General features: G+C 69.6%; 112 protein-coding genes and 1 tRNA gene (1 of these 113 cut by a window edge). 34 read left to right on the top strand and 79 right to left on the bottom strand.

Annotation, left to right across the window (positions count from 1 at the left end; all coding sequences use genetic code 11):
- Positions 1-653: 653 nt before the first annotated feature.
- From BUR99_RS10420 to BUR99_RS10465, 10 genes are all read right to left on the bottom strand, one after another.
- Positions 654-1,826, bottom strand: coding sequence for an FAD-dependent oxidoreductase (locus tag BUR99_RS10420; protein WP_159440982.1), 1,173 nt, complete (start codon positions 1,824-1,826; stop codon positions 654-656).
- Positions 1,819-2,553, bottom strand: coding sequence for a methyltransferase domain-containing protein (locus tag BUR99_RS10425; protein ID WP_234980819.1), 735 nt, complete (start codon positions 2,551-2,553; stop codon positions 1,819-1,821). The genes BUR99_RS10420 and BUR99_RS10425 overlap by 8 nt, the downstream gene beginning before the upstream one ends.
- Positions 2,550-3,692: a type III polyketide synthase gene (locus BUR99_RS10430; protein WP_074260352.1), complete on the bottom strand. Its 1,143-nt coding sequence runs from the start codon at positions 3,690-3,692 to the stop codon at positions 2,550-2,552. The genes BUR99_RS10425 and BUR99_RS10430 overlap by 4 nt, the downstream gene beginning before the upstream one ends.
- Positions 3,693-3,759: 67 nt before the next feature.
- Entirely contained in the window at positions 3,760-4,104 is a 345-nt protein-coding gene (locus BUR99_RS10435) for an SHOCT domain-containing protein (RefSeq protein WP_074260353.1), read from the bottom strand.
- Positions 4,105-4,107: 3 nt separating this feature from the next.
- Positions 4,108-4,536: a DUF6325 family protein gene (locus tag BUR99_RS10440; RefSeq protein ID WP_056007422.1), complete on the bottom strand. Its 429-nt coding sequence runs from the start codon at positions 4,534-4,536 to the stop codon at positions 4,108-4,110.
- An 83-nt stretch (positions 4,537-4,619) separates the two neighbouring features.
- On the bottom strand, positions 4,620-5,867 hold the full coding sequence (locus tag BUR99_RS10445) for an AI-2E family transporter (RefSeq protein WP_084183919.1): 1,248 nt from the start codon (positions 5,865-5,867) through the stop codon (positions 4,620-4,622).
- The gene (locus BUR99_RS10450; protein ID WP_074260354.1) at positions 5,867-6,538 is read right to left on the bottom strand and encodes a GAP family protein; all 672 of its coding nucleotides are present in this window, start codon (positions 6,536-6,538) and stop codon (positions 5,867-5,869) included. The genes BUR99_RS10445 and BUR99_RS10450 overlap by 1 nt, the downstream gene beginning before the upstream one ends.
- A 38-nt stretch (positions 6,539-6,576) precedes the next feature.
- On the bottom strand, positions 6,577-8,229 hold the full coding sequence (locus BUR99_RS10455; RefSeq protein ID WP_074260355.1) for a SulP family inorganic anion transporter: 1,653 nt from the start codon (positions 8,227-8,229) through the stop codon (positions 6,577-6,579).
- Positions 8,230-8,315: 86 nt separating this feature from the next.
- Positions 8,316-9,623, bottom strand: a complete 1,308-nt coding sequence (locus tag BUR99_RS10460; protein WP_074260356.1) for an ion channel protein — start codon at positions 9,621-9,623, stop codon at positions 8,316-8,318.
- A 2-nt stretch (positions 9,624-9,625) separates the two neighbouring features.
- Positions 9,626-10,447, bottom strand: a complete 822-nt coding sequence (locus BUR99_RS10465; RefSeq protein ID WP_159440983.1) for a mechanosensitive ion channel family protein — start codon at positions 10,445-10,447, stop codon at positions 9,626-9,628.
- 178 nt (positions 10,448-10,625) lie between these two features.
- Here BUR99_RS10465 and BUR99_RS10470 point away from each other — a divergent pair, with 178 nt between their 5' ends.
- Entirely contained in the window at positions 10,626-11,033 is a 408-nt protein-coding gene (locus tag BUR99_RS10470; RefSeq protein ID WP_074260358.1) for an SHOCT domain-containing protein, read from the top strand.
- Positions 11,034-11,158: 125 nt separating this feature from the next.
- A complete protein-coding gene (locus BUR99_RS10475; protein ID WP_074260359.1) occupies positions 11,159-12,313 on the top strand; it encodes an epoxide hydrolase family protein in 1,155 nt (384 codons plus the stop codon).
- A gap of 9 nt (positions 12,314-12,322) precedes the next feature.
- Here BUR99_RS10475 and BUR99_RS10480 read toward each other — a convergent pair whose 3' ends face one another.
- The 5 genes from BUR99_RS10480 to BUR99_RS10500 form a co-directional block, all read right to left on the bottom strand.
- Entirely contained in the window at positions 12,323-13,510 is a 1,188-nt protein-coding gene (locus BUR99_RS10480) for a DUF998 domain-containing protein (RefSeq protein WP_074260360.1), read from the bottom strand.
- Between the two features lie 119 nt (positions 13,511-13,629).
- The gene (locus BUR99_RS10485) at positions 13,630-14,121 is read right to left on the bottom strand and encodes a DUF2017 family protein (protein ID WP_074260361.1); all 492 of its coding nucleotides are present in this window, start codon (positions 14,119-14,121) and stop codon (positions 13,630-13,632) included.
- Positions 14,118-14,408, bottom strand: coding sequence for an ATP-dependent Clp protease adapter ClpS (gene clpS, locus BUR99_RS10490; RefSeq protein ID WP_074260362.1), 291 nt, complete (start codon positions 14,406-14,408; stop codon positions 14,118-14,120). Before clpS ends, BUR99_RS10485 begins: the two co-directional genes overlap by 4 nt.
- The gene (locus BUR99_RS10495) at positions 14,405-15,355 is read right to left on the bottom strand and encodes a DUF817 domain-containing protein (protein ID WP_074260363.1); all 951 of its coding nucleotides are present in this window, start codon (positions 15,353-15,355) and stop codon (positions 14,405-14,407) included. Before BUR99_RS10495 ends, clpS begins: the two co-directional genes overlap by 4 nt.
- A complete protein-coding gene (locus BUR99_RS10500) occupies positions 15,352-16,473 on the bottom strand; it encodes a class I SAM-dependent methyltransferase (RefSeq protein ID WP_074260364.1) in 1,122 nt (373 codons plus the stop codon). Before BUR99_RS10500 ends, BUR99_RS10495 begins: the two co-directional genes overlap by 4 nt.
- A 103-nt stretch (positions 16,474-16,576) precedes the next feature.
- On the opposite strand from BUR99_RS10500, the gene BUR99_RS10505 reads away from it, so the two are divergent.
- Together BUR99_RS10505 and BUR99_RS10510 are read left to right on the top strand one after the other, a co-directional pair.
- Positions 16,577-19,324, top strand: coding sequence for a cation-translocating P-type ATPase (locus BUR99_RS10505; RefSeq protein ID WP_074260365.1), 2,748 nt, complete (start codon positions 16,577-16,579; stop codon positions 19,322-19,324).
- A gap of 55 nt (positions 19,325-19,379) precedes the next feature.
- Entirely contained in the window at positions 19,380-20,108 is a 729-nt protein-coding gene (locus tag BUR99_RS10510) for a hypothetical protein (protein WP_234980820.1), read from the top strand.
- A gap of 37 nt (positions 20,109-20,145) precedes the next feature.
- Here BUR99_RS10510 and BUR99_RS10515 read toward each other — a convergent pair whose 3' ends face one another.
- From BUR99_RS10515 to dnaK, 4 genes are all read right to left on the bottom strand, one after another.
- Entirely contained in the window at positions 20,146-20,562 is a 417-nt protein-coding gene (locus tag BUR99_RS10515) for a heat shock protein transcriptional repressor HspR (RefSeq protein WP_074260969.1), read from the bottom strand.
- A 9-nt stretch (positions 20,563-20,571) separates the two neighbouring features.
- On the bottom strand, positions 20,572-21,567 hold the full coding sequence (locus tag BUR99_RS10520; RefSeq protein ID WP_074260366.1) for a DnaJ C-terminal domain-containing protein: 996 nt from the start codon (positions 21,565-21,567) through the stop codon (positions 20,572-20,574).
- Positions 21,568-21,678: 111 nt separating this feature from the next.
- Positions 21,679-22,266, bottom strand: a complete 588-nt coding sequence (locus tag BUR99_RS10525) for a nucleotide exchange factor GrpE (protein ID WP_074260367.1) — start codon at positions 22,264-22,266, stop codon at positions 21,679-21,681.
- Between the two features lie 2 nt (positions 22,267-22,268).
- Complete coding sequence (dnaK, locus tag BUR99_RS10530) at positions 22,269-24,134, bottom strand: molecular chaperone DnaK (protein WP_074260368.1); 1,866 nt, start codon at positions 24,132-24,134, stop codon at positions 22,269-22,271.
- A gap of 312 nt (positions 24,135-24,446) precedes the next feature.
- Here dnaK and BUR99_RS10535 point away from each other — a divergent pair, with 312 nt between their 5' ends.
- The 3 genes from BUR99_RS10535 to BUR99_RS10545 are packed head-to-tail and all read left to right on the top strand — an operon-like array spanning position 24,447 to position 27,056.
- Entirely contained in the window at positions 24,447-25,973 is a 1,527-nt protein-coding gene (locus tag BUR99_RS10535; protein WP_234980821.1) for a M1 family metallopeptidase, read from the top strand.
- A gap of 59 nt (positions 25,974-26,032) precedes the next feature.
- The gene (locus tag BUR99_RS10540) at positions 26,033-26,479 is read left to right on the top strand and encodes a DUF3995 domain-containing protein (protein WP_074260370.1); all 447 of its coding nucleotides are present in this window, start codon (positions 26,033-26,035) and stop codon (positions 26,477-26,479) included.
- A gap of 19 nt (positions 26,480-26,498) precedes the next feature.
- Positions 26,499-27,056: a hypothetical protein gene (locus tag BUR99_RS10545; RefSeq protein WP_074260371.1), complete on the top strand. Its 558-nt coding sequence runs from the start codon at positions 26,499-26,501 to the stop codon at positions 27,054-27,056.
- Positions 27,057-27,082: 26 nt separating this feature from the next.
- On the opposite strand, the gene BUR99_RS10550 is transcribed toward BUR99_RS10545, so the two are convergent.
- Positions 27,083-28,666, bottom strand: a complete 1,584-nt coding sequence (locus BUR99_RS10550) for an MFS transporter (protein WP_074260372.1) — start codon at positions 28,664-28,666, stop codon at positions 27,083-27,085.
- 79 nt (positions 28,667-28,745) lie between these two features.
- Between BUR99_RS10550 and BUR99_RS10555 the strand changes: the two genes are divergently transcribed.
- The gene (locus BUR99_RS10555) at positions 28,746-29,372 is read left to right on the top strand and encodes a hypothetical protein (RefSeq protein ID WP_234980822.1); all 627 of its coding nucleotides are present in this window, start codon (positions 28,746-28,748) and stop codon (positions 29,370-29,372) included.
- Positions 29,373-29,453: 81 nt separating this feature from the next.
- Here BUR99_RS10555 and BUR99_RS10560 read toward each other — a convergent pair whose 3' ends face one another.
- On the bottom strand, positions 29,454-30,059 hold the full coding sequence (locus BUR99_RS10560; protein ID WP_074260373.1) for a TOPRIM nucleotidyl transferase/hydrolase domain-containing protein: 606 nt from the start codon (positions 30,057-30,059) through the stop codon (positions 29,454-29,456).
- A 235-nt stretch (positions 30,060-30,294) separates the two neighbouring features.
- On the opposite strand from BUR99_RS10560, the gene BUR99_RS10565 reads away from it, so the two are divergent.
- From BUR99_RS10565 to BUR99_RS10575, 3 genes are all read left to right on the top strand, one after another.
- Positions 30,295-31,200, top strand: a complete 906-nt coding sequence (locus tag BUR99_RS10565) for a serine protein kinase RIO (RefSeq protein ID WP_234980823.1) — start codon at positions 30,295-30,297, stop codon at positions 31,198-31,200.
- Positions 31,201-31,305: 105 nt separating this feature from the next.
- Positions 31,306-31,869: a hypothetical protein gene (locus tag BUR99_RS10570; protein WP_074260374.1), complete on the top strand. Its 564-nt coding sequence runs from the start codon at positions 31,306-31,308 to the stop codon at positions 31,867-31,869.
- Positions 31,870-32,016: 147 nt separating this feature from the next.
- On the top strand, positions 32,017-33,444 hold the full coding sequence (locus tag BUR99_RS10575; RefSeq protein ID WP_074260375.1) for an MFS transporter: 1,428 nt from the start codon (positions 32,017-32,019) through the stop codon (positions 33,442-33,444).
- A 24-nt stretch (positions 33,445-33,468) separates the two neighbouring features.
- On the opposite strand, the gene BUR99_RS10580 is transcribed toward BUR99_RS10575, so the two are convergent.
- Entirely contained in the window at positions 33,469-34,113 is a 645-nt protein-coding gene (locus tag BUR99_RS10580) for a TetR/AcrR family transcriptional regulator (RefSeq protein ID WP_084183921.1), read from the bottom strand.
- 239 nt (positions 34,114-34,352) lie between these two features.
- Positions 34,353-34,631, bottom strand: coding sequence for a MarR family winged helix-turn-helix transcriptional regulator (locus BUR99_RS20550; RefSeq protein ID WP_234980824.1), 279 nt, complete (start codon positions 34,629-34,631; stop codon positions 34,353-34,355).
- Positions 34,632-34,640: 9 nt separating this feature from the next.
- Between BUR99_RS20550 and BUR99_RS20555 the strand changes: the two genes are divergently transcribed.
- Entirely contained in the window at positions 34,641-35,045 is a 405-nt protein-coding gene (locus BUR99_RS20555) for a hypothetical protein (RefSeq protein ID WP_234980825.1), read from the top strand.
- A 208-nt stretch (positions 35,046-35,253) separates the two neighbouring features.
- Positions 35,254-36,006 (top strand): MarR family winged helix-turn-helix transcriptional regulator, encoded by a 753-nt coding sequence (locus tag BUR99_RS20435; protein ID WP_074260376.1) that lies wholly within the window; start codon positions 35,254-35,256, stop codon positions 36,004-36,006.
- Between the two features lie 76 nt (positions 36,007-36,082).
- Here BUR99_RS20435 and BUR99_RS10595 read toward each other — a convergent pair whose 3' ends face one another.
- The 4 genes from BUR99_RS10595 to BUR99_RS10610 form a co-directional block, all read right to left on the bottom strand.
- Complete coding sequence (locus BUR99_RS10595; RefSeq protein ID WP_074260377.1) at positions 36,083-36,883, bottom strand: ABC transporter permease; 801 nt, start codon at positions 36,881-36,883, stop codon at positions 36,083-36,085.
- A 9-nt stretch (positions 36,884-36,892) separates the two neighbouring features.
- Entirely contained in the window at positions 36,893-37,792 is a 900-nt protein-coding gene (locus tag BUR99_RS10600; RefSeq protein ID WP_234980826.1) for an ABC transporter permease, read from the bottom strand.
- 84 nt (positions 37,793-37,876) lie between these two features.
- Positions 37,877-39,058 carry an ABC transporter substrate-binding protein gene (locus BUR99_RS10605; protein ID WP_074260378.1) on the bottom strand — a complete coding sequence of 394 codons (1,182 nt, stop codon included), beginning with the start codon at positions 39,056-39,058 and terminating at the stop codon, positions 37,877-37,879.
- Between the two features lie 72 nt (positions 39,059-39,130).
- Complete coding sequence (locus BUR99_RS10610) at positions 39,131-40,180, bottom strand: ABC transporter ATP-binding protein (RefSeq protein ID WP_074260379.1); 1,050 nt, start codon at positions 40,178-40,180, stop codon at positions 39,131-39,133.
- 141 nt (positions 40,181-40,321) lie between these two features.
- Between BUR99_RS10610 and BUR99_RS10615 the strand changes: the two genes are divergently transcribed.
- Entirely contained in the window at positions 40,322-41,116 is a 795-nt protein-coding gene (locus tag BUR99_RS10615) for a FadR/GntR family transcriptional regulator (RefSeq protein ID WP_074260380.1), read from the top strand.
- A gap of 4 nt (positions 41,117-41,120) precedes the next feature.
- Positions 41,121-41,909: a cache domain-containing protein gene (locus BUR99_RS10620; protein ID WP_074260381.1), complete on the top strand. Its 789-nt coding sequence runs from the start codon at positions 41,121-41,123 to the stop codon at positions 41,907-41,909.
- Between the two features lie 24 nt (positions 41,910-41,933).
- Here BUR99_RS10620 and BUR99_RS10625 read toward each other — a convergent pair whose 3' ends face one another.
- The gene (locus BUR99_RS10625) at positions 41,934-42,593 is read right to left on the bottom strand and encodes a TetR/AcrR family transcriptional regulator (RefSeq protein WP_074260382.1); all 660 of its coding nucleotides are present in this window, start codon (positions 42,591-42,593) and stop codon (positions 41,934-41,936) included.
- A 76-nt stretch (positions 42,594-42,669) separates the two neighbouring features.
- On the opposite strand from BUR99_RS10625, the gene BUR99_RS10630 reads away from it, so the two are divergent.
- Positions 42,670-43,572, top strand: a complete 903-nt coding sequence (locus BUR99_RS10630; RefSeq protein WP_074260383.1) for an alpha/beta hydrolase family protein — start codon at positions 42,670-42,672, stop codon at positions 43,570-43,572.
- 62 nt (positions 43,573-43,634) lie between these two features.
- On the opposite strand, the gene BUR99_RS10635 is transcribed toward BUR99_RS10630, so the two are convergent.
- Positions 43,635-44,198 carry a TetR/AcrR family transcriptional regulator gene (locus BUR99_RS10635; RefSeq protein WP_074260384.1) on the bottom strand — a complete coding sequence of 188 codons (564 nt, stop codon included), beginning with the start codon at positions 44,196-44,198 and terminating at the stop codon, positions 43,635-43,637.
- 69 nt (positions 44,199-44,267) lie between these two features.
- Between BUR99_RS10635 and BUR99_RS10640 the strand changes: the two genes are divergently transcribed.
- Positions 44,268-44,660, top strand: a complete 393-nt coding sequence (locus BUR99_RS10640) for a DUF4267 domain-containing protein (protein WP_074260385.1) — start codon at positions 44,268-44,270, stop codon at positions 44,658-44,660.
- A gap of 13 nt (positions 44,661-44,673) precedes the next feature.
- On the opposite strand, the gene dcd is transcribed toward BUR99_RS10640, so the two are convergent.
- A complete protein-coding gene (dcd, locus tag BUR99_RS10645; protein WP_074260386.1) occupies positions 44,674-45,279 on the bottom strand; it encodes a dCTP deaminase in 606 nt (201 codons plus the stop codon).
- Between the two features lie 61 nt (positions 45,280-45,340).
- Entirely contained in the window at positions 45,341-46,189 is an 849-nt protein-coding gene (locus tag BUR99_RS10650) for a hypothetical protein (protein ID WP_074260387.1), read from the bottom strand.
- A gap of 124 nt (positions 46,190-46,313) precedes the next feature.
- Between BUR99_RS10650 and BUR99_RS10655 the strand changes: the two genes are divergently transcribed.
- Positions 46,314-46,387 (top strand) — tRNA-Gly (locus BUR99_RS10655).
- Here the strand turns inward: BUR99_RS10655 and BUR99_RS10660 are convergent.
- The 5 genes from BUR99_RS10660 to BUR99_RS10680 form a co-directional block, all read right to left on the bottom strand.
- Complete coding sequence (locus tag BUR99_RS10660) at positions 46,339-48,684, bottom strand: glycoside hydrolase family 3 N-terminal domain-containing protein (protein WP_394327840.1); 2,346 nt, start codon at positions 48,682-48,684, stop codon at positions 46,339-46,341. The two genes, BUR99_RS10655 and BUR99_RS10660, sit on opposite strands and share 49 nt — an antisense overlap.
- Positions 48,681-49,886, bottom strand: coding sequence for a glycoside hydrolase family 1 protein (locus BUR99_RS10665; RefSeq protein WP_074260388.1), 1,206 nt, complete (start codon positions 49,884-49,886; stop codon positions 48,681-48,683). The genes BUR99_RS10660 and BUR99_RS10665 overlap by 4 nt, the downstream gene beginning before the upstream one ends.
- A gap of 125 nt (positions 49,887-50,011) precedes the next feature.
- A complete protein-coding gene (locus tag BUR99_RS10670; protein WP_074260389.1) occupies positions 50,012-50,899 on the bottom strand; it encodes a carbohydrate ABC transporter permease in 888 nt (295 codons plus the stop codon).
- A 1-nt stretch (position 50,900) separates the two neighbouring features.
- Positions 50,901-51,857 carry a carbohydrate ABC transporter permease gene (locus tag BUR99_RS10675; protein WP_234980827.1) on the bottom strand — a complete coding sequence of 319 codons (957 nt, stop codon included), beginning with the start codon at positions 51,855-51,857 and terminating at the stop codon, positions 50,901-50,903.
- Entirely contained in the window at positions 51,854-53,146 is a 1,293-nt protein-coding gene (locus BUR99_RS10680) for an extracellular solute-binding protein (protein WP_084183923.1), read from the bottom strand. The genes BUR99_RS10675 and BUR99_RS10680 overlap by 4 nt, the downstream gene beginning before the upstream one ends.
- A 167-nt stretch (positions 53,147-53,313) precedes the next feature.
- Between BUR99_RS10680 and BUR99_RS10685 the strand changes: the two genes are divergently transcribed.
- The 4 genes from BUR99_RS10685 (at position 53,314) to BUR99_RS10700 (ending at position 56,806) form a co-directional block, all read left to right on the top strand.
- On the top strand, positions 53,314-54,303 hold the full coding sequence (locus BUR99_RS10685; RefSeq protein ID WP_074260391.1) for a LacI family DNA-binding transcriptional regulator: 990 nt from the start codon (positions 53,314-53,316) through the stop codon (positions 54,301-54,303).
- 207 nt (positions 54,304-54,510) lie between these two features.
- Entirely contained in the window at positions 54,511-54,879 is a 369-nt protein-coding gene (locus BUR99_RS10690) for a hypothetical protein (RefSeq protein ID WP_074260392.1), read from the top strand.
- Positions 54,879-55,703, top strand: coding sequence for a hypothetical protein (locus BUR99_RS10695; RefSeq protein ID WP_143231596.1), 825 nt, complete (start codon positions 54,879-54,881; stop codon positions 55,701-55,703). The genes BUR99_RS10690 and BUR99_RS10695 overlap by 1 nt, the downstream gene beginning before the upstream one ends.
- Positions 55,704-56,101: 398 nt before the next feature.
- On the top strand, positions 56,102-56,806 hold the full coding sequence (locus tag BUR99_RS10700) for an SOS response-associated peptidase (protein ID WP_074260394.1): 705 nt from the start codon (positions 56,102-56,104) through the stop codon (positions 56,804-56,806).
- Positions 56,807-56,842: 36 nt separating this feature from the next.
- On the opposite strand, the gene BUR99_RS10705 is transcribed toward BUR99_RS10700, so the two are convergent.
- The 7 genes from BUR99_RS10705 to BUR99_RS10735 all read right to left on the bottom strand — a co-directional run bounded on the left by BUR99_RS10705 (position 56,843) and on the right by BUR99_RS10735 (position 65,254).
- Positions 56,843-57,238 carry an SHOCT domain-containing protein gene (locus tag BUR99_RS10705; RefSeq protein ID WP_074260395.1) on the bottom strand — a complete coding sequence of 132 codons (396 nt, stop codon included), beginning with the start codon at positions 57,236-57,238 and terminating at the stop codon, positions 56,843-56,845.
- A gap of 143 nt (positions 57,239-57,381) precedes the next feature.
- Entirely contained in the window at positions 57,382-58,179 is a 798-nt protein-coding gene (locus tag BUR99_RS10710) for a DUF2306 domain-containing protein (RefSeq protein ID WP_084184010.1), read from the bottom strand.
- 86 nt (positions 58,180-58,265) lie between these two features.
- Entirely contained in the window at positions 58,266-59,735 is a 1,470-nt protein-coding gene (locus tag BUR99_RS10715) for a DUF2252 domain-containing protein (RefSeq protein ID WP_074260396.1), read from the bottom strand.
- Between the two features lie 33 nt (positions 59,736-59,768).
- Positions 59,769-61,391, bottom strand: coding sequence for an MFS transporter (locus BUR99_RS10720; RefSeq protein ID WP_074260397.1), 1,623 nt, complete (start codon positions 61,389-61,391; stop codon positions 59,769-59,771).
- A 159-nt stretch (positions 61,392-61,550) separates the two neighbouring features.
- Positions 61,551-62,351: a class II glutamine amidotransferase gene (locus BUR99_RS10725; protein WP_394327836.1), complete on the bottom strand. Its 801-nt coding sequence runs from the start codon at positions 62,349-62,351 to the stop codon at positions 61,551-61,553.
- 168 nt (positions 62,352-62,519) lie between these two features.
- Complete coding sequence (locus BUR99_RS10730) at positions 62,520-63,827, bottom strand: serine hydrolase domain-containing protein (protein WP_074260399.1); 1,308 nt, start codon at positions 63,825-63,827, stop codon at positions 62,520-62,522.
- Between the two features lie 119 nt (positions 63,828-63,946).
- Complete coding sequence (locus BUR99_RS10735) at positions 63,947-65,254, bottom strand: ATP-dependent DNA helicase (protein ID WP_074260400.1); 1,308 nt, start codon at positions 65,252-65,254, stop codon at positions 63,947-63,949.
- A 155-nt stretch (positions 65,255-65,409) separates the two neighbouring features.
- Between BUR99_RS10735 and BUR99_RS10740 the strand changes: the two genes are divergently transcribed.
- Positions 65,410-66,456, top strand: a complete 1,047-nt coding sequence (locus BUR99_RS10740) for a hypothetical protein (protein WP_143231597.1) — start codon at positions 65,410-65,412, stop codon at positions 66,454-66,456.
- A 6-nt stretch (positions 66,457-66,462) separates the two neighbouring features.
- On the opposite strand, the gene BUR99_RS10745 is transcribed toward BUR99_RS10740, so the two are convergent.
- The 7 genes from BUR99_RS10745 to BUR99_RS10775 form a co-directional block, all read right to left on the bottom strand.
- Positions 66,463-68,436: a bifunctional copper resistance protein CopD/cytochrome c oxidase assembly protein gene (locus tag BUR99_RS10745; protein WP_200802716.1), complete on the bottom strand. Its 1,974-nt coding sequence runs from the start codon at positions 68,434-68,436 to the stop codon at positions 66,463-66,465.
- Positions 68,437-68,540: 104 nt separating this feature from the next.
- Positions 68,541-68,828, bottom strand: coding sequence for an HU family DNA-binding protein (locus tag BUR99_RS10750; RefSeq protein WP_056007305.1), 288 nt, complete (start codon positions 68,826-68,828; stop codon positions 68,541-68,543).
- Positions 68,829-69,098: 270 nt separating this feature from the next.
- Entirely contained in the window at positions 69,099-69,404 is a 306-nt protein-coding gene (rpsN, locus tag BUR99_RS10755) for a 30S ribosomal protein S14 (RefSeq protein WP_056007299.1), read from the bottom strand.
- Between the two features lie 3 nt (positions 69,405-69,407).
- Positions 69,408-69,575, bottom strand: coding sequence for a 50S ribosomal protein L33 (gene rpmG / locus BUR99_RS10760; RefSeq protein ID WP_022892462.1), 168 nt, complete (start codon positions 69,573-69,575; stop codon positions 69,408-69,410).
- Positions 69,575-69,811, bottom strand: coding sequence for a 50S ribosomal protein L28 (gene rpmB / locus BUR99_RS10765; RefSeq protein ID WP_056654700.1), 237 nt, complete (start codon positions 69,809-69,811; stop codon positions 69,575-69,577). Before rpmB ends, rpmG begins: the two co-directional genes overlap by 1 nt.
- Before the next feature lie 234 nt (positions 69,812-70,045).
- Positions 70,046-70,753 (bottom strand): YrhK family protein, encoded by a 708-nt coding sequence (locus BUR99_RS10770; RefSeq protein WP_074260403.1) that lies wholly within the window; start codon positions 70,751-70,753, stop codon positions 70,046-70,048.
- A gap of 657 nt (positions 70,754-71,410) precedes the next feature.
- Entirely contained in the window at positions 71,411-71,686 is a 276-nt protein-coding gene (locus BUR99_RS10775; protein WP_143231598.1) for a hypothetical protein, read from the bottom strand.
- A 398-nt stretch (positions 71,687-72,084) separates the two neighbouring features.
- On the opposite strand from BUR99_RS10775, the gene BUR99_RS10780 reads away from it, so the two are divergent.
- Both BUR99_RS10780 and BUR99_RS10785 read left to right on the top strand, forming a co-directional pair.
- Positions 72,085-73,545, top strand: coding sequence for a glutamate decarboxylase (locus BUR99_RS10780; RefSeq protein ID WP_394327841.1), 1,461 nt, complete (start codon positions 72,085-72,087; stop codon positions 73,543-73,545).
- 9 nt (positions 73,546-73,554) lie between these two features.
- A complete protein-coding gene (locus BUR99_RS10785) occupies positions 73,555-75,195 on the top strand; it encodes a glutamate/gamma-aminobutyrate antiporter GadC (protein ID WP_074260405.1) in 1,641 nt (546 codons plus the stop codon).
- 50 nt (positions 75,196-75,245) lie between these two features.
- Here BUR99_RS10785 and BUR99_RS10790 read toward each other — a convergent pair whose 3' ends face one another.
- From BUR99_RS10790 to BUR99_RS10830, 9 genes are all read right to left on the bottom strand, one after another.
- Entirely contained in the window at positions 75,246-76,841 is a 1,596-nt protein-coding gene (locus BUR99_RS10790; RefSeq protein ID WP_084183925.1) for an ammonium transporter, read from the bottom strand.
- 219 nt (positions 76,842-77,060) lie between these two features.
- The gene (locus tag BUR99_RS10795; protein ID WP_074260406.1) at positions 77,061-77,954 is read right to left on the bottom strand and encodes a glycine betaine ABC transporter substrate-binding protein; all 894 of its coding nucleotides are present in this window, start codon (positions 77,952-77,954) and stop codon (positions 77,061-77,063) included.
- Between the two features lie 80 nt (positions 77,955-78,034).
- Positions 78,035-78,958 carry an ABC transporter permease gene (locus tag BUR99_RS10800; protein ID WP_074260407.1) on the bottom strand — a complete coding sequence of 308 codons (924 nt, stop codon included), beginning with the start codon at positions 78,956-78,958 and terminating at the stop codon, positions 78,035-78,037.
- Positions 78,955-80,367 (bottom strand): quaternary amine ABC transporter ATP-binding protein, encoded by a 1,413-nt coding sequence (locus tag BUR99_RS10805; RefSeq protein WP_074260408.1) that lies wholly within the window; start codon positions 80,365-80,367, stop codon positions 78,955-78,957. The genes BUR99_RS10800 and BUR99_RS10805 overlap by 4 nt, the downstream gene beginning before the upstream one ends.
- A gap of 358 nt (positions 80,368-80,725) precedes the next feature.
- Entirely contained in the window at positions 80,726-81,127 is a 402-nt protein-coding gene (locus BUR99_RS10810; RefSeq protein WP_074260409.1) for a Fur family transcriptional regulator, read from the bottom strand.
- Positions 81,124-81,966, bottom strand: a complete 843-nt coding sequence (locus BUR99_RS10815) for a metal ABC transporter permease (RefSeq protein WP_074260410.1) — start codon at positions 81,964-81,966, stop codon at positions 81,124-81,126. The genes BUR99_RS10810 and BUR99_RS10815 overlap by 4 nt, the downstream gene beginning before the upstream one ends.
- The gene (locus BUR99_RS10820; RefSeq protein ID WP_074260411.1) at positions 81,966-82,922 is read right to left on the bottom strand and encodes a metal ABC transporter permease; all 957 of its coding nucleotides are present in this window, start codon (positions 82,920-82,922) and stop codon (positions 81,966-81,968) included. Before BUR99_RS10820 ends, BUR99_RS10815 begins: the two co-directional genes overlap by 1 nt.
- A 47-nt stretch (positions 82,923-82,969) precedes the next feature.
- Entirely contained in the window at positions 82,970-83,758 is a 789-nt protein-coding gene (locus tag BUR99_RS10825; RefSeq protein WP_143231599.1) for a metal ABC transporter ATP-binding protein, read from the bottom strand.
- Between the two features lie 5 nt (positions 83,759-83,763).
- Positions 83,764-84,867, bottom strand: a complete 1,104-nt coding sequence (locus BUR99_RS10830; protein WP_074260413.1) for a metal ABC transporter substrate-binding protein — start codon at positions 84,865-84,867, stop codon at positions 83,764-83,766.
- A gap of 154 nt (positions 84,868-85,021) precedes the next feature.
- On the opposite strand from BUR99_RS10830, the gene BUR99_RS10835 reads away from it, so the two are divergent.
- Positions 85,022-85,507 (top strand): GNAT family N-acetyltransferase, encoded by a 486-nt coding sequence (locus BUR99_RS10835; protein ID WP_159440985.1) that lies wholly within the window; start codon positions 85,022-85,024, stop codon positions 85,505-85,507.
- Positions 85,508-85,547: 40 nt separating this feature from the next.
- On the opposite strand, the gene BUR99_RS10840 is transcribed toward BUR99_RS10835, so the two are convergent.
- From BUR99_RS10840 to BUR99_RS10855, 4 genes are all read right to left on the bottom strand, one after another.
- A complete protein-coding gene (locus BUR99_RS10840; RefSeq protein WP_074260415.1) occupies positions 85,548-86,993 on the bottom strand; it encodes a dihydrolipoamide acetyltransferase family protein in 1,446 nt (481 codons plus the stop codon).
- Between the two features lie 67 nt (positions 86,994-87,060).
- Entirely contained in the window at positions 87,061-88,020 is a 960-nt protein-coding gene (locus BUR99_RS10845) for an alpha-ketoacid dehydrogenase subunit beta (protein WP_074260979.1), read from the bottom strand.
- A gap of 95 nt (positions 88,021-88,115) precedes the next feature.
- Positions 88,116-89,258, bottom strand: a complete 1,143-nt coding sequence (locus BUR99_RS10850) for a thiamine pyrophosphate-dependent dehydrogenase E1 component subunit alpha (RefSeq protein ID WP_074260416.1) — start codon at positions 89,256-89,258, stop codon at positions 88,116-88,118.
- A 16-nt stretch (positions 89,259-89,274) separates the two neighbouring features.
- Positions 89,275-90,399, bottom strand: coding sequence for a histidinol-phosphate transaminase (locus BUR99_RS10855; protein ID WP_394327842.1), 1,125 nt, complete (start codon positions 90,397-90,399; stop codon positions 89,275-89,277).
- Positions 90,400-90,449: 50 nt separating this feature from the next.
- On the opposite strand from BUR99_RS10855, the gene BUR99_RS10860 reads away from it, so the two are divergent.
- Complete coding sequence (locus tag BUR99_RS10860) at positions 90,450-90,836, top strand: phage holin family protein (protein ID WP_074260418.1); 387 nt, start codon at positions 90,450-90,452, stop codon at positions 90,834-90,836.
- On the opposite strand, the gene BUR99_RS10865 is transcribed toward BUR99_RS10860, so the two are convergent.
- From BUR99_RS10865 to BUR99_RS10875, 3 genes are all read right to left on the bottom strand, one after another.
- Entirely contained in the window at positions 90,799-92,331 is a 1,533-nt protein-coding gene (locus BUR99_RS10865; RefSeq protein WP_074260419.1) for a hypothetical protein, read from the bottom strand. The genes BUR99_RS10860 and BUR99_RS10865 overlap by 38 nt on opposite strands.
- Positions 92,319-92,684: a hypothetical protein gene (locus BUR99_RS10870; RefSeq protein ID WP_143231600.1), complete on the bottom strand. Its 366-nt coding sequence runs from the start codon at positions 92,682-92,684 to the stop codon at positions 92,319-92,321. The genes BUR99_RS10865 and BUR99_RS10870 overlap by 13 nt, the downstream gene beginning before the upstream one ends.
- A gap of 97 nt (positions 92,685-92,781) precedes the next feature.
- A complete protein-coding gene (locus BUR99_RS10875; RefSeq protein WP_074260421.1) occupies positions 92,782-93,681 on the bottom strand; it encodes an aminoglycoside phosphotransferase family protein in 900 nt (299 codons plus the stop codon).
- A 96-nt stretch (positions 93,682-93,777) separates the two neighbouring features.
- Here BUR99_RS10875 and BUR99_RS10880 point away from each other — a divergent pair, with 96 nt between their 5' ends.
- On the top strand, positions 93,778-94,305 hold the full coding sequence (locus BUR99_RS10880; protein ID WP_074260422.1) for a low molecular weight protein-tyrosine-phosphatase: 528 nt from the start codon (positions 93,778-93,780) through the stop codon (positions 94,303-94,305).
- Positions 94,302-95,684 (top strand): adenylosuccinate lyase, encoded by a 1,383-nt coding sequence (purB, locus tag BUR99_RS10885; protein WP_074260423.1) that lies wholly within the window; start codon positions 94,302-94,304, stop codon positions 95,682-95,684. The genes BUR99_RS10880 and purB overlap by 4 nt, the downstream gene beginning before the upstream one ends.
- 72 nt (positions 95,685-95,756) lie before the next feature.
- Here the strand turns inward: purB and BUR99_RS20440 are convergent, their stop codons facing one another.
- From BUR99_RS20440 to BUR99_RS10900, 3 genes are read right to left on the bottom strand one after another with little or no spacing between them, the layout of a single operon-like run.
- Positions 95,757-96,092, bottom strand: a complete 336-nt coding sequence (locus BUR99_RS20440) for a hypothetical protein (protein ID WP_074260424.1) — start codon at positions 96,090-96,092, stop codon at positions 95,757-95,759.
- Positions 96,089-96,676, bottom strand: coding sequence for an HdeD family acid-resistance protein (locus tag BUR99_RS10895; RefSeq protein WP_074260980.1), 588 nt, complete (start codon positions 96,674-96,676; stop codon positions 96,089-96,091). Before BUR99_RS10895 ends, BUR99_RS20440 begins: the two co-directional genes overlap by 4 nt.
- A 38-nt stretch (positions 96,677-96,714) precedes the next feature.
- Positions 96,715-97,707: a helix-turn-helix transcriptional regulator gene (locus BUR99_RS10900; protein WP_074260425.1), complete on the bottom strand. Its 993-nt coding sequence runs from the start codon at positions 97,705-97,707 to the stop codon at positions 96,715-96,717.
- A gap of 103 nt (positions 97,708-97,810) precedes the next feature.
- On the opposite strand from BUR99_RS10900, the gene BUR99_RS10905 reads away from it, so the two are divergent.
- Complete coding sequence (locus BUR99_RS10905) at positions 97,811-98,200, top strand: VOC family protein (protein WP_074260426.1); 390 nt, start codon at positions 97,811-97,813, stop codon at positions 98,198-98,200.
- A gap of 45 nt (positions 98,201-98,245) precedes the next feature.
- On the opposite strand, the gene pntB is transcribed toward BUR99_RS10905, so the two are convergent.
- Entirely contained in the window at positions 98,246-99,595 is a 1,350-nt protein-coding gene (gene pntB, locus BUR99_RS10910) for a Re/Si-specific NAD(P)(+) transhydrogenase subunit beta (protein ID WP_234980856.1), read from the bottom strand.
- Between the two features lie 106 nt (positions 99,596-99,701).
- Positions 99,702-101,282 carry a Re/Si-specific NAD(P)(+) transhydrogenase subunit alpha gene (locus BUR99_RS10915; RefSeq protein WP_074260982.1) on the bottom strand — a complete coding sequence of 527 codons (1,581 nt, stop codon included), beginning with the start codon at positions 101,280-101,282 and terminating at the stop codon, positions 99,702-99,704.
- A gap of 307 nt (positions 101,283-101,589) precedes the next feature.
- Between BUR99_RS10915 and BUR99_RS10920 the strand changes: the two genes are divergently transcribed.
- Positions 101,590-102,303, top strand: a complete 714-nt coding sequence (locus tag BUR99_RS10920) for an IclR family transcriptional regulator (RefSeq protein WP_074260427.1) — start codon at positions 101,590-101,592, stop codon at positions 102,301-102,303.
- A 23-nt stretch (positions 102,304-102,326) separates the two neighbouring features.
- Here the strand turns inward: BUR99_RS10920 and BUR99_RS10925 are convergent, their stop codons facing one another.
- On the bottom strand, positions 102,327-104,234 hold the full coding sequence (locus BUR99_RS10925; RefSeq protein ID WP_074260428.1) for an FAD-dependent monooxygenase: 1,908 nt from the start codon (positions 104,232-104,234) through the stop codon (positions 102,327-102,329).
- A gap of 140 nt (positions 104,235-104,374) precedes the next feature.
- Positions 104,375-105,298, bottom strand: a complete 924-nt coding sequence (locus BUR99_RS10930) for a methyltransferase family protein (RefSeq protein WP_074260429.1) — start codon at positions 105,296-105,298, stop codon at positions 104,375-104,377.
- 84 nt (positions 105,299-105,382) lie between these two features.
- Here BUR99_RS10930 and BUR99_RS10935 point away from each other — a divergent pair, with 84 nt between their 5' ends.
- Entirely contained in the window at positions 105,383-105,844 is a 462-nt protein-coding gene (locus tag BUR99_RS10935) for a hypothetical protein (RefSeq protein ID WP_074260430.1), read from the top strand.
- Here the strand turns inward: BUR99_RS10935 and BUR99_RS10940 are convergent.
- From BUR99_RS10940 to BUR99_RS10960, 5 genes are all read right to left on the bottom strand, one after another.
- The gene (locus BUR99_RS10940) at positions 105,781-106,479 is read right to left on the bottom strand and encodes a DedA family protein (RefSeq protein WP_074260431.1); all 699 of its coding nucleotides are present in this window, start codon (positions 106,477-106,479) and stop codon (positions 105,781-105,783) included. The two genes, BUR99_RS10935 and BUR99_RS10940, sit on opposite strands and share 64 nt — an antisense overlap.
- Before the next feature lie 225 nt (positions 106,480-106,704).
- Entirely contained in the window at positions 106,705-108,006 is a 1,302-nt protein-coding gene (locus BUR99_RS10945) for a DJ-1/PfpI family protein (RefSeq protein ID WP_074260983.1), read from the bottom strand.
- 5 nt (positions 108,007-108,011) lie between these two features.
- The gene (locus BUR99_RS10950; RefSeq protein ID WP_074260432.1) at positions 108,012-108,407 is read right to left on the bottom strand and encodes a hypothetical protein; all 396 of its coding nucleotides are present in this window, start codon (positions 108,405-108,407) and stop codon (positions 108,012-108,014) included.
- 133 nt (positions 108,408-108,540) lie between these two features.
- Positions 108,541-109,179 carry a response regulator transcription factor gene (locus BUR99_RS10955; protein WP_074260433.1) on the bottom strand — a complete coding sequence of 213 codons (639 nt, stop codon included), beginning with the start codon at positions 109,177-109,179 and terminating at the stop codon, positions 108,541-108,543.
- Positions 109,176-110,258 carry a sensor histidine kinase gene (locus tag BUR99_RS10960; protein ID WP_234980828.1) on the bottom strand — a complete coding sequence of 361 codons (1,083 nt, stop codon included), beginning with the start codon at positions 110,256-110,258 and terminating at the stop codon, positions 109,176-109,178. Before BUR99_RS10960 ends, BUR99_RS10955 begins: the two co-directional genes overlap by 4 nt.
- Positions 110,259-110,365: 107 nt before the next feature.
- Here BUR99_RS10960 and BUR99_RS10965 point away from each other — a divergent pair, with 107 nt between their 5' ends.
- On the top strand, positions 110,366-110,860 hold the full coding sequence (locus BUR99_RS10965) for a hypothetical protein (RefSeq protein ID WP_074260435.1): 495 nt from the start codon (positions 110,366-110,368) through the stop codon (positions 110,858-110,860).
- Between the two features lie 75 nt (positions 110,861-110,935).
- On the opposite strand, the gene BUR99_RS10970 is transcribed toward BUR99_RS10965, so the two are convergent.
- The gene (locus BUR99_RS10970) at positions 110,936-111,307 is read right to left on the bottom strand and encodes a hypothetical protein (protein WP_074260436.1); all 372 of its coding nucleotides are present in this window, start codon (positions 111,305-111,307) and stop codon (positions 110,936-110,938) included.
- Between the two features lie 107 nt (positions 111,308-111,414).
- On the opposite strand from BUR99_RS10970, the gene BUR99_RS10975 reads away from it, so the two are divergent.
- On the top strand, positions 111,415-112,027 hold the 5' portion of the coding sequence (locus BUR99_RS10975) for a hypothetical protein (RefSeq protein ID WP_074260437.1). It continues 128 nt past the right edge of the window; 613 of the gene's 741 nt are visible here — the first part of the coding sequence; it begins with the start codon at positions 111,415-111,417; its stop codon lies beyond the right edge, outside the window.

Genomic DNA, 112,027 nt, shown 5'->3' on the forward strand with positions numbered 1-112,027 from the left:
AATCCTCCCCCCACCAAACGATGGGGTCGGGGTTCAATAATTTGGCATTGAACATAGTGCACGCTGTTGAGTTCTCAAGGAACGGACGCACCCGACACACCAACCCGAAACAGGCCGCACACCGGAGCTCTTCGTTCTCATCCGGCCATCCCACCAGGGACGCATCCGAACGCTTCAAACACAAGAAGACGAAACAACTTGGTTTGGGATCTTCGTGCCAACTTGAGGAGGAGAACCAGACGCTTTCCAGCAATCCCGCTCTGCGCTCCTGTGGGGCAACGAAGGACAACAATACGAGGAAACCCGAGCAGTGCGCAAACCCTGCGTGCATCCCGGGCGTGTCGCACCCGTGACCCCAGAAAACACACGAAGGCCGTCGCCGCGGTCGCTCGCAAACGTGCGGCACCTTGACGGAGGTCCAACGGCCTCAGGATCGGCGAGACATGCCTGCAAAGGAACTGGTTGAAGAAGGCCGATACCAAGGACGGTGCCCCGCCCCCGGAGTCACGGCGCGCAGACGCCCCGGTTACGTGAAGCGAATCGGCGAGTCCGGCTCTTCGAGCAGGGGAACGAGGCGCTTCGCCGGCCCGCGGCGTTGTGAGCGAGGCCCCGACCCACGACCTCCTCACCGCGGAGGGGTCACTCCACATCGTCTACAGCCAGCGCATCGTGAACGCGCGCGCAAGTACTGCCCGGAGCGGCGGCACGGCGAGCGTGCGCACGGCGGCGTTGCGAACCCGCAGTCGCGCCCCCGCGGCCGGCGCCCCCATGCGCATGTTGAACGCGGCCTGACGGATGGCCCGCGCCGCCGACGCCCGGCGCGTGCGGTCGTAGCGCTCGAACGCCTCGTAGGGCGCGCCCGACTCGATCGCGTGCTCGAGCTCGCGATCGAGGAGCAGGGCGTCGAGCCAGCCGAGGTTCATGCCCTGCCCGCCGATGGGGCTGATCTCGTGGGCGGCATCGCCGGCGAGGGCGACGCGGCCACGGTGCATCCGCTCGGCCAGGTGCTGCCGCGCCTCGAACACGCTCGGCTCCCCCGCCGCCTCGGGGTCGAAGCGGCCCTCGACGCGCGACGCGACGATCGTCGCGAGCTGCGACGCGACGGCCTCCCGAGGAGGTCGGCGCACCCAGGCGACCCAGCGGCGTCTCCCGCCCGGGAGCGGGAACGACTCGACGACGCCCGCGGGCTCGAAGTGGAGCAGCGCCGTCGACGGCTCACCCGTGTCGTCGCGCGTGTCGCCCATCACGTAGTGCGCGCGGCCGGGCTTCGACGCCCAGCCGATGCCCACGAGGTCGCGGATGCCGCTGCGCACGCCGTCGGCCCCGACGACGTAGCGGGCGAGCACCGTGACCGTCTCGCCGCCACGGTCGCCGGTCACCTGGACGTGCGTGCCGAGGTCGCGGAGCCCCCGCACCTCCACGCCGGGCGCGAGCGCCCCGGGAGCGAGGTCGGCGAGCCGGCGTTCGAGCATCGCCTCGGTCTCGAGCTGCGGCAGCGACCACACCGACCCTGCCCTCGCGAACGACATCGAGCCGAGCACTCGGCCTTCGCACGTGACGCGTCCGTCGCGGATCTCGACGCCGGAGGCCCGCGCCTCGGCCTCGAGTCCGACCCGGCCGAGCGCGCGCAGCCCCGGAGGGTGGATGCCGATCGCCCGCGAGCGCCCCGATCGCTCGGTGCGCCGCTCGAGCACCGCGACATCACGACCGCGCTGCGCGAGCAGGCACGCGAGCAGCAGCCCGACCGGGCCCCCGCCCACGATGACGACGTCGTGCATGACGTCGGGCGCGACGTCATGCTGCGGGGCGGCGGATGCCTCAGGCATCCGCTCCCCAGACCACCTCGAGCCGCGAAGGGAACGCCCGGCGCACGCCCCAGCCATCGGGCAGCACTGGCGCGAGCTCGCCCGCGGTGTGACTGCGGCGGATGGAGGTGAGGCCGTCGGGGCGGATGTACGAGCCCGCGAGCAGGTTGCCCGAGAACGGCAGCGTGCCGAGCCAGAATCCCGCGTAGCCGAGCCGCGTGCGCTCGATGTCGCCGTGCACCGCGAGTCCGCCGGGACCGAGCAGGCGCTCGCTGTCGCGCAGCAGCGCCCCGAACTCGTGGCCGCCGAGGTGGTGCAGCACGTGGTTCGAGACCACGAGGTCGAAGTGCTCGCCCTCGTCGACGAGGTCGCCGCTCATGGCACGCCGGAGCGTCAGGCCGGGCGTCGGCGGCCGGGCCGAGGCCCACGCCATCGCCCGCGCGTCTGGATCGATCGCGGTGATCTCGAGACGCAGGCCGTCTTCGCCCGCCCATCGCAGCAGGCGACGCGGCAGGTCGGCGCTGCCCGAGCCGATGTCGAGCAGCCGTGTACGCCAGACCGGCGAGAGCCGCGGCCGGATCCACCGCGCGTAGACGGCGCGCTCCCCCGAGACGACGGCGTTCACGAGCCGGAAGCGCTCGTACGTCTTCGCGAGCATCACGGGGTCGGCGTCGGGGCCGTCCATGAGCTCCTGCACGTCGGCGTCACGCGCCCCCAGCCCGATCGGCGACACCGGCGCCACGCTCACACCCGAACGGTCAGGAGCGCCGACTCGACCGTCAGCCCAGGCCCGAACGCCATGGCGGCGACCCGGTCGCCGTCGACGGCGGCATCCGAGTCGAGGATGTGCCGCAGCACGAACAGCACCGTCGCGCTCGACATGTTGCCGTAGTCGCGCAGGGTGTCGCGCGCCGGCACGAGCTGCGCCTCGGTGAGGCCGAGCCGCGACTCGACCTTGTCGAGGATGCTGCGCCCGCCCGGGTGGATCGCCCAGTGCTCGATCGCCTCGCTCGACCCTTCGCCGGCGAGCGCCGCCGCGAGCGCCTCGTCGTGCGCGAAGAGCGGCTCGAGCGCCCCGGTGATGTGCTCGTCGATGATCGCCGGAATGGCGTTCGAGAGCACCATCTCGAAGCCGTGGTCGCCGATCTTCCACGCCATGTCGCCCTCGCCGACCGGCGTGATGCGGGTCGCGAAGCGGTCGAGGTCGAAGGCCCGCTCGCCCGGTTCGGTCGGCCGCGCCGTGACGATCGCCGAACCCGCGCCGTCGGCGAAGAGCGACGAGGCGACGATCGTGTCGGGGTCGTTCGACGCGCGCAGGTGCAGCGTGCAGAGCTCGACCGAGACGACGAGCACGACCGCCGAGGCATCGGCCTTCGCCAGCTGCGACGCGATGCGCAGCGCCGGAATCGACGCATAGCAGCCCATGAACCCGAGGTGGTACCGCTCGACGCCGGGGTTCAGGCCCAGATCGCGGGCGATCATGAAGTCGGGGCCGGGCGCGTAGAAGCCCGTGCACGAGACGGTGATGACATGCGTGACATCGGATGCCTCGATGCCCGGCGTCGCCTCGATGGCGGCGCGACCCGCCTCGACGTAGAGCCGCGTGGCGTGCTCGGCGTAGAGCTCGTTGCGCACCTTGGTGCCCGGCAGCAGCAGCTCTCCCGACTCGGCGTCGAAGAACACCGGGTCTTCGGGATGCGCGTCCCAGCGCAGCTCTTCGAGCACCGAGTGCCGGCGTTCGATGCCCGAGACGTTGAACGAGGTGGCGACGATCCGCTGGCCCAGCCGGCCGAGGCCGGGCTGGGCCGCGAACACGTCGCGCACCTCGTCTTGCACGAGCACCGTCGCCGGTACCGCGGTGGACAGTCCCCTCAGGGTGACGGTCATGACTCAGCGCCGGCAACCGAGCGGATGCCGTGACAGGACTCGCATGAGGCTCGCAGCCGCCGGCCGGTCAGGCGAGCAGCTTCGCCTTGGCGGCAGCGAACTCTTCTGGCGAGAGGATGCCCTGCTGCTGCAGCGCGGCGAGCTTCTGCAGCTCGGCGACCACGTCGACGGCCGGCGCCGCGGGAGCCGCGGGGGCTGCCGCCTGCTGCTGCGCGACGGCCTGCTGGGCCGCGGCATTCATCTGCGCCTGCTGCTGCTGCGCCTCGTACTGCTGCTGCTCGTACTGGTCTTGGGCCTTGGCCTGCTGGTGTCGCTGCACGCTGCCGCTGACGGCGGTGGCGGTGCCGGCAACGACGGCGGTACGAGCGGCCATGCCGATCAGTCCCGGGCGTCCCATTCTCCTGAGTGGCATGATCTACTCCCCTTCGGCTTCTGCGAGCGCGGCGTTCACGACGGGTGCCGGAATGCGTTCGGTCTGCAGCACGAGTCCGCCCGACTGGGCGAACCTCGATGCCAGTCGCTTCGCCCACACGAGCTCGATCGCGAGCAGTGCGCCCGAGGTGCCCGGCGGAATGCCCTGGGCGAGCTCGTGGGCGTCTTCTTCGGCGACGAGGCCGATCGCCTCGAGCTCGACCGTGCCGAACCCGTACTCGTCGCTCACTTCTTCGAATTCGGTGATCAGCACCGAGCCGTCGAGCTCGCGCGAGATCACGAGGAAGTCGAGCAGCCGGATCTCACCGCCCTCGACCAACTCGCCGATCGCCTCGAGAGTGCCCGGGTCCGGCCGGTCTCCCTCGAACCCCACCAGATACAGCTCCACAGGGCCGTATTCGAACTCCGCCATGGTCTCCCCAATCTCACGTGGTTGCAGACTACGCGCGCGCAGGCCCCGTGCGCCAGAGCGGCGCGGTGAATCCCCGGCGAACCTCAGGTTCGCTCGGGGTGCGGGTCGCCCGAGAGCCTTCTGAGCGCGACCGCCCCTCGGTCGGGTTCGAGCAGCAGCGCACGCACGAGCAGCGTCAGCGGGATGCAGAGGATCGCCCCGATGGGGCCGATCACGAGCGTCCAGAACACGACGGAGAAGAACGTCAGCGTGAGGCTCAGGCCCACTGCGTCGCTCACGAACTTCGGCTGCACCAGCACCTGCAGCACGACGTTGATGACGCAGTACGCGGCCACCACCGCGAGCGCGAGCGGCCATCCGCCGACCACCAGCGCGAGCACGGCCGGAGGGATCAGGCCGATCACGAAGCCGATGTTCGGGATGAAGTTCGTGACGAACGCGAGGATCGCCCACACGATGGGGATCGGCACGCCGATCCACCAGAGGAACAGGCCGTCGAGCACGGCGACGACGAGCCCGAAGCTCGCGTTCACGACGTAGTAGCGTCGCACGCCCGAGAAGTAGCGCGTGCCGATCGTGTCGCCCGTCGCGGTGCCGAAGACCCGGTCGCCCCGGCTGAGGCTCGAGGCATCCGCCGCCATGAAGATGACGTACGCCAGCACGAAGAAGAACGCGGTCGCGGCGCCGAGCACGGCATCGGCGACGCCTGCGGCGAAGCCGAGCAGCGTCTTCGGGTCGATCGCGGCGGCCGCCGACGACGCGGCTTCGCTCGTCATGCCGAGCGAGGTCAGCCAGTCGTACACGGCCTGCACGGTCGTCGTCAGCTCGTCGGCGTAGTCGGGCAGCAGGCCGATGAACTGCGCGGATGCCACGACGAGCAGCGTGCTGAGGATCGCGAGGATCAGGTACGCGACCACGATGACCGCCGTCGTCGCGAGCCAGCTCGGCCAGCCGCGACGCTCGAGCGGTCGGCGCACCGGGTGGGCGATGATCACCACGACCGCGGCGACCGCGGCGGGGGCGAGGATGTCGCGGGCGAACCACACCCCGGCGAAGACGATGCACGCGGCGGCGATCGTGATGAGCACCCGGGTGCCGTGGGCGAGGCCGCCCGCGGCGACGCGGACCGACGGCGAGGGCGGCTCGACCGCCGGGCGCTGCCCCTGCACGGGCTCGGCGACGGCCGTGCCCGCGGCTGCGGCCGTCGGTGAGGCAGGCGTGCCGGCGGGAGGCCGGGTCGACGACTCGGTCGTCGCCCCGAGCGGGGATTCGACCGTCGCCCCGGTCGGCGCCTCGTCTGCGGAGGGGCCCGGCCCCGCGGCATCCGTCATCAGAAGCTCCCGATTCCCTTGCCGATCATCACCACGCCGATGACGAGGAGGAGCACCGCCATGACGGTCGCGTTGTTCTGCACGAGCCAGCCGCGCAACGACTCGAGCGGCGCCGCCATCTTCGTGGAGGCGACGAGGTAGGCGATCACGGGCACCGCGACCGAGCAGGCGGCGATGATCACGAAGATCACGATCACGAGCGTGATCTCGCCGCCGTTCAGGCCGGCGGTGCCGATGAGCACGCCGGCGCCGGCGGCCATGAGCAGGTTCTTCGGGTTGACGGCGGAGAGCAGGAAGCCGAGCACCGCACCGCGCATGGTCGTCATCGAGTCGATCGCCGACATCCACTTCGGCAGCGCCGCCGCCTCGCCGTCCTTCGGCCGGCTGCGCCACTGCTTCAGGGCGAGGAAGAGCAGGCCCGCGCCGAGGAGGAGCTTGATCACGCCGGCGATCGGCTTCGCCGCATCCGGATCCTGCTCGGGGATGATCGAGGCGAGCAGCGTGAACACGACGACCGCGACGACGATGCCGAGCACCCAGCCGATGAGGAAGCCGACGCTCGTGCCCTTCGCCTTCGGCGAGAGCAGCATGAGGATCGCCGCGATGATCGGGATCGGGCTGATCGCGATGCCGAGTGCGAGCGGAAGGATTCCGCCGATGACCTCGCCCATGGGTGTGTACTCCTGTCTGGCGGCAACGCCGCCGTCGTCTACTGCTGCGGCGTGCTCGAGAGCCCCGCGATCGCGGCGCGATTGGTGTCGAAGATGCGGCGGTCGCCGAGCAGGCCGAGATCGGTCAGTCGCTCGCGCGCATCGGGCCGCACCCGGCTGAACTCGAGCTCGATGCTGCGTGCGTCGAGCCACGCGACGAGCGCGGTGAAGCTCTCTGCACCGGTCACGTCGACGTCGGTGACGGCCTCCATGTCGATGACGACGTGCTGCACCGTGCCCTCGGGCACGGCCTTCACCGCCTTCTTCACGGCGTCGTCGAACACCGAGCCGTTGGCGAAGAAGAGCGGCGCCGCGAGCCGGATCACGATCACGCCGGGCGCCGTCATGGTGCCGACGGGCGCCTCGCCGAGGAGGCTCTCGGCCGGCGAGTCGCCGGCGGCGAGCACGTCGATCGGCGGGTTCGCCGCGCGCTTGGCGAGGTTGATGAGGGCCAGCACGAACGCCACGACGATGCCCGCGATCGAGCCGACGAAGAGCGTCACGAGGAAGCAGACCGCGGCGATCGCGAACTCGAAGCGGTCGACCCGCCACAGCATGCGGAAGTCCCTGATGCCGAGCAGCGGCAGGATCGCGACGCCCACGATGGCACCGATCGCAGGCGACGGGATGTCGGCGAGCAGTGCGGTGCCGAAGAGCAGGAGCAGGAGCGTGCCGACCGCGAGCACGAGCGACGGCAGCTGGGTTCGCGAGCCCGCCTGGTCCATCGCCGCGGTGCGCGAGGTCGAGGAGCCCATGGCGAAGCTGCCGCTCGCACCCGCTGCGACGTTCGCGACACCGAACGCGAAGAGGTCGCGGTTCGGCCGCGTCGTGTAATTGTTCTTCTCGCCGTACGACCGGGAGACGAGCAGGCCCTCGGCCGTGGTGACCATCGTGAGCGCGATCGCCGACGGCACGAGCATGAGCCACATCGACCAGTCGATGACCGGCCAGGTGAACGCCGGCGGCCCTGCCGGCACCTCGCCGAGCACGTCGACGCCGGCGTCGTCGAGATCGGCGAGCACGACCACGACCGTCGCCACGATCAGCACGATGAGCGCCCACGGCACGAGCCGCAGGAACCGCTGGCCGACGATCAGCACGGCGACCGAGACCGCCGCGATGAGGAGCGACCACGGGTTCGTCGTGCCGAGGCCGGTCACGAGGCCGACGACCTTGTCGACGAACTCGCCGCCCGAGTCGATCTTCACGCCGAGCATCTTCGCGATCTGGCTGACGAGGATGTCGAGCGCGAGGCCGCCCACGAAACCCACGAGGATCGGCTTCGAGAGGAAGTTCGCGATGAAGCCCAGCTTGAACACCGACATGAGCACGAAGAGGATGCCGCAGATGATCGCCTGCGCGAGCGCGAGCGTCGCGTAGTCGGCGCTGCCGGCGGTCGCGAGCCCGCCGATGGATGAGGCGACGAGGGCGGCTGCCGCGGCATCCGGCGACACGATCAGCTGACGCGACGACACGACGAGCGCATAGACGATGGTGGGCACGATGAGCGCGTAGAGGCCCGCGGTCGGCGGCAACCCGGCGATCTGCGCGTAGCCGATGTTCAGCGGAATGGCGATCGCGAGCAGGGTGACACCGGCGGTCAATTCGCGCGCGATGTTCTTCCTGTTGAGCCCTGCCAGCGGTTTCTGCACCGGTACCCCCTCCGTCTGCTCAGAACGACACTAGCGAGCGGATGCCTCGCGGTACCGCTCGTGGAACGCCGCGTAGCGGCGCCGCGTCAGTCGGCGGCGACCGGAGGCGATGGAGTCGACGCCGACGCGGGATCCTGCTTCGGCGCGGCGATGCGGAACTCGGGGGCGCCGGACACGAGGAGCCAGGCGGGCAGCACGATGATGCAGAGCATCGGCAGGATCGTGATGTCGCCCGCGATCGCGACGGCGACGAATATCGAGATCCATCCGTCGCGGGTCACGACGAGGAGCACGCCGACCACGGCGCATCCGACGGCCAGGCCGAGCGGAAGCGACGGGATCAGGGCATGCCCGAGCATGCCGAGCGCCACGCCGATGAAGGTCGCCGGGAAGACCCGACCGCCGCGGAACATCGCGCTCGCCGCGACGAGCAACGCGACGATCTTGATCCCCGCCATCGCGGCGAGCTGGCCCGCGTCGTACTTGTCGGGGTCCTGCAGCAGCTCGCCGACCTGATCGAGGCCCTTGAACATCGTGATGGGCCCGCCGAGCAGGCCGAGGAGTCCGAGCAACAGGCCGCCGGCCGTCGCGACGATCACGGGATACCGCAGTGAGTGCATCGCCCGGTAGACGATCGGGAACGCTGCGAGCATCGCGAGTCCGATGACGACCGCACCGACCGCCACGATGGTGCCGGTGAGCAGGTCGAGCGCCTGCGGAGCCCCGTAGACGGGGATGTCGAACGCGAACGCCGGCTGACCGAGCAGGCGCATCGTGAACGAGCCGGCCCCGGCGGCGGCGAGCGGGAGGAAGAGCCGATCCCACAGGGCGCCGCCGGACTTCAGGGCGGCGACGATCCCCGTGAAGACGAGGGCCGCCGCCACCGGCGTGCCGAACAGCGCGCCGATCGTGCCGGACGCGGCGAGCAGCACGGTGAGCTGCATGGGCACGGAGGGCATCAGCCGCGCGACCATCGCGACCATGATGGCCGTGTTCACGGCGATGATCGGGTTCTCGGGGCCGAGGCTCACTCCGCCCGCGAGGGCCAGCACCGTGACGATGACGAGGCTCGGCAGGTTCCCCAGCGGTTGCGGCGGCTCGACGAGCTCGGTCGTCGCCGAGTCGGAGCCGCCGTGCCCGGGCATGAACTGCAGCACGAGCCCCACCGCGAGACCGGTGAGGGTGAGCACGAGCACGATCCACCACCCCGACGGATCGACGCCGAGCGCACCGGGGATGCCATCCCACAGCGCCGAGTCGAGCACGGCCGCGACGCTGTTGAGCGCCCAGAGCACGAGCGCGGAGAGGACGCCGATCGCGAGTGCCGGGACGGCGAGGATGAGGAGTCGCTTGGGCGTGACCTCGGGGTCGCGCGGCGGGATGGCGAGGCTCACGGTCAGATCCTGTCTGCAGGGGTGAGGGGCGTGGCGGGCACATCGCTCGTGACCACTGCGTCGAATGAACGGGACGCCAGCGCGTCGGCGACGGCATCGACGACCGCGGAGCGCACGGCGACGCCGTGCAGCGGGTGGTGCCAGAACTGGAGGTGGAGCACGGTGCGCGTCGGCGTGCGTGCGATGGTGCGGATGACGAGCGGCTCATGACGATGCACTCCCGTCGCGGCGGTGGCCGCGTCGACGGCGGCCGAGCCGGCGTCGTCGACGGACGGCCCGCCGGGGGCGTTCGCGAGCCGCACCTCGACGGTGCTGCGGCGTGCACCGTGGGCGGAGTTGTTCACGAGCGGGTTCTGCAGCACGTCGGCGTTCGGCAGGTGCACGGTCTGCCCGTCCACGGTGCGCACGACGACCGCGCGGCCGTTCAGCTCCTGCACGATCCCGACGGTGCCGTCGCTCTCGATCTCGTCGCCGATCGCGATCGGCCGGCGGGTCTGCAGCACCACGCCCGCGGCGAAGTTGTCGGCGATGCCGCGCAGCACCAGCACGAGCACGACGCCGACGATGATCGCGACGGCGATGAGCGGCTGGATGGACGCACCGAAGAAACTGAGCGCGATGCCGACGCCGAGCAGGATGATCGCGTAGTTCACGACCCGCACGATGAGCGTCTGCATCGCCGGAGTGAGCGCGGGCACCTTGGCGAGGAGGCTGCGGGTGGCCTTTCGGGCGAGCACGGCGAGCACCCAGGTCGCGATCGCCGTGAGCGCGGCGAAGCCGAGACTCCATCCATCGATGTCGAGCGATGCCACCCAGTCCGCCACGGTTCCCCTCCCGATGCGAGAGTACCGGCGCGGGCGCCTCGCCGCGGGGATGCACGCCGTCACGCAGTCACGGCCGCAGCAGCGCGCCATGTGGACGTGCGAGCACGCCACGCGATAGGTTCACCTCAGCGGCGCTCTATGGGGGGCGTTCATTCACAGTGAAAGGCTGCACACGCACATGAGTTTTTGGGAAAATTTCTGGGAGCTGATCTGGTGGTTCGTCTGGGCGTTCGCGTTCATCGCCTACCTCTTCGCGCTCTTCGCGATCATCGGCGACCTGTTCCGCGACCAGAAGCTCAACGGCTGGTGGAAGGCGGTGTGGATCATCTTCCTGATCTTCGTGCCGTTCATCACCGCGCTGGTGTACCTGATCGCCCGCGGCAACGGCATGGCCGAGCGCTCGCAGAAGGAGTACAAGCAGGCGCAGGCCGCGACCGACGCGTACATCCGTCAGACCGCCGGCTCCGCCAGCCCGTCCGATGAGATCGCGAAGGCCAAGGGCCTCCTCGACTCCGGCAGCATCACCCAGCAGGAGTTCGACCTCCTGAAGGCCAAGGCGCTCGCGCACCCCACGCAGACCGTCTGATTCCAGACCTGCAGCTGAGAGGGTCGGATGCTTCGGCATCCGACCCTTTCGCGTCTCCGGCACGCGTGCGGCGAGCTTCGGCTACCGGACGGGAACTGACCGGATGGGTCCGTAGCGTCGCTTGCATGACTCACGACAGCACCGAGATCCGACCCTTCCGCATCGACATCCCCCAGGCGCAGCTCGACGACCTGAACCGCCGCCTGGCCGACACGCGCTGGCCCGACGAACTGCCGGGCGTCGGTTGGTCGTACGGCACGCCGACGGGCTACCTGCAGGGGCTCGCCGACCACTGGCGAACCACGTTCGACTGGCGCGAGCACGAAGCGGCGCTCAACGGGTTCCCGCAGTTCACGACGACGATCGACGGCCAGAACGTGCACTTCCTGCACGTGCGCTCCCCCGAGCCCGATGCCATGCCGCTCCTCATCACGCACGGGTGGCCGGGCTCGATCGTCGAGTTCATGAAGATCATCGGACCGCTCACCGACCCGCGCGCCCACGGCGGCGACCCTGCCGATGCCTTCCACGTCGTCGCCCCGTCGATGCCGGGCTTCGCGTTCTCGGGCCCGACCCACGAGGCCGGCTGGGACATGTCGCGGATCGCGCGAGCCTGGGCCGAGCTCATGGACCGGCTCGGCTACGAGCGCTACGGCGCCCAGGGCGGCGACACCGGCGCGGTCATCTCGCCGATGCTCGGACGGCTCGCCCCGGAGCACGTCGTCGGCGTGCACGTGAACGGCAGTCTCGGGTTCCCCTCGGGGGATCCTGCGGAGTTCGCGGAGATGAGCGAGACCGAGCAGGCACGCCTCGCCGCCATGCAGCGGCAGATGGAGGAGGGCTCCGGCTACGCGGTCATCCAGTCGACGCGGCCGCAGACGATCGGAGTCGGGCTCTCTGACTCGCCAGCCGCTCAACTCGCGTGGATCGTGGAGCGGTTCGCGGAGTGGACCGACCCCGCAGCCGAACTGCCCGAGGACGCCGTCGACCTCGACCAGCTGCTCACGAACGTGAGCGTCTACTGGCTCACCGGCACCGCGACGTCGGCCGCCAGGCTCTACCGCGAGGGTCGCGCCAGCTGGGGTCGGGAGACTCCGCCGAGCCGCGTCCCGTCAGGGGTCGCGGTGTTCCCCGGAGACTTCGGAATCCGCGTGGTCGCCGAGCGCGAGAACAACGTGGTGCACTGGTCCGAGTTCGATCGCGGGGGCCACTTCCCGGCCATGGAGGTTCCCGATCTCCTCGTCGACGACGTCCGCACCTTCTTCCGCGGACTCCGCTGAGCGGGCCGTCTACTGCTGCGGCGACGCCACCCGGGCGGCCTGCGGGACCGGCGTCGCCGCGACATCCGTCGTCGACTGCCCGTGCATCGCGCCGGTGTTGCGGAGGAAGACGATGATCCAGCTGAAGATCAGCACGGCTGCGACGAGCTCGACCGCGGTGAGGTTGTAGTACCCGGTCGCGAAGAACACGGCGAGCAGCACGATCACGCCGACGTAGACGTACCCGAGCAGGATGAACACCTTCGGCATCGACGGGATGAACCAGCGCAGCCCGATCACGAGCACGGCGTAGGCGACGGCCATGCCCGTCGCGACCGTGTTGTGCAGGCCGAAGAACTGGTCGACCGGGAAGATGCCGACGCAGGCGAGGAAGATGCCGATGAGGATCATGCCGACGCGCACGATGGTGCGACCGCGCAGCTCGGCGCGCGTCGTCGTCGGCACCGCAGCCGTCGCATAGCGCGCGATGGTCGTGACGATCACGCCGGCGATGATGAGGGTCAGGTTGAAGGCGAGCGCCGAGATGTCGTTCGTCATGCCGAGCGCGCTCAGGTTCATCTGCCACCAGAGCGGATCGCTCGAGCTCAGCATGCTCGCGAGGGCGCCCACCACGAGGAAGAGGGCGAGCACGAACGAGAGCAGCATCGGCGTCAGGTGCGCCGCGGAGAGGAACACCGCGTAGGCGGTGACGGCCATGCCCACGCCCGCGAGCACGGCGCCGGGGATCGTGAAGACGACCGCGCCCTGGAAGCTCTGCTCGAGCAGGTCGGCGAGCCCGATCCAGCCGAGCAGCGCGATGAAGGCGTGGGCCAGTGCGATGGCGGTGAGGTCGAACCAGTGGATGCGCGCACCCGGCGCGTCGAGGCCCGGCAGCACGGCATCGGCGAAGCCCGCGGCGCTGCGCGTGCGCAGCGAGAGACGGCCGAGCAGGAAGGCGATGAGGGTGGCGATCGCCGAGCCGAATGCGACGAACTCGCCGAGCGAGCCCTTGCCGGCGATCGGCAGGTCCTTGCCCATGAACACGAACCAGGCGACGAGGCCACCGACGACGAAGACCGCTGCCCCGATGAGCAGGGCGATCGACTCGAGCGACTCGGCGTTCGCCGCCGGATGCCGCAGCACGCGCCCGATCGACGTCGGGGCGGGTGCGACGGGCGACGCCGAAGGGAAGTCGATGGTCGTGGTGTTGCGGCTCACTGGCGCTCCTCGAGATGTGCACCGCGCGCGGGGCCGGCTGTGCCGGCGGCGACGGGGTGTTCCGGCATCAGCATGCCAGATGCCACCCGTGCCCCAGGAGCGACCCGCCCCTGCGACGCTCAGCCCTTGATCGGGTCGAGCACCTCGAGCATCGAGCCCTGCACGAACCCGGCCCATTCGTAGGCGGCGCGCAGGTAGTCGTCGCGCGTCTCGTCGGCATCGGCCTCGTCTTCGTCGACGATGCCGACCCGCTCGGCGAGGATGAGCCGCAGGTCGGTGAGGAAGGTCAGCCAGCCCCACGCCTCGGACTGGTCGAGCTCGATCTGCACGACGCCGCCGTGATCCTCGACCGCGGTGGCATCGCGCACCCGCTGGGCGGCCTGGCGCTTGCCGTCGACGAGGCTGTCGCGCGTGTAGCGGGTGTAGTCGTGCGCGGCATCGTGGTCGTCGGGGTACGCGTTCGGCAGCAGCCTGCCGAGGGCTGGGTCGTCGGCCTCGCCGAGCAGGAGCACCGAGTCGACCTGGTCGGCGAGCTCCGAGAGCAGCATCGCCTCTTCGGTCTCGAGCACGATGCGCACGCCCTCGCCGCCGCCCAGCCCTGCGACGATCACGGCTCGACCCGCTCGACGGTGGCCTGCAGCCCGTAGCCGTGCATCGCCTGCGCATGCCGCTCCATGGCTTCGCGGTTGCCGGTGGCCACGGCGGCGCGCCCCTCGGTGTGCACGAGCAGCATGAGCCGCTCGGCCTCCGCACGCGCGAAGCCGAAGTAGCTGCGGAAGACGTAGCTCACGTAGGTCATGAGGTTCACGGGGTCGTCCCACACGACCGTGCGCCAGGGCAGCTCGACCGAGGCGCGCACGGCGCCTTCGGTGTCGAGATGCTCGAGCGTCGAGGTCATGCTCCAAGCCTGACACGATGTGCGCCCGCCCGCACCCCGTCGGCGTCGGCGGATGCCGGCGGACGCGGCGGGTACACGAGCGTCACCAGCACGACCGAGATGATCATCAGCAGGAACCACGACACGAGCTTCGACGGCGACACGAGGTGCCAGCCGTCGAGCTGGTCGGGGTAGAGCCAGGCGCCCGCCCACGTGCCGATGTTCTCGGCGAACCAGATGAACAGGGCGACGAGCAGGAAGCTCGCGAGCACCGGCATGCGCGGGGTGCGCCGCCAGACGCGGAAGTGCATCACCGTCGGCCACCACACCACGACGACCGCCGCGACCAGCACCCAGCGCAGGTCGACGACGAAGTGGTGCGTGAAGAAGTTCGCATAGATCGCCACGGCGACGACGACCGTGATCCAGCGCCGCGGGTACCGGGTGAACCCGAGGTCGAAGAGCCGGTACACCCGCACCATGTACGAGCCGACGGCCGCGTACATGAAGCCCGTGAAGAGCGGCACCCCGGCGATGCGCAGCACCCCGTCGCCGTCGTACGACCACGAGCCGACGTCGGTCTTGAAGATCTCCATCACGGTTCCCGTGATGTGGAACAGCACGATGACCCAGAGCTCGCGCCCCGACTCGAGACGCGTCGCGACCATCACGACCTGGATCACCACCGCGGCGATGGTGAGCGCGTCGTTGCGCGCGAGCACCGCGTCGTCGGGGTACCAGAGCCGCGCTGCGACGATCACGGCGAGCAGGGCCGCGCCGAACACGCAGGCCCAGGCCTGCTTCGCGCCGAACACGAGGAACTCGATGAGCCCGGCACGGATGCCGCGCTCCGACGCTCCCGCGAGCAGGCGATGCGCGCCGCGGTCGAGGGCCCGTTCGACCGGGGTGAGCTGCCGCTCGTGCCGGCTCGTGACGCCCTGCGCGGGGCCCGCTCCCCCGTCGGTCACGCCGCCCGCCGTGAGGCCGTGACCGTGAACTTCGGGTTCCGGGCGATCTGCCGGGTGCGCCCGACGACCCGCTCGAGGAGCGGCCGGTACCCGAGGTGCGAGTTCCACACGCACCAGAGCTCGCCTCCCGGGGCGAGCACGCGCGCGGCATCGGCGAAGAGGTGGGCGGCGATGCCGGTCGAGAGCGCCGCGTCGCTGTGGAACGGCGGGTTCAGCACGATGAGGCGCTCGCTCGCGTCGGCGAGCTCTTCGAGGCCGTCGGCCCTGGTGACGTGCACGCGGTCGGCGACCCCGTTGGCCTCGGCCGTCAGCCGAGCGGATGCCGCGGCCGACGCCGAACGATCGGTCGCCGTCACCCGCAGCCCGGGTCGCGTTCGCGCGAGCCACGACGCCACGACGCCCGTGCCGCACGCGAGATCGACGGCGGCCGCGGCATCCGGAACCGCGTCGCCGAGCTGATCGAGCAGGAACCGGGTGCCGATGTCGACCCCGGTGCCGGCGAAGACGCCGCCGTGCGCGACGACGGTGAGGCCGAGATCGTCATGACGGGTGCTGCGCGGCCATCCGGGTTCCGTCGAGGGACGGGGCTCGCGCGCGAGGAGCACGCGCGACTTCTGCCGGGCGCGGCTCACGTCGAGTCGCCCGAAGCCGCCTCCGAGCACGTCGTTCATCGCGAGCGACATGTGCTTGATCCTGCCGCCCGCGACGACGACGACCTCGGGGTGCGCGTGCGCGGCGACGAGCTGCGACACCTCGTCGAGCCGGTCGAGCGATCGCGGCAGGCGCATGAGCACGAGCCGCGCGTCAGCGACGAGCTCCGGCCCGAGCGGCACGGTTCGCACCTCGCCTTCGAGGCCCAGCCGTGCCGCGTTCTCGGCGAGCGCGCGCTCCCCCGTCACCAGGTCCTGATGCACGCGGACGGACCGTGCGCCGGCATCCGCCGCGGCGAGCGCGAGCGCGCCGTAGGAGTCGTCGACGACGACGATCTCCCCGGCCCCCGCCTCTCGGATGAGCGTCGTCGCCTCGTCGAGGATCAGCCGATCCGCGGCATCCGATGCCTCGAGCCCCGGGCCCTCGACATCGGGGTGGCGCCGCAGGGAGCCGAGGTCGAAGGGCATGCCCCAAGCGTACGACGCGTCAAACCGATGGCGGCGCCCTCTCCCGCTCGCGGCATCCGCCGGACTAGCCTGTCGATTGTCGACACGACTTCCGGGGGTTTGCATGACCATCGAGACTCAGAACAGCGCACCACAGGAGCACGTCGTCGAATGGTGGGCGCTCGCCCCCGACGACGTGATCGTGCAGGCGAAGACGGAATCGTCACGTGGGCTCACCTCGGCAGAGGCCGAGAAGCGCCTCGCCGAGGCCGGGCCCAACGCCCTGCAGAGCGCGCCACCGCCGAGCGTCTGGCGCATCGCGCTCAGCCAGGTGCTCGAGCTCATGACGCTGATGCTCATCGCGGTGACGATCGTGTCGCTCCTCATCGGGCAGGTCACGACGGCGATCATCGTGGCGATCCTGGTGCTCTTCAACGTCATCACGGGCACCCAGCAGGAGGTGAAGGCCCGCCGCAGCGTCGACGCGCTCGCGAAGCTGCAGACGCCGAAGGCGCGGGTCATCCGCGATGGCGTCCTGCTCCAGATCGACGCGACGGGGCTCGTGCCCGGCGACATCGTCGAACTGGAATCCGGCGATCTCGTGCCGGCCGACGGCCGCATCCTCCGATCGGCGAACCTCGAGACGCAGGAGTCCTCGCTCACCGGCGAGTCCCTGCCGATCCCGAAGGGCCCGGCCGAGAACACCACGGGCACCGCGCTCGCCGACCGCACATCGATGGTGTTCCAGAACACCTCCGTCACCCGCGGCACGGCGCGCATCGTCGTCGTCGAGACCGGCATGCGCACCCAGATGGGTCGCATCGCCTCCTTGCTCACGCAGGTCGGCGACAAGAAGTCCCCCCTCCAGCTCGAGCTCGACGGGCTCACGAAGGTGCTCGGCATCATCGCCTGGAGCGCGGTGCTCGTCATCGTCATCATCGGCTTCGTGCGCGGCCAGAGCCTCGACGAGCTGCTCTTCCTCGCCACCGCCGTCGCGATCTCCGCGATCCCGACCGGCCTGCCGGTGTTCGTGCAGAGCCTGCTCGCCTGGGGCGCCTCGAAGCTCGCGAAGGAACGCGCGATCGTCACGTCGCTGAACGACGTCGAGACGCTCGGCGCGACCAGTGCGATCTGCTCCGACAAGACCGGCACGCTGACGCTCAACATGATGACGGTGCGCACGGCCTGGTTCGGCAGCAACACCTACCGCGTCACGGGCGAGGGTTACTCGTTCGAGGGCCAGGTGCTCGGCACCTCCGACGAGCCGCTCGACGCCCCGACGCTCGGACTCGCGATCGGGCTGCCGAACGATGCGACGGTGTCGTCCGACGGCGCCGTGGTGGGCGACCCCACCGAGGCCGCACTCGTGGTGCTCGCCGCGAGGCTCGGCATCGATGCCGACCAGGCGCGCAAGGACTATCCGCGTCTCGCCGAAGTCCCGTTCGACTCGGACTACAAGTTCATGGCCACCCTGCAGCGCATCCCCTTCCGCGGCGAGCAGCGACTCGTGCTCATCGTGAAGGGCGCCCCCGACGTGGTGCTCGGCCGCTGCACGACGATGCTCGACGAGAAGCGCGAGGTCGTGCCCGTGGCGTCCGACTCGGCGACCACGGAGCTCGAGCGCATGTCGGCCACCGGGCTCCGCACGCTCGCGATCGCAGCCCGGTTCCTCGACGACGCCGACGAGGGCCGCATCGCGGCCGACCCGATGACCTGGGTCTCCGAGTTGGTGCTCATCGGCATCGTCGGCATCGTCGACCCGCTGCGCACCGAGGCGAAGGACGCCGTCGCCGTGGCGCACAACGCCGGCATCGACGTGCGCATGATCACGGGCGACCACGCCGTGACCGCCGGGGCGATCGGCGCCGAGCTCGGACTCGGCACCGGGGCCGTGAGCGGCGCCGACCTCAAGGAGATGAGCGACGAGGAACTCGCGCGTCGCCTGCCCGACCTGCACGTGTTCGGCCGGGTCACGCCCGACGACAAGCTGCGGCTGGTCCGCCTCCTTCAGGCCGACGGCGCCATCGTCGCGATGACCGGCGACGCCGTGAACGACGCTGCGGCGATCAAGCAGGCCAACATCGGCGTCGCGATGGGCTCGGGATCCGAGGTGACGAAGCAGGCCGCGAAGCTCGTGCTCACCGACGACAACTTCGCGACCCTGGTGCACGCCGTCGAGATCGGCCGCATCGTCTACTCGAAGATCACCGCGTACCTGCGCTTCCAGATGACGCAGTTGCTCAGCCTGATCATGCTGTTCCTCGCCGCGAGTGCGTTCTCGATCGCCGAGGGCGTCGCACTGTTCCCAGCCCAGGTGCTGTTCATCAACTTCTTCGTGGCCCTGTTCGCGGTGTTCGCGATCGCCGCCGACGCGAACCCGCCCGGCATCATGAACCACCCCCCGCGCGACCCGAAGGTCGGCGTCGTCAATCCCGTCTCGCTCGTGGAGTGGCTCGTCTACGGCGCGGTCATCTTCCTCATCGCGCTGGTGCCGCTCGTCTGGGGGCCTGATGTGCCGAGCCCGTCCGAGCCGACCGCGTCGATGACGATGGCCTATGTCGTGCTCGGCTTCGCCACCGTGCTGAGCGCCCTGCTCATGCGTCGCACCCCCGAGTCGGGCCTGCTGGCGCCCATCGCGGCTGTGGCGAAGATCCTGGTCTGGCCGGTCCTGCTCATCATCGCGTCGACCGAGATCGGCGTGCTCCAGCGGATGCTCGGCACGGTGTCGCTGACGGGCTGGCAGTGGCTGGAGTGCATCGGGCTGACCCTGATCCTCCTGGTCGTCGTCGAAGGCGACAAGTGGTTCCGCCGGCGTCGGCTCGCGAGCCGTCAGGCCGACGTGGGTGTGGCCGCGACCACCGGCATCCGCTGAGCCCCGTTCTCGGCTGGGTGCGGCTCTCGGCGGGGTTTGCTACCCTCGGTGCCGCATGCAGGACGCACGAGCCGGGGGACGACGGGCGGCGCGACGGAAGGTCGCGACGCCCGTGACGCGTCCCCGGGCCGGAGTGCGCTCGCAAGCGCACCGACCTCGGCGATCGCTCGCGGCGGCCGCCGTGCTCTCGGTCATCGGCCTCCTCGCCGGGTTCGCCATCGCGCCGCTGCCCCAACCCGGCGACGCGCTCCCCTACGCCGCTGCAGACACCCCGCACCGCGGCGACGTGCAGTCGCTCGACGTCGCGTCGGACGTCGCCGCCCCGGCGGTCTCGCACGAGTCCTACGTCGCGACGACCGGCGCGCAGACGCTGGTCGCCGGCGGCACCAACGTCGACTGGTCCAAGCTCGTGCTCGTCGAGGGCGGCTGGCCACTGACCGAGGAGAACGTCACCTTCATGATGCGCTGGATGCGTCAGGAGAACGGCGCCGACAACTGGTGGAACCGCAACAACCCGCTGAACAACGGCCAGGGTTCCGGCGGTGGATCCGGTCTCGGCAGCTACGCGACCCTCGTCGAGGCCGCGTACTACGCCGCCGAGAACCTGCAGTCGGGGCGCTACCCCGAGGTCGATGCGGCGCTCGCCCGCGGCGACTCGGCCGATGCCACCGCGCAGGCGATCTGGGCGTCGGCGTGGGCGTCGAGCCATTACGGCTACGGCACCCACTGGAGTTCGCGCCCCTACGAGGTCATCGAGGCGCCCGCCTCGGCCTGGGGTCGCTGAACCCGGCCACTCGCGCTCCAGGGGTCGCTGAACCCGGCTACTCGCGCTCGAGGGGTCGCCACACGACGACCGCGTTCTCGCGTCGCACGCGGGTGCCCGCCTTCAGCGAGATGACCTCGCCGGCTGCCCCGGCCGCGAAGACGCGCCGGCCCGGCCGGTTCAGCATCTCGTCAGCGAGCGCGCCCTCGAGTTCGCGCACCCGGGCGCGCAGCGTCGCCACCTCGTCTTCGAGGCCGAGCACCCGGCGGATTCCTTCGAGGCTCACGCCCTCGCTCGAGAGCTGCGCGATCTCGCGCAACTGCACGACATCGTGCATCGAGTAGCGACGCGACTTGCCCGCGGTGCGGGTCGGTGAGACGAGCCCGAGCCGGTCGTACTGGCGCAGCGTCTGCGGGTGCATGCCCGCGAGCTCGGCGGCGACGGAGATGACGAAGAGCGGGCTCCTCTCGTTCATCTCCACCGCCTAGCCCTTCGCCTTCGCGAGCAGGTCGTCGCGTGGGTTCTCGTCGGGCAGCAGCGCGGCGAACTCCTCGAGCTTCGCCTCGGCCTCCTTGGAGAGGTGCGAGGGAACGGCGACCTGCACGACTGCGAGCAGGTCTCCGGTGCCCTTCTGCGTCTTCACGCCACGGCCCTTCACGCGCAGCACCCGGCCGCTCGGCGTGCCGGGCGCGACCCGCACCTTGACGGGGTCGCCGCCCAGGGTCGGCACCTGGATGGTCGCGCCGAGCGCGGCCTCGGTGAACGTGACGGGCACGGTGACCCGGAGGTTCAGGCCGTCGCGCTCGAAGACCGGGTGCTTGCGCACGGTCACGGTCAGCACGATGTCGCCGGGTTCGCCGCCGTCGGGCGAGGGCTGGCCCTTGCCGCGCAGGCGGATCTTCTGCCCGTCGGCGACGCCCGCCGGAATGCGCACCGTGATCGGCTTGCCCTCAGCGCTCTGCAGGGTGATCTGGTCGCCCTGGGTGGCGGTGATGAAGTCGAGCGTCGTCGACGCCGTGACATCCCGGCCCTTGGTGGGGCCGCCGGTGCCGCGGTAGCCGCCCGTCGGCTGGCCGAAGCGGCCGCCGCCGAAGAGCCCGCCGAGCAGGTCGTCGTAGTCGCCGCCCTGCTGGAACGTGTATGACTGGCCGCGGCCCCCGCCGCCCTGGCCGAACATGCCGCCGAAGACGTCTTCGAAGCCGCCGGCGCCGCCGGCACTGCCGGGCGCCGTGAACCGGGCGCCGGAGCCCATGGCCCGCACCGCGTCGTACTCCTTGCGCTGCTCGGCATCGGCGAGCACCGAGTGCGCCTCGCTGATCTCCTTGAACTTCGCCTCGGCGGCAGCGTCACCGGGGTTGGAGTCGGGGTGGTACTTGCGCGCGAGCTTGCGGTACGTCTTCTTGAGTTCCGCGTCGCTCACGTCTTTGGAGACGCCGAGCACCTTGTAGAAGTCCTTGTCGAACCAATCCTGACTGGCCACCGGCACCTCCTCTCTCGTATCTGTCTGAAGTCTGTCTTGAGTCTGTCTGAAAACCGTGTCGGCCGGCCGGCGACATCCGCGAACGGATGCCGCGGGCCGGCCGAGTCGGGTCTACTGCGGGGTCTTCACGACGACCTTCGCTGCGCGGAGCAGCGTGCCGCCGAGGGTGTACCCGGTCTCGACGACGTCGGCGATCGTGTCGATCTCGACGTCGGCCGACGGCTGCTGGAAGATCGCCTCGTGCCGCTGCGGGTCGAACGGCTCGCCGACCGCGCCGAACGCGGTGAGTCCGAGCTTCTCGACCGAGCCGCGCAGCTTCGCCGCGATGGTCGCGAACGGGGCGTCGCCCTCGAGGTCGCCGTGCTTCTCGGCACGGTCGAGGTCGTCGAGCACGGGCAGCAGCACGGCCACGGCCGCGCCGACGGCGCGCTCCCGCTCGAGTTCGCGGTTGGCCTCGGTGCGCTTGCGGTAGTTGGCGTACTCCGCGGTGATGCGCTTGAGGTCGGCGAGGTGCTCGTCGCTCGGATCCTGCACCTCGGCGTTCGCCGCGTTCAGGATGTCGTCGACCGTGAGCACCTCGTCGTCGTCGACCTCGAGGCCCTCCCCCTCGGGGGCGACGGATGCCGCGGCATCCGTCGCCTCGTCGGTGGAACCGGCGTCGGGTTCGGGGACTTCGGGAGTCTCCTTCTCGTCTGCCATGGCTACTTCTTTTCTTCCTCGTCGTCGATGACCTCGGCGTCGACCACGTCCTCGTCGGACGCGGCCTCTTCACCGGTGGCCGTCGCGTCTTCGCCGGCCGGGGCGCTCTGGGCGGCCTGGTCCTGCGCGTAGATGGCCTCGCCGAGCTTGCCCTGCGATGCGTTGAGCTTCTCGAAGGCCGACTTCACGGCCTCGTCGTCGTCGCCGGCGAGCGCGGTCTTCAGCGCGTCGACGTCGCCCTGCACCTCGGACTTGACGTCAGCGGGGAGCTTGTCGTCGTTGTCCTTGATGAGCTTCTCGATCGAGTAGACGAGCTGCTCGGCCTGGTTGCGGGTCTCAGCCGACTCGCGACGCGCCTTGTCTTCGGCGGCGTGCTCCTCGGCCTCGCGCACCATGCGCTCGATGTCGTCCTTCGGGAGGCTCGAGCCGCCCGAGATCGTCATGCGCTGCTCCTTGCCGGTGCCCTTGTCCTTCGCGGACACGTGCACGATGCCGTTGGCGTCGATGTCGAACGTGACCTCGATCTGCGGGATGCCCCGCGGCGCCGGCGCGATGCCGGTGAGCTCGAAGGTGCCGAGCGGCTTGTTGTCGCGGGTGAACTCGCGCTCGCCCTGGAAGACCTGGATCGCGACCGACGGCTGGTTGTCGTCGGCGGTCGTGAAGGTCTCGCTGCGCTTGGTCGGGATGGCCGTGTTGCGCTCGATGAGCTTCGTCATGATGCCGCCCTTGGTCTCGATGCCGAGGCTGAGGGGGGTGACGTCGATGAGGAGCACATCCTTGCGCTCGCCCTTGAGGACGCCCGCCTGGAGGGCGGCGCCGACGGCGACGACCTCATCGGGGTTGACGCCCTTGTTGGGCTCCTGGCCGGTCTCCTTCTTCACGAGCTCGCTGACCGCGGGCATGCGCGTCGATCCACCGACGAGCACGACGTGCGCGATGTCGGAGAGCTTGACGCCGGCCTCGCGGATGACGTCTTCGAACGGCTTCTTGGTGCGGTCGAGCAGGTCGCTCGTCATGTTCTCGAACTCGGCGCGGGTGAGCGTCTCGTCGAGGTTCGCGGGGCCGTTCTCGGTGAGCGAGAGGTAAGGCAGCTGGATGGACGCCTTCAGGTTCGAGGACAGTTCCTTCTTGGCCTGCTCAGCGGCCTCCTTCAGGCGCTGCTTCGCGATCTTGTCGTTCGAGACGTCGACACCGGTCGACTCCTTGAACTTCTTGATGAGCCAGTCGACGATGCGCTGGTCCCAGTCGTCGCCGCCGAGGCGGTTGTCGCCGGCCGTGGCGCGCACCTGGATGGTCGAGAAGTCGTCGTCCTTGCCCACCTCGAGGAGGGACACGTCGAACGTGCCGCCACCGAGGTCGAAGACCAGGATGAGCTCGTCTTCCTTGCCCTTGTCGAGGCCGTACGCGAGTGCGGCGGCGGTGGGCTCGTTGATGATGCGGAGCACGTTGAGGCCCGCGATCTCGCCGGCCTCCTTCGTGGCCTGGCGCTCGGCGTCGTTGAAGTACGCCGGCACGGTGATGACGGCGTCGGTGACGGTGTCGCCGAGGTACTGCTCCGCGTCTCGCTTCAGCTTCTGCAGGATGCGCGCCGAGATCTCCTGCGGCGTGTACTTCTTGCCGTCGATCTCGTCGGTCTTCCAGTCGGTGCCGACGTGGCGCTTGACCGACGCGATGGTGCGGTCGACGTTGGTGACGGCCTGGCGCTTCGCGGTCTCGCCGACGAGCACCTCGCCGTCTTTCGTGAATGCGACGACCGACGGAGTGGTGCGCAGACCCTCCGCGTTCGCGATGACCGTGGGCTCGCCGCCCTCGAGGACCGCGACGACCGAGTTGGTGGTGCCGAGGTCGATTCCTACTGCACGTGACATGTGTTTCTCCTTCTCCCCGCCCGCCTGCCCGGGCCGCGCGGGAGCACCGCACGACTCATCGAGCAACGAGCCGGATACCGGTCCGACCCTTGCTGGCCCGCAACCGAAGTACCTGAGGCAAGACTTGAGCCTTGCCGACTCAAGCTTCTCAACACCCCGTGAACGTGTCAAGTCGAGGCGGTGAAACTTGAGTGTACTTGACTCAACTCACAGCGGGTGTCCAGTATTCCCCTGTTGGGGCTACCGGCGGCGACCGCTGATCCCTAGAGTTTCGCGCAGTGCGCCACGTGGAGACGACGAGGGGAAGCGACCGTGAACCGGAGACGAATGCAACTGGTGGGCGGCCTGACGGTCGCACTCGCGGTGATCGGAGGCCTCGGTGCGACCGGAGCGGTCGCCGCCCCCGGATCACCGGGCGGCCCGCGCTATACGGCGGGCGCGCAGGGTGCGGGCGACGCGTACTTCCCGAACGCCGGCAACGGCGGGTACGACGTGCAGCACTACGACCTCGGCGTCACCTACACGCCGCCCGCGGCCGCGCCTGCGCCGCTCATCGGGCAGTTCGAGGGCATCGCCACGATCGACCTCGTCGCCACGCAGGACCTCGACCGGTTCAACCTCGACCTCCGCGGCATGACGGTCGGCTCGGTGACGGTGAACGGCAAGCCCGCGACATCCGTCGCGCCTCCGGCGCCCGGGGCCGTGGTCGACGGCGCCGCGTACTGGCACGTGCAGAACGACGCCGAGCGCGTCTGGGAGCTCACCGTGCAGCCCCGCCCGAAGCTCAAGGCCGGCCAGACCGCCCGGGTGGTCGTCGAGTACGGGGGCCCGACGACGCGACCGCTCGACATCGAGGACGCGCTCTACGGGTGGGTGACCACGCGCGACGGCGCCATGGTGGCCAGCGAGCCGGAGGGCTCGATGACCTGGTACCCCGTCAGCGACCACCAGACCGACAAGGCGAGCTACAGCTTCGCGATCACCGTGCCGGAGGGCAAGTCCGCCGTGGCGAACGGCATGCAGCCCCGGCCCGAGGTCACGGCCGACGGCTGGACCACCTGGTACTGGGACGCCCCCGACCAGCAGGCCAGTTACCTGACGACGGCATCGGTGGGCGACTTCGACGTGCGGGACACCTATTTCTCGGCGAGCGGCGTGCCGATCATCGACGCGGTCGACACGAAGCTCTCGCCCGCGCGACTCGCGACCACGAACGCGAGCCTCGCGCGACAGGCCGCGATGATCGACTTCTTCGAGAGCCGGTTCGGCCCGTACCCGTTCACCTCGTTCGGGGCGATCGTCGACAACGACACGGTCGGGTACGCCCTCGAGACGCAGACCCGCCCGGTGTACTCGAGCCAGGCCGGCCAGGGCACGGTCGCGCACGAGCTCGCGCACCAGTGGTTCGGCGACGCGGTGAGCCCCGAACGCTGGCAGGACATCTGGCTCAACGAGGGCTGGGCCACCTACGCGACCCGCATGTGGACCGAGGAGAACGGCGGGACCACTGCGCAGCAGGCCTACGACAACTGGTACAACCAGACTCGCCCTGCCTCGTACTGGCAGCTCCAGATCGGCGACCCGGGCGCGCTCGGGCTGTTCCAGGGCCCGGTCTACGACCGCGGCGCCGGTACCCTGCACGCGCTCCGCGTCGAGCTCGGTGACGAGGCGTTCTTCGCCGGCACCCGGCTCTGGCTCGAGCGCTACGACGACTCGGCCGCGACGGCCGACGACTTCCAGGCCGTCTTCGAAGAGGTCTCCGGAGCCGACCTCGACGACTTCTTCCAGACCTGGCTGTACGAGCAGGCGAAGCCGCCGGCCACCTGGACCACGCCGTAGGCGGCCGCCACGGGCAACGGGTCCGCGCCTGACGGTCGGGCCCGGATAGTGTGGGGCGCATGCGCGGTGCTTCCGGGGTGGTGCTGGCGTCGAGGGCGGTCGCGGCCGTCGGACTCGTGAGCGTCGGGGTACTGCACGGCATCTGGGCGGGCGGCTCGAGCTGGCCCGCGAAGAGCCGAGCCGAGCTGGCGGACGCGACGGTTGGATCGACCTCCGTCGAACCGGCACCCATCGCGACCGCGGTGGTGGCGGTGATGGCGACGGCGGCCGGCATCGTCGCCGGCGGAGCGCTGGGCGACCGTCCGATCGCGGTGCTCGCCCGGCGCGCCACCGGGTCGGCGTTGCTGACCCGAGGCGCGGCCGGTGGCGTCGTCGCATGCAGGGTGCTCGGCCTGCCGGACCCGAGCGAGCGGTTCCGCAGGTTCGACGCACGCTTCTACCGGCCGCTCTGCCTCGTGCTCGGGGTCGCGGCGCTGGTCGGAGCTCGTCGGAGCCCGTCGGACTGACGGTCGATATGCTCGCGACATGACCCGACGTCCTGCACTCGGAAGCGCCCTGATCGCTGCCGTCTCACTCGCCCTGCTCAGCGGATGCACGGCGACCGACGACCCCGCGCCGTCGCCGACATCGCCCCCGACGGCCTCGTCGGCCCCGAGCGCGTCGCCGGAACCATCGCCGACCCCGAGTGCCGTCCCGGCCGCGACGTGCGACACCGTGCTCGCTGCAGAGGGCTCCCAGAAGCTCTCGGACGACGGCCTCGAGCCGCTCCCCACGCCGAAGGTGTTCGATGCACTCGCGGTTCGGATGGTGGAGGCGGACGGCATCGCCTGCGCGTGGGGCAAGCCGAGCACCGACATCACGCTGACGGTCGTGCAGGTCGGCGTCGCGCCAGGCGATGCAGGCGCCTGGTCGGACGCCCTCGCGGAGACGGGATACGTCCTCAGCGACGACCCGGTGCCCGGCGCGTACACCGGGCCGGTGGAACCGGGCAGCGGCATCAGCCCAGTCGCCGTGCGCGCCGATGGATCGCTCACCTTCGTCAGCGCTCCCACGTTCGCGTCGATGCTGGCGCCCGCGGCGTAGCCGTCGGGCGGGGCCGGGGCCGCGCCTCAGCCGAGCATCGTCCCCTCGGCCGACTCCGAGGGCTTCGGGTCGGGGAGCCGGCGCATCCTGAACGCATTCGCGATGCCGAGGAGACCCGCGAGGATCGGCACGAGCAGGGCGATCTGCAGCGCGATGAACCGCGAGTCGGTGTTGATGCGCAGGATCTCCTCCTGCACCTCGGGTGTCTGGTCGACGAGCAGCGCCTCGAGTCCGGTGTTCGTCATGATCTCGGCGTCCTCTTCGAGCACGGTCGAGACCTGCTGCTGCTCGTCGGCGCTCAGCACCGAGCTCGCCTCGGCACTCGCGGTGAACGTGAAGGCGAGCGTCGCGAGCATGATCGCGCCCGCGAAGGCGAGACCGAACGAGAGACCGAACGAACCGGCCGCCGAGTTCACGCCGGCCGCCTCGCTGACCCGCTCGTCGGAGATCGGCGAGAGCGTGTAGTTGTTCAGCTGCGAGACGAGCAGTCCGAGCCCGCAGCCCGCGATGATGAGCGGAATCGTGAGGTACCAGCCCGAATCGGCGATCGGCACGATCGGCACGAGGATCGTGATGCCGATCACGACGAGGGCGAATCCCCACAGGATGATGCTCGCCGGACGTCGCTTGAGGCCGCGCCCGGCCAGCACCGCGACGACGAACATGCTGAGCGAGAGCGGTGCGATCGAGAGCCCCGCCTGCAACGCGTTGTACTCGAACACCATCTGCAGGTAGATGGGCAGCACGATCATCGTGCCGCCGAGCGCGATCTGCTGCAGCAACTGCCCGCTCGCCCCCGATCGGAACATCTTCGACTCGAAGAGGGTCGGGTCGAGCAGCGTCGGCTTTCCGCGCCGCTTGCGACTGCGCAGCCAGAACACGAGGAGGCCGAGCCCGAGCACGCCGATGCCGATGATCAGGCCGACGTAACCGCCGCCCTCCTGCCAGACGAGGATGCCGGTGACGACGCCGCCCATGCCGACGATCGAGAGCAGGGCGCCCACGAGGTCGATCGATCGCTCACCGTGGTACGGCACGTCCTTCACGAGGCCGATGCCCGCCAGCACGACCGCGATGATCACCGCCTCGAGCGCGAAGCCGACCCGCCAGGAGAGGAACGTCGTGATGAATCCGCCGATGAGCGGTCCGACAGCGGCGGCGATGGCGGCGGATGCCCCGACCAGCGCGTACACCCGCTTCTGGTGCGCGCCCTCGAAGTTGCCGTGGATGAGCGACTGCATCGCGGGCAGCAGCAGCGACGCGCCGATGCCGCCGATGAACGCCCAGAAGATGATGATCGCCGGGAGGTCCTGCGCGAAGACCATCGCGATCGCGCCGATCGCGTAGCCGAGCAGGCCCAGGATGTAGGCGAGCTTGCGACCGATGAGGTCGCCGGTCTTGCCGCCGATGAGGATGAACGCCGCCGAGACGAGCGCCTCGAGGGCGATCGCCCCCTGCACGCCGCTCACCGTGGTGTCGAGATCGTGCACCACCGCCGAGATCGACACGTTCATGAGCGAGGTGTCGACCACCAGCACGAACATGGCCATCGCGAGCAGGAAGGCGAGACGTCCGTTGAACCGCCCCCCGGGGGCCCCATTCGGTTCCATGGCTCACTGAACCACATCCCGCCTCCCAGCGGAAGTGCCTGTTCACGGCCGGTTCTCCTGCAGGCGCTACCATGCGGCCATGTTGAAGCCGTCCCCCGACGACACCGCGGGCCACGTCGTGCACCTGATCGATCGAATCGATGCCGCAGCCCACGCGCCGGAGTCGCTGCTGCTGCCGAAGCGGATGCGCACCGCCGGCCGGGTGATGTTCGCACTCGTCGGCCTGGTCACGACGGTCGGCGCCATCGCGGCGCTCGTGCTGCTCTGGACCGACGGGACCCCGGGCTGGTGGTTCAACCTGATCTTCACCGTCATGATCTGCGGCATCCCGGTCGCAGTGTGGGCGATGCTGATCGGCTCGATCCAGGAGGCCGGCGTCGAGCGCGCGATGCAGGAGACCTGGCAGGAGCACCGGCGCCGCGCTCGGGCCGAGCACGGCAGCGTGGCGGATCGGCGCATCGCGCTCTCCGACGACGGCTCGGTCTCCTCCTTCGACCTCGTCGTGACGCTCGGGCCCGGGGAGACGCTGGCCGGGAGCTGGCGGCCGCGCACCTCGTCCGGCCGCCCGTTGCTGCAGACGCAGGTGCCGGGAGTCGGCACCGCAGCGCGAGTCTGGCGCATCGTCGACGCCGACGGCGATCCGGGAGCGAGCCCGGTCGTCATCGAGGTGGCCGATCCGACGATCGTCGTGCAGCAGCGGGCGTGACGGATTCGCCGGGCCCGGGCGGCCCGCGCGGTCTCGTGCGAACCGGTGATGCCCGAGGCCCTCGCCGCGCGCATCGATCGGTCAGCGACGCGGCGCCGACTCCCGGTCGACCGCGGTCTCGACGAGCGCGCGCATCGCCGTCGGGATGCTGGACTCCTCGAGGGCGTCGATCATGAGCGGTGCGAACTGCGCCTTGCGCCCTGCGTGGGTGCCGAGGAACCGCCGGAGCTGCGCATCGGTCGCCCGCACGCGCTGCGCCGGCTGGTGCTGGAACCCGCGGAACCGGGCGAGCTCGCCGTGCTCGCCGAGCAGCTGCTGCATGCGCTCGACGCCGAGCGCACGGATCAGCTCGCCCTCGAGGTCGGGGTCGCACGCGAAGAACCCGAACCCGGCGAGCTCGTCGAGCGTGGTCGCCGAACCGAGGCCGGCGTCGTCGACGGCGCGCCGCACGTACGCGATCTCGGCCGCGTCGAAGAGCCCGAGCACGCGCTGGCGCGGGCGCAGCTCGGCGAGCGCTCCGAGGTGACGGTGCAGGTTGGTCACGCCGCCCATCGAGACCACGCGCACCCCGGCCGCGGCGAGATCGTGCCCCAGTCGCGCAGCGAGCGCCTCGACCGCGAGGCGGTCACTGTCGCCCTCGACGAGCAGCACGGTACCGGATGCCTCGTGCTCCGCGTCGCCGTCCATGGCGCCGACCCTACCCCGCAGCAGCCCGCGCAGTGAAGCACGGGTCTGGACGTGGCGCGCGAACGCACCTAGACTGCCGGAGCTGCGTCATTCGCGTGGCATCCGCTCCGGTGCATCCGGTGAAGAAAGGAGTCGATCATGGCTGTCGTTGTCGTGAACCTCCACGTTCCCTTCACTTGCGAGGCCTCCACCCGCTAAGCGGCCCGGTGGCCTCCGCGACCTTCGGAGATCCACCTTGCACATCACCTCGTCTCTCGACGAATCCGCCGTCGTGCGTGCGCACGCGGCATCCCATGCCTTCACGACCCCGCGATTCGACGCGGGCGATCTCGCCTTCCAGACCGTGGAACCGGGCGAGGGCCAACGCTGGTCGACCTGGCCGGCCACCACTCCGCTCGAGCGCGGGCCGCAGCCGCGACCCGATTGGCTCGTCACTGATGCCGCGGCGATCGACACCGAACTCGGTGTCGTGAAGACCGGCAAGGAGGCCGACCTCTTCCTCATCGAACGCGCCGTACCCGACGCCGAGCCCGGCACGCTCGGCAGGCACGTGCTGCTCGCCGCCAAGCGGTACCGCGGCAGCGAGCACAGCGACTTCCACCGCTCGACCGTCTACACCGAGGGGCGCACCACCCGCCGCAGTCGCGACGCCCGCGCCCTCGCGAAGGGCACGACATTCGGCCGCGAGGTCGCGCGCGTGCAGTGGGCGGCCGCCGAGTTCGAGGCGCTGACGCGACTCACCGAGCTCGGGGCGGCCGTGCCGTACCCGGTGCAGGTGAGCGGCACCGAGGTGCTCATGGAGTTCATCGGCGACGGCCGTGTCGCCGCTCCGCGTCTCGCCCAGGTTCGCGCCACCCCCGACGAGTTGCGCGAGCTGTTCCACCAGGTCATCGAGTTCATGCGCACGCTCGCCCGCTCGGGACTCGCGCACGGCGACCTCTCGCCGTACAACCTGCTCGTGCACGACGGCCGCATGGTCGCGATCGACCTGCCGCAGGTGGTCGACGTGGTGTCGAATCCGCAGGGCTTCGACCTGCTGCATCGCGACTGCCGCAACGTCTGCGACTGGTTCACCCGGCAGCGGCTCGAGTGCGACGCCGAGCAGCTGTTCGGCGAGCTGATCGCCGAGGTCTACAGCTGAGCCGTGTGCGTTCGGGGGCCGGCCTCTCAGGGCTACCCCTGAACGCGGGTCACGATTCGAGCACATCCGTTGCGAATAGGAAGATATGTTCCTATTCTCTGTGGCATGGCATCTCGAACCGAATTCCTCGCGGCGATCGCCGCCGGTGCACTCGCCCTCGTCCTCACCGGATGCGGCGCGAGCGCACCCGATTCCTCCGCCTCCGGCGCGACCGCAGAGACCGTGGCGAGCGTCGAACCGTCGGCGCCCGCGGCCGAGACGCCGGCCGATCCTCCGGCCGCCGGGCCGAGCTGCGACACCGTGTTCACCGACGCCGAGTACACGCGCATCGCCGACGACGGTCTCAGCCTCAAGGAGGAGGACCCGTACCTGCTCGGCCCCGTCATGGAGCGCATGGCCGACGAGGGTGCACTCATCTGCGTCTGGACGAAGCCGAACAGCGACGTCTCGGTCTGGTACGCGCGACTCGAGGTGGGCGACCAGGGCCAGGCATGGCTCGACGAACTGCAGGCCGAAGGCTGGCTCGAGGACACCCACCAGGGCGACGGCAGCTACCAGGCCCCGGCGGACTACGACGCGAACTACCAGCCCTCCGTGATGCTCGAGTCCGGCGTGCTGCATTTCGCCAGCTACAACCCGCTCCTCCGAGAGGTGCTGGAACTGCAGTAGCCGACCCGGCTCGTCGCCGGGTGCTTCCGGGTTTCGCCCGCGGCAACGCGCGCCCGACGCGGTACAGTGCACGAGATCGACGCGGATCGGCCATGGCCGGGAGGCGGCGTCACTCACCGTTCACCCGAGACCGGAAGACTCCCAGACATGACCGTTCCCCCCGGCCCGCCGACCGAGGATTCAAGCTCAGGCACACCCGTCCCACCGGCCGCAGCCAACAGCGGCGCGATCGGAGTGATGGGACTCGATCTGCAGGAGGGGCGGGTCATCCCACGCCGCCAGGTCGTCTCGTGGGCACTGTGGGACTGGGCCACGCAGCCGTTCAACTCGGTCATCCTCACCTTCGTGTTCACGGCGCTCTACCTCACGAGCGACACCTTCCTCGACCCCGCGGTCGCCGCGCTGGGCGAAGACGACCCCGCGTACGAGCACGCGATCGCCCAACTGGCGAGCGGGCTCGGCTGGGCGATCACCATCGCCGGCATCCTCATCGCCCTCCTCGCTCCCGTCCTCGGTCAGCGAGCGGATGTCGCGGGACGGCGCAAGGTCTGGCTGGGGGGCGCGACCGCGGCGCTGGTGCTCTGCATGCTCGCACTCTTCTTCGTGCAGGGCTCGCCCGCCTACTTCGTGCTCGGCGTCTCGCTCATCGCAGCCGGCACGGTCTTCAGTGAGATCGCCGGTGTGAACTACAACGCGATGCTCGTGCAGGTCTCAACCCGGCGCACGGTCGGAAAGGTGTCTGGTCTCGGGTGGGGGCTCGGCTACATCGGCGGCATCGTCGCACTCGTGCTCGTCGTGGTCGCGACCGCGTTCGACTGGTGGGGCATGCCGACGGACGACGGGCTGGCCTTCCGCGTGATCGCGGTCGGATGCGCGATCTGGACGCTGATCTTCGCCTGGCCGGTGCTCGTGTACGTGCCGGAGGCACCGCCGGCTCCCGGCCGCGAACGGGTCTCGTTCTGGCGGAGCTACGTCGTGCTCTACCAGGACATCGTCGCCCTGTGGCGCAACACCCGGCCGACGTTCTGGTTCCTGCTCGCGAGCGCCGTCTTCCGCGACGGGCTCGCCGGGGTGTTCGCATTCGGTGCGGTGATCGCGGCCGTCGCCTTCCACTTCAGTTCGAACGACGTCATGATCTTCGGCATCGCCGCGAACCTTCTCGCGGGCGTCTCGACCATCGTCGCCGGGCGGTTCGATGATCGCTTCGGCCCGCGCGCGGTGATTCTCACGGCGCTCGGCGGCCTGGTCGCTGCCGGCCTCCTCGTCTTCTTCCTCCACGACTCCGGCAAGCTCGTCTTCTGGGTGTTCGGGCTCGTGCTCACCCTCTTCGTCGGCCCCGCACAGGCGGCCTCGCGGTCGTTCCTGGCCCGCGTCACCCCCGCCGGTCGGGAGAGCGAGATCTTCGGCCTCTACGCGACCACCGGGCGCGCCGCGAGCTTCCTCTCGCCGATGCTGTGGTCGGCGTTCATCCTGGTGTTCGGCGCTACGTACTGGGGCATCCTCGGCATCGTGATCGTCGTCGCCGCGGGGCTCGTGCTCATGCTGTTCGTGCGGGAACCCGAACGTACGCCCTAGGCGAGCGCGCCGACGAGGTAGCGATCAGTCGCCCGCCCGCGCACGCAGGCGGGCGACGATCTCGTCGAGTGTTCGGCTCACGATGCGGGTCATGTCGACCGCGTCGGGGTTCAGGAGCCACTGCACCTGGAGGCCGTCCATGACGGCGATGAGCGCCGAGGCCGAGTCGGAGAGCTCCTCGGGGTCGGTGTTGCCGGTGACCTCACCGAGCACGCCGGCGATCTTCTCGCGCAGCACGTCGAGGCGCATCTGGAAGTACTCGTGCGCCGGGTGCCCGTCGGTGACCGACTCCCCCGAGAGCACGGAGTAGGCCTGCACGACGCCGCGGCGATGCGTGTTCTCCTCGACGGTGTCGATGAGGTGCTGCAGGAACGCCGGGCCCTCGGTCTGCGCACGTGCGGGCACGCCGGCGACCTCCTCGCCGTCGCGGTACTTCAGCATCGCGACGAGCAGCCCCTCCTTGCTGCCGAAGTGGTGCAGCACGCCGGCATGGGTCATGCCGGCCTGCTCGGCCACCTCGACGAGTGCGCCCTTGTTGTACCCGCGGGCGCCGAAGACGTTCATCGCGGCCTTCAGCACGGCCTCGCGGCGCTCGGTCGTGCGGGCCTGCGGGCGCAGGGCGCGCTCGGCGGCCGGCTTGCCGCGCGCGTCGTCATGGTCTGTGGCCACGGGGTTCCCTCCTGTGCGGATGCCTCGCAGCCCCGCGTCTCGCTCGATTGCAGCATTCCACGGCGACGCAGGCATTGCCCACCATCTGGCGTTCTCGAAACGTTACCACCCCAACTTACTGACAGGTCAGTAAGTAAGCCAGCATGGCCGCAGTCCCTCGACGATGAGACACGAACGGAGTGCAGGCGTGAGCCGTCGACGTGCCCGCGGAGCTCTCGGTCGGTTGAGGCCGGCGCCGACTAGTCGCGCGGCCAGTCGGCGATGAACCGCGAGAGCAGACGCGCGAACTCGGCGGTCTCCTCGGGGGTGAATGCGGCGAGCGCGGTCTCGACGGCGCCGCGGCGCGTGTCGCGAGCACTCTCGAGCAGCTTGCGGCCGGACGCCGTGAGCACGAGTGCGCTGCGCCGGGCATCGGATGGGTCCGCCTCGCGGCGCACATGCCCCGCCTCGACGGCGGCCTGCACGAGCCGGCTCGCCCGCGGCTGATCGACGCCGATCGCCTCGGCGAGCTCGCTCACCGACGGCGGGTGCTCCGCACCCTCGAGGGCATCGAGCAGGCGGAAGCGCGCCGCGTGCGCGAGTGCGTGCCGGCCGGGCCCGCCACCGGGGCCTCGGCCGCGACCTCGGCCGCTCCAGCCGTCAGGACCGCCGCGCCCGCCTTCGCGCCGGCCCCGATGGTCGTCGTGCCCCAGAGCGTCGCCGTGCTCGTGGGGGTCGTGGTCGGGGCGCCCGGGATGCTCCCCCGGCCAGTGCCCGTCACGCCCGTGCCCGTGCCCGTGATCGCCGCCGTGCCCCTCGTGGCCCTCCTGACCGAAGTGCTCGGCACGTCGTTGCAGCCGCCGGCGCTCCTGGTCTCGGCGCATCGTCACCAGGGCCTGCTCGATCAGCGTGATCGGGTCGTTCGAGGCCGGCCCCTCGGCTTCCGACCCTGAGCGTTCTCCGGGAGGGACTTGACTCGATGCGTTCATGTATGTCATTGTACATATACATGCTACAGTGCATGCAATTGATCGGGTGCTCCACCCGGGTCGAAGCGAACGCCGACTGAGGCGCCGCCGCCCGAGCGCACCCGCCCTCTGCGGGCGAGCCTCCAGCGCCGCCTGCGACACCGACGCGCACCGCGTCACGAAAGGAACACCCATGACCACCCCTGACAACACTCAGTACACCGACCACGACTCCGCGAGCCCCCGCCCCTTCGGCTTCTGGCTCCGGGTCATCGACCGCCGCCTCGACGAGGCGATGCGCGACCTCTTCGCCGAAGAGGGCATCACCCGGCGCGACTGGCGCCGACTCAACCTCATCGCCGGCACCGTCGCCGACCCCCGCATGAGCGAAAAGCTCGCAGCGCGCCCCGAGCGCATCGAGCCCCTCGTCGAGCGCGGCTGGGTCGAGGGCGAGCCCGGCGCCTGGCGCCTGACCGAGGCCGGCGAGGCCGCCCGCGCCTCATTGCACGAGCGCGTCGCAACCCTCCGCGCGAAGGTCGCCGGGGCCGTCAGCCCCGAGGACTTCGCCACGACCATGGCCTCGCTCGAGGCGATCGCCGGCGAGCTCGGCTGGGTCGAGGGCGAGCGGATGCCGCGTCGACACCACCGCGGCTTCGGCCGCCGTCAGCACGGTGAGGGCTTCGACGGGCGTGAGGGCCTCGGCCCCCGCGACGGCGAGGGCTGCGGTCGGCGACACGGCGACTCGCACCGCCACGGCCACGGCCACGGCGAGAGCCACGGCCGATGCGACCACGGCCGCGGCCACGGCGCCGCCCGCAATGACGTGCACGTCCACGTGCACGTGCACGGCGACGCCGGTCAGCACGGCCACCCGCACGAGCGCGGCGACCACGGGCACGACGGTCACGCACGCAGGCACGACGGCCGCGGCCGTAACCGCGCCTGATCATCGCCCCATCCACACCACGAGGGACCCGCCACCGGCGGGTCCCTCGTCTGTCGCGGCATCCGCTCGGTCGCCCTCAGCGCCGCTCTGCCTCCGAGCCCGAGAGCCGCTGCGCGATGTAGATCGGGATGATCGACACGAGCACGAGCACCACCGCGATCACCGACACGATCGGCGCCTGGTTCGGCCGGAACATGTTGTTCAGGATGAAGATGGGCAGCGTCGTCACCCCCGACCCCGCCGTGAACGTCGTCACGATGATCTCGTCGAACGAGAGGGCGAAGGCGAGGAGGCCACCGGCGAGGAGCGCCGAGCGCAGCTGCGGGAAGGTCACGAGCCGGAACGTCGTCCACACCCCGGCGCCGAGGTCGGCGGAGGCCTCCTCGAGGTTCGTGCCCTGCCGGCGGAGCCGCGCGATCACGTTGTTGAACACCGTGACGATGCAGAAGGTCGCGTGCGCGATCACGACCGTCCAGATCGAGAGCGGCACCCCCATGATGGTGCGGAAGAAGTTGTTGAGCGCGATGCCGGTGATGATGCCGGGCAGCGCGATCGGCAGGATGACGAGCAGGCTGATCGCCTCGCGCCCGAAGAACTCGAAGCGCTGCAGGGCGAGCGAGATGAGCGTGCCGAGCGCGAGCGAGATGATCGTGGCGATGATCGCGATCTGCACGCTCGTCGCCACCGCCTCCATGGCGCCGGCACTCTGGAACGCGCGGCCCCACCACTCGAGCGTGAAGCCGGGCGGCGGCCAGGTCAGCGACGTCGACGTCGAGAACGAGTTCACCAGCACGACGAAGAGCGGCACGTAGACGACCAGCAGGATCACGCCGGTCACGATGCCGAGCGTCGTGCGTGAGAGTCGGGAGAGTCGCATCCGTCGCCCCTAGAGGTTGTCGAGCGCGCCGGTGCGACGCACGAGGAAGAGGTAGCCGAAGATGATCACGATCGGGATGAGCGCGATCGCCGAGGCGAGGGGCAGGTTGTTCGCCGCGCCGACGTTCGTGTAGACGAGGTTTCCGAGCATCTGGTTCGCGCCGCCGACGATGTTCACCGTGATGTAGTCGCCGAGCGAGAGCGCGAAGCTGAAGATCGTGCCGGCGATGATCGCCGGCAGCACGAGTGGGAACACCACGAGGCGAAGCGTCGGCCAGGTGCGCCCGCCGAGGTCGGAGGAGGCCTCCAGCAGCGAGTCGGGCACGCGCTCGAGGCCCGCGTAGATCGGCAGGATCACGTAGGGCAACCACAGGTACGACAGCGTGATGATCGTCGCGGGCAGTCCGTAGCCGGGCGTACTGCCGCCGAACGGCGCCAGCAGCCACTCGAGGATGCCGTCCTGCGAGAGCACCGAGCGCCATGCGTAGGCCTTCACCAGGTAGCTCGCCCACAGCGGCGTGAGCACTGCGATGAGCAGGATCCGCTGCATCCGCGGCGTGGCCACCTTCGCCATGAAGAACGCGATCGGCAGGGCGAGCGCCACGTCGATGAGGGTCACGGCGAGCGCGACGCCCAGGGTGCGCAGCGTCACGGTCTGGTACAGCGAGCCGGTGACGACCTCGATGATGTTGTCGAGCGTGAACTCGGTCGTGATCTCACCGGTGAAGCTGTCGACCGACCAGAAGGCGGTGACGAGCAGCAGCACGAGGGCGACGATGTAGACGATGCCCAGCCAGAACAGCGGCGCGCTGAGCAGCAGCCCGAGCCGGGCGCGCGGGTGCGTGCTGAGGAAGACGGAGACCCGACGAGCCGGGGTCTCCCGCGGTCGGGGCACGGTCGCGTGCGTCAAATGCGTGTCCTGTCAGGTCGGAAGAGACGGATGCCGCGGGCCGAGGCGTTCCCGAGGGGTGACCTCGGCCCGCGGTGGGGCGGATCAGCCCTTGATCTCCTGCCACGCCTGCGTCCACGCGGCGTAGTCGGTGCACTTCACGTCGGTGCGTCCGTCGAGGCACTCCTCGATCGGCGTCGACCAGTACCAGATCTGCGACGCGTAGTCGGCGTCGCCGGCGTGGTAGGCCTCGCAGTCCTCGCGGTACTCGCAGGCCTCGTCACTCGAAGGCGCCTCGCCGAAGTACGACGTCGCCGCCGCGTTCGCCTCGGGGCTCGCGATGTAGTCGAGCCACGCGTACGCGCAGTTCGGGTTCTTCGACTCTGACGCGATCATCCAGGTGTCGGACCATCCGGTCGTGCCCTCTTCGGGCAGCACCACATCGGTCGTGACACCCTCGCCCTCGAGCACGTTCTCGATGACCTGCCAGCTCGTGCCGACGACCGTGTCGCCGGTCGTGAAGGCCTGGATCTCCTTGAGGTAGTCCGACCAGTACTCGCCGATGTTCGGTCGCTGCTGCTTCAGCAGGTCGACCGCCGCGGCGAGCTGCTCCTCGTCGAGGGCGTAGGGGTTCTCGATGCCGAGCTCGGGGTTGTGCGCCATCAGGTAGACGGCCGCGTCGGCGATGTAGATCGGCGAGTCGTAGGCGGTCACCTTGCCGGCGTACTCGCCCGACTTGTCGAACACGACGTCCCACGAGGTCGGCGCGGTCGGGAAGACCTCGGTGTTGTACATGAGCAGGTTCGCGCCGTAACCGTGCGGCACGCCGTAGGGCACCCCGTCGACCGAGTTCCACGACTGGTCCTTGAGGAACGGATAGATGTTCTCGTAGTTCGGGATGAGGTCGGTGTTGACGGGCGCGACGTCGCCGGCGGCGACGAGCCGCAGCGAGGCGTCACCCGAGGCCGACACCACGTCGTAGTCGCCGGTCTTCATGAGGTTCAGCGCCTCGTCGGAAGTGCCGAAGGTCTTCGTGGTGACCTCGCAGCCGGTGTCCTCCTCGAAGGGCGTGACCCAGTCGACGGCGGGATCGTTCGAGCCGTCCTCGACGTAGCCGGGCCACGCGAGCAGCGCGACCTGGCCTTCCATCTCGCCGAGTTCGGTGGCGGCCTCGCCGCCGTCGGACCCGCCGCCGGAGCTCGTGCCGCAGGCGGTGAGCATCGCGATCGAGGCGATCGCGAGGCCCACGGTGACGCCGCGGCGCGCCGTGTGCGTGGTGCGCTTCATGGTTCTCTCCTCTTCCTGGTGATGCAGTGCGTTTCCTGGTGATGCCGTGTGGTGCTGGTCGATGGCGAGGCCTCAGCCGGAGATCCCCGGCAGCGCCTCGATGCCGAGGGGCACGACGTCGTCCTCATGCCACGAGACGACGACCCGGTCGCCGCGCTCGTCGTCGTGCATGCGGTCGCGATCGTTCTGCTCGAGCACGCTCACCCGCGTGCCGTCATCGAGGTCGACGACGAGTCGCACGCCGCTGCCGAGGTAGATGGCCTCGACGACCGTGCCCGGCACGTCGACGACCCCGGGCTGGTCGAGTCCGCCGCGGGAGACCGTCATCTTCTCGGGACGCACGGAGTGGTGCCCGTCCCGCCCGAGGATCGTGCGCGAGCGCTCGACGTCGAACAGGTTCGAGGTGCCGACGAAGTCGGCGACGAAGCGCGAGCGGGGGCGCTCGTAGAGCTCGGCCGGGGTGCCGAGCTGCTCGATGCGACCGTCGTTGAAGACCGCGATGCGGTCGGAGAGGGTCAGGGCCTCCTCCTGATCGTGCGTGACGAAGATGAACGTGATGCCGAGCTCGCGCTGGATCTCCTTCAGTTCGACCTGCATCTGCTCGCGCAGCTTGAGGTCGAGGGCGCCGAGCGGCTCGTCGAGCAGCAGCACCTTCGGCTGCACGACGGTCGCACGCGCGAGGGCGACGCGCTGGCGCTGGCCACCCGAGAGCTGCGACGGCTTGCGCCCGGCCATCTGCTCGAGCCGCACGGAGGCCAGGGCGCGGAGGGCCCGCTCGTTGCGTTCCTTCCGCCCGAGTCCGCGCACCCGAAGCCCGTAGGCGACGTTGTCGAGCACGCTCATGTGGGGGAACAGCGCGTAGTCCTGGAACACGGTGTTCACGTCGCGGTCGAACGGCGCGCGCTTGGTGACATCCTGCCCGAAGAGTTCGACCGTGCCCCCGGTCGGCTGCTCGAAGCCGGCGATGAGCCGCAGCACCGTGGTCTTGCCCGACCCCGACGGGCCGAGCATCGAGAAGAACTCGCCGGCCGCGATCTCGAGGTCGACGTGATCGACCGCGGTGACCGCCCCGAACTCCTTGGTGAGTGCGGTGAGGCGGATGGCCGGCTGCGTCTCGGTCATTGACATCTCCTTCGATGCGGACCATAAACATCTGAAACCAGATGTTCGTCTGTCCAGAATCATATGACTCCAGATGTAAATGTCCAGACCCCCGTGTTACGGTCGTGTCACGGATTCGCCAGCACAGACGCGGGAGGTCGGATGCCGCAGGCCACCAGCCGCTCCGATGCGACGCGCGCCGTCGTGTTCTCACCCCTGGAGGGCGCCGGTCGCGCAGAGCTCGTCGAGCAGCGCCTGACGGATGCGATCGTCGCCGGCGTGCTGCGCGACGGTGAACGGCTCCCCAGCGAGTCCGACCTCGCCAAGAGCCTCGGCGTCGCCGTCGTCACCGCCCGGGAGGCCCTCGTCGCCCTGCGCGACAAGGGGCTCGTGCTCACCCGGCGCGGGCGCGACGGCGGCAGCTTCGTGACCCACGACCGCGACGCCTCGATGCGGATGATCGACGCCCGCGTGCGCGCCCTCAGCCGCATCGAGCTGCGCGACCTCTCGCTGCACTACGCCGCGATCGCCGGCATGGCGGCCGAGGTCGCGGCCGATCGGGCGAGCGACGACGACCTCGCGAGCCTCGTCGAGGTCGATGCGCGCGCCGACCTCGCAACCCCGGGCGGCGCCCGGCGCGCCGTCGGACGGTTCCAGCTCGAGATCGCCGCGGTGAGCCAGTCGCCCCGACTCGTGCACGAGGAGCTCCGCCTGCAGGCGGAATCCGGCCCGCTGCTCTGGCTGTGCCTGCGCGAACAGGCGTATCGTGACCGCAGTAGGCAGGCACGGGTCGAGGTGATCGAGTCGATCCGCGGTGTCGACCCGGCACGCGCACGACGTGCGACCACCGAACACATCGCATCCGCCACCGAGTGGCTCATCGACGAGAAGGCCCGGCTCGAGTCCCCCGAGCAGGGTCGGCAACCGGCACCGGGTGCCGAAGACCGGAAAGGCTGAGGCCATGACCACCACTGTCGCCAACGCTGCCGACACGATCGCCCACCGCATCGCCGCGACGATCGACCCGTTGTTCGCGCTGATCGACACGTGGCGCGACGAGCTCGAGGCGCGCCTCGCCGAGGTCGCCGAGCCGAACGCCGCAGACCTCGACCCGGTGATCGCCGCTCTGGTCCGCCCCGCACTCGACGACTCGAGCGGCCTCATCACCGGCGCGGGCTTCGTGGCCGCGCCGGGCTTCCTGCCCGACGCGCCCTGGCACCTCGCCTGGTGGCTGAGCGGCACGAACACCTTCCGCGCCAATGCCGACGGCGGCGTGCGCCGACTCGACGCCGAGAGCGACCCCGACGCCGAGCAGTTCCGCGACTACACGACGCTCGAGTGGTGGCGCACCCCGGCGCGCACCGGCACCCGGCATCTGACGGGCCCGTACGTCGACTACCTCTGCACCGACGACTACACCGTCACGATCACCACGGGCGTGATGGTCGACGGCGAGATGGCCGGCGTGGTCGGCACCGACGCGTACGTCGCCCGCATCGAGCAGGAGCTGCTGCCGGTGCTGCGCGAGTCGGGGCATCCGTGCACGCTCGTGAACGCCTCGGGGCGCATCGTCGCGTCGACCGACTCACGTCACGCGACCGGCGCGCTGCTCAGGCTCGATGGGCTCGCTTCGGTGCTCGCACCCCTGCACGAGCATGAGGGGCAGGCTGCCGCCGCGGTACTGCCGGGCGGACAGTTCGTCGTGCCGTGCGGCGACACGACGCTCGCGCTCGTGTTCGAGACGGCCTGACGGGCTCGAGCCGCGGGCTCCGGCTCAGGCGGCGAGGTCGTCCACGTCGGTCAGGCGAGCGAGCTGCGCGTCATCCGCCCCGGCACTGCGCAATCGCGTGACGAGCGCGCGACGCGCGAAGACGTAGGGCTGGTTCGATCCGCCGAGGAGCGAGCGGGTGTTGGCGGCGTCGAGCAGCGCGGTCGCCTCGAAGGCGAACTGCTCGGGGTCCTCGTCCGCGCCGACCTCGCCCTGCGCGACGGCGTAGCCGAACGAGGCGGCGATGTAGCCGTTCCATTCGGCGAGCGCCGCGGCGAGCGCGTCGCGCACTGCACCCGGCTTGGCGTCGAACTCAGTGGTGGTCGCGGCGAAGAAGCATCCGCCCGCGAAGACGCGGCTTCGGGAGTACGCGATCCAGCCGTCGAGCAGTGCGACGATGCGACGGATGCCCCGGGGCTCGACCCTCGCCGGCTCGATGACGGTCGCGACGAAGCGCAGCCGGGCCGCTTCGACGGCGGCGAGCTGCAGGCGTTCCTTCGTGCCGAACAGGGTCGCGACGCCGCTCTTGCTGACGTGCGCGGCGTCGGCGAGACGGCCGATCGACAGGCCGTCGAGGCCGTCGACCGACGCGAGGTCGACGGCGTGCTCGAGCACGAGGCGCCGCGACGCGTCGCCCTTCAGCCGTCGCCCGTCGGTCTCGATCATGTCTTGATTGTACGCACGATCGTTCGTATAGTATGCGTACGACCGTTCGTATTGTCAGGAATCGTCAGGAGACCCGATGTCAGCAGCATCCGCCATCGCCACCGGAGTCCGCGCAGCATCGCGCGTCTCCCCCGAAGCCGGCGCGGCGCTGGCGCTACCGCTCTTCATGCGCGTCGGCCGCCGCACCCCGGTCGCCGCCACCGACCTCGCGACGCATCAGGCCGCGCGACGCGGCACCGTGCGCATCCCCGGCATCCGCGGCACGGGTGTCGACGTCGTCACCTACGAGTGGGGCGCCGGCGAGCGCACGGTGCTGCTCGCGCACGGGTGGCAGTCGCGCGCGAGCGTGTTCGGCCCGCTCATCCGCGAGCTCAGGAGCGAGGGCTTCCGCGTGCTCGCCTTCGACGCGCCGGCCAACGGCGACTCCCCGGGCCGCGGCACCTACCTCGTCGACCACCTCGACGTCATCGCCGAGCTCACGCGCCTCGAGGGCCCGTGGCATGCGCTCGTCGGCCACTCGTTCGGCTCGCTCGCCGCGCTCGTGGCGACGCACGACGGCACCCCGACGACCCGGGTCGTCGGCATCGCCGGCGCCGCCGACCCCCGCATCTTCATCGACGGGTTCGGCGAGATGCTCGGCCTCGACCGGCGCACCCGCGACGCGCTCGCGGCACGGTTCGCCGACCGCGTCCTCACAGAAGAGCCCGACCCGTTCGAGCGCTACTCGGCGGTGCGGCATCCGCTGCCCGGCGCCACGCCGCTGCTGCTCGTGCACGACCGCGGCGACCGGCGCGTGCCGTTCACCGAGTCCGAGCGACTGCTCGAGGCGAACCGCGGTCATGCCCGACTGCTCGCGACCGAGGGGCTCGGTCACAACCGGGTGCTCCGGGCCGATGCCACGCTCGACGCCGTGATGGAGTTCCTGACCTCGAGCGACCTGTCGAGCGTCGAGCCCGAGGCGACGCGCGCGACCGCGTGACCGTGCGACGTGTGACCGCGTGACGGTCGGCACGGCTCGATGAGAGCCGAGGGCTGACGCGGTCAGCTCGTGATGAGGGCGAGCAGTACGGCCAGGCGATCCTCGCCGTCACCCGGAACCCGCCCAGAGCGCTGCAGCATCGTCAGGCCGTGCAGGCTCGCCCACAGCACCTCGGCGAGCGTGTCGGGCTGCTCGGTGAAGGGCGCCACCGCGGCGCGGATCTCGGAGAAGCCCGCGACCAGTTGCGGCAGGGTGCTCGCGTCGGCGAATGCGAGGCCGGTGCCGCGCACGAACATCGCGTCGTACATCGCCGGATGCGCCGCCGCATAGCCCAGGTAGGCGCGACTGAGCGCCTCGAGCGCCTGCTCCGGGTCCGACGCGCTCGCACGAGCCTGCGCGAGAGCATCGGCGATCTCGACGAAGCCGTCGACGGCGACCGCATCGATCACGGCGTCCATCGACTCGAAGTGCGAATAGATCACCGGCTGCGTGTAGTCGATCGCGTCGGCGAGACGCCGTGACGTGACCGCCGACCATCCCTCGGCCTCGGCGAACTCGCGCGCAGCAGCGAGGATCGCCAGGCGTCGCTGCTCGCGCCGCCGTTCCATGCGTTCACTCGTCGCCACGAACCGAGACTATCGCGAGATCGAAAGAGATGCTAGCGTCACTATAAATCTTTCAGCGAAAGGAATCCCATGGATCTCGCACAGTTCACCCCGGCGACCTGGATCGGCGCCTCCCTCGCGCTCGTGGTCGCGGCAGGCATCATCTGGGTCGGCATCTCGTACCTCGTCTCGCCGACGGCCACCGGGCAGGGCTTCGGATTCACGAGCGCGATCACGCCCGAGGTGACGCCGTGGCAGCACATCAAGGGCCCGCGCGACATCGTCTCGGGACTCGTCGTCGTGGCGATGCTCGTGTTCTTCGGTCCGGCGGCGGCGGCCGTCATCCTGCTCGTCGAAGCGCTCATCCCGATCGGCGACGCACTCATGATCATGCGCAACCACGGCCGGCCGGCGGTCGCGCTCGGCGTCCACGCCTCGACGGCGACGGTGATGATCGTCGCGGCCGTGCTGCTGTTCTTCTGAGCGCCGGAGTGGCTCAGTCGCCCCGCGAGCCGGCGTCGGTGACACCGACATCCGTGCGGTGGAACTGGTGGAACGACCGCGACGCCGTCGGCCCGCGCTGGCCCTGGTAGCGGTTCGTGTACTCGGCCGAGCCGTAGGGCCGCTCGCTCGGCGACGACAGGCGGAAGAAGCACATCTGGCCGATCTTCATGCCCGGCCAGAGCTTGATCGGCAGGGTCGCGACGTTCGACAGCTCGAGCGTGACGTGCCCGGTGAAGCCGGGGTCGATGAAGCCGGCGGTCGAGTGCGTGAGCAGGCCCAGGCGACCGAGCGAGCTCTTGCCCTCGAGGCGGGCGGCGACGTCGTCGGGCAGGGTCACGGCCTCGTACGTCGACGCGAGCACGAACTCGCCCGGGTGCAGGATGAACGCCTCGTCGGGCCGCACCTCGATGAGGTGCGTCAGCTCGGGCTGGTCCTCGGCCGGGTCGATGAAGGGGTACTTGTGGTTGTCGAAGAGCCGGAAGTACCGGTCGAGGCGCACATCGATCGACGAGGGCTGGATCATGCCCGGTTCGTACGGATCGAGCCCGATGCGGTTCGCGTCGAGTTCGGCCCGGATGTCACGATCTGAGAGCAGCACGCTGCCAGCGTAGCAACGCAGCTCCCACACGACGGTCGAGGTACGGGGCGACTCGAGCCGCTCAGTGCGGCGAACGGAACGCCTCGTCGGGCAGCAGCGCCGTCTCGCCACTGCATCCGAGCTCGCCCGGCTGCAGCAGGATGTCGGGCACGTACAGGCGCTCGACGACCCCGTCCTCGCTTCGCACCAGGAGGCAGTCGTGGGCGTCCCGCATCGCGAGGCCGATCCGGTCGCCCTCGCGCGCCACCTGCACCTCGGCGATCGGCGGCCCGTCGGGCGCCTGCGGCAGCTGGGCCGCGATGGCCGCCGCGATCTCTTCGGCCGATGCGTCGGCGGATGCCGCGAGCACGGCGATCGCGACCGACTCGGCCTGCTCGGGGATCACCGCGCGGGCATCGGCGGGAGGTACCACCGCGGCGAGCGGGCTCGGGCAGTCGACGGGGCTCGCGCCGCCGTCGACGAGACCCCACCGATCGAACTCGAGGCGGACGCAGTAGTCGCGCTGGGGCGCACCGTCGACGGATGCCTCGGTGAGGCGGCTCCCCAGCACGAGGGCGCCGACGGGCTCCTGCCACGATGCGTCATCGTACGGTTCGATGCCCACGAGCAGGAACGGATCGGCGTGGTCGCGCGAGCCCGACTGCCACCCGGAGCCCTGCTCCGGTTCCACGCCCGTGCCCGGCAGTTGGAACCCGATGCGGCGGGCGTACTCGGCGATGCCGTCGGCCGGTGCCTCGAGGCCGGAGGACTGCGAGATGAACCCTGCCTCACCCGCCGCCGCGAACGCCTGTTCGTCGAGCTGTCGTTCGAGGCGGCCTCGCTCCGCAGGCAGCGACGAGCACGCCGCGAACGAGACGACGACGGCGCACGCACCGACCAGGAGAATGAGACGGTTCCGATGCTCCCTCATGGGTCGAGCCTGCCGCATCGGCGATGCCGTTGACGGCACTTATCGCGCCGAATCGTGCGGGCGGGTAGCGAAGCGCATCGAGACCGTTGATACGATGAGACCGCCGCATCCTCGGATGCCGCATGCGGATGTAGTTCAATGGTAGAACTTCAGCTTCCCAAGCTGATAGCGCGGGTTCGATTCCCGTCATCCGCTCCACATGTCATCGGGCCGGCGAGGGCGACCACGCGGAAGCGCGCGCGCTGACAGGTCGCGGCCAGCGACGAGGGCCCGACCCGGAGTTCGAACTCGCCCGGCTCGACAACACGCCGGCCGCTCGCGTCCACGATGGTCAGGTCCGCCACAGGGACAGCGAAGTCGACCGTCGTCCGTTCACCGGGAGCCACGTCGATCTGTTGGAACGCTTTCAGCTCCTGGTCGGCCCAGCTGACCGAGGTGACGAGATCGCTGACATACAGCTGAACGGTCTCCCGCACCAGTCGCGATCCGGTGTTCACCACTTCAATCGACGCGTTCACGCAATCGTCGACCCCGACGTCTGCGGACGCGAGCTGCACAGGACCGTATTCGATCGTGGAGTACGACATCCCCTCACCGAACACGAAGGCGGGCTCTTGGGTGAGGTCTGCGTACCGATCGCCGTGCTGTCCGCGCACCTGGTTGTAGTAGGTGGGCTGCTGCCCGACGTGACGGGCGAACGAGATCGGAAGCCGTCCGCTCGGTTCGCATTCGCCGAGCAGAACCTCCGCCAGGGCCCTGCCACCTTCCATCCCGGGGCTGCCCACCCAGAGCAGGGCATTCGCGTTCAGCGCCGACGCGGGCAGAACCATCGGCTTCGACGCCATCAGCACGACCACCAAGGGAACTCCCGTCGCTGCGAGGGCGTCCAGCAACGCGATCTGACCGCCCAGCAGCTCGAGCGTCGCGGTCGAACGACCTTCACCGACGAGATCGATCGTGTCGCCGACAACGCAGACGATCACATCCGCCGAACGGGCGCACGCGACGGCCTCCGCGAGCTGACGTTCGTCCACGGGAACCGACGTGGCCACACGAGGCCGCGGCTGACCGTCGGGGAAGTGCTCGCCGGCGGGATCGGGCATGAGCGCGACGATCTCCGCGCCCCGCGCGTATTCGACGACGCATCCAGCGGGGGCGCGTTCACGCAGCCCGTCGAGCACCGTGCAGATGAGATCCCGCGGCTGTCCCTCGAGCCATCCGGCCTGGCCCGATCCGCCCGCCCAGTCACCAAGCTGGTTCTGGGCATCGTCCGCGAGCGATCCGACGACAGCGATTCGCGCGGGACCGCGCCGCTCGTCGTCGGCCAACGGCAGCGTCCCGTCATTGCGCAGCAGGGTGACGGAGCGACGCGCGATCTCGAGGTTCACCTCACGATGGGCATCGCATCCGATCGTCACCGCGATGGCCTCCTCGTCTGGGACACGCGGGTTCTCGAACAGCCCGAGCTCGAACTTCAGCCGGAGTATGCGGGCGACCGCACGATCGAGATCGGCTTCCCCGATCAGTCCGCGTCGGAACGCCTCCTGTGCCCCCGCGAAGAAACCCGGGGTCGCCATGATGACGTCGTTGCCTGCGCGGACCGCGGCCGCTGACGCTTCGACATGACTCGAGTGGACCCGCTGCTCCCAGACCATCCGGCCGACGTTGTCCCAGTCGGTCACGAGTGTTCCGGTGAAACCCCACTCGCCGCGCAGGACGTCGCCCAGTAGCCAGTCATCCATCGTGATCGGCACGCCGTCGATGGACTGATAGCCGAGCATGAAGCTCGCGCAGCCCTCGCGCGCCACACGCTCGAACGGCGGAAGGAACCAGCTTCGCAACTTCCTGCGCGACAGGTCGCCTTCGCTCGCATCCCGTCCGCCCTGGGTCTCGGAGTAGCCCGCGAAGTGCTTCGCCGTTGCGAGGATCGCGGAGGTGTCCGCCAGCCCACGCCCTTGGTATCCCTTCACCATCGCCGACGCGAGTTCCCCGATAAGGTACGGATCCTCGCCGAACGTCTCCCCGATCCGCCCCCATCGCAGGTCTCGTGCGATGCAGAGAACCGGCGAGAACGTCCAATGGATACCCGTCGCCGCTGCCTCGACCGCCGTCGAACGCGCAACCGCCTCCAGCAGGGTCGGGTTCCACGACGCGGCCATCGCCAGCTGTGTGGGGAAGATGGTCGCCCCCTCCCAGAACGAGTGCCCATGGATGCAGTCATCCGCCACCAGGATGGGGATCCCGAGCCGAGTGCTCGCGACCAGCTCGTGCGCCAGACGCAGCCGGTCCGACGACGCGTGCAGCAGCGATCCGACATGCATGTCCAGGATCGAACGCTCGAGATCGTCCCGGGCGTCCAACTGCATCATCTGCCCGATCTTCTCGTCGAGCGTCATCCGGCCGATCAGATCGGCCACGCGGTCAGCGACGGGCAGTCGTCGATCTCGATAGTCGAGTGTCTCGGTCTGCCCGGTGCGCGCCCCCGAGCCCGTCAACGAGCTGCGATCGGGAGAGAACTGCTCTGTGCGATGGCACCCAGCCATGCCAGGCTCGGCTTCGGCGTGCGCTCGAAGGTTGCGCGATCCACCGCGATGAGGCCGAACGTGGGCGTGAACGATCCCCACTCGTAGTTGTCCAGCAGCGACCAGTGCAGGTAACCGCGCACATCGCACCCGTCGTCCATGGCATCGCTCATGGCGACGAGCGCCCCGCTCGTGTAGGCGACCCGGCGTTCGTCATCGGACGTGGCGATGCCGTTCTCTGTGACCATCATCGGGACGCCGCCGGTGACCTCCCACGTGTGGCGCAGCGCATGCCCGAGCGCCTCCGGGTAGTACTCCCACCCGGTCAGAGTGACGTCCGTGCCCTGCGGCCACGCCTGCGGGCCGTAGCCGCGGTCATCGTCCGTCGGTCCGATCACCGTGCGCAGGTACGACTGCACTCCGATGAAGTCATCGTCCCGCGCCTGTTCGAGGAAGAAGTCCTCTCGCCAGTACTGCCATGCATCGCGCTGAGTCTCCCAGCCCGGCATCGCCTGGTACACCTGGTTGGCGACGGTCCATCCCACCTTCGCGTCGGGAAGCGCCTCGTGGAGGACATCGACCGCCGCGCGATGTGCAGCGGCGATCGCACGGGCCACCACAGGATCCGGATCGTCGGGATAGTTGACCCCGGTACCCGTGTCGACGGTGGTCTCCAGGTTGGTGACCAGCATGTTCGGTTCGTTGATCGTGATGACCCACGAGACATCCGTCAGGATGCTGCTGGCGATGCGCGCGAAGTTCGCGAACACGGTCGCACTGTCGGATGCAGCCCATCCGCCGCGAGCCCGCCACCAGCGGGGGAAGCTGAAGTGATGCAGCGTGACGATCGGTTCCACGCCGAGCTCGCGGCACGTGTCGATCATGCGCCGGTAATGCGCGAGCTGAGCCAGCGAGACGACACCCTCCTCCGGTTCGATGCGCGCCCACTCGATCGAGAACCGATAGGCGCGGAGACCTGACGCGGCGAGCAGGGCGATGTCCTCCGGGTAGCGGTGGTACGAATCGCAGGCGTCACCCGAGGGCTCCGAGACCGTCGCCCGCGGGTGGTATTCATCCACCCAGTTCGTCGAGTTCACGTTGCCGCCCTCGATCTGGTGGGCGGCGGTGGCCGCTCCCCACAGGAATCCTTCGGGGAAGTTGGTGGTACCGGTCATCGGTCTCCTCAGTTTCTGTGTTCTGCGGAGCCACTACGGCTCCGGATGAATGGGATGCGGCTGCCCACACGGTGCGGACGTGGCCGCGGTGATTCAGTGGACCCGGTCGGGCACCGGCTCGATGGTCACTTGATGCCTGTCATGGTGATTCCTTGGATGAAATGCCGTTGCATGGCGACGAACAGCACGAGTACCGGGATCACGATCAGGAAGGACCCGGCCATCTGCAGTCCGAAGTCCGTGCCATGACCTCCCGACTCCGCCGAGAAGAGCGCGAGCGACACCGGGAGCGTGTACATCGAGTCGTCCTGGGCGATGATCAGCGGCCAGACGAAGCCATTCCACGAACCCATGAAGGTGAAGATCGCCAGCGTCGCCAGCGGAGCCCTGCACAGGGGCAGCACGATCTGGAAGAAGATCCGGAAGTCACCCGCGCCGTCGATGCGTGCCGCATCGAGCAGTGCGTCCGGGATCTCGAGCATGAATTGCCGCATCAGGAAGACGCCGAACGCGCCGACCATGCCAGGCAGGATGAGCCCCCAGTACGTGTTGACCATGCCGAGGTTCGCCACCAGCACGAACTGCGGGATGAGCATCACGATCCCCGGCACGAACAGGGTTGCGAGCACGACGACGGTGATCGCCTTCTTGCCCGGGAAATTCATCTTCGCCAGTGCCCAGCCGACCATCGACGAGAGCAGCAGCGTCGCGAAGACGGTGACGAGCGCGACGATGACGGAGTTCAGGAACGGTCGCAGGATGTCGAACTCGAAGAGCCACGCCTTGAAGTTGTCCAGTGTGGGCGCTTGCGGCCACCAGGTGATCGGTCGGGCCAGCAGCTCGGCATTCGACTTGAAGGACCCGAGCACCATCCACACGAACGGCAGGATCGTCGCCGCGAGTCCCATCGCCAGAATCGCCAGAATGATCAGATTGCCCCACCTGATCGGGCGCCGTCGCCGGCTGACGGCTGCCGGCGCACCGGCGTCTGCTCGTCGCTCAACTGTGGTCATGTCAGGTCCTCTGCCGGAAGAAGCGGAATTGCACGATCGCAAGGATGCCGATCAGCGCGAAGAGCACGTAGGCCCCCGCGGCGCCGACCGAATAGTTGCCGTACTTGAACTGGTTGTAGACCTGCAGCGCGACCGACGTCGTCGAGTCGAGCGGACCGCCCTCGGTCATGACGAACGGCTCATCGAAGAACTGCATGTAGCCGGTGGTCACGAGGATCGCGTTCAGCAGAATGGTCGACATCATCATCGGAATCGTGATGCGGAAGAGCTTCTGGGCGGCGTTCACACCGTCGAGGGCGGCCGCCTCATGGACGTCGCTCGGGATGCCCTGGAGCCCAGCGAGGAAGATCACCATCGACACCCCGATGTTGCGCCAGATCGCCATGATCGTGATGGCCAGGAGTGCGGTATTCGGATCCGAAAGCCAGTTGGGTCCAGTGACTCCGAACCATCCGAGGATCGTGTTGAACACCCCGGTGTTCTGGTACATGATCCGCCACACGATCGCGACCGCGACGATGGTGGTGATCACCGGCGTGTAGTAGCCCACACGGAAGAAGGTGGCCACTCTACGACCGACCGAGTTGAGCATGACAGCGAGCACGAGCGCGATGAACAACGTCGTCGGCACTCCGATCGCGACGAAGATCAACGTGTTGAGCAGCGCGCGTTGAAACGTCTCGTCCGTCAGCACCGTGACGAAGTTGTCGAACCCGACGAAATCCACGTTGAGCGGGGTGCGGATGTCGCGCGCCCTGAGGTCGGTGAACGACATCACGAGCGAACTCACGAGCGGGATGAGGCCGAACACCCCGAACGTCAGGACGAATGGCGAAACGAAGATCCAGGCGATCAGACTCGAGCGCCGCCGCTGGGCGGCCAGGGAACCCACCTTCCCCGGCCGCCGCTGGGCGGCCAGGGAACCCACCTTCCCCGGCCGCCGCTGGGTGATCGTCACCAGCCGAAGCCGATCGCGGTCGCCTTCGTCTGAATCTCCTTCGCGGCGTCCGCCGCCGACATCGTGCCGCGCGCGACCATTTCGGAGTACTTGCTGATCAGATCCGACACCTGGGACCACGTGGGGTAGTTCGGCGTCGCCACGGTGTCATTCATCTGCTGCATCAGCGTGCTCGTGACGGGGTTGTCCTGGATCGGCTGATAGCCGGCGGCGCCCGTGTTCGCAGGAAGCTCGCCCTGAAGGTCGTACCACCCCTCCTGCTGCTGGGTCTTCCCCATCCACGACACCAGGGACCAGGCGGATGCCTTGTTCTTGGATGCCGAGAAGACGCCGAGGTTGCCCCCGCCGATGTACTGGTCGCCGTTGCCCGCAGGGCCCTTCGGCGCTACGGCGTAGCCGACGGAGTCCATCGTGAACCCGGCGGGCGCGGTTCCCTTCTCGATCTGGTCCTTGTAGATGTCGAGCATCCACGGACCCGAGATGAACATCGGGGTGCCGCCGTTCTCGAACGTCGCGTCGGTGGATGCCTCGATCGGCGCCTCTCCGCGCGTGAAGTACCCGGCGTAGTAGTCCAGCGCGCTGATGAACTCCTTGGTGTCGATCGTCCACTGCTTGCCGTCGGTCATGGACCCGCCCGCCTGGGCGACGAAGGGCACGATCACCTGCGCGGGCTGCTCCGTGGGCCTCGGAAGGCTGAGCCCATAGGTCCCACCCGGACGCGACTCGAAGGCGGCCGCCATCTTCTGCATCTCCTCCCACGTGGTCGGTGCGGACAGGCCGAGCTGGCTCGCGATGTCCTTCCGGTAGAAAAGGAATCGCGTCTCCACGTACCAGGGCATCGCGTAGAGCACGTCCTTGTCGCCCGTGACGGAGTCGACGGCCGCGGGGTAGAAGTCGCTGTCGTCGTAGACGCCTCCCGGCAGCTCGTCGAACGCGCCCATGCCGATCGCGGTCGCGGTCTGGTCCGCGCCGGTCATGATGATGTCCGGCCCCTTCCCTGCCGCAGTGGCCGTCTGGAGCTTCGTGATCACCTGGTCCCACGGGACATCCGTCACCGTCAGCGATGCCTCCGGGTTCGCCTCGAGCCACGCCAAAGCGAGCTTCTGGAGGTTGTCCGCGTGGCCGCCCGCGGTCCACACCTGGATTTCGCCGGATGCCTGCCCTGCAGGCGCGGGTCCGCCGGCGGCGCCATCCGATGTACCGGCGTCGCCGCCACGTCCGCAACCACTGAGGACTAGGGCTGCGGCGACGGCTACCGCTGTGGCCCGAGCTACTGTCAACCTGCGCATACTCACTCCGTTGTGTTTCGATAGTCATCTTCGAAATTTCGATGACACATTACGAAAGAGCATAAGGTCAGCGTCGGAGGCTGTCCACTCATCCTCGGCATCTTTTGGCCGCAGTTCCGTCGCCAAGTTTGCTAGGATTTTCGGAAAGTCACCGCTAAGGAGCCTGGATGGCCACGCAGCTAGCGCAGATCGCAGCAGAGGCCGGGGTGTCCGTCCCCACCGTCTCCAAAGTGCTGAACGCGAGGGCGGATGTCTCGCCGACGACGCGAGAACGTGTGACCGCTGTCCTCGAGCAGCATGGTCTCGCGATCCGACCTCGCCCGCGTGCGACCACCGGCCTCCTCGATGCGCGCATCGTCAACTTGGACGGCGCGTGGGCCGAAACAGTCGTACGCGGTGCCGCCGCTGCCGCTCGACGGCACGACAAGGACCTCGTCCTCACCGTCGACCCGGACCCAGACGACTGCGACGGCTGGGTTCGGCGGGCATTGGCACGTGGCACGGATGGACTTGTGAGCTTCGTCGCCGTGCCGAGCGAAGACGCTCGGCGCGGACTTGCCGACAGCGGTGTCCCGCTTGTCGTCGTTGATCCGCTGCACCGAGTGCCCGATGGCACAATGTCGATCTCCGCCACCAACTTTCAGGGCGCATTCGATGCGACCAACCACCTGCTGGCGCTCGGGCATCGGCGAATCGCCACCGTCACCGGCCCATTCGACCAGGACAACGCGATCGCCCGATTCGCAGGGTTTCAAGCCGCGATGCTGCAATCCGGACAGCCTGTCGATCCCGGACTGGTCGATCGATCCGGCTACGGGATCCCTCACGGGTACGACGCGATGCGAGCACTACTGGACGAAGCGGACCCGCCGACCGCCATCTTCGCCGCGAGCGACGACAGCGCCCTCGGCGCGATCCGAGCCATCCGCGAGCGCGGGCTGCATGTCCCCGACGATATTTCCGTGATCGGGTTCGACGACCTGCCGTTCTCACAGTGGACGGATCCTCCGCTGACTACGATCCGTCAGCCGCTGGCCGAGATGGGCGATGCCGCCGTCGAACTGCTGATCCGGATCCGGGCGGGGCTGGCGCCGACCGCGCACACCGAATTGTCGACCCGGCTGATCGTGCGCTCGTCCACCGCACGCCTGGGTTAGCTCTCCCTCCCCGTGGTGTTGGTGAACGCGGGCCGAGGGGACCGTGCCACCGATGCCGGTGTGGGGTCTGAATTCACGCGCGCAGCGCGCGGAAACGGAGAGTCGCCGCCAATTGTGGCGATAGCGTTGGGATTTCGCCCGCAGACGAGTGCTCAGGACTCCTTCCGCCTCGCTCGGTCGAGCTTTTCAAAGAAGAGAGCAGACCTGATGTCAGATTCCTCGAACGCCCCCGAACCGGACTTCGACTCGGGCCCCTGGGCGACGATCGCATCGGGCATGAAGGTGCACACCAAGCGCGGTCGCCTGGTCATCTCCGAAGGTCACCTCGGCCTGCTTCGCGAGAACGGGGACCTGATCGACAGCGCGCCGGTCTCGGCCGTGCAGGTCAAGAAGGGCTTCACCTACTCGATGAGCTCGATCCCGACGATCATCGTGAACAGCACCAAGTACAAGGTGATGGTCTCCTACGAGCTCTCCCTCGAGCGTGGACTCGGCGACGAGCAGGCCAAGGAGATCCAGGCCGAGGACAACGAGAAGCTGTTCGCCGTCGTCCGCGGCCTCGGCGGCAAGGCATAGTGGTCGGTTCCCGCTCTCGCGCCACCCGGCACGAGCTGGCGCAGATGTTCTGCGACGAGCGGGGCTATCGCTTCCGCGACCGCATCGTCAACCTCCCGGTCTCCGGACTCCTGTTCCGGAGCTCGAAGAACGTGGTCATGACGGGCGTCGTCGATGCGCTCGACGCCGCCGCACCGTTCATCTTCGCCGGGGTGTCGGCGCGCGGACGGCGACTGCGGGGCCTGAAGCTCATCATGCTCCCGTTGCCGCGCCCGGTGCCGAACATGGTGCTGCTCAGCGCGACCGGGAACGTCCTGAAGCACCTCGGCATCGCGCTGAAGGAGTCCCAACGCCTCACGGTGGAGGGTACCTTCCAGAGCGTCTTCACGCTCTACTGCCCCGCGGAGTACGAGCGCGACGCACTCTACGTGTTCACCCCCGACCTCATGGGTCGGCTCATGGATGCCGCCGCGGGCTGCGACATGGAGATCGTCGACGACCGGGTGCTGATCTACGCCCCGCCGCATGCGTTCTCGAAGCCGGGACAACTCGACGCACTGCCCGGCCTGGCGCAGTACCTGCACGAGAAGTTCGAGCGCCAGACTCGCCGCTACCGCGATGAGCGCCGCACCGACGAGGCGCTGGACGACCCCTTCAGGCGCGCGCAGGTCACCACGAGCCGGGGAACCGAGGAGCGGCATCTGGTCGGTGCCTCGGGCCGTCGCCTCCGCACGCGCACCACGGCATGGCAGAAGGTCGGAATCACCGCCGCCGCGACCCTCGCGCTGTCGGCGGCGCTCTACTGGATCGGAATGGTCGCCACGGCGATGTTCGCCGCAGCCTGACCATCGAACGACTGGCGCCGCCGACCGCGATGACCGCGCGACATTCGCGACACGACATCCGCACGCGCGCGCGTCGACCCCCGTATGGGGGTGTTCGTAGTGGTAATCTCGTGCCACCACCACGACCGGCGGCGACTGCGATTCGGGTTCGCAGCCTCCTCAGTACCGGTCGTGTTGGCCGGGCGAGGAGCAGAAGGGGGCCAACCGCTTCCCGTCCCTGAGTGACGCGTGCGCTCGTGCGTACGCCATCGATGCGACCGCGACCCTACCCGCGTTGGCCATCGATGGCCGGGCTGGTGAGACCCCTTCACCGGCCCGGCGGCCCGAACCGTGCACGACGGTGACCGGGCACGCGGCACGCGCTGGCCTGTGTCGGCGGCCGGGTGCAGACTGGCAGCATGTGCGGACGATTCGCGAACGACGCCAAGATCGACGAACTCATCCAGGAGTTCGTCGCCGAGGGCGGCGACTACCGCGACTGGCGACCCCAGTTCTCCATCGCGCCGACCGAGGTCGTGCCGATCGTGCGGGAGCGCAAGAACAGCGAGACCGGCGAGGTCAGGCGTTCGGTCGACCCTGCGGTGTGGAACTTCCGCCCGTCGTTCATGAAGGAGTCGAAGCGCCCGCAGTTCAACACGCGCATCGAGACGGTCGCCACCAACGGGTTGTGGAAGGGCGCCTTCGCGTCATCCCGCTGCCTCGTGCCGATGCGCGGCTACTACGAGTGGACCGGCGAGCCCGGCAGCAAGCAGGCCTGGTTCCTGCACGGCGACGAGCCCCTGCTCGCCGCGGCCGGCATCTACACGGCGCGCAAGGTCGGCGACGAGTGGGAGGTCTCGACGTCGATCATCACGCGCGAGGCTCGGGATGCCTCGGGCGAGGTGCACGACCGCATGCCCGTCTTCCTCGACCGCGACGCATGGAACGACTACCTCGCGCCCGTGAAGCTCGACGAGGCCAGCAAGGCCGAGATGCTCGCGCTCATGACGGCCGAGTCCGAGCGCGTCGCCGCCTCGATCTCGAACTACGAGGTCGACCGGCGGGTCAACAACTCACGAGCGGTCGACCCGGCCGACCCCACGCTGATCGAGCCGCTCGGCTGACGACGGCGCGACCCGCACGGGTCGCGCCGTCCCGTCTCAGTACTTGCCGCCGAGCGCCTTGTTCTTCAGCGCCTCGAACTCGCCGTCGGTGATGAGCCCCTGCTCGCGCAGCGACTGCGCCTTGGTGATCTCCTCGGCCGGATTCGCGAACGACATCGAGCGGATCTCGTCCTCCGAGTACTCCTGGTACTCGACCTGCTTGCGGGCCGAGCGCTCGGCCATCCCCCTGCCCCTCGCGATGAGGTAGACCAGCGCCGTGACGAACGGCACGAAGACGAGGAAGATCACCCACAGCGCCTTGAACCAGCCGTTGAGCGAGTGGTCGCGGAAGATGTCGATCAGCACGTACACCAGCACGAACAGGTACGCCACGTAGGCGAAGATCCAGAAGCAGAACCAGAACCAGTCCCAGATGCTGTTGAGGAAGTACATTGGCGATCGCCTTTCGACCGAGCCGGCATCACCGGCGAGCAGAGTCGGCACCGAGACGGCGCCATTTGGTCCTTCTGCCGTCAACCTAGCGCAGGCAGTGCCTCAGAGGACTGAGGCACGCGAGACCGCATCGATCGCGCCGTTCACGTCGTCTTCGGGGGCACCGGACTACCCGGGCGATGCGCCGGAAGGGCGTACGACGGAAGCCCGCGGCGACGGATCAGCCACTCGGCGACGAGGAGGTTCGGGATCCAGCAGAGGAAGGGCACCGCTGCGTAGGCGTTGTCGAACGCGGCTTCGAAGTCGAAGTCTCCGCCCGGCAGCGCCTGCGCGCCGAGCAGCACGCCGATCCAGAGCCGCAGCGTGACCGCCGCGTAGGTCAGGGCGAAGTTGCGCATCATCCAGGCGCGGTGGCTCGCGACATCCCCCGCCCTGATCGATCGGTAGGCGCGCAGTCCGGTCGCGATCCACAGCACGGCGAGGGCACCGAACCCGAAGAACCCGACGAGGCCGGCCGAGTTGAACGGGGCCATCACGAGACCGGCGACGCCGGCGGTCAGCACGGCGACGAGGTACCCGCGGCCGGTCCAGCGGTGCACACGCGGATGCCTCGTGCGAAGCCCTCGCCAGAACTGCAGCGGCCCGACCACGAGTGCGACGCCGCCCGCGACGATGTGCACGTAGAAGGCGAGCTGCACGAACGCAGGGCGGCCGTCGTAGTTCGGGGCGAGACCCGCGCCCTCGTCGGCGAGCGCGGCGAGCGATGCGGTGAGATAGGGCACGACGGCGTAGACGGCGATCGCCAACGACGACAGCAGCACCCACGTCCATGCCGCACGCGTAGCGATCGAGCCACCGGCGCGGGAGGTCGGCGTGCCTCTTCCCTCCGCTCGCCGGGAGTCGGGGATGGATGCGGCCTGGGTTCTCGTGCCTGCGCTCATGCGGCCCAGCATCGCGACCGGCACGGCGCGCCGTCATCGGGCGCTCCCCCGGATCCCGACGGGTGGTAACCCCCCAGCGGGAGCACCTACACCTCGGAGGCCGCCTCCAGCCGACCCGATTCCACGGCCGCGACGAACGCCCGGTAGTCACGTTCGTTCTGGTCGGCGTACGCCACCGCGAAGTCGGCGATCGCCTCATCGAAACGGTCGCTGCCGCCGAGGTATCCGGCGATCGCGACCCGGTCGCCCGAACGGGCGTGGGCTCGCGCGAGCGTCTCGCCGCAGACCCGCGCGTACAGCTTGGCGCCCGACGGCACGCTGGTCTCGATGTCGAACGACCCCTTCCAGTCGTGCAACTGGCGCAGGTAGAAGTCGCGATCGACCCCGTCGTGGCCGGCGGCGCGCTGCCAGCCGAGGAAGATGTCGCTTGCCGCCTGCATCGTGCGTTGCCCGCGAACGACGCGTTCGCCGTGGTGGTCGTACGCACTCGGTGCGAGGAAGCGCTCGAGCACGGACGCCTGCGCCTCCTTGGCCTGGAGGAGCAGCGGGTCCTCATCGTCACGGCCGCGCAGCAGCACGATCCACGCCCTCGTGCCGACACTGCCGACACCCACGACCTTGCGGGCCATGTGCAGGTAGGTGAACTCCTCGAGCGGATGCCTCGCCAGCGGCAGCGTCGTGCGATAGTCGCGCAGCAGCTCGCGCATGGCCAGCTCGTCATCGGCGCGCGTGCGGCCGAACGGCGCGAGGTCTTCGACCGGCACGATGAGCGGCGGGTCCGCGGCGATGCGGAGTTCGCCGTCGACGACGCGCACGAGCTTCGAGAAGGCCTTCATGCTGTCGCGCGTCCTCGCCTTCGCGAGGATCGAATCGGTGCGCTTGACCTGCTCCTTCTCGGCATGGCCGGAGAGCCGCTCGGTGCGCACCCACTCGGCGAGCGTGTCGGCGTCGAGCCGGTCGTACCAGGCATCGAGCACGCGGGACTCGGCGGCCCGATGCATCCGCTCGCGATAGCCGCGCACCGCCGCGACCGTCACCTCACGGCCTTCGTCGCGGGAGAATCCGCGCGCCCGGGAGCCGATCTCGAAGCTCGCCGCGAGCCGCTTGAGGTCCCACTCCCACGGCCCCGGCAAGGTCTCGTCGAAGTCGTTGATGTCGAAGACGAGCTTGCGCTCCGGGGAGCCGAAGACGCCGAAGTTCGACAGGTGCGCGTCGCCGCAGATCTGTACCGTGATGCCGGAGTCGGCCGTGCTCGCGAGATCGGCCGCCATGATCAGCGCCGCCCCGCGATAGAACGTGAACGGCGAGACCATCATGCGCGCGTGCCGGATCGGGATGAGCTCGGCGACCCGGTTCGTCGCCTGCTCCTCGAGCAGCGCCACCGGGTCGGGCCGATCGGCCGCGGGAGCCCAGTCGGCGTGGTCGGGCCGCGGCGAGCGCCGACGCGCGGCGCGCCCCCACTCGGCTCGGGCCGCGAAGTCGGTCGGGTCCGGCGGCGGCGCGGCGGGCCCGCCTGCCGTGCCGGTGGCATCGGATGCCTCGTGGTGTGCCTTCATGGTGCTCCCCCGTTCCTCGTCGTGCCCCTCGGTTCACGTCGCCGGCGGGGCATCCGCTTTCTCGGACTTCCGACCCATGACCTCGGTGGGGATGCCCCGCGAGAAGAAGAGTGCGAAGAACGCGATCACGATGAGCGCGAAGAACGCGGTGTGCAGCGAGGAGATCTGCGAGTCGGTGTAGATGCGGGTCAGCTCGGCACTCTCGGTCTCGTCGAGGCCGGCCTCCTTCGCGATGTCGGCGACATCGGCAGCCGGGAGGATCGCCACACCGGATTCGGTCTGCTCGCTGACGAGCGCCTTCGTCTCGGCCGAGAGCTCGCTCGACGAGACGCCGAGGGCGAAGGTCGAGGCGAGCGCCCCGATCAGCACCGAGCCGATGAGCGCGGTGCCGAGCGAGGAGCCGAGGTTCTGGAAGACGCCCTGCAGGCCGCCGACCTCGCTGGTCTGCGACTCGGAGACGCTCGACATGTTGACGTTGCCGAGCTGCGAGGCGAGGAGGCCGAGCGCCGCGCCCGCGACGAACATGCCGAAGCCGAACGCGAAGTTCTGCAGCTCGAGGTCGACCGAGGCGAGCAGCAGGATCGAGCTCAGCACGAGCGCGATCTGGCCGATGCGCACGATGCGCCGTGGCGACCAGAGTCGCGACAGGCGCGTGCCGACGATCGAGAAGAGGATGAGCGAGATCGAGAGCGGGAAGATCTTCAGGCCCGTCTCGAGCGCGTCGAGGCCGAGCGTCATCTGCAGGTAGACCGGCACCATGAAGAAGAGGCCGGCCGTGATCGCGTACTGCGCTCCGAGCACTGCGAGGCCACTGCGGAGCCGCGCGATCCGGAACAGCTCGACGTCGACGAGCGGCTGCCGCCCGGCGGCGGAGAGGTGGCGTTGGCGGCGCACGAAGAGCGCCAGGAGTCCCGCGCCCGCCACGATCAGCCACGCGCAGAGCGAGATGCCGAGCGGCGCGATCTCGACGCCGCCGATCTCGGGCGAGTGCAGCGGCGTGATCCAGCCCCACGTCTTGCTCTGCAGCATGCCGAGCACCACGAAGACGAGGCCGACCGCCGAGAGCAGCACGCTCCAGACGTCGATGTGCGCGACCTGGCGCGCGGTGCGGTCGTGGATGACCCGCGTGAACAGCACGACGAAGAACATGATGACGACCTCGCCCACGAACACGTAGCGCCAGCTCGCGTAGGTCGTCAGAAAGCCGCCGATCAGCGGGCCGGCGGCGACCGCGGCGCCCGACACCGCGCCGATGACCGCGAACGCGGTGATGCGGTCGGTGCCCTCGTAGTTGTCGGCGATGAGCGCGGCGACCGCGGGGATCACGAGCACCGCGCCGACGCCCTCGATGATCGACCAGCCGAGGAAGAGCACCTGCACGTTCGGGCTGAGCGCGGTCATGAGCGAGCCGAGCGCGTAGATGCACGAGCCGATGACGAACGCCCGGCGTCGCCCCCACACGTCGCCGAGCTTCGCGCCGAGCAGCATGAGCGCCGCCATCGTGAGCGTGTAGAACGTGATCGCCGCCTGCATGGCGGTGACCGTGGTGTCGAGGTCGACGACCACGGTCGAGATCGACACGTTCATGACGGTGCCGTCGAGCACCATCACGAACTGCGCGGCCCCGAGGATCGCGACCACCGACCATTTCTTCATCTGACCCCCGCCTTCCGATGACGCGGCGTGGAACGTGCGGTCGGTCGGGCCTTTCGACTCCGACGGCTTCGGCACGGTGCAGCCGAGGTCAGTATGCCACCGGATGCCCCGGCGCGGGCGTGTTTGCGCCGGTACGAGACGGTGCGTCGTGGTCGGCCGTCAGGCCGGCACGGAGCTCGCCATGAACGGCTCGTAGTGGTACCCCTCGGTACCGAGGATCGCGACCGTCGACTCGGGCACCTCGAGGAAGGCGCCGGGCAGGTCGTTGAGCGGCTCGGAGACCACGACGCGCGCCCGCTGGCCGAAGAGCTTCAGGCGCGGGACATCCGGGTACATCTCCTGCAGCGTCGGGATGTCGACGGAGTGGAAGAGCGTGCGCGACCGACCTTCGGAGGAGTACCGGAATGCCCAGATCGTCGCACCGTCGGCGAGCGCGATCGTCCCCTGCATCGGGTAGTCGATGCCGTGCTTACGACCGGTCTCCTCGACGAACTGCACGGCCTTCGTCATGCCCGCGACGGGATCTTCCTGCAGGCCGAAGGTGAGGGCGAGGTGGAACAGCACCTCGGAGTCCGTCGTGCCCAGGATGTGCGGATAGAGGGCGGGGTCGACCGCGAAGGTGAGGTCGCGCTTCATCTCGTGGAAGCCGTGGATCACGCCGTTGTGCATGAACAGCCAGTTCAGGTACCGGTACGGATGGCAGTTGGTGCGCTGGATCGGCGGCCCGGCCGCCGCCCGCACGTGGCTGAAGAACAGCGGGCTCTCGACCGCATCCGTGATCTCGCGCAGGTTCTCGTCGTTCCACGCCGGTTCGACGCTGTGGAACATCGACGGCAGGCTGCCCACGGTGGAGTCGGCGGGATACCAGCCGAAGCCGAATCCGTCGCCGTTGACCGTCTCGGCGCCGAGCGGCGAATCGAGCGACTGCGCGACGAGCGAGTGCTGCGCGTCGAGAATCACAAGTGATGCCTGGAGCGGTTCTCCTGCGTAAGCGAGCCAACGACACATGGGACTCAACCCCCTCGTCCGGCATCTGAGTCCGGACGCCGCCAGCCTAGTGCCGCCCCGACGATTCCTCACCTGCTGCGTGCGAGTTGCCCTCCCCGAGGGCGGAGGCCGTCGCCGCGCTCAGCCCTCGGGCGCCGGTTCGGCCGCGGGATCCGGTGTGGGACACGTGGCCAGTTCCGTCATCTTGGTCGTCGCCTGCTCGAGCGACCACGGCAGCTCCACGAGCGGCTGCTCGTGCTCCGAAGCCGCCGGCGCCTTGGACGCGAGGGATGCGAGTGCGAAGGCCGCCTCCCGGACGAAGGCGCCACCGGAGGTCGAGTTGTTCAGTGCGATGACGACGGTGAGCCCGGTCTCGGGATCGGTGAACGCGGCCGTCAGCGCGCCGGGTGACTCGCCGGCGAGACCGCGCATCGGACCGTACTCCGCACCACCGAGCCCCCAGCTCTGCCACGCGGGAGTCTCGCCGCCCAATGGAATGGGGGTCCACTGCTTGCGGGCCGTGGCCTCGTCCAGCAGCGCACCGGTCGCGAATGCGGCGCTGATGCGACGTGCGTCGTCGAGACTCGACACCGCACCCGCCGCGGCGCCGCCCATCGAGCTCGACTGATCGGTGTCGTCGCGGATGACCGCGCAGTCGGCCGTGCCGTTCGGGGCGAATGCGGCGGAGTAGGCGCCGAGGGCGCCGTCGAGCTCGGTGTCGCTCGGCGCCGGCAGCGACGTGTCCTCGAGCCCGAGCGGATCGAGGACGTACTGCTCGGCGAGCTCGTTCCACGTGCGGCCCGTGCTGCGCTCGAGCGCCATCGACAGCAGGAGCACCCCGGTGCGCGACTCCGCCCACTGCTCGCCCGGAGGGCCGACGCGCGGCAGCGCGAGCCCGCTCGAGAGCAGCTCGTTGGCCGGCCAGATGCGCTCGGGATTCGTCACGAAGTGGCTCTTCAGCCCCGGGTAGTAGTCGGCGACGCCCGAGGTGTGGGCGCAGAGCTGACCGAGCGTGATGCCGTCGAGACCGGGCACCCAGTCGACGTAGGTCGAGACCTTGTCGTCGAGGGCCACCTTGCCGTCTTCGACGAGGCGCAGCAGCACCGTGCAGGTGACCTCGCTCGTGAGCGGCCCGAGGTGGAACTCGGTGTCGGTGCTGACCGGTTCGGACTTCTCGCCGAAGTCGACCGTGCCCGAGGCACCCGTCCACTCGCCCGACCACGGAGACCATGCACCGGCCACGCCGCCGCTCGAACCGCTGAGCCTCACGGCTTCGTCGAGCACGGCCTGCAGTTGGTCGGAGAGGTCGTTGCCGAACTCGGCGTCGACGGGTTGGAGCGCCGCCAACGGGTCGACGGTGCCGCCGGTGCATCCGGACAATCCGAGTACTCCGACGAGCAGTACGGCGAGCAATCCCCGCCTGCGTGCGACCTTGGTCTGGCCAGCCACCTAGCTCCCCTCAGCCGTGTGTCCGGTGAAATTGTAACCCGGCCAGGGGGCGATACCCGGACGGGGCGTGCCGCGACCCTGAAGCCGGAGGTGTTCCGCGGTGGCCGGCGCGCAGCAGATCAGCGCTGCGGCGCGGTGATCTCGCGGTCGGCCCCCGACATGAATCGCTCGACGTTGCGGTCGACGATGATGTCGCTCGGCCGGAGCGGGCGCTCGAGGTAGAGCCCCTCGAGCGAGGTGAGCCGGCTCAGCGCGACATACGTCTGCCCGGGGCTGAAGACGCGCTGGCCGAGGTCGACGATCGCCGTGTCGTAGCTCGCGCCCTGCGACTTGTGGATGGTCACCGCCCAGGCCAGTTTCAACGGGAACTGCGTGAACTCGGCGACGATCTGCTTCTCGAGCTTCTTGCGGATCGGGTCCCACGTGTACTTGTACTTCTCCCACGTGACCTGCTCGACCTCGTGCTCCTCGCCGCCGACGTCGACGCGCACGGCCCGCTTGAGCGAGGTGACCGTGCCGATCGTGCCGTTCACCCAGCGCTGGCCCTCCGGGCCGATCGCGGTGTCGTTGCGGAGGAACATCACCTGCGCGCCGAGCTTCAGCTCGAGGTTCTCGTCGGCGGGGAACGCCCGACCGCCGAAGTCGCCGTTCACCTCGGCCTCGTTGCCCTGCGACTGCCCCGGCAACCGGTGCAGCTGCGTGCGATTGATGCGGTTGACGGTGTCGTTGCGGGTCGCGAGCGTGATCGCACCCTGCTCGGGCAGTGGCCGCCGCGCGCCGACGCTGTTCAGCACGCCCGCGATCTCGGCCGTCACCATGCCGTGCCGCACCGCGTTCAGCATGTGCTTGAACTCGTCGTCGTGCTGGCGGTGGATCTCGCCGAGCTCGAAGATGCGCAGGTCGGTCTCGCGCCACACCTTCGCGTCGAAGAACCACATCGAGTCGTAGGTGTCGGCGAAGTAGGCGCGCTCGTCGGCGTCGCCCGGCACGGGTGCGAGCTGGTACGGGTCGCCGAAGAGCACGACCTGCGCTCCCCCGAACGGCTCGAGCGGGCGCTGCCTGGCCTGGCGGAGCGACCGGTCCATCGCGTCGAGCAGGTCGGCGTTGACCATCGAGACCTCGTCGATCACGAGCGTGTCCATGGCGTTCAGGATCTTGCGCACCGTGTCGTTCTGCTCGATGTCGTGGTCGGCGATGACCCCGATCGGCAGCCGGAAGAGCGAATGGATCGTCTGCCCGCCCACGTTCAGCGCGGCCACGCCCGTCGGGGCGCAGATCACGATCTGCTTCTGCGTGTTCCAGTTCAAGTGGTTCAGCAGGGTCGACTTGCCGGTGCCGGCGCGACCGGTGACGAAGACGTGCTCGCGCGTGCCCTCGATGGCCTGGAACACCGCGGCCTGTTCTCGGCTGAGGGTGACGTTCTGCACTGGGGGCGCTTTCGATTCGGCGAGCGGATGCCACGGAAGACGACGCGTGGCGATCCCACTGTAACCGGCCGATGCGGGCGCCGAGCAGCGCTGGGGCCCTGCCGCTCAGAGCTCGGCCTCAGTTCCCGCAGTCGACGCCCCGTACACTTGTGCGGGTGGGGAGCTCCGGGGTGCGCGGCAGTCGAGTCTCGCCGTTGTCCGTCGCCGGGTGGGTCGGGCTCGCGGTGCTCCTCGTCGGCGCCTTCATCGCCGCCCTCGGCGCCCTGAATCAGACCGTGTACGGCTCCTCGAGCTTCATCGAGCGCTACCTCTCGGCCATTGCGAACGACGACATCGCCGAGGCGGCCACGACCCCGGGCGTCGCCCTCGACGATGCCGAGCTCGCGGCGCTCGGCCTGCCCGCGAACGTCTCGACGGCGATGCTGCGCACCGGGGTCATCGAGTCGGGCCCCGAAGACGTGACGATCATGAGCGACGTCGCCCGGGCCGACGGCACGCACACCGTGACCGCGAGCTACCGTCTCGCCGACGCGATCGTGCAGTCCTCGTTCGACGTGCGCCCGATCGAGCCGCTCTACGGCGTGCTGAACCGCTGGGAGTTCGCGGTCAGCCCGCTCGCCGTGATCGACGTCACCGCCGCGCACAACCCGACGTTCACGGTCGGCTCACTCACCCTCGACGCCCGTGCCCTGAAGTCGGGCGACGAACTCGCCGCCTTCACCCAGGTGACTCCCTACATCGCGATCGCACCGGCCGTCTACGAGTTCTCGTACAGCTCGGAGCTGCTCGAGGCCGTGCCCGTCACCCTGCAGGCCGACGCCTCGACGCGCACGGCGGTGACCGTCGACGCCCAGCCGACCCCCGCGTTCGTCGAGCGCGTGCAGTTCAAGGTCGACGACTTCCTCTCCAAGTGCGCCGCGCAACCCGTGCTGCAGCCGGCGGAGTGCCCGTTCGGCATCGAGATCGACGACCGGGTCACCGGTGAACCGGAGTGGAGCATCATCAGCTCGCCGCAGGTCACCCTGACGCCCGGCGAATCGTCGTTCGACATGCCGCCGACCGAGGGCGTCGCCCACATCACGGTCGAGGTGCAGTCCCTCTTCGACGGTCACTACTACACGCTCGACGAGGATCGTCCGTTCACGCTCGCCCTGTCGGCGACGATCACGCCCGACGACACCATCGACATCCAGCTGAAGTAGCGCTCGCTACTGCGGGCGGTCGTGCTCGGCGATCGCCGCGAGCTGTGCGTTGTACGCCTCGAGTTCGGCGTCGCCGGTACGGTCGGCGTGACGGTCGCGGCGCTTCGACTCCTTCTCGTCGCTGCGCGCCCACTGCACGGCGACGGTGATCGCGAGCGCCACGGTCGGGATCTCGCCGATCGACCATGCGATGCCGCCGCCGAGCACCTGGTCCTCCAGCGCGAGGGTGCCCCAGCCCATCGCTCCGTACCAGTCGGCGAGCAGGAGCCCGGTGCTCGACATGATCGTGAGTCCGAAGAACGCGTGGAACGCCATGGTGCCGAGCAGGAGCAGCAGACGGAACGGGTACGGCAGCCGATACGGCACCGGGTCGATGCCGATGAGCGACTGCACGAACAGGTAGCCCGTGATGAGGAAGTGCACGATCATCCACTCGTGTCCGATGTGGTCGAGCATCGTCCAGCGGAAGAGCGGCGAGTAGTAGAAGACCCAGAGCGAGCCGACGAAGAGCAGCGCGGCCACGATCGGGTTCGCGATGAAGCCGGCGAACCTCGAGTGCACGCCGATCAGGATCCACTCGCGGCCGCCGCGGCTGCCGTCCTTCCGGGCACGGATGGCGCGGGCCGCGAGCGTCACCGGCGCACCGGGCACGAGCAGCACCGGCACGGCCATCGTGAGCACCATGTGGGCGAGCATGTGGGCCGAGAAGAGGTACTGCTCGTAGACGTTCACGCCGCCGTTGGTGATGTAGACGAGCAGCAGCAGGCCCGAGACCCAGAGCACCGTGCGGTAGATCGGCCAGCGGTCTCCGCGCTTGCGCAGGCGCCGCACACCGGCGATGTAGAAGAAGATGCCGAAGCCGCACACCAGCAGCCAGATGAGGTCGGGGTTCCACTCGGTGAAGTAGCGGGTCCACTCGGGCCACGGCGGCAGGGGCTCCCCCGTGAGGATCTCGGCGGGTGTGCGGGCGAGCGAGCCCGCCTGCTCCTCGGAGACCGGCGTGGCCGTGCGGGCCAGGGCCGCGGCAGCGCCCGACGCGAGCCCCATGAACGCCAGTTCGGCGACGACCAACCACCAGAACGAGCCGGCGCGCGAACCGTCGCCCCGCGACATCCGCCCGATCAGGAACCGGCGCTGCGCGGCGCCGAAGAGCCCGAGCGCGATGAGGGCGACCACCTTGACGACGACGAGCATGCCGTAGGGCGTGAACAGCTGGTCCCAGTCGCCGATGCGGAGCGCAGCGCTCGCATACCCCGAGAGCGCGACGACGATGAAGCTGATGAGCGCGACGGTCGAGTACCGCGCGAGCACGACGGGCAGTCGCTTCGCCCCGAGCTCGCCCTTCAGCAGCACGATCGTGACGAGGCCGCCGAGCCACACCGAGGCGAAGACGAGGTGCAGGCCGAGTCCGGTGACGGCGGCGGCGTGGCCGGCGGCACCCGCCGCATGGCCCTGCTGGGCGAGCGGCACGAGCGAGGCGACCGCGAGCACGGTCACGAACACGAGCGCGGTGTGGTTGCGCACGGCGAAGCACAGCACGGTGACGGCGGCCGCGACGAGCGTCGTGGTGAGCCAGGCCTGCCCGAGCTCGATGGTCGTGACGAACTGGCCGAGCTTCTGCCCGAACGCATCGCTCAGGTCGAACGGCACGCCCGTGACGAGCAGGAAGGTGAAGAGGCCGGTCGCCGCGCTCGCGACCGTCATGACGGCAGCGGATGCCGCGGCGACGTCGAGCGCCAGGTCGAACTCGCGTCGCTTCGGGCTGAGTGCCCAGACCGCGAGCACGAGGGCGCCGATCATGCCGGCCGCACCGAGGTTCACGAAGAGCTTCGCGATCGGCACGCCGTAGCGGGCGATGGGACCGGGGTCCTGGATCAGCTGTTCTGCCGCTCCTCCGCCGTAGGCGAGGCCGGCGAATGTCGCGGCGAGGGCGACGGCGATGAGCGCGGCGGGGCCGAGCACTCGAACGGAGCGAGGCACCGAACCAGCCTAGACGGCGCTACCCGTGCTTCCGCCCAGAGCGGGCGCCGGGAACGACGAAGGGGCGCACGGCTCACGCCGTACGCCCCTTCGGGAAGTCGCAGTTACTTCGCAGCAGCCTTGAGCTTCGAGCCGGCCGAGACCTTGACCGAGTAGCCGGCCGGGATCTGGATCTCGGCGCCGGTCTGCGGGTTGCGGCCGGTGCGCGCAGCGCGGTGCGTGCGCTCGACTGCGAGCCAGCCCGGGATGGAGACCTTGGTGCCCGAGCCCACGGACTCGGCGAGCGCCTCGAAGAGGCCGCCGAGAACGGCGTCGACGGTGGCCTGGCTCTGTCCGGTCGACGCAGCGACCTTCGCGACGAGCTCGGTCTTGTTGAGCGACTTGTCAGCCATTGAATGTCCTCCTCGGACGTTCGCTGTTCGGTACAGCATGTGTGAGTTCCCGGGAACGATCGTTCAACCGCCCCCGTGGCCGTTCAGGCCGCCTCGAATGTAACAGAGTTCCGCGGAATCCCGCGGATTTCCGGCACTTTCCGGCACCTTCGCTCCGGCGTGTCGCGTCCGCTGGGAGCGAATTCGCGTCGCACCGCTCGGTGCGGATGACGAAAGGGGCGCCCCGGGAAACCCGGGACGCCCCTTTCGGTGAAGCGTGAAGCTACGTGCTTACCAGCTCGACTTGGTGATGCCGGGCAGCTCGCCACGGTGCGCCATGTCGCGGAAGCGGACACGCGAGACACCGAACTTGGTGAGCACACCACGGGGGCGGCCGTCGATGGCGTCGCGCGAGCGCAGGCGAACCGGCGACGCGTTGCGGGGAAGCTTCTGCAGGCCCTTGCGAGCGGCCTCACGGCTCTCGTCGGTGCCGTTCGGGTCGACGAGCGCCTTCTTCAGCTCGAGGCGCTTCGCGGCGTACCGCTCGACGATGACCTTGCGCTGGTCGTTGCGTGCGATCTTGCTCTTCTTCGCCATGTCTTAGCGCTCCTCTCGGAAGTCGACGTGCTTGCGCACTACAGGGTCGTACTTCTTGAGCACGAGGCGGTCGGGGTTGTTGCGGCGGTTCTTGCGGGTCACGTAGGTGTACCCGGTGCCGGCGGTCGACCGAAGCTTGATGATCGGCCGGATGTCCTGTGCCTTCGCCATTAGAGCTTCACCCCACGTGCCTGCATGTCCTTGACCACTGCTTCAATGCCACGAGCGTCGATCACCTTGATGCCCTTGGCGGACACGTTGATGGTGATGCTGCGACGCAGCGACGGCACGAAATAGGTCTTCTTCTGCACGTTCGGGTCGAAGCGGCGCTTCGTCCGGCGGTGCGAGTGCGAGATGTTGTGCCCGAAGCCGGGAACGGCTCCAGTCACCTGGCACACTGCTGCCATTGGTTTCCTCCAATACCGAGGGGCGGATGCCCCTCCCAAGGTCTCTTGTCTGCTGACCTTCCCCATGCGGAAGACCCGCGATCTCTCGCGTGAATTCAAGGGGATTGTCGCGGCATGGGCAGTGGAAGTGCCCAGCCAACGAGCCAGCTTACCAGACTGCGCCCGGGCGACCGAACCGAGCGGATGCCGCGCTGCGCGTCTCCCTCCGGCAGCGACGAGCGGACGACCCGCGCGTCAGCGATCCCAGACCGGCCCCACGACGCCTTCCCGACGCGTGAGCGGTCGGCGCGACAGCACGGCGGCGGTGAAGAAGCAGATCGCGCCGAGCAGGGTGCCGAGGTTCGCCCAGAACTGGCTCACGAAGTCCCCGGTGACCGGCGACACGTAGGCGCCCACGGCCGACACGGCGAAGGCCACCGAGCCGATCATGTTCAACCAGGTGCCGTGCCAGGTGCGGGCATGCGTGTCCCAGAGCGCGAGACGGTGCCGGGTCGCCACGACCGCCAGCACACTCGACACGAGGAAGGCGATGGACCCGAACGCGTCGGGCCGCCACCCCGCACCGAGCTTCTCAGGCGCGGCGATCGCGGCGGCGAGGGCGACGCCGGTGCTCACGTTGAAGCAGAGGGTTCCCGCGAACTGCACGGCGGCCGACCACCAGTCGGCGCGATCGGCGAGGTTCGTGTGGCTCCGGGGCGGTCGGCGGCCGCTGAGGCTCAGCTGGACGAATCCGGCACCGGTGAAGAACAACGAGCCGACGAAGAACGTGACGCCGACCAGCACGGCGCCGACCCAGTCGGCGTACGCGGGGAACGCGCCCGCCATGAAGCAGAGCGAACCGATGCCGAAGCCCCAGGCCTCGCGCCGCAGCCGAAGCGGCCTCCGATCGACGGCCGCAGCTGGATCCTGCGCACCGTGGTCGTTCACGCTGCCGTGGTCCATGCCGTCGCCCTCTCGCCGTGTGCGAAGCCCGCCCGTCAACCGTAGCCAGCGGGGCGCGGCGCTGGAAGGCGCGCCGCGCCGCACGATGGGGGCGCTGGTTGCGCTCGCCTTCGGTTGCTCTTCGCGAAAGACCACTGGCCGTAAACGACGGCGGTCTCAACGGGTCAGTGCATCACCCTGGGCCGTTTCTGACCTCCGAAGCGGCGAACTGGGATTGTTCCCACCATCCCGATGGCACGCCGGTCCCTGATGTAGCGTGTGCCCAACCGATGGGGAGGATCACAATGGAGTGGGTCGTTGTTGCGGTGGTTGTCGTCGTCGTGCTCGCAGCCGTTGCCACGGCGCTCCTCATCGTTCGCGAGCGCCGGAATCGTTCACTTGACGAGCATCACTCCCGGGCTCACGGTGATGCGTCGCACGCAGAAGCGATGGGGCGCGCATATGCGGCGGATGCTGGGCGCGGCACAGGGATCGGGGGCGGGGGCGGGAGTTTCTGACTCCTCAGCGGCCTTCGGAAACACAACGCCGCTCACGGTGTACACATGTGCGCCATCCTGCGCGGTCTGAACAGTGAAGAGCTCTGACGTCGAGCCAGCTGACTCAACGCAGGAGAGCTCGGCCGTATCCCCCGCCCATTACCTGACGTTCACCAGAGGCTCAGGTGTGCCCGCCGCAAGGACTTTCCGCGAAGGGCTGCCCGTTGATTACGCCCCAACAGACCTCGAAGCCGTCGATCTCGTCGAGTTCCATCCAGTCGCCGGCGCCAGCGTTGGCATTCTTCTTGAGGCCGGCGTCGCGCGTTACGTGCTTCACCACGCGGCCTTTGGGCGGCTCAACGCCTGCCACCCGAGCGGTGATCATCGCGATCTCAGCGAGGCGCCCTCGAATTTCCTCCGAAAGACGAGCCAGCCGCAATGCATCTTCCTCGTTCATACGTACCCCCTCAGAACACAAACGAGCATTGCTCAGCTTTCTCCCAGTAGATCGCGTTGTCAACAGGGGCGATGCTGAGCGGCGACGTTCCTCGCGGCCGCGAAAAGTGCCGTCACCGTGGGCCGCGCACGGCTCGGCGACGCCGTCTCTCGGAGCGAGCGCACGATGACCCGGTTCTGGCGTGCAGCGAACGCGCTCTGGTTCAGCCGAGCGCGCGCCGGGGGCCACTACCTCACGACTGCACGACGCAGGGGGCGAGTTCACGCGATCTGGGCTATTGACCATGCGGCGGCATCGGGCCACACTCGGGGTTTGGGCCGTCTATTTGGGGGGCGACGCCCTGCGCCGCCGTCTCCGACGCGCCCATGTTCATGCACGACGAAGCAGAACACGGGGGAATCACCATGACCGACACCAAGCCACGATCCCATTCGGGCAGCGGCAGCACCGCGCCGATCACGCCCGATCACTCGCGCCACGCCTTCGCCGGCATCAGTGACAGCAACCAGTTGAATCCGATCTTCGCGCGAGCCGGCGAGGCCACCGACTTCCCGCTGGACCAACTGCCCGACGGCGAATCGCTGCCGGAGACCGCGTACCAGATCGTGCACGACGAGGCCATGCTCGACGGGAACGCCCGCCTCAACCTGGCGACGTTCGTCGGCACGTGGATGGATCCGTTCGCCTCCAAGCTGTACGCGGAGTCGGCGGACAAGAACATGATCGACAAGGACGAGTACCCGCAGACGGCCGCGATCGAGACCCGATGCTGGAAGATGATCGCGAGCCTCTGGAACGCCCCGAGCGCCGAGGGGGCCATCGGCACCTCCACCATCGGCTCGTCCGAGGCGTGCATGCTCGGCGGCCTCGCGTTGAAGCGGCGCTGGCAGGTCGCGCGTCGCGCCGCGGGCAAGTCGACCGAGAAGCCGAACCTCATCCTCTCGAGCGCGGTGCAGGTGTGCTGGGAGAAGTTCTGCAACTACTGGGACGTCGAGGCTCGGTACGTGCCGATCAGCGACGAGCACAAGGTGCTCGACGGCCACGACCTCGACAAGTACGTCGACGAGAACACGATCGGGGTCGTCGCGATCATGGGCGTGACCTACACCGGCATGTACGAGCCGGTGAAGGAGATCGCGGCAGCTCTCGACAAGATCCAGGCCGAGACCGGGCTCGACGTGAAGATCCACGTCGACGGGGCATCCGGCGGCATGATCGCACCCTTCCTCCAGCCCGACCTCGAGTGGGACTTCCGGGTCGACCGGGTCGTCTCGATCAGCACGTCCGCCCACAAGTACGGGCTCGTGTACCCGGGACTCGGCTGGGTGGTCTGGCGCACCGTCGACGACCTGCCGAAGGACCTCGTCTTCGACGTCACGTACCTCGGTGGGCACATGCCGACGTTCGCGCTGAACTTCTCCCGGCCCGGCGCCCAGGTGCTGCTGCAGTACTACCTGTTCCTCCGACTCGGATGGGACGGCTACCGGAAGGTCCAGCAGGCGTCGCAGGATGTCGCGGTGTACCTCTCGAGCGAGATCGGGAAGATGGACGCCTTCGAGCTCTGGAACGACGGCACCGACATCCCGGTCTTCGCGTGGCAGCTGAAGAAGGGACACACCGACAAGTGGAACCTGTACCACCTGTCGGAGCGCCTGCGCCTGAAGGGCTGGCTCATCCCCGCGTATCCGATGCCCGATGACATCTCCGACCTCGTCGTGCAGCGCATCGTCGTGCGCAATGGTCTGAGCCGCAACCTCGCGGAGTCACTGCTCCTCGACATCCAGGAGGCCACCGAGTTCCTCGATGCCCTCGAGTCGCCCATGCCGATCGAGGGCCAAGTGTCCTCCTTCACGCACTAGGAGGCGACCATGACGAACACCAAGGACTCGGCGCAGACGACGCCGGGATCGGCGCCGAAACGCGCCGACGGCACCGTCGCACCGTCGCCCGAGCATGTGAAGGCGCATCCGTTCGACAAGGTCCCGCACAAGCCGGCGATCGGCGCACCGGGCGTGACCTCGCAGAAGTTCATGTCGCTCATGCAGCTGGCGATCCTGACGGTCGTCGCGGTCGCCTCGCTCCGGAGCCTGCCTGCCATGGCCGGCTACGGACTCGGGGCGATCACGCTGTTCATCATCCCGGCGATCTTCTTCCTCGTGCCGACCGCGCTCGTCGCGGCGGAACTCGCGACCGGTTGGAAGGGCGGCGTCTTCACGTGGGTACGTGAAGCATTCGGCGGCAAGTGGGGATTCCAGGCGATCTGGCTGCAGTGGGTGCAGAACGTCGTCTGGTATCCCACCCAGATCGCGTTCATCGCGGCCTCGCTCGCGTTCGTGTTCCTCGATCCGAACCTCGCGAACTCCGGTCTTTACACCGCGATCGTCATCCTGGTGCTGTACTGGTTCAGCACCTTCATCACGCTGAAGGGCGGCAACCTCTTCGCCAAGGTCGGCTCCTGGAGCGGACTCGCCGGAACGATCTTCCCGGGCCTGCTGCTGATCATCTTCGGCATCTTCTGGGTGTCGACAGGGCAGACCAGCCAGATCCCGCTGACGGCGGCATCGGTCATCCCGCCCTTCACGGGGCTCGCCTCGATCGTGCTCATCGTGTCGAACGTGCTCGCGTACGCCGGCATGGAGGTCAACGCGGTGCACGCGAACGACCTGAAGAACCCGGGCAAGCAGTACCCGAAGACGGTGCTCATCGCGTCCATCCTGATCCTCGGCATCTTCATCGTGCCGACGATCGCGATCGGACTCGTGGTGCCGTCCGACAAGCTCGGGCTCACGACGGGAATCAACCTGGCGTTCCAGGCCTACTTCGAGGCCTTCGGCGTGCCGTGGCTCACGCCGGTGCTGTCGCTGCTCATCGCACTCGGCGCGTTCGCCTCGGTGGTCACGTGGATCGCCGGTCCTTCGCGAGGTCTGCTCGCGGCCGCACGCAGCGGATACCTTCCCGTGTTCCTCCAGAAACGCAACAAGGCGGGCGTGCAGGTCGGCATCCTCACCGTGCAGGGCATCGTGGTGACGCTGCTCGCATCGCTGTTCCTCTTCGTGCCCAACATCAACACCGCGTTCATCCTGCTCGTCGACATGGCGGCGGCGCTCTACCTCATCATGTACATGATGATGTTCGCCGCGGCGATGCGGCTGCGGTCGAAGCAGCCGCACGTCGAGCGCAGCTACCGGGTGCCGGCGATGTACGTGGTCGCGACCATCGGGTTCCTCGCGTGCCTGGCTGCGTTCTGTCTCGGCTTCGTTCCGCCCGAGGGCTTCGGCGGTGGCGCTCCCGGTTGGACCTATCCCGTGCTCGTCGGGGTGGTCGTCCTCGCGCTGGGCGTGCCCCCGCTCATCTTCTATGCGGCGCGGAAACCCTCATGGGACCAGCGCACCGATGAGGAGAAGTCGACGTTCGACGACGTGCTCGTGAATCCGCCGGCCGCCGCGAACCCGGCTGATGCCCCGGCGACACCGGGGGCCGCGACCGGTGGGGCGCCGCCGGCGGGCTAGCTCCACGGTCCTCGAACGAAGCGGGCGGGTGACGGATGCCGCGGCATCCGTCACCCGTCTGTTCGTGTCGTCGGTCCCGACAGCGCACCGCGACTCAACACCGCCTGCACCGCCACCACCGCTGAAGCCGGCACCTGGACCTCCACCCGGGATGCACGTACGAAACCGACATCCGCCGACTGCTCGCGCACCGAGACGCGCCGCCCGTTGCCGGCCGCGACGGTGACCTCGTCGAGCACGATCGACTGCGCCCCCGCTGCGAAGAGCTCGGCGCGCAGCGCCTCGGCGTCGAGCACCTCGATGACGGCCGTGATCGTCTGCCCGTCGGCGCCGATGGGCGGCCCGGCGTGCCGGCCGCTCGACTCGCCGCCCTGGCGATCACGCGTGAGCACGGCAGCGAGGTGGTAGGCGTCGCTGCCCTGCTCCTCCTGGTCGGCGTCGCGTGCGGGATCGGAGGAGGCGCGGAGCCCCACGGTGACCTGCGTCAGCATGGCGATGATCCAGGTGACGACGAAGGCGTACGCGATGACGACGACGAGGGCCAGCGCCTGGTCGCCGAGCAGTCCCCAGCCACCTCCCGAGAACAGTCCGTCGCGGCCCGCGGAGTTGATCGCCGCGGAGCCGAAGAGGCCGAGCAGCAGCGACCCGAGGATGCCGCCGACGAAGTGCACGGCGATCACGTCGAGCGCGTCGTCGAACCTGAAGAAGGTCTTGAGTTTCAGCGCGAGCGTGCAGACGATGCCGGCGATGATGCCGATCGCGAGTGCGGCGAGGGTGTTCACGTACCCGGCCGCCGGCGTGATGGTCGCGAGTCCGGCGACCGCGCCGGTGATGCCGCCGATCACCGTGGCCCGCTTCGTGCGGATGACCTCGCAGACGAGCCAGGCGGCCATGCCGCCGGCCGCGGCGACCTGGGTGTTCAGCAGCGCCTGCGCCGCCACCTCGTTCGCCTGGAGCGCCCCGCCGGCGTTGAAGCCGAACCACCCGAACCAGAGGATGCCGCCGCCGACGACCGCGAGGGGGATGGAATGCGGGATCGACCGGGTCGTCGGCCAGCCCGACCTGCGCCCCACCACCGCGAGCACCGCGAGTGCGGCAGCCCCTGCCGCGGCGTGCACGACGATGCCGCCCGCCCAGTCCTGAGCGCCGAGCTGCGCGAGCCAGCCATCGGGATCGAAGAGCCAGTGCGCGATGACCGGGTAGACGAGGATCGACCAGAAGACCAGCACGACGACCCATCCGAGCGGGCGCAGCCTGCCCACGGTCGCGCCGGTGAGCAGCGCGGGCGTGATGATCGCGAACATCATCTGGAACACGACGAACGCGAGCGTCGGGATCGCGACGTCGGGGTCGACGACGTGCAGCGCCGGTGCCGGCGCGCCCTCCACCCCGTTGAGTCCGAAGAGGCTCAGGTCGCCGACGAGGCCGGACCAGGTGTCCGGGCCGAACGCGAGGCTGAATCCCACCAGCACCCACGTGATCGAGACGACCGCGAGCGGCACGATGTTCTGCTGCATGATGACGAGCACGTTGCTGCGGCGCACGAGACCCGCGTAGAAGAACGCCAGCCCTGGCACCATGAACAGCACCATTGCAGCGCACACGAGGACCCAGGCGGTGTCGCCGCTGTCGATCGCTTCGGACATGGTCGAACCTCCTCGGGGTGGAACCCCTGGTTCCGGAAGGAGATCGGATCGGATTTCCGGGCCCCCCGGACCGGATCACACCATCTGATCGCCGACCATACGCCGCCGCGGCTCACCGCGGTACCCCGGAGATGCGATCAGGCGGGTGAAGAACGAGGGGGCGGATGCCGCAGCATCCGCCCCCTCGTCTCCCCCGCCTGTTCGCGTGGCGCGGTCGAGCTACTTCGTGAGCGTGTCGACGTAGTCGCGGTTGTCGGCGATCCACTGCTCGACGATCGGCGCGTAGTCGTCGGAGCCGTCGGCGTTGAACATCGCGTTCTCGAGCGAGAAGAGCAGCTCGGAGTCCATCTCGAAGTCCTTCAGCCAGCCGGCGAGGGTCGGGTGGGTCTCCGCGAAGCTCTTGCCGCCGAAGGAGTGGATGCCCTCGGCCTCGCCGAGCGCGCCCTCGGGATCTTCGAGGTCCTTCAGGGGGAAGGCGTCGTACGCCCAGTGCGGGCGCCAGAGCGTGACGGCGACGTTCTCGCCGGCCTCGGTCGCGGCGGTCAGCTCGGCGAGCATCGCCGGCGTCGAGCTCGTCAGGTAGTCCATCTTCTCGAGGCCGTAGGTCGGGATGACCTCGTCGGTCGTGACCCGGTTCAGGCCCGAGCCGGGCTCGATGCCGACGAGTCGGTTGTCGAACAGCTCCGCGTTCGCGGCGAGGTCGGCGAGCGAGTCGACCGGGGCGTCCTCGTTCACGGCGATCGTGAGCTTGGCGTCCTCGTTCCAGGCGCCGAGGTCGACGAGGTCGTCGCCGTACTGCTCGATGTAGTCGGCGTGCGTGATCGGCAGCCACGTGTCGAGGGTCACGTCGTAGTCGTCGGTCGTGAGGCCGGAGTAGACCGGCGCGGGGTCGGCGTACTCAAGCGTGACGTCGTAGCCCTGCTCGGTGAGCACGGCCTTCCAGAGCTCGCTCGCGGCGATGCCCTCGTCCCAGCCGTTGAACACGGCGATCGTGACGGACTTCTCATCGCCGTTGTCGAGGGTCTCGGCCTCCGCGCCGGCGGCGCAGCCGCTGAGGGCCAGGGCGGAGACCGCCCCGAGTGCGAGTGCTCCGGTGAGCATGCGCTTCTTCATGTGTTCCTTTCCTCCCGTGTGCTGTGTCACGGGTGTTGGGGAGCGCCGCGCGAGTCCGCGCGACGAACGTTCGCGGCGGGTCAGGCGGTGGCGGATGCCGCGGGCAGGCGTTCCGCCTCGGGGCCGAGCGGCTCCGCGGCATCCGTCGCCGGTGCCTGCTTGCGCGGTGCGCCGGGCTTGCGCGGGGTGCCGAGCGCGCCGGTGACCCGGTCGAGGATGATCGCGAGGATCACGACGGAGAGCCCGGCCTCGAAGCCGAGGCCCACGTCGATGCGGGTGAGCGACTGCACGACCTCGCCGCCGAGCCCGCCGGCGCCGACCATGCCGGCGATGACGACCATCGAGAGCGAGAGCATGATGACCTGGTTGACGCCGGCCATGATGCTCGGCATCGCGAGCGGCAGCTGGATCTGGCGGAGGATGCGCCACGGCGATGCGCCGAAGGCCTGGCCGGCCTCGACGACCTCCTTGTCGACGCCGCGGATGCCGAGCTCGGTGAGCCTGACACCGGGGGCCATCGCGAAGATGATCGTCGCCACGATGCCCGGTACGACGCCCACCCGGAAGAGGATGAGCGCGGGGATCAGGTAGACCATCGCCGGCATCGTCTGCATGAAGTCGAGGATCGGGCGGATGACCTTCGACGCCACGTCGGAGCGGGCGGCGAGCACGCCGAGCGGCACCGAGATCACGACGGCGATCAGGGAGGCGACGAGCACGAGGGCGAGCGTCGACATGGCGTTGTCCCACTGGTCGACGCCGACGATCACGAGGAGGCCGACGGCGGTGCCGACGGCGAGCTTCCAGCCCTTCGCGAGCCAGGCGACGGCCGCGAGCGCGAGGACGACGATCCAGAACGGCGGCGTCTGCAGCGCGAAGTCGACGAGGTCGTAGAAGCCGGCGAAGATGTTGCGCACGACGGTGAAGAACCCGCCGAACACGTCGGTGATGAAGTGGATGAATGCATCGGCCCAATCGCCGAGCGGGAGACGGAAGTCGTTCATGCCGGGCTCCTCTCCCCCGCGGCATCCGCTCGCGTGGCTTCGGCGCGGATGTCAGCGGCTTCCGCCGCCGCTGCCGCCACGGCGTTGGCGTCGGCCGCGTCGGCGATCGCCGTGTCCGGTCGGGCCGTGCGGTGCAGCGTCGCGGTGATCACGTCGACCGGGATCGTCGCGGGCGTCTCGATGACGGCGTGCTCGCCGGTGTTCGACGACACGTTGCCGAGCGCGGCGAGCAGCGTGACGCGCGGCACGGCGCCGAGCAGGCGACCCTGCTCGTCGACGACGGCGAGCGGGAGCTGACTCTCGACCGCGCTCTCGAAGAGCTCGGAGAGGTGCTCGTCGGCGCTGACGACGGGGTGGTCGTCGCTGATCGCGGGCTCGAGGGATCGCTCTCCGCGTTGCACGAGGCGGAGCACGTCGCGGTCGTGCACGACGCCGAGCAGCCGACGGCCGCTGCCGACCACGAAGACCATCGAGGTCTGCAGGTCGCGCATCGCGCGGAGCGCCGCACGCGGTCCGGCCGAGGCGGTGACGACGGCGCGGGGCGCCTCCATCACGTTTCCGGCGGTCAGCACGCGCGAACGGTCGACGTCCTGCACGAACTGGGCGACGTAGTCGTCGGCGGGGTCGGTGAGGATCTCCTCCGCGGTGCCGAGCTGCACGATGCGGCCGTCGCGCATGACCGCGATGCGGTCGCCGAGGAACATCGCCTCGTTGAGGTCGTGGGTGATGAAGACGATCGTCTTGCCCAGCTCCTGCTGCAGTTCGACGAGCTGCTCCTGCATCTCCTTGCGGATCAGCGGATCGAGCGCCGAGAACGCCTCGTCCATGAGCAGGATGTCGGTGTTCGACGCGAGCGCCCTGGCGAGGCCGACGCGCTGCTGCATGCCGCCCGAGAGCTCCGAGGGCATCTTGTCGCCCCAGCCGCCGAGGCCGACGCGCTCGAGGATGTGCTCGGCGCGCTCCCGCCGCTCGGCGGTGGGTACTCCCTGGATCTCGAGCCCGTAGCCCGCGTTCTCGAGCACGCTGCGGTGCGGGAGCAGCGCGAAGTGCTGGAAGACCATGGAGACGTGGCGACGACGCACCTCGCGGAGGCGCTTCGGCGACATGCCCGTGATGGTCTCCCCCATCACCGTGACGGTGCCGTCGGTCGGCTCGAGCAGGCCGTTCAGGGTGCGGATGAGCGTCGACTTGCCGGAGCCCGACAGCCCCATGACGACGAAGATCTCGCCGCGTCGCACGTCGAAGTCGGCGTCGATCACCGCGGCGGTGCCGAGCGGCGCGAGTTCGGCGCGACCGGCGCCGGCGCGGAGCCGATCGAGCGCCTCCTTGGGCTTCCGCCCGAAGAACTTGGTGAGGCGACGGACCGAGAGCGCCGGTGTTCCGGCCTCGGGTACGGGTGTTTCGGACATGGACTGGCTCCCGGAGCGCACGCCGAACGCCGCGCACGTCGAACGTGCGCGGTCGCGAATCGGGCAGGGCTGACTCGTGGGTCACGGCCGGGTTGACGGCGATTCGGATGCCTCGGCTCAAGCCCCGGTCTGGTGCGACCTCGGGCGAAACACGACTTCCGCGCATCCGGCCATCGGGGCCGGATGCCACGCCGCCGAACCATACGCTTCTGCATGCCGTTTTCGGAATGCAGAACCGCGGACTGGGCGATTCGGTCTTGCAGGACCGTGTCCACCGTATCGAGGTGGTCGTGACAAACCCAAATCGAGCCGCGCGTATTCCCTGCTGATCAGGGATTTTCATTCCCCGACTTCGGGACTACTCCCCCGCGGCCTGCAGCTTCGTGCAGTTGGCGCAGAGTCCGAAGACGTCGACGACATGCGCCGCACCGGTGAATCCGTGCTCGGCTGCGACCGTCTTCGCCCACGCCTCGACCTCGTCGGCGGCGATCTCGACCGTCAGCCCGCAGTTGCGGCAGATGAGGTGATGGTGATGCCCGGTCGTGCTGCACGCGCGATAGAGCGCTTCGCCGTCGGGCGACTGCAGCGAATCGGCCTCGCCGCTCGAGGCGAGATCGCCGAGCGCGCGGTAGACGGTCGCGAGTCCGATCGGGGAACCGCTCGAATGCAGGGTCGAATGCAGCGCCTGCGCGCTGATGAACCCCTCGGTGCCGTCGAGTGCTTCGCGAACGGCCTCTCGCTGCCAGGTGTTGCGCTTCATGCGATCCGTGCGTCCTCCGCGGTCTCCACCGGTATGGAGACTCGGTTCAACGGTAGCGCGCGAAGCTTGGAGATCCCCAGTGCGAGCAGGAAGAAGGCGGTGGCGGCGAGGGCGATCGCGGGGCCGGCCGCGATCTCGAACATCCGCGACGAGATGACGCCCAGCACGCCCGCCGCCGCGCCGATCACCGGGGCCGCGAACAACAGGCCCCGGAAGGATCGGACCATGAGCCGTGCGGCCGCGGCGGGTGCGGCGATGAGGGCGATCGCGAGGATCGCGCCGACCGCCGGCAGCGAGCTGACGACCGAGGCCGCCGTGAGGCCGAGCACGAGCAGCTCGATCGGCCATTCGCGGTATCCGGCAGCGCGGAAGCCGTGGGGGTCGAAGGTCGAGAATGCGATCTCCTTGCCGAACAGCGAGATGCAGACGACCGCGACGATGCCGACACATGCCGCGAGCAGAATGTCGCCGTCGCTCACCGTGAGGATCGACCCCATGAGCAGCGATTCGGCTCGAACGGGCAGCCCGGGGATCAGCGCCTGGAGCAGCGCACCGGCGGCGAACCCTCCCGTCAACACGATGCCGGCTGCCACCTGTGCCCCTTGCCGGCGAACGCGGGCGATGCCCGCCATGACCGCCACGAGCACGACGGATGCCACGGCCGCACCGGCCGGCACGCTCACGCCGAGGGCGGCCGCCGCCACGGCGCCGGGGTAGGTGCCGTGCGTCAGTGCCTGGGCGAAGAAGGTGCGACGCCGCACGACGACGAGGCTGCCGACCAGTCCGGCGCCGGCACCGATGATGATCGCGGCGATGAGCGCGCGTTCGAAGTACCCCATCAGCGCCCCTCCCCCGCTGCTCGAGTCGCCGCCGCGGCTTCTGCCGCCGGTCGCGGAGCGGCCGACGAAGGAGCTCGCGTCTCGAGACCCGGCCCACGTGTCCCCCGGCGGCTCCGACCGAAAGCGGTGCTCACCAGCAGCACGAGGGCGTAGCCGAGCACGAAGACCGCGACGACCGTGCTGCCGGCGGGCACGTCGACGCCGGCGCCGACCGAGATCGCGAACCCGAGGGCCAGGCCGAGCCATGCGGCGACGGCGGCGAAGACCGCCGCGGCGGGGAAGAGCCACCACAGGCGCGCGGTGGTCAGGCGCGCGACCGCACCGGGGACGATGAGCAGCGCGAGCACGAGCAGCGTTCCGATCGTGCTCGCCGCCGCCACCACGACCAGCGCGATCGCCGAGTTGAGCACGAGGTCGAGCACGAGCGCCGAGTCCCCGGCGGCGCGGCTGCCCTTCGCATCGAAGGCACGGTACAACTGCTGCTTGAGGGTGACCAGCACCATGACGAGCGCGATCAGGCTCACCGCGACGAGTGGCAGCACCTCGTCGGGCGGGATCGTCAGCACCCGGCCGAAGAGCAGGGCCTCGAGCTCGCCCGCGTAGTCGTCGCTGCGGGAGACGACGATGACACCGACGCTGAACGTCGCCGTCAGCACGATCGCGATCGCCGCGTCGGAGGTGATCCCGGCGCGGTCGAGCCAGGTCAGGGCGAGCGCGCCGGCGAGGGCGGCGATCGCCGCACCGGGCAGCAGGCCGGCACTCCCGCCGATGGCGAGGCCGATGGCCAGCCCCGGGAAGACCGCGTGGGTGAGCCCGTCGCTGATGAACTCGAGCCCCCTGAGGTTCACGAGCACGCCGACGAACCCGGCGACGACCGCAAGCACGAGCATCACGAGCAGGGCTCGCCCCATGAACGGGATGGCGAAGGCGCCGAAGAGCGCGTCGGTCAGCGACATCCGTCACCGCCCGACCGGATTGCACCGATATATGTCGCAGTCGGCATTCAGTGGCCCTCGTGCCCGGGCACCACGAGGGTGTGCTCGTCGATCTCGACTTCGACTCCCTCGAAGCACTCCTGCACGTTGCCGAGCGTGAGCACTGCTTCGACCGGTCCGCTCGCGAGCTGCGTGCGATTGACGAGCACCACCGAATCGCAGACCCGCCGAGCGAGATCGAGGTCGTGCGTCGAGACCAGCACGGCGACGCCGCGGGACTTGAGGGTGCGGAGCGTCTCGACGAGCGCATCGCGATTGGGCTGGTCGAGGCCGTTGAACGGCTCGTCGAGCAGCAGCAGCCTGGGATCGGAGGCCAGCGCTCGGGCGAGGAGACCGCGCTGCCGCTGGCCGCCCGACAGCTCGCCGAACGGCCGCTTCGCGAGCTCGGCGAGGCCGACGGTCTCGAGCGCGGTGCGCACGGCGGCACGGTCGGCGCGACCGGGCCAGCGGAGGAGCCCGAGGCCGCGGTAGCGGCCCTGCATGACGACCTGCTCGACGCTGATCGGGAAGTCGGGGTCGAGGTCGGCGGATTGCGGGAGGAATCCGACCATGCCGTTCGCGGCATGCTCCGCCCCCGCACCGCCGACGGGCGTACGGGCGCCGAACTCGATCGTGCCGGCCGTGCGCGGCACGAGACCGAGCACGCCCTTCAGCAGGGTCGACTTGCCCGCGCCGTTCGGCCCGATGAGCGCGACGGCCTCGCCCGGCGCGATGTCGAGCTCGAGACCGCTGACGCCCGTGCCACCGGGGTGGGTGAACGCGGCGCCGCGGAGGCGCAGCACGGGGGAGTCGTTCATGGCAGTCATCCTTGCAGTGCCGCGGGCAGGGCGGTAGGCGCGACGCCCCACGATTCGAGGATGAGCCGAGCGTTGTGCAGCTGGCTGCCGAGGTACGTGGCGCCGTCGCTGCCCTCGACGCCGAGCGAGTCGCCGTAGAGGGCGTCGGGGCCGGAGTAGACGGTGACACCGGCCTCGGCCGCGATAGTCTCCGCGGCCTTCGGCGAGATGGACGCCTCTGAGAACACGGCCGTCGCGCCGGTCGCACGGATGCGGTCGACGAGCGCATCGATCTCGGCGGCGCTCGGCTCGGCATTGTCGTCGAAGCTCGGGATGACGCTGCCGACGAAGGTGACGTCGTACGCGTCGATGAAGTAGGTGAACGCGTCGTGGTTCGTCACGAGCAGCCGCTGGGCGGCCGGCACGGTCTCGACGTTCTCGGTGATCCATTCGTCGAGCGAATCGAGCTTCGCAAGGTAGTCGGTCTCGTTCTGCGCGATCACGGCGGCATCGGCACCCGGCACCTCGGCGAGGCCGTCGGCGATGTTCTCCACCATCTGCTCGGCGAGCTCGGGGTCGGTCCAGATGTGGGGGTTGCCCGCGCCGTGGTCGTGTTCGGCGTCGTCGTGTTCGGCATGGTCGTCGTCTGCGGCATCCGACGCCTCGGACTCGTCGTGGGCTTCGGCCTCGTCGTGGGCATCCGCCTCGTCGTGGGCGTCCGCCTCGTGCTCGTCGGTGCCGTGGAGCTCGATGCCGGTGCTCGCGTCGATCAGCACGCCGTCGAAGCCGGAGGCCTGCACTGCGTCGTCGAGCCAGCTCTCGAGCCCGCCGCCGTTGACGACGAGCGCGTCGGCCTGCGCGAGCGCGAGCAACTGCGCGGCGGAGGGGTCGAAGCTGTGGGCGCTCTGGCCGGGGGAGAGGAGCTGGGTGACCGCGGCGCTGTCGCCGACGAGTTCGCGCGTGAAGTCGCCGACCTGGGTCGTCGTCGCGACGATCTCGGGTCCGCCGCCTGCAGCACCGGATGCCGCGGGCGCCGTGCACCCCGCCAGCGCCAGTGCCGACACGGCCAACACCGTCCCGCCGGCGAGGGCCGCGGGCAGTCGACGGGAGGCACTGGTTCGCGTGGTCATGAGTCCACCGTACGTCTTATTGATAATGATTGTCAAAACCATGAAGCGACCGATTCGGACACAATGAATGAACATCGGCGGGCGATCCCCGCATTCCCGCGAATCCTGTGCACAGCTCTGGCGAGTGTCGCACCGACGTGGGAGAGTGAAGCACGTGGATACGACGACAGCTCCTCTCACGTTGCATCCGTTCACCGTCGCCGATGCCGAGCGCGTGCTCTCGGGCGAGGTGGACCCCCACGACGGATGGGAAGGCGCCTACGCCTTCACCGACGAGCCCGAGCTGCTCGCCGAGTACCTCCGCACGGTGCAGCAGAACGGCGATCCGACGCCCTTCGGCCCCTACCTCGTTCGTCGAGGCGAAGACGGCCCGGCCATCGGGGGAGTGAACCTGTTCGGTCCGCCCGGCGACGACGGGGCCGTCGAGTTCGCATTCGGGCTCGTGCCCGCGGTGCGCGGCCAGGGCCTCTCGATCCACACCGTCGCGGCCGTCGTCGAGCTCGCCCGCAGCGCCGGCGTCGTCATCCTCCGCGCCGAGGCCGAAGTGCCGAACCTGCCCGCACGGCGCGCTCTCGAGGGCGCCGGATTCGCGCAGTCGTCGCGCACCTCAGAGGCGATCATCTACGAGCTGCACCTGTAACCGGCCTGGCTGGTTACCGAAGTTCGACCTGAAGCGGCGACTACTCGAGCAGCAGCGCCGGCTCTTCGATGATCGACGCGACGTCGGCGAGGAATCGCGACGCCACGTCGCCGTCGACCACGCGGTGGTCGAACGAGGCGCCGATCGTCGTGACGAAGCGCGGACGCACCTCGCCGTCGACGACCCACGGCTTCTGCTTGATCGTGCCGAGCGCGACGATCGCGACCTCGCCCGGGTTCAGGATCGGGGTGCCGGTGTCCATGCCGAAGACGCCGATGTTCGTGATCGTGATCGTGCCGTTCTGCATCTCGGCGGGCTGCGTCTTGCCCTCGCGCGCCGTCAGCGTGAGCTGCTCGAGCGCCGTGGCGAGCTCGACCATCGTCATCGCCTGCGCCTCCTTGACGTTCGGCACGATGAGGCCCCGCGGCGTGGCCGCGGCGATGCCGAGGTTCACGTAGTTCTTGACCACGATCTCGGTGTCGGTCCACTGGGCGTTGACCGTGGGGTTGCGGCGTACGGCCCAGATCATCGCCTTGGCCATGATCAGCAGCGGCGAGATGCGCACGCCGGCGTAGTCGGGGGAGGCCTTCAGTCGCTTCAGGTACTCCATCGTGCGGCTCGCGTCGACGTCGACGAAGACGCTGACGTGCGGCGCCTGGAAGGCGCTCTGCACCATCGCGCTCGCGATCGCCTTGCGCACGCCCTTGACGGGGATGCGCTCTTCACGGGCTTCGGGCCGCTCCGGCGTCTGGATGTTGCGGAAGACGCTCGCCTGGCTCGCCTCGCGGATCACGTCGTCGCGCGTGATGTCGCCGATCGGGCCCGTGGGCGCGACGCGCGACAGGTCGACGCCGAGGTCTTTCGCGAGCTTGCGGATCGGCGGCTTCGCGATGACGGGAAGCCGCGGGGTCGGGCGCGACGGCGCAGCGGCGACAGCAGCGGATGCCACGGCGCCGGCCGCGCCCGCAGGCGCCGCGTTCGCCGGAGCGGGCGGGGGAGTGGGGGCGGCGAGACGCCCGTGCGCCCCGTCGGGTGTGGCGTGCCGGCGGCGACGCGTGGCCGCCGGACCGGAGCTGCCGTGCCCGACGAGCACGGCGCCGCTGGCCTCAGCGGCATCGGCTGCCGGTACGGTGCCGTAGATCGGCAGTGACTCCGCAGCCGGTTCAGCACTGCCGGCGGTCACACCGGAGTCGACCACCGGCGCCGCGGTCGGCGCGGCAGGGGAATCCGACGCGAGCCCCGCGGCATCCGTCTGGATGACCAGGATCGGCGTGCCGACGTCGACGGTGCTGCCTTCTTCGACGAGGAGTTCGGAGACGACGCCCTCGAACGCGCTCGGCAGCTCGACGAGCGACTTCGCGGTCTCGATCTCGACGAAGACCTGGTCGAGGCTGATGCGATCACCGGGCGCGACGCGCCACTGCACGATCTCGGCCTCGGTGAGGCCCTCGCCGACATCGGGGAGGGGGAATCGGATCTCGCTCATACTCTTTACCCTCGCAGTCGGTCTATGCCGTCATCGTCATGTCAGTGCCGCGCGTCGCCGCGCCGCGTCAGTACGCCAGTGCGCGGTCGACGGCTTCGAGCACCCGGTCGGGGCTCGGCAGGTACTCGGTCTCGAGTGCGGCCGGGGGGAAGGGCGTGTCGAAGCCCGACACGCGCAGCACCGGCGCCTCGAGCGAGTAGAACGCGCGCTCGGCGACGGTGGCGGCGATCTCGGAGCCGACGGAGACGTTGCCGTACGCCTCCTGGGCGACGACGAGCCGCCCCGTGCGGTGCACCGACTCGAGCAGGGGTCCGTAATCGATGGGGGAGAGCGAGCGGAGGTCGACGACCTCGATGCTGCGCCCCTCGGTGGCGGCGATGTCGGCCGCCTGCAGCAGCGTCGCGATCATCGCGCCGTGGCCGACGACGGTGACATCGGTGCCCTGGCGCATGACGCGGCTCGCGTGCAGCGGCAGGCCGGCGTGGTCGAGGTCGACCGGCCCCTTCGGCCAGTAGCGGCTCTTCGGCTCGAAGAACAGCACGGGGTCGTCGGAGCGGATCGCCTCCTGGATCATCCAGTAGGCGTCGTGGGGGTTCGACGGGCTCACCACGCGGAGGCCCGGGGTGTGCGCGAAGTACGCCTCGGGGCTCTCTTGGTGGTGCTCGATCGAGCCGATGTGGCCGCCGTACGGCACCCGGATCACGACCGGCATCGAGAGGGTGCCGTCGTGTCGCACCGTCTGGCGTGCGAGCTGGGTCGTGATCTGGTCGAACGCGGGGAAGATGAAGCCGTCGAACTGGATCTCGATGACCGGGCGGTAGCCGCGCATCGCGAGTCCGATCGCGGTGCCGACGATGGCCGACTCCGCGAGTGGGGTGTCGAGGATGCGCCGCTCGCCGAACTCGGCCGTCAGCCCCTCGGTCACGCGGAAGACGCCGCCGAGCGGACCGATGTCCTCGCCCATGAGCAGCACCTTCTCGTCGGCGCGGAGCGCCTCGCGGAGGCCGGCGTTGATGGCCTTGGCCATCGAGAGCGTCTGCACGCCGCGTACGGGAGCCTCGCCGGTCGAGGGCGTGTCGCTCGCGACATCCGTCACGTGGTTCTCCTCTTCGGTGCGGGCGCTCATGCCGCGCCCCCTTCCGGGTTCTCGAACGAGGTCTCGAAGTTCTCGAGCCACGCGGCCTGCTCGACCATGAGGGGGTGCGGCTCGCTGTAGACGTGCTCGAAGATCGCCTCGCGCGTCGGTGCCTGCAGTTCGAGGGCGCGGCGGCGCAGGTCAGCGGCGATGTCGTTCGCCTCGGCCTCGACGTCGGCGAAGAACGAGGCGGATGCCCCGCGGCCCTCGAGCCACGTGCGGTAGCGCGTGATCGGGTCGCGCGCCTCCCAGTAGGCCACCTCGTCGTCGGTGCGGTACTTCGTGGGGTCGTCGGCGGTGGTGTGGGCGCCCATGCGGTACGTCACGGCCTCGATGAGGCTGGGGCCGTCGCCGGCGCGCGCCTCTTCGAGCGACTGCCGGGTGACCGCGTAGCTCGCGAGCACGTCGTTGCCGTCGACTCGGATGCCGGGCATGCCGAAGCCGCCGCCGCGGAGCGACAACGGGCTCCGCGACTGCCGTGCGACCGGCACCGAGATCGCCCACTGGTTGTTCTGGATGAAGAACACCTGCGGAGTCTGGTAGCTCGACGCGAAGACGAGCGCCTCGTTGGCGTCACCCTGCGAGGTGGAGCCGTCGCCGTAGTACACGAGCACCGCGGCATCCGTCTCGGGGTCGCCCGTCGCGGTCGCGCCGTCGAACTGGAGGCCCATGGCGTAGCCCGTGGCATGCAGCGTCTGCGACGCGAGCACGAGCGTGTAGAGGTGGAAGTTGCCGTTCTCCTCGGGGTTCCAGCCGCCGAGCGTCGCGCCGCGCAGCAGGGCCAGGACGCGCACGAGGTCGAGCCCGCGGATCATGCCGACGATGTGCTCGCGGTACGACGGGAACAGGTGGTCCTGCGGGCGCGCGGCGTGCGCAGAGCCCACCTGGGCGGCCTCCTGCCCGTGGCTCGGCACCCAGAGGGCGAGCTGGCCCTGCCGTTGCAGGTTCGCGCCGGCGACGTCGATGCGGCGCGAGACCGCCATGTCGCGGTAGAAGCGCTGCAGCTCGGCGTCGTGCAACGCCTCGACGAGCGGGAGATAGGCCTCGGCCTCGGGGGAGGGACGAAGTTCGCCCTCATGGGTCAGGAGCTGGACCGTCGGCGCGGTGAACTCTCTTTCGCGGGCTGCCACCGTTCCACGCTACCCGCTACTGCGGGTGCCCTTCTTGTGAGCCCGGTACAAGCTCACCCAGAATCGTGAGGAGGATGTCCACAGATTCCTCTTCACCGATCGAGATGCGGATGCCGTCGGGGGCGAACGCCCGGGTCACGATTCCGGCGTCGAAGAGACGCTCCGCCACGGCGGTCGTCGCCTCGCCGGCGGGGAGCCAGACGAAGTTGCTGCGCGCGACCGGCACCGGCCAGCCCTGCGCCACGAGGGTCGCGTGTACGCGATCGCGTCGATCGGCGATCGCCCCGACCCGCTCGAGCAGCTCGGCCTCGGCGGCGGGCTCGAGCGAGGCGATGGCAGCGGATGCCGCAGCAGCCGTGACCCCGAGGGGGATCGCCGTGGCGCGGGCGGCGTCGAGCAGTTCGACGGGACCGATGGCGTAGCCCACCCGGAGGCCGGCGAGGCCGTAGGCCTTCGAGAAGGTGCGGAGCATGACGAGGTTCGGGTAGCGGCCGATGAGCGTCGCCCCGTCGACGGCGTCGTCGGCGCTGCCGTCGCCGCGCACGAACTCCGCGTACGCCTCGTCGAGCAGCACGAGGCGGTCGGCGGGGACCTTCGCCATGAACGCCTCGAACTCGGCGGCGGTCACGACGACGCCCGTGGGGTTGTTCGGCGAGCAGACGATGACGACCCGGGTGCGGTCGGTGATCGCCGCCGCCATCGCGTCGAGGTCGTGGCCGTGGTCGGCGCGGTTCGGCACCATCACGCTCGTGGCGCCTGCCACCGTGACGAGGCCGGGGTAGGCCTCGAACGAGCGCCAGGAGTAGACGACCTCGTCGCCGGGTGCGGCGGCCGCGAGGATGAACTGCGCGAGGAGCGCGACCGACCCTGCGCCGATCAGCACCTCGTCGGCCGTGACGCCGAAGCGCTCGGCGAGCCGCTCGCGAAGGGCGAGCGCCGTGGCATCCGGGTACCGGTTGATGTCGTGCGCCGCGCTTGCGACGACCTCGACGACCGAGGGCAGCGGCCCGAACGGGTTCTCGTTGCTCGACAGCTTGAAGCCGTCGGCGGGCGCGGGGCGCCCCTGTCGGTACGGCGGAAGGGCGGCGATCTCGGGGCGCAGGCGTACGCGCGCCCCCGTGGGCTCCGGTGCGGTCACGATTTCCACCGTACTCCTTCGCTCCCGACTGGCCCGTCTGACAGAGTGGACGCATGCGGTTCATCGTCAAGGTCATCGTCATCGCGCTCGCCCTCTGGCTCACGACACTCATCGTGTCGGGCGTCAGCGTCGTGCCCTACGAGGACACCCAGCTCGCGACGGTGCTCACCTACCTGCTCGTCGCGCTCATCTTCGGCCTCGTGAACGCCATCATCGGCAACTTCATCAGGATCGTCGCGTTCCCGCTCTACGTGCTGACCCTCGGGCTCATCTCCTTCATCGTCAACGGCCTCCTGCTGCTGCTCGTGGACTGGATCAGCGACCTCATGGGCTTCGGCCTCGTTGTCGAGAGCTTCTGGTGGGGCGTTCTGGGCGCACTGGTGCTCGGTCTCATCAGCTGGCTCATCGGCTTGGTGCTCCGCCCGGTGTCGAAGGGCTGAGCTCCCGCGTCGCGATCCACCGGCTCATCTCACCCGGCCCGCCGCCGGTGAAGTCGACGAGCTGCTCGCGGAACGCCACGAGTCGCTCCTCCTCGGAGCCGTCGACGAGCGCTGCCGTCTCGCGATAGCGGAACAGCTCGTGGGCCGGAACCGCGGCGTCGTACTCGGCACCCGCTTCGAGCACGCTTCGCGAAACGGTGAGGCGGTCGGGCGACGGATGCCCCCAGCCACCGGTCGCGGGAACCAGATCCTCCTCGTGCTCGATCGAGAGCAGCGGCCTGCCGTCGGGGAGGACGGCCGAGGCGACGGGGCCGCCGACGCTCACGGCCGCGACAACGTTGAGTTCGGGGTCTGCTGCGAGGCCCGCGGCCGCGGCGCCGCCTCCCGAGTACCCGATCGGCACGATCGGATCGCCCGGCTTCGCCCCGGCGTCGGCGAGCGCCAGGCGGGCCGCGCGGTCGACCGCCGCCGAGTCGGCGCCGGCGAGGCGCAGCGCGTCGATGGCCGAATCGTCGGCGATGCCGTGCACGTTGCTCGTCATGTCGTTCGTCTCGGCGCCGGCCGTGGTGGTGAAGTCGACCGTGCCGCCGATGTAGACGACCCAGCGCGGGTCGGTCGCATCGCCATAGCGTTCCACCCGGATCTGCGCGTCGGCGTCGGACAACGGAATGCGCTCGATGAGATCGGCGACACCGGTGGGGGCGGCGACCGGGGCATCGAGGGGAGGCCCGTCGGTGCGGGCTGCCGGGCCGCCCGCACGCTGATGCACCGGCGCAGGCGGCGCCGCACGCCCGTCGGGCGGCTGACGTCGCACGCTCACCTGACCGTCGACGAGCACCCTGCTGCCGAAGACAGCACCGACCAACCCGGCGGCACCGAGGAGCAGCGACGCGGACTCGGGCGCGCGGATCTCGTGGCCCGCACCGACGGTGACCCCCGGGGGCACGAGCAGCGCGCCGCCGGCGACCTCGTCGACCGAATCGACCGCGGTCGCGACGAACGAGACGAACTCGGGGCTCTGGAGCACGTCGTCGAGATCGTCTCCACGCGCGAACGCGATCGCGGCAGCGCCCGCGGCGATCGCCTGCACCGTCACGAGCGGAAGCACGTGCAGCGAGAAGCCCAGAGCCCACGCCGCGACCTGGCCGCCGAGTCGCGCGTAGTGGTCGATCGACGCCTCAGCGGCACCGTATCGTTCGCCGGCTTCGACGAGCGCGGCGCGCAGTTGCCTCGCACGCTCGTTCGCCGTCTCCACCGCTCTCCCGCCCGACCTCAGGTCGGCCGCCGCTCGGCCGAGCCCTCCTGCGGAGATCGAACTCTGCATGGGGGAGTCCACGACGGGCGCGAGCGCCTCCAGCCGCCCGGTCAGCTCGCCGAACGTCGCCCCCCATCCGGCGAGCACGGCATCGATGGATCCGAGCCGCGCCGCCTCCTCGAAGAGTTCGGCGGTGGCGACGGCCGTCGAGCCGCCCCCGGAGATGATCAGCTCACCCATGCGCCCCGCCCCGCTCCGTGCCAGTCGTCGGTGCGCATGCCCGCCGCACGTGCCGCCGCGGCATCCTGCACGGCCTCGAGTTCGCGGATCGTCGCCTCGATCACCGGGGCGGCGGCGTCGAGACACGACTGCGCTCTGGTCACCTCGGTGCCGAGCTCGGCAAGCCTGGTGGCGTAGGCCTCGGATGCCTCGGAACGCCAGGACGTGCACCGGGCCGCGGGCAGGCTCGGAGCGGCATCCGCGATGACGCTCGCGAGCTCGCGCACGGCGTACAGCACCGACCGGGCCTCCATGAGCTGCTGCTCGAGGGCGAGCCTGCCGAGGGCGAGCGACGCCTGATCCAAACCGTCCATTCGTCGATCCTCGCGGCGGCGGTGCGACGATCCTCGGGCCCATACGAGATCGTTGAGCGGCGAGCGAAGGCTCCAGCTGTGGAGGGGGAGTGTCGCCTCAGTCGGCGAGCACCGCGTCGAGCGCGTGCACGCCGACCCGGCCGAGCCGCCCGGAGGCGCCGATCGCGTCGATGATCGCGCTGCCGAGCACGAGCGCCCAGCCGCGGGCGCGGTCCCACATCGCGGCGTCCGTCGCGCGAAGCCGGTCTATCTCGGCGCGGAAGACCGCGCGCGCCGGGGCATCGAAGGTGAGCCAGGCCGTGGCGAGATCGCCGGCAGGGTCGCCGGCGCAGACATCGCCGAAGTCGATGACCGCTGCCAGATCGCCGGATGCCGCGAGCACGAGGTTCGCGGGATGCAGGTCTCCGTGCAGCCAGGTCGGCGGGCCTGACCATTCCGCCGCGGCGAGTCCACGGTTCCAGACGGCGCGGAGCGCCTCGATTTTTTCGGGTTCCGACGCGAGTCCGCGCTCGAACCTCCCCTGCACGACCTCGTCGCGCTCGGCGAGCGGCACACCGCGATAGGGGTTGGTCGGGGCGTCCGCGGGCGCGGAGACCGCGAGCTCCGCGACGAACCCCGCCAGTGACGTGGCGGCGGCGGCTCGTGCCGAGGGAGCCACGTCGGCCGCACTCACCCCGTCGAACCAGGGCAGGATGCTCCACGGGAAGCCGAACCCGAGTTCGGGGTCCGGGCGGCCGATCCGCACGGGCGCCGGCACCGGCACCGTGACGCGCGAGGCGATCTCGGGCAGCCAGCGCTGCTCGTGCAGCACGAGACCGGCGGCGATCGTGCGCCGCGGCAACCGCACCAGGTGGTGCTCGCCGAGGCGGAACATCGCGTTGTCCCATCCGTTCGCGACCAGTTCGATCGGCCCGGCGAGATCGGGGTGCTGCGCCGCCACGAGCTGGCCGGCCAGTCGTGCATCGACGAGGATGTCAGGCTCGGGGGCATCCGTCATCGGCTCACCCCCGTCTGCTCGCCTCGCTCGACCGCCCAGCGTACCGCCCCCGAACTGGTGCTGTGCGATCGCCCGAAGTCGTCCACAATGGAACCCATGACGCGAGCGGATTCCGCGGGGGACGACGCGCCGCCGTTCAGAGTGTCGTTCGTGTGCACGGGAAACATCTGTCGCTCTCCGATGGCGGAGGTGGTGCTGCGCGCACACGCCGATCGCGCCGGGCTCGGCGACCGGCTGTCGATCGAGTCCGCGGCGACGGGCGACTGGCACGTCGGCGAACCCGCCGACCGGCGCACGGTCGATGCCCTCGAACGCGCCGGGTACGACGGGAGCGGTCATCGGGCGCGCCAGTTCGAGGCGACCGACTTCCCGCGGCTCGACCTCGTGGTGGCCTTCGACCGCGGGCAGGCGCGCATCCTGCGCAACTGGGCGCCGGGCGCGGCCGAGCAGGAGAAGGTGCGGATGCTGCTCGAGTTCGGGCCCGATTCGGCCGAGCTGCAGGACGTTCCCGACCCCTACTACTCCGACGAACCGATGTTCGATCGAGTCCTTGAGATGATTGAACGGTCGACGTCGGCGCTATTCCGGCAACTCGCACCAGCACTCAGACAAGGAATCCGATGACTTCGCTGCCTCCCCAGCCGCTCAGCCCCCTCGACGGACGGTACCGATTGGCGGTCGGCGAGCTCGGCGAGCACCTCTCAGAGGCCGGTCTCAACCGGGCGCGCGTGCACGTCGAGGTCGAGTGGCTGATCGCCCAGACCGACCGCGGCTTCTTCGGCTCGTCGCCGCTGACCGACCACCAGAAGGCGAGCCTGCGCCAGGTCGTCGCCGACTTCGGCCAGCCCGACATCGACGAGCTCGCAGGCCTCGAGGCCACCACCCGGCACGACGTCAAGGCCGTGGAGTACTACGTGCGCCGCCGCCTCTCCGACCTCGGCCTCGACGCGATCGCCGAGCTCACGCACTTCGCCTGCACGAGCGAGGACATCAACAACCTCTCCTACGCGATCACGGTGCGCGACGCCGTGCGCGACGTCTGGCTGCCGAAGTACCGCGCCGTGATCGAGACGATCGAGGCGCTCGCCCGCGAGCACCGGGACGCCTCGATGCTCTCGCGCACCCACGGCCAGCCGGCCACGCCGTCGACCATGGGCAAGGAGCTCGCGGTCTTCGCGTACCGCCTGCGCCGCATCGAGCGCCAGGTCGAGGCGACCGAGTACCTCGGCAAGTTCTCGGGCGCGACCGGCACCTTCTCGGCGCACGTCGTCGCCGCCCCGGATGTCTCGTGGCCCGAGGTCTCTCGCGAGTTCGTCGAGTCGCTCGGCCTCACCTGGAACCCGCTCACCACGCAGATCGAGTCGCACGACTGGCAGGCCGAGCTCTACGGCAAGGTCTCGCACGCCAACCGCGTACTGCACAACCTCGCGACCGACATCTGGACCTACATCTCGCTCGGCATCTTCCGCCAGATCCCCGCGCCCGGCGCGACCGGCTCGTCGACGATGCCGCACAAGGTCAACCCGATCCGCTTCGAGAACGCCGAGGCGAACCTCGAGCTCTCGAGCGCCCTGCTCGACTCGCTCGCCGCGACCCTCGTCACCTCGCGCATGCAGCGCGACCTCACAGACTCGAGCGCCCAGCGCAACATCGGCGTCGGCTTCGGGCACTCGATGCTCGCCCTCGACAACATCCAGCGCGGCCTCGGCGAGATCGACCTCGACCTCACGGTGCTCGCCGCCGACCTCAACGGCAACTGGGAGGTGCTCGGCGAGGCGATCCAGACGGTCATCCGCGCCGAGGTCGTCGCCGGCCGGTCGACCATCGCCGACCCCTACGCGATGCTCAAGGAGCTCACCCGCGGCAAGCGGGTCGGCGCCGCCGAGCTCGCGGAGTTCGTGAACGGCCTCGAGATCGGCGATGCCGCGAAGCAGCGCCTGCTCGCCCTCACGCCGCAGTCGTACACCGGCATCGCCTCGGAGCTCGTCGACCGCCTGAGCTGACGTCGCGCCGCGGCATCCGCCCCAGGGCAGGATGCCGCGGTCGGTGCGTGGTGCCGCGGTCGCCGACTCGCGTCAGCGACCGGGGGTGCCGGGCTCGGCCGGGCCGTCGGTCTCGTCGGGCTTCGACGCATCCGGCGCGGTCGGCGCATCGGGCGCGGACGCGGCACCGCCGTCGATCTCGGCCGTCTCCTCGGCGTTGGGCTTGATCGCCATCGAGAGCAGCGCGAGCGTCATGAGCACGGCGATGAAGGCGATGCCGGCGACGATCAGGGCGAGGGTGAGGTCGCGGGCGGTGACGAGCACCACGACGCCCGTGAAGACGGCGGCGATCGCGGCGCCGCCGACGTACTCGATGGGGCGGAGCATGTCGCGCCGGCTCGGCTTGTAGTCACCGGGGGTGTTGGTCACGAGGTCTGCTCCGTTCCGGGGGCGTCGGGCGCGCCATCCGCTGGGCTGGTGGCCCACTTCAGCGAGAACCCGCCGATCACGAGGTAGACGCCGAGGATGACGAGGTAGCCGCCGAGCAGGCCGACCGCGGTGACGGCGTCGAGCGGGATGACGAGGAACACGAGCGCGAGGATCGCGGTGAAGGCGCCGGCGGCGATCCAGTCGCGCGCGGCCGGAGTGCGGCCGCGGGCGCGGAGGCCGGCGAAGAGTTCGAGGATGCCGGTGATGGCAGCCCAGACGCTCACGAGGTAGAGCAGGAACGCCAGCCCGCCGGGCACGGTGAGGGCCAGCAGGCCGGCGGCGACGGTCACCACGGCGGCGATCACGAAGAACGAGCGGATGCCGCGCTCCGCCGTGAACCGCAGTGACAGCGCACCCGTGATGAGGCCCGACACGACGGCCCAGAGGCCGAAGACGAGGAGGCCGAACTCGGGGGAGTGGTTCTGCGAGAAGGTGATGACGGCGGCGGGCACGAGTGCCAGGATGCCGCGGACGACCGGGACGACCCAGTACCGGGCACGCTCGGGAGCGGCGGCGATGGCCACGACGACCTCTTTCACATCGGTTGGGGTACCGATCCATCCTACGTTGGCGGCGCGGGCGCCGAGTCCGGGGCCGGTGCCGCATCACCGACGGGTGCGTTCCGGGCGACGAGGGCGGCGCCGAGCCGGCGCAGCTCGCGCCGGAGCGACTCGGGCTCGACGACCTCGAGGAACTCGGCCCACCCGGCGAGGCCGCGAGCGATGATGGCCTCGGTCGGGGCGGTCACGACGACGCGCGAGCGGCCTGGATCGAGGTGCGCCTCAGCGACGGCTCGCTGGCCGAACTGCGTGTGCAGCAGCGCCACGACGCCCGAGTCGACGATGACCGTCGCGGTCGCGGCGGCACGCTGCTGTTCGACTGCGGCGGTGACGCGCTCCCAGACCTCGACGAGGTCGAGGTCGTCGGGGCGGTCCGCCGGTTCGTCGGTGGGCACGGCGTCGAGCATCCGATCGACGCGGTAGGTGCGCTCGGCGCCGTCGACTCCGCCGAGCAGGTACCAGTGCTCCTGCTTCTGCACGAGTCCCCACGGGTCGACAATGCGATCGGCGGGCTCTCGGTTCCACGCGGCGTATCGGATGCGGAGACGCACGCGCTCGACGATCGCGGCTTCGAGCACGGGCAGCAGCTCGGGTCGCTCGCGAGCCGGCCTGCCCCACTCGCCGGGATCGATGACGACGGCCTCGGCCGCCGCCTCAGCGTCGGTGCGGAAGGTCTCGGGCAGCGCGCGCACGAGCTTGCGCAGCGCCGCCTTCGCCTCGGGGGCGACGGATGCCGCGGGTCCCACGAGCAGGAACAGTGCCCGTGCTTCACTCGACGACAGGCCGCTGAGATCGGTGCGGGCTCCGCCGAGGAGCTGCCATCCGCCGCCGCGGCCGGCCTGCGGGTAGACGGGGATGCCCGCGGCGGACAGGGCCTCGAGGTCGCGCCGCGCGGTTGCGACCGAGACCTCGAGCTCGTCGGCGAGCTGCGCGGCGGTCACCCGCCCCCGAGCCTGCAGGGTGAGGAGCACTGCCACGAGACGGTCTGCGCGCATGACTTCATTCTTGCGAACAAAGTAGTCAAGAGGTGAGCACTTCTGCGTTCGAGACTGGTATCAGCAGTTCGAAACCGGATGTCACACCGAGAGGAAACCACCCATGCTCAGGGGATTCTCCACCGTCAGCTACTACGCCGCCGACCTCGAGGCGGCCACCGCCTGGTACGCCGAGGTGCTCGGCGTCGAGCCCTATTTCCACCGGCCGGGCTACGTCGAGTTCCGTGTCGGCGACTTCCAGCACGAACTCGGCATCATCGACGCCCGGTACCGCCCGACGTCGTCCGAGATGCCCGCGGGAGAGATCGTCTACTGGGCCGTCGATGATGTCGCGGCCGCGTTCGACCGTCTCCTCGCGCTCGGCGCGACGAGCTATCAGCCTCTGATGGAGCGGGGCCCTGGCTTCACGACCGCGTCGGTCGTCGATCCGTTCGGCAACATCCTCGGCGTGATGTTCAACCAGCACTATCTCGACGTGCTCGCCGGGCGGTGAACCGGCGCCGTCGGGCGGTGAGCGCCGGCTCACCGCCCGACCCGGTCACAACGCCCGCAGGATGTCCTCCACCCGAGCCTTCGCGTCGCCGAAGAGCATCTGGGCGTTGTCGCGATGGAAGAGCGGGTTCGCCACCCCGGCGTAGCCGGCCGACATCGAGCGCTTGAACACGATGACGTTCGACGCCTCCCACACCCGCAGCACCGGCATGCCGGCGATGGGGCTGCCCGGGTCTTCGGCGGCCGACGGGTTCACCGTGTCGTTCGCCCCGATCACGAGCACGACCGACGTCTTCGCGAAGTCGTCGTTGATCTCGTCCATCTCCTCGACGATGTCGTAGGGCACTTTCGCCTCCGCGAGCAGCACGTTCATGTGCCCCGGCAGTCGGCCGGCGACGGGGTGGATGCCGAAGCGCACGTCGACGCCCCGCTCGCGCAGACGGCTCGTGAGCTCGGCCACGGGGTACTGCGCCTGTGCCACGGCCATGCCGTAGCCCGGCGTGATGATGACCGACCCGGCGTCGCGCAGCAGCTCCGCGGCATCCGCTGCCGTGACCTCGCGGATCTCGCCCGCCTCCTCGCCGTCGCTCGACGACGTCGGCGCGGCGATGCCGAAGCCGCCGGCGATCACCGAGATGAACGAGCGGTTCATCGCCTTGCACATGATGTACGAGAGGTAGGCACCCGAGGAGCCCACGAGCGCACCGGTGACGATGAGCAGGTCGTTGTTGAGCAGGAAGCCCGCCGCGGCCGCCGCCCAGCCCGAGTAGCTGTTGAGCATCGAGATGACGACCGGCATGTCGCCGCCGCCGATGGAGGCGACGAGGTGCCAACCGAGCGCGAGCGCGAGGGCCGTCACCACGACGAGGAGCCACAGCTCGGGGGTGATGACGTACCAGACCGTGAGCGCGACGAAGGCGACGAGCGCCCCGAGGTTCAGCACGTTCTTGCCGGGCAGCATGAGCGGCGCCGACGACATGCGGGCCGAGAGCTTCAGGAACGCCACGATCGAACCGGTGAAGGTGACACCGCCGATGAAGACGCCGATGAAGACCTCGGCGTGGTGGATGTCGAGGAGTGCCCCGCTCATACCGGTGACCTCGAGGGCGCCGTTCCAGCCGACGAGCACGGCGGCGAGGCCGACGAAGCTGTGCAGCAGGGCGATGAGCTCGGGCATGCCGGTCATCGCGACGACGCGCGCCCGCCAGAGGCCGATCGCTCCGCCGACGAGCACGGCCACGACGAGCAGGATGAGGCCGGTCGTCGCCTGCGGCGAACCCCAGGCGTCGGCGAAGGTCGCGTACACGGTGGCGACGAGCGCGATGGTCATGCCGGCGATGCCATAACCGACACCGGCTTTGGCGGTGTCATGCCGACTGAGCCCCGCGAGGCTCATGATGAACAGCAGCGCCGCGACGATGTAGGCGGCTCCGGCGATCGATGCCGGGGTCAGCAGTGTCGTGGCCTCTGCGGTGTTCACGAGATCTGCAGCGGTCACGAGATCAGCCACTTTCGGCTCCAGTCTTGGCGTTGTCGGCGGCTCCGCGCGCGAACATCGCGAGCATGCGTCGGGTCACGGCGAAACCGCCGAAGATGTTGATGCTGGCCAGCAGCACGGCGACGGTCGCGATGACCTGCACGACGAGCACCTCGCTCGTGATCTGCACCATCGCGCCGACGATGATGATGCCCGAGATCGCGTTCGTCACGCTCATGAGCGGCGTGTGCAGCGCGTGCGCCACCTTGCCGATCACGTAGAAGCCGACGACGACCGCGAGCACCAGCACCGTGAAGTGCTGCGGCAACGGGGGCGGCGCGATCGCGTTCACCAGGAAGAGCGCCGCGATGCCGATCGCGACGAGCACGACCCTCTTCACGGGCGACATCGGCCGCTTGGGCTCCGGTGCGGCTGCGGCATCCGTCGCACCCGAAGCGGATGCCGCGGCCGCCGGTGCCGCTGAAACCTGCACAGGGGGTGGCGGCCAGGTGACGGCGCCGTCTCGCGCGACGGTGACCGATCGCTGCACGACGTCGTCGAAGTCGAGCACGAGCTCGCCGTCCTTCGCCGGGGTCAGGAGCTTCACGAGGTTCACGACGTTGGTGCCGTAGAGCTGCGAGGCCTGCGTCGGCAGGCGGGACGCGAGGTCGGTGTAGCCGAGGATCACGACGCCGTTCGGCGTGACGATGCGCTCGCCCGCGACGGAGCCCTCGACGTTGCCGCCCATGCCCGCCGCCATGTCGACGATGACACTGCCCGACTTCATGCTCGCGACGTCTGCGGCGGTGATGAGTCGCGGCGCTGCCCGGCCGGGGATGAGTGCCGTCGTGATGATGATGTCGACATCGGCCGCCTGCTCGGAGTAGATCTCGGCTGCCCGCCGGTCGTAGTCCTCGCTCGTGGCCTTGGCGTAGCCGTCGGTCGACTGCTCGACCTCGACCTCGACCTTCAGGTACTCGCCGCCGATCGACTTGACCTGGTCGGCGACCTCTGGCCTCGGGTCGGTGGCCCGCACGATCGCGCCGAGGCTCGATGCCGCGCCGATCGCGGCGAGGCCGGCGACACCGGCACCGGCGACGAGCACCTTGGCGGGCGGTACCTTGCCGGCCGCGGTGACCTGGCCCGTGAAGAACCGGCCGAACTCGTGCGCCGCCTCCACGACGGCGCGGTAGCCGGCGATGTTCGCCATCGAGCTGAGCACGTCCATCGACTGGGCGCGCGAGATGCGCGGCACGGCGTCCATCGCGAGTGCCGTGACGCCGCGGGTCGCAAGCGCCTCGAGCAGCTCGGGCTTGAAGGCCGGCGCCAGCAGCGCGATGAGCGTGGCACCCGGCGTCAGCTGTGCGATCTCGGCCTCGCTCGGGGCGTTGACCTTCAACACGAGGTCGCTCGCGAACGCGGCGGTGCCGTCGACGAGCTCGGCGCCCGCCGCGACGTAGGCGTCGTCGGGGAAGGCCGACCGCGCGCCGGCCCCCGCCTCGACGACGACGTCGTAGCCGAGGGCGATCAACTGCTTCACGGTCGCCGGCGTGGCGGCGACGCGGGTCTCGGGTCTCTGTTCGGTGACGACACCGATGCGCGTCATGCGGTACTCCTCATTCGTCTTCTCCATCGAAGCGGTGCTCGTCGTGCATCTTCACCATCGAAGTCGCGCACCTCGTTCGTTTCTCCATCGAAGCGCTCGGCTTCACCATCGAAGCGGCAAGCTCGGTGGCTTGCGCTCGCTCAGCGTAGAACGCGAGCGGCGATGATCGGGAGGAATTCGCCGGAATCGGAGGTGAAGGAACCGCGGTTCTTTCGCCCAGCGGAAAAGTCCCCGTCCGATGATCGATCGAGGCGTTCTAGTATCGGACGAGCACCGTGATGTCGAGCGGCGGCAGGAAGGCAGGGCGATGGTCACCGACGACGCCACCCGGGCCGGGTCGCAGACGCTGAGCCGTGGCATCCGGATTCTCGAGGTCCTGGCCGATGCCGACCGCGCCCTCTCGATCGACGAGGTCGCCGCGGCGCTCGGCGTGCACCGCTCGGTCGCGTACCGGCTCGTGCGCACCCTCGAGCACCATGGCCTCGTCACGCGCGACGCCGCCGGGCGCCTCGCACTCGGCACCGGGCTCGCGGCCCTCGCCTCGGGCGTCGCGCGCGACCTGCAGCACCTCGCGCTGCCCGAGCTCAACGCGGTCGCGAACGAACTCGGCATGACCTGCCTGCTCGCGGTGCTCGCCGACGCCGAGGAGGCCGTCACCCTCGTGAGCGCCTCGCCCCGCCAGTCCGTCGCGGTGGTGTCGTACCGCCCGGGCCACCGGCATCCGATCACGCGCGGCGGACCCGGCAAGGCGATCCTGCTGAGCCTGCCCGAGAGCGCCTGGCCCGCCGAGGTGCCGAGCGGCCTGCGCGACGAGATCGCCGAGAGCCGTCGCCGCGGCTACGCTCTCAGCCACGACGAGGTCGTGCCGTCGCTCGCGTCGGTCGCGGTGCCCCTCGTGCTGCCGGGGCAGCCCCCGGCGTCGATCGCGGTGATCCACGTCTCGTTCTCGCAGCCCGAGGCCGAGATCGCCGAACGTCTGCGACTCGCGGCCGAGGCGGTCACGCGCGCGTACGGCGCCTGACCGCTCCGCCGCTCACGTCGGTCTCATCTCGCGAGCATCTGCCCCGCGAAGAACTCGCCGAGTTCGGCGGTCGCCGACAGCGGCAGCACCTGCGCGACGTATCCGTCGGGTCGCACCACGACGACCGCGCCGTCGCGCGAGATGCCGCGCTCCTCGAAGATGTCGGTCGGGCACCAGAAACTCGGTGCGGCGGCGAAGACCTTCTCCCAGTCCATCAGGCCGAGCGGCCCGGTCTTCGGACGGAACAGCTCGGGGGCGCGGGTGATGTCGATCACCTCATGCGGCTGCTGATAGATCACCTTGACGTCGAACACGGCGTCGACGTCGGCACCCGCCGGGGTGAATCGAGCGAGCGGCGCGTCGGGCGACGACATCCATTCGGCCCACTCGTTCAGAGCGGATGCCTCGCCCGCACCGGGTGCGTCGGCGAAGGCGTACACACGCCAGCGGCCGTCGGCCTTCGCGTGGTGCCCGAGGTGCACGACGTTACCGTCGCAGACGAACGACACCTGCGACGACTTGAAGCGCTTGCCGATCGGGAACCCGGTCGCGAGCTCCTGGTGCTCGGCGTCGCCCGTGATCATCGACGGCCCGTACTGCGTCATGAAGCCCGACGGGAACTCGGCGGTGCCGAGGTAGAAGGTCGCGAGCTCCTGCGGGTCGGAGATCTCCTCGGGCTTGCGCGCCATGAGCGACGACCACTCGCGGTCGAAGTCGATGAGCTGCTGGGCGACGGGCTGCCGCTCGGCCGAGTAGGTCGAGAGCAGCGACTCGGGCGCGAGCCCCGACACCACCGAGCCGAGCTTCCAGCCGAGGTTGAAGCCGTCCTGCATCGACACGTTCATGCCCTGACCGGCTTTCGCGCTGTGCGTGTGGCACGCGTCACCGGTGAGGAACACGCGGGGCGAGGCATCCGCCGCATCGCTCGAACGGTCGTCGAAGTGGTCGGTGACCCGGTGCCCGACCTCGTACACGCTGAACCAGGCGACGTCGCGCACGTCGAGCGTGTACGGATGCAGGATGTCGTTGGCCTTCGCGATGATCGCCTCGATGGGGGTCTTCCGCACCTCGTGGTTGTCGTCTTGAGCAACCTCGCCGAGGTCGATGTACATGCGGCTGAGGTACCCGCCTTCGCGGGGGATGTGCAGGATGTTGCCCGCGACCGAGTTGATCGCGCACTTGGTGCGCCAGTCCGGGAAGTCGGTGTTGACCACCACGTCCATCACGCCCCACGCATGGGCCGAGATGCCACCGAGGTGCTTGCGCCCGATGGCCTCGCGCACGCCGCTGCGGGCGCCGTCGCACCCGGCGACGTACTTGGCGCGCACGGTGCGCTCTTCGCCGGCGCGCTCGCCCGCGACGTAGCGCAGCCGCACCTCGACGGGGTAGTCGCCCGCCTCTGGCGTGCCGGCCTCGTGCACGGTGAGCCCCGTGAACTCGACGCCGTAGTCGGGTGCGATGCGCCCGGGGCCGTGGGCGGCGGCTTCGGCGAAGTAGTCGAGCACGCGCGCCTGGTTCACGATCAGGTGCGGGAACTCGCTGATCTTGTAGCCGTAGTCTTCGGTGCGCGACGTGCGGATGATGTTCTGCGGAGCCTCGGGATCGGGCCCCCAGAAGTTCATGTAGCCGATGTTGTAGGCCTCGGCGGTGATGCGCTCGGCGAAGCCGAACAGCTGGAAGGTCTCGACGCTGCGCGGCTGGATGCCGTCGGCCTGGCCGAGCACGAGGCGGCCGTCGCGACGCTCGACGATGCGCGTGACGACGCCGGGGTACTGCGAGAGCTGCGCCGCGAGCAGCATGCCGGCTGGGCCCGATCCGACGATCAGCACGTCGATCTCGTCGGGCAGCTCCGCGGGGCGATCGATGCCGACGCCTGCCGCGGGCTGCACTCGCGGGTCACCGGACACGTAGCCGGAGTGGTGGAACTGCACAGCTTCTCCTCACTGCTCTGTGGGCACGTCTCGGTGGACCGTGGGCCGGCACCTCTCGTGTTCGATAATAGAATGCGTCATTCTCATATCGCGCACTCATCATAAGCCTGCGGTCGAGGGCGGGCAAACCCCCGCTCAGCTCACCCGGCGTCGGCCGTGCTCGACGCGGGAACAGCCGTGATCCGCGGCCACCAGCAGCGCACGGCCGCGCGATAGCCCCGGAACTCGTCCCCGAACCGAGCCTCGAGGTCGGATTCCTCATGCGGCCGCACCGCGAAGTTCCACACGAGCGATCCGAGGACCGCGTAGACGACGACCAGCCAGGAGGAGAGAATGAGCCCGACCGCCACGCCCTGCACGATCCCCGAGAGCGCCATCGGATTGCGCACGTATCGGTACGGGCCGGCGATGACGAGACGATTCGGCATCGCCGCAGGCAGCGGCGTGCCGTCGCCCCTCGTCGACATCGCTGCGGCCGACCAGATTCCCAGCGCGCTCGCGAGCAGCAGCACCACGAGCCCGGCGATCCGGATGAATGCGGGGAACCCGACGGCGAGACCCCATCGTTGCTCGAGGAGGTCGATGACGAGCGGGCCGACCACGAGGAACAGTCCCCAGAACACGACGATCTGGGCTGCGGTGCGAGCCGCGTGCACCGCGACGCCGCCCCGGGCATCGGCCGGCGCGAAGGCGAAGGGGCCGACGAGGATCCACTCGGTCGGCACCCGCCCGAGGATCAGGAGACACAGGGCGAAGACGGAGGCGCCTGCCGCTGCGGCCATGAAGAGCACGCCCCACCCTGCTTCGGACGTGAGGGTCGCGTAGCCGGCCAGGGCGACCGTGACGGCCATCGTCCATCCGGTGGCCAGAACGGCGGCGAACCGAAGCCCGAACGCGGCCGCCGCCGAGGCGCCGACGAACAGCGGCACGTCGAGGACCGCGACCATGACGGGGTCGAGTCCGCCGAGGGTGGCCTCGCGCACAGCGGGCGACAGGAACACCGCGACCCACCACACTGCGCCGGCGATCGCCTGCACGGCGAAGTACCTCCGACCCCAACGCATGGCCAAACGGTAACACCGTCGGTGCGGGCCGGGAGCACGCCGGAATCGCCCGGGCGCGTCTGCGGCCGAGGCTAGGCTTCGAGCGTGACTCCGCCGAACGAACGACCGAAGATCGTGATCACCCGCGTCGACACGGCCCCGGATGATCTCGCGGCGCAGCTGCCCGTTCATGCCGAGCTGGTGCGGATCCTGCCCGGCTCCGATCGACCCGACTACGCCCTCGCCATCGCGAAGAAGCCGATCCACTTCCGCACCACGCTGACCGCACTCGAGCAGGCCGGCGTCGACCCGAGCGCGGCCGACCCGCAGATGATCCGCGTGCACGACGACGGCACGGCCGACCTCGTCGTCTTCGGACTGGTGCTGTGCGCCCGTGTGGCCGGCGAGACGATCCACCTCGCCATGGAGGACTTCCCGGTGAACATCGCCTACATCATCGACAACACGCAACTGGGCGACGCTTCGGTGGACTTCGCCAAGAGCTACTTCGCCGCGATCGGCTTCGTCAGCATGGAGGCATCCGGCTCGCCCGTCTCACCCGCGTAGCGCGGAGACACCGGCGAGGGGCTCTCGGCAGCGACATCCGCTCTGCGTCGGCGGGCCGCGGCGACGCGGTCGATCACGAATCCGATCACGAGGGCGAAGGCCACCCCGAGCACCGCACTGAGGAGCGGTTTGCCCTCGAGCCACTGTCCGGCCAGGATTCCGATGCACGCGCTGTAGACGGCCCAGGTCACCCCGGCCACGGCGCTGATGGGCAGGAAGCGGCGCCAGGGATAGCGCAGGGCCCCGGCCGACATGTTGACGACCACGCGGCCGACCGGGATGTAGCGAGCGCCGAAGATGACCGGCGTGCCCCGGTGCACGAACGCTCGCTGCGCTCGAACGAATGCCGCCGAGACCCGCGGACCTCGCATCCAGTGGAACCGCGTCGTGCCGACCGCACCGCCGATCGCGTACGCGATGTTGTCGCCGATCGTCGCGCCGACCGCGGCGACGAGGCACAGCAGCAGCACCGTGGCGGGGTCGCCGGCAGACGCGGCGACCGCAGCGGCGGCCACGAGCACCATCTCACTCGGGATGGGCGGGAAGAAGCCGTCGATGACCGCCGTCGAGAACATGACGAGGAGGAGCCACGGCGAGGCCGTGGCCTGCAGGATGAAGTCGTTGAGAACGTCCACCTCTCGACGCTACGAACGCCATCCTCGTCGGCGCGTCCCTCGGCGGTATCGCCCGTGTAGTACTTCGGAGTGATCTCGACGGGTCACGCGGTACCCGCGTCGTACGGTGCCCCGATACTCAGCCGAGCGGGATCTCGGTCAGTGGCGACCCCGTGTCGCGCATGCCCGGTTCGAGCGGCAGTGCGTCGACCACGCGGCGCAACCGGTCGGAGAGCTCGCTCGCCATCAGTTCCTCCTCCGTGCATTCTTGCGGGCGCGCAGGAGCGCGAACGCTCCGAGCGCGACGAGCACGCCGACCAGGGCGAGCGCGAGCGGCCGCAACGTCTCCGCCCACGGCCACGCCTCACCCTCGAGCGCCAGGCCGTCGATCGGATACTCGAGCACCTTCGCCGTCCACTCGGCGGTGGCCACGTCGGTCGTTCGCGCGAGGTCCTGCAGCACGGCGTCGAAGGCGAAGCCCGCCCGGTGATGGGGGTACTGCACCGGTTCCATCCCGGGCACGGCATCGTGCTCCGTCGTGCCGGGAACGACGAGTCGATCGAGACCGACCCCCGAATCCGCACGCGGCACGAAGGTGAGCCCGTGGCGGGATCGCACGGGCCCATCGCCCACGGCGACCGTGCCCACTGCGAGCGACTGCCCGTAGGTGTCGAAGACCGAGGCGAGTTCGATCTCGCCGACGCCGTCGGTGAGTTGGACCCCGATCCGCGGGCGATCCCAGCCGAACGCGGTGTTGAACGCGACCACGGCATCGGATGTCGCGAGCTCCGCCTGCTCCATGGGCGCCGCGCCGTCGGGGTCGAAGTGCGGCCACTCGATCGCGCGGGCCGCGTCAGCCGCGGCATCCGCACCGATGAGTCGATCGACGACGTGGAGGGTGCCATCGATGCCCGACAGGATGCCTGCGGTGCTGACGACCTCGCCGTCGTCGACGTACCGCGTGCCGCGCTCCCAGTCGACGGCCGGATACGTGCCTTCCCAGTCGTCGAGGCGCAGCCAGTGCGCGGTGGCCCGGTGGCCGTCGAGCAGCCCCGCCGAGGCGACCACGGCGGCACCGTTGCAGATGCTGAGGAGCAGCGCACCGCCGTTCGCCTGGGCCTCGAGCCAGTCGGTGACGGGCCTCGTGGTCGGCCGGCCGACATCCGGCATGGCGGGCACCACCACGAGGTCTGCAGCCCCGCCCATCTCGTCGAGTTCGGCGAAGGTGAGGTCGGGCACGAGGTCGAGCCCGCCGGTCAGCGGTACCGGGTGCGTCTCGGATGCCACGGTGTACACGTTGAACGCCCCGGTCGTCGCGAGGATCTCGTATGGGGCGAGCGTGTCGGACACGACCGCGCCGTTGTCACCGACGACGACGACCGCCGTGGGCTTGGCCGGGTCGTGTTCGACCGGTGCGGGTGACTGGGAGGCGCCGTCGGTTCGCGGCTCGTTCAGGGCGAGGGCGTCGAAGACGGCCGGCGCGCCGAGCGCTGCGGGAAGCGCCACTGCAGCGAGCACGAGCACGACGGCTCGGAGGAAGGTGCGCATCGAGCTCACCACCCGTACTCGTGCCGGCGGCGCAGCATCGCGATCACCATGGCCGGCAGCATCAGCACGTGGGCGGCGGTCATGAACGCCATGGCCGACAGGGCGCCCGCCCAGTGGAAGGGCAGCAGCACCAGGAACGGCAGGTACATGGCGGCGACCATCTCGCCGATGGCCGGCAGGCCATGGCCGCGGATCCGCATCCACACGGCCATGCCGATCGACATGTCGGTGGCCATCACCAACGCCTCCGCGGTCGTGTTCTCGTCGAGCCCCGGCCACGCCCAGTGCCACACGGGGCCCAGCACCATCATGCCCAGCACCATGGCGATCACCATCTCGACGCCGTGCAGCGCGAACCGCCCCACTGACGGTCGGTACAGCGTCGTCTCTTCGTGGTCCATTTCGACTCCTCTTCGGGATTCCAGTGTTCGGACACTGGGAATCCTTCGCCGGGAGCAGGCGCGCGTCAGGTGCAGAAGGTCACACCCCGGGTCACATTTCGCGGATGACCCCGTTGACGTCGGGGCGGAGTCGTCAGAGGATCCCGTGGTCGCGCGCGCGGAGCGCCGCCTGCGTGCGGTCGCGCACCTCGAGTTTCGCCAGCACGCTGGTGACGAGGTTCTTCACCGTGCCCTCGGCGAGGAACAGGGCGCCGGCGATCTCACGGTTGCTGCGGCCTTCTGCAAGCAGCCGCACCACTTCGACCTCCCGCTCGGTCAGCGGATGCTCCGGCGGCGGCGCATCCTGCGGCATCCGCGCCACCCTGGCGACGACCTTCGCGGCCACCGACGGCTGGAGCACGGATTCGCCCCGATCGGCCGCGTCGAGCGCTTCGACGAGCCTCGCTGAGCTCACGTCCTTGAGCAGGTATCCCACGGCGCCGGCACGAAGGGCGGCGAACACGTCCTCGTCGTCGTCGAAGGTCGTCAAGGCGAGCACCCGTACGTCGGGTTGCTCACGACGAAGGCGCGCGGTGGCGGCGATGCCGTCGAGCACCGGCATCCGAAGGTCCATGAGCACGACGTCGGGATGCAGCAGGCCGCTGCGCCGCACCGCTTCCTCGCCGTTGCCGGCCTCGCCGACGACCTCGATTCCCTGCTGCACCTCGAGCAGCGTCGTGAGCGCCTCGCGGAAGAGCGCCTGGTCGTCGGCGACGAGCACGCGGATCGTCATCCCGGCACCTCCACGGTGAGCACGAGCCCCGTGGCACCGGCCGGGTCCAACGAGATGCGTCCGCCGAGGTTCGCCATCCGCTCGCGCAGGCCGGTGAGCCCGAAGCCGTCTCCCGGCTTCTCGGGAAGGCCCCGACCGTCGTCGCGAACCTCGAGCCTGACGTGATCCTCGGCGGAGAAGTCGAGGACGACCGTCGTACTGCTCGCACCGGCGTGCTTGCGAACGTTGGTGAGACCTTCCTGAGCGGCCCGGAAGAGCGACTCGTCGACTTCCGCGCGGATGGTCCTGGCCTGCCCGAGCACCTCGACCTCGGTCGGCACGCCCGCCTCGGTCGCCTCGTCCGCGAGGGTCTGCAGCGCCTCCGGAAGCGCGGGACGATGCTCGCGCAGGGCCGCCACTGAGCGCCGGACCTCGGCGAGGGCCTGACCCGACTGATCCTGCGCCGTCGCCAGCATCGCGTCGAGCCGCTCCGGCTCGGCGGTGCGGATGACCGCGCGAGCCGCCTCGAGCTGCATCTGCACGACGGTCAGATGGTGCCCGACACCATCGTGGATGTCGCGCGCGAGCCGGTTGCGCTCCTGGATGACGGCCAACTGCTCGGCCTGGGCGGCGTAGCCGCGCAAGCGCTCGTTGGCATCGGCGAGCTCGGCCCGCGCCGCCCGCTCCCGCACGAGGAGCCACGTCACGATGAGCGTGAACGTCGTGACCGCCAGGGTGCCGAGGCCCTCCCGCATTCCGCCCTGCCAGTCCATCCCCAGATGCACGAACGGGATGATCGCGGCGACGACTGCCGCGGCCGGCAGCGGAAGGAGCAGGACGCTCTGGGAGACGAGCACCACGAGCAGCAGGATCGAGCCGACCGCCGCGCCCGAGAGCGAGAACACCACGAAGCCGAGGGGCAACTGCACGGCGACGTACGCCACCGCCCACCAGATCGAGCGGTCCTGAACGAATCGGAACCCGAAGATCGCGAGCAGGGTGAACCCGAGTCCGGCGAGCATGGTGGGCAGCAACTGCTGCTCGAAGCTCGCGGACCCGAGCGGCAACGTCGCGTACGCGACGACGGTGAGGATAGCCAAAGCCCACTGCACTGTTCCACTGTGAGGGCGCTCGGCCTTCCAGGTCAACCGTCCCTCCAGAGCCGATGTTTCTTCACGTGCGCGTCGAAAACTGGAAGGCTGGGGCTGTGACCATCGAACCGACGAACGAGGCTGCCACCGTCGCGGGCGCCACGTCCGAACGGTTCGATGGACCGGGCCCGCATCGCATCCGCGTCCGTTGGGGCTGGTTCTTCGGGTGCGTCGTGCTCGGCCTGGCCGCCATCACCGCCGGGTGGTTCCTCGTCTCGCCCGCGAGCCGTCTCGGCTATGTCGGGGGTGTGCTCGCCGGTATCGGAACCACACTCCTGCTCGTCGGCGTCGTCGTGCTGCTCGAGCGGCGCATCGTCGACACGGCCGTGCAGGTCGTTCAGGACGCGACGAACGAGGCCAGGAACAAGACCAACGAGGAGGTCCGCGCCCAGATCCGCGACTTCGAGGACCGGGTCGCCGGGATCTGGAAGACCGGAACTCCGGCGGCCGCGACGGAAGAGACGCTTCGTATGAGCGAGGAGTTCACGAAGCACGTGGTCGACGCCTACACCGATGACGGCGGCCCGCCTTCCGGCACACCTTCCAGCTGAGGCGTCAGCCGCCCCGATGGGCGCGCCGACGTCTCCGAGGTGGTCGATCACTCACCTCGGATATCGCGGGGTCGGTCAGTGCCTGCCGGAATACCGGGCCGCGCCGACGATGACGGCCAGCGCTGCACCGAGCGCGGTCACCAACGGCACAGCGACCACGGCGAGGGCGATCGTGTTGGGGCGGAACCTCAGTCCGTCGGGGCCGTCGATGTACGCCCCGATCGGCACTGCCCAGCCGCCGCCACCGCCTCCGCTTCCCTCGCCCCGTCCGGCCGGGGTCTTCTCGGATGCCGGCATGTCGCCGGAGCCCTCGCCCCCGCCGAATCCGAACGCCACGAGGGCAACGGGCACGAGTTCGCGCCCGTCTACCGTGGTCTTCTCGCCGTATGCCACCTTCGCGCCCCACGCGGGCACCGATTCCGCCAGGTTTTCGATGAGCTTCGCCATAGCTCGACGGTACGCGCGATGTCGACGCGCGGCTAGACGCGGAGACGTTCGTCCACGTCGGCCGGCCGCCGCAATGCCAGCGAATCGGCGGGCGTAGGTTGGCCTGCATGAGCATCGAGGGACGACAAGAGGCTGCCGCAAATCCAACGCGGGCTGATGCACTTGAAGTCGCGCGGCGATACCTCGCAGCGGAACATCCCGCTGCATCGGCCGCGGTTCTCGCGGGAAGCGTCGCGGCCGGCACCTCGACATCGACATCCGATCTCGACATCGCGATCTACTACACGGATCGGATCGCCAACTCTGCGGTCACGCTTGAACGCGACGGATGGCTGATCGAAACGTTTCTCTACGATCCGACGTCGCTGAACGAGTGGTTCGATCGTGAAGCCATGCAGCGTCGCCCCGTGGCCATCGATATGTGGATGCGAGGTGTTCCGCTCGTGGGATCCGACACACTGACCGCGCTTCAACAGCGCGCCCGCGCGCGATTCGACCTGGGCCCCGAACCGCTGAGCGTCTCTGAGTCTGCCGAGTTGCGATACCAACTGACGGCCGCAGTCGATGACCTTGCAGGTGTGGGCGACGCCGCCGAGGAGTATGCGATTGCATCGCGCGTCTTCGAGAACACCGCCTCCCTCCTGTTGCTCACGAATGGGCAGTGGCTGGGCTTCGGAAAGTGGCTGATACGGCGGCTGCAGCACCTCGACGATGCGAACG

The sequence above is a fragment of the Agromyces cerinus subsp. cerinus genome, assembly GCF_900142065.1.
GTDB classification, from domain to species: domain Bacteria; phylum Actinomycetota; class Actinomycetes; order Actinomycetales; family Microbacteriaceae; genus Agromyces; species Agromyces cerinus.

What these genes read in the sequence shown, in the direction of transcription:
- BUR99_RS10420 (WP_159440982.1), bottom strand. Translation starts at nt 1,826, where the DNA reads ATGCCTGAGGCATCCGCCGCCCCGCAGCATGACGTCGCGCCCGACGTC.
- BUR99_RS10430 (WP_074260352.1), bottom strand. Translation starts at nt 3,692, where the DNA reads ATGACCGTCACCCTGAGGGGACTGTCCACCGCGGTACCGGCGACGGTG.
- BUR99_RS10435 (WP_074260353.1), bottom strand. Translation starts at nt 4,104, where the DNA reads ATGCCACTCAGGAGAATGGGACGCCCGGGACTGATCGGCATGGCCGCT.
- BUR99_RS10440 (WP_056007422.1), bottom strand. Translation starts at nt 4,536, where the DNA reads ATGGCGGAGTTCGAATACGGCCCTGTGGAGCTGTATCTGGTGGGGTTC.
- BUR99_RS10445 (WP_084183919.1), bottom strand. Translation starts at nt 5,867, where the DNA reads ATGACGGATGCCGCGGGGCCGGGCCCCTCCGCAGACGAGGCGCCGACC.
- BUR99_RS10450 (WP_074260354.1), bottom strand. Translation starts at nt 6,538, where the DNA reads ATGGGCGAGGTCATCGGCGGAATCCTTCCGCTCGCACTCGGCATCGCG.
- BUR99_RS10470 (WP_074260358.1), top strand. Translation starts at nt 10,626, where the DNA reads ATGAGTTTTTGGGAAAATTTCTGGGAGCTGATCTGGTGGTTCGTCTGG.
- BUR99_RS10475 (WP_074260359.1), top strand. Translation starts at nt 11,159, where the DNA reads ATGACTCACGACAGCACCGAGATCCGACCCTTCCGCATCGACATCCCC.
- clpS (WP_074260362.1), bottom strand. Translation starts at nt 14,408, where the DNA reads ATGACCTCGACGCTCGAGCATCTCGACACCGAAGGCGCCGTGCGCGCC.
- BUR99_RS10500 (WP_074260364.1), bottom strand. Translation starts at nt 16,473, where the DNA reads ATGCCCTTCGACCTCGGCTCCCTGCGGCGCCACCCCGATGTCGAGGGC.
- BUR99_RS10505 (WP_074260365.1), top strand. Translation starts at nt 16,577, where the DNA reads ATGACCATCGAGACTCAGAACAGCGCACCACAGGAGCACGTCGTCGAA.
- BUR99_RS10510 (WP_234980820.1), top strand. Translation starts at nt 19,380, where the DNA reads ATGCAGGACGCACGAGCCGGGGGACGACGGGCGGCGCGACGGAAGGTC.
- BUR99_RS10515 (WP_074260969.1), bottom strand. Translation starts at nt 20,562, where the DNA reads ATGAACGAGAGGAGCCCGCTCTTCGTCATCTCCGTCGCCGCCGAGCTC.
- BUR99_RS10525 (WP_074260367.1), bottom strand. Translation starts at nt 22,266, where the DNA reads ATGGCAGACGAGAAGGAGACTCCCGAAGTCCCCGAACCCGACGCCGGT.
- dnaK (WP_074260368.1), bottom strand. Translation starts at nt 24,134, where the DNA reads ATGTCACGTGCAGTAGGAATCGACCTCGGCACCACCAACTCGGTCGTC.
- BUR99_RS10540 (WP_074260370.1), top strand. Translation starts at nt 26,033, where the DNA reads ATGCGCGGTGCTTCCGGGGTGGTGCTGGCGTCGAGGGCGGTCGCGGCC.
- BUR99_RS10545 (WP_074260371.1), top strand. Translation starts at nt 26,499, where the DNA reads ATGACCCGACGTCCTGCACTCGGAAGCGCCCTGATCGCTGCCGTCTCA.
- BUR99_RS10550 (WP_074260372.1), bottom strand. Translation starts at nt 28,666, where the DNA reads ATGGAACCGAATGGGGCCCCCGGGGGGCGGTTCAACGGACGTCTCGCC.
- BUR99_RS10555 (WP_234980822.1), top strand. Translation starts at nt 28,746, where the DNA reads ATGTTGAAGCCGTCCCCCGACGACACCGCGGGCCACGTCGTGCACCTG.
- BUR99_RS10560 (WP_074260373.1), bottom strand. Translation starts at nt 30,059, where the DNA reads ATGGACGGCGACGCGGAGCACGAGGCATCCGGTACCGTGCTGCTCGTC.
- BUR99_RS10570 (WP_074260374.1), top strand. Translation starts at nt 31,306, where the DNA reads ATGGCATCTCGAACCGAATTCCTCGCGGCGATCGCCGCCGGTGCACTC.
- BUR99_RS10575 (WP_074260375.1), top strand. Translation starts at nt 32,017, where the DNA reads ATGACCGTTCCCCCCGGCCCGCCGACCGAGGATTCAAGCTCAGGCACA.
- BUR99_RS20435 (WP_074260376.1), top strand. Translation starts at nt 35,254, where the DNA reads ATGACCACCCCTGACAACACTCAGTACACCGACCACGACTCCGCGAGC.
- BUR99_RS10595 (WP_074260377.1), bottom strand. Translation starts at nt 36,883, where the DNA reads ATGCGACTCTCCCGACTCTCACGCACGACGCTCGGCATCGTGACCGGC.
- BUR99_RS10605 (WP_074260378.1), bottom strand. Translation starts at nt 39,058, where the DNA reads ATGAAGCGCACCACGCACACGGCGCGCCGCGGCGTCACCGTGGGCCTC.
- BUR99_RS10610 (WP_074260379.1), bottom strand. Translation starts at nt 40,180, where the DNA reads ATGACCGAGACGCAGCCGGCCATCCGCCTCACCGCACTCACCAAGGAG.
- BUR99_RS10615 (WP_074260380.1), top strand. Translation starts at nt 40,322, where the DNA reads ATGCCGCAGGCCACCAGCCGCTCCGATGCGACGCGCGCCGTCGTGTTC.
- BUR99_RS10620 (WP_074260381.1), top strand. Translation starts at nt 41,121, where the DNA reads ATGACCACCACTGTCGCCAACGCTGCCGACACGATCGCCCACCGCATC.
- BUR99_RS10625 (WP_074260382.1), bottom strand. Translation starts at nt 42,593, where the DNA reads ATGATCGAGACCGACGGGCGACGGCTGAAGGGCGACGCGTCGCGGCGC.
- BUR99_RS10630 (WP_074260383.1), top strand. Translation starts at nt 42,670, where the DNA reads ATGTCAGCAGCATCCGCCATCGCCACCGGAGTCCGCGCAGCATCGCGC.
- BUR99_RS10640 (WP_074260385.1), top strand. Translation starts at nt 44,268, where the DNA reads ATGGATCTCGCACAGTTCACCCCGGCGACCTGGATCGGCGCCTCCCTC.
- BUR99_RS10650 (WP_074260387.1), bottom strand. Translation starts at nt 46,189, where the DNA reads ATGAGGGAGCATCGGAACCGTCTCATTCTCCTGGTCGGTGCGTGCGCC.
- BUR99_RS10665 (WP_074260388.1), bottom strand. Translation starts at nt 49,886, where the DNA reads ATGACCGGTACCACCAACTTCCCCGAAGGATTCCTGTGGGGAGCGGCC.
- BUR99_RS10670 (WP_074260389.1), bottom strand. Translation starts at nt 50,899, where the DNA reads ATGACCACAGTTGAGCGACGAGCAGACGCCGGTGCGCCGGCAGCCGTC.
- BUR99_RS10680 (WP_084183923.1), bottom strand. Translation starts at nt 53,146, where the DNA reads ATGCGCAGGTTGACAGTAGCTCGGGCCACAGCGGTAGCCGTCGCCGCA.
- BUR99_RS10685 (WP_074260391.1), top strand. Translation starts at nt 53,314, where the DNA reads ATGGCCACGCAGCTAGCGCAGATCGCAGCAGAGGCCGGGGTGTCCGTC.
- BUR99_RS10690 (WP_074260392.1), top strand. Translation starts at nt 54,511, where the DNA reads ATGTCAGATTCCTCGAACGCCCCCGAACCGGACTTCGACTCGGGCCCC.
- BUR99_RS10700 (WP_074260394.1), top strand. Translation starts at nt 56,102, where the DNA reads ATGTGCGGACGATTCGCGAACGACGCCAAGATCGACGAACTCATCCAG.
- BUR99_RS10705 (WP_074260395.1), bottom strand. Translation starts at nt 57,238, where the DNA reads ATGTACTTCCTCAACAGCATCTGGGACTGGTTCTGGTTCTGCTTCTGG.
- BUR99_RS10710 (WP_084184010.1), bottom strand. Translation starts at nt 58,179, where the DNA reads ATGAGCGCAGGCACGAGAACCCAGGCCGCATCCATCCCCGACTCCCGG.
- BUR99_RS10715 (WP_074260396.1), bottom strand. Translation starts at nt 59,735, where the DNA reads ATGAAGGCACACCACGAGGCATCCGATGCCACCGGCACGGCAGGCGGG.
- BUR99_RS10720 (WP_074260397.1), bottom strand. Translation starts at nt 61,391, where the DNA reads ATGAAGAAATGGTCGGTGGTCGCGATCCTCGGGGCCGCGCAGTTCGTG.
- BUR99_RS10750 (WP_056007305.1), bottom strand. Translation starts at nt 68,828, where the DNA reads ATGGCTGACAAGTCGCTCAACAAGACCGAGCTCGTCGCGAAGGTCGCT.
- rpsN (WP_056007299.1), bottom strand. Translation starts at nt 69,404, where the DNA reads ATGGCGAAGAAGAGCAAGATCGCACGCAACGACCAGCGCAAGGTCATC.
- rpmG (WP_022892462.1), bottom strand. Translation starts at nt 69,575, where the DNA reads ATGGCGAAGGCACAGGACATCCGGCCGATCATCAAGCTTCGGTCGACC.
- rpmB (WP_056654700.1), bottom strand. Translation starts at nt 69,811, where the DNA reads ATGGCAGCAGTGTGCCAGGTGACTGGAGCCGTTCCCGGCTTCGGGCAC.
- BUR99_RS10770 (WP_074260403.1), bottom strand. Translation starts at nt 70,753, where the DNA reads ATGGACCACGGCAGCGTGAACGACCACGGTGCGCAGGATCCAGCTGCG.
- BUR99_RS10775 (WP_143231598.1), bottom strand. Translation starts at nt 71,686, where the DNA reads ATGAACGAGGAAGATGCATTGCGGCTGGCTCGTCTTTCGGAGGAAATT.
- BUR99_RS10785 (WP_074260405.1), top strand. Translation starts at nt 73,555, where the DNA reads ATGACGAACACCAAGGACTCGGCGCAGACGACGCCGGGATCGGCGCCG.
- BUR99_RS10790 (WP_084183925.1), bottom strand. Translation starts at nt 76,841, where the DNA reads ATGTCCGAAGCGATCGACAGCGGCGACACCGCCTGGGTCCTCGTGTGC.
- BUR99_RS10795 (WP_074260406.1), bottom strand. Translation starts at nt 77,954, where the DNA reads ATGAAGAAGCGCATGCTCACCGGAGCACTCGCACTCGGGGCGGTCTCC.
- BUR99_RS10800 (WP_074260407.1), bottom strand. Translation starts at nt 78,958, where the DNA reads ATGAACGACTTCCGTCTCCCGCTCGGCGATTGGGCCGATGCATTCATC.
- BUR99_RS10805 (WP_074260408.1), bottom strand. Translation starts at nt 80,367, where the DNA reads ATGTCCGAAACACCCGTACCCGAGGCCGGAACACCGGCGCTCTCGGTC.
- BUR99_RS10810 (WP_074260409.1), bottom strand. Translation starts at nt 81,127, where the DNA reads ATGAAGCGCAACACCTGGCAGCGAGAGGCCGTTCGCGAAGCACTCGAC.
- BUR99_RS10815 (WP_074260410.1), bottom strand. Translation starts at nt 81,966, where the DNA reads ATGGGGTACTTCGAACGCGCGCTCATCGCCGCGATCATCATCGGTGCC.
- BUR99_RS10820 (WP_074260411.1), bottom strand. Translation starts at nt 82,922, where the DNA reads ATGTCGCTGACCGACGCGCTCTTCGGCGCCTTCGCCATCCCGTTCATG.
- BUR99_RS10825 (WP_143231599.1), bottom strand. Translation starts at nt 83,758, where the DNA reads ATGAACGACTCCCCCGTGCTGCGCCTCCGCGGCGCCGCGTTCACCCAC.
- BUR99_RS10830 (WP_074260413.1), bottom strand. Translation starts at nt 84,867, where the DNA reads ATGACCACGCGAACCAGTGCCTCCCGTCGACTGCCCGCGGCCCTCGCC.
- BUR99_RS10840 (WP_074260415.1), bottom strand. Translation starts at nt 86,993, where the DNA reads ATGAGCGAGATCCGATTCCCCCTCCCCGATGTCGGCGAGGGCCTCACC.
- BUR99_RS10845 (WP_074260979.1), bottom strand. Translation starts at nt 88,020, where the DNA reads ATGGCCAAGGCCATCAACGCCGGCCTCCGCGAGGCGCTCCGCGCCGAC.
- BUR99_RS10860 (WP_074260418.1), top strand. Translation starts at nt 90,450, where the DNA reads ATGCGGTTCATCGTCAAGGTCATCGTCATCGCGCTCGCCCTCTGGCTC.
- BUR99_RS10865 (WP_074260419.1), bottom strand. Translation starts at nt 92,331, where the DNA reads ATGGGTGAGCTGATCATCTCCGGGGGCGGCTCGACGGCCGTCGCCACC.
- BUR99_RS10870 (WP_143231600.1), bottom strand. Translation starts at nt 92,684, where the DNA reads ATGGACGGTTTGGATCAGGCGTCGCTCGCCCTCGGCAGGCTCGCCCTC.
- BUR99_RS10875 (WP_074260421.1), bottom strand. Translation starts at nt 93,681, where the DNA reads ATGACGGATGCCCCCGAGCCTGACATCCTCGTCGATGCACGACTGGCC.
- BUR99_RS10880 (WP_074260422.1), top strand. Translation starts at nt 93,778, where the DNA reads ATGACGCGAGCGGATTCCGCGGGGGACGACGCGCCGCCGTTCAGAGTG.
- purB (WP_074260423.1), top strand. Translation starts at nt 94,302, where the DNA reads ATGACTTCGCTGCCTCCCCAGCCGCTCAGCCCCCTCGACGGACGGTAC.
- BUR99_RS10900 (WP_074260425.1), bottom strand. Translation starts at nt 97,707, where the DNA reads ATGCGCGCAGACCGTCTCGTGGCAGTGCTCCTCACCCTGCAGGCTCGG.
- BUR99_RS10905 (WP_074260426.1), top strand. Translation starts at nt 97,811, where the DNA reads ATGCTCAGGGGATTCTCCACCGTCAGCTACTACGCCGCCGACCTCGAG.
- pntB (WP_234980856.1), bottom strand. Translation starts at nt 99,595, where the DNA reads ATGAGCCTCGCGGGGCTCAGTCGGCATGACACCGCCAAAGCCGGTGTC.
- BUR99_RS10915 (WP_074260982.1), bottom strand. Translation starts at nt 101,282, where the DNA reads ATGACGCGCATCGGTGTCGTCACCGAACAGAGACCCGAGACCCGCGTC.
- BUR99_RS10920 (WP_074260427.1), top strand. Translation starts at nt 101,590, where the DNA reads ATGGTCACCGACGACGCCACCCGGGCCGGGTCGCAGACGCTGAGCCGT.
- BUR99_RS10930 (WP_074260429.1), bottom strand. Translation starts at nt 105,298, where the DNA reads ATGCGTTGGGGTCGGAGGTACTTCGCCGTGCAGGCGATCGCCGGCGCA.
- BUR99_RS10945 (WP_074260983.1), bottom strand. Translation starts at nt 108,006, where the DNA reads ATGCGCACCTTCCTCCGAGCCGTCGTGCTCGTGCTCGCTGCAGTGGCG.
- BUR99_RS10950 (WP_074260432.1), bottom strand. Translation starts at nt 108,407, where the DNA reads ATGGACCACGAAGAGACGACGCTGTACCGACCGTCAGTGGGGCGGTTC.
- BUR99_RS10955 (WP_074260433.1), bottom strand. Translation starts at nt 109,179, where the DNA reads ATGACGATCCGCGTGCTCGTCGCCGACGACCAGGCGCTCTTCCGCGAG.
- BUR99_RS10970 (WP_074260436.1), bottom strand. Translation starts at nt 111,307, where the DNA reads ATGGCGAAGCTCATCGAAAACCTGGCGGAATCGGTGCCCGCGTGGGGC.